This is a genomic window from Deltaproteobacteria bacterium (assembly GCA_020848905.1).
Classification (GTDB): domain Bacteria; phylum Myxococcota_A; class Polyangia.
Genome location: JADLHG010000041.1, coordinates 1 through 115,343, shown reverse-complemented (window position 1 = coordinate 115,343; position 115,343 = coordinate 1). Strand labels below are relative to the sequence as shown.

The following is a 115,343-nucleotide window of genomic DNA, read 5'->3' as shown; positions in this document are numbered from 1 at the left end:
AGGACCAGAATGGCGAGGTCCAGCACCGGCGTGGCGGCGCCGCGGATCGTGGCCACGCCGCGCACAAACGCGGGTTGCCCCTCGATGGCGGTGACCGGAAGCGGCCGGAGCGTCTCCAGCACCTGCCCGAGGGGGAGGGCGCAGAGGCGGTCGTCCACGCGCACGAGGAGCGCCATCAAGGGAGGAGCGGCCGGGGGCTGGGTCACGGGGCGGCTGTAACACACGGGTTGCGCCCTCGCCAGCGGCTCGCTGCGTCGGAGGGCGAGGGGGCCCGGGTGGGCGTCCGGCACGTCCGGACAATCGTCACCGACCGAGGGCCTCGCGCAGCGTGCGGACCGTCTCCACGGGGTACTTGCCGATGGCCGTCTCGTTCAGCATGAAGAGCCAGGGGCGCTGCCTCTCGGCCCGCTCCACGTCGGCCAGGTTCGCCGCGCTCGGCACAGGGGCCTCGATCATCTGCGAGAGAAAATTCGTGGCGGCGATGAAGGGCTTGCCCTGCGCCCGACAGCGCGCCGCGATGCGCGCCTGCGCGGCGGGCAGGTGCTCCCGGCCCACCGCCTGGGCGAGGTCCCCCCGCGCGATCATCACCGCGTCGGAGGCGGCCACGATCGCGTCGAGCTGCGCGAGCGCGGAGAGGGTCTCGATCTTGGCCACCACCTTCACCTGCGGCGCGCCGAGCCGCCCGAGGGCGCGACGCACGGCCTCGAGGTTCTTCACGCTCTGCACGAAGGAGACCCCCACGTACGAGGCGCCGTTCTGCACCGCGATGCGCAGCTTGCGCCGGTCCTCGGCCGTCATGGACGGAAAGGGCAGCTCCTTGCCCTCCACCGTGAGGCCGAGGTGGCTGCGCAGCGTCCCGCCCCGCTCCACGACGGTCTGGATGCCGCCCGTGGCCACCTGGGTCACGCGGAGGGCGATCTTGTCGTCGTCGAGGAAGATGCGGTCCCCTTCGCGCACGTGGTCCGCCAGGGCGCGGTAACCGACGCCGGCCCGGAAGCGCGTGGTGGGCTGCTCGCGCCCGAAGGTCACCTCGAAGGGCTGCCCGACGGCGAGCGAGAGGCCCGGCTCCGAGAGACGACCGAGGCGGACCTTGCCCCCCGGCAGGTCGAAGAGCAGCGGGACCTGGCCGCGGCCCTCGAGGGTCGCCGCCTGCGCCAGGTTCTGCACCAGCGCCCGGTTGGTGCGGGCGTTGCCGTGCGACAGGTTGATGCGGGCCAGGCCCATCCCCTCGCGCAGCATGGCACGGAGCGTGGCGACCTGCCCGCTGCCGGGCCCGAGGGTGGCGAGGATCCCGGGCCGCTTCTCGGCCTGGGCGGGCCGCGCGATCGCGAGGAGGGAAAGACCGAGGAGCGGGAGCAGGCGACGCATGGGGGCCGGTGCAGAGCAACGCCCATGCCAGCGGTCGTTGCGGGACCAGGTGGCGTGGAGCATGGACTTGCGCGGGGTACGGGGCCCTCGTGGCCCGCTGCGCACCGCCGGCGCCACCCATAATCGGTGAGGCTGGCGCCCGCACCCTCCGGTGTTATCATCGCGGCCCCCAACTTCCACGACGTGACGACTCGAGGACCCAAGACATGGCCTGTCAGCTCACCTTCCTGAGCGGAGCCCGCGCCGGCAGCTCGGTCCGCCTGGACCAGGCGACCTTCTGGCTCGGGCGCGACCCGCGCTGCGAGGTCGCCTTCGATGCGCAACGCGACCTGATGGTTTCGAGCCGCCACGCCGAGGTGAGCCTCGTCGGCGGCACGTGGCAGCTACGCGACGCGAGCACGAACGGCACCTTCGTGAACGGTCAGCCGGTGAAGCAGGTGGTGCTGCAGCCGGGGGACGTGATCGAGCTCGGCCGCGAGGGGCCGCAGGTGCGCTTCACGCCGCTCTCCGCGGCCCACGCCGCCGCCGCCGGGGCGCCTTCGACGAATCCCGTCGCGCAGCGGCCCGTGGCAGCGCCGGCCCCGGGGCCTCAGCCGGCCGCTCCCTCCGCCCCCGCCCTGCCCACGACCGACCCGAGGCAACGCGCGCCGCAGCCCGCCCCTCCGGCCTATGCCGCGCCGGTGCCGATGCATCCCGCGCCGGCGCCCGTGCATCCCGCGCCGGTGCCGGTCCATCCCGCGCCGGTGCTGGTCCATCCCGCGCCGGTGCATCCAGCGCCCGTGCATCCTGCGCCGGCGGCCGCGCTCAGCCCCGAGGCCTCGGCCCCGGGCTTCGCTGCCGTGAGCGGCGGCCTCGCCTCGCAGCTCCGCCTCGGTCTCGAGCGCCTCCCCTCCGGGCAGCGCCAGAGCTTCCTCCAGCAGACGGTCCGCCTCGGTCGCGACCCCACCGCCGACGTGGCCTTCGATCTGCAGGCCGACCTCCTGGTCTCCTACAACCACGCCAAGATCGTGACGCTCGAGGGGAAGGCGGTCTTCCTCGACCTCGAATCGACCAACGGCTCCTTCATCGACGGCCAGCCCGTCTCGCGCCAGGAGCTCCGAGGGGGCGAGGTGCTCGAGCTCGGTCGCGGCGGACCGCGCCTGCGCGTGACCGTGACCGCCGAGCGCGTGACGGCTCCGGCGCCGCTCGCAGGAGCCGCCGCCGCACGCACCGTCTTCGGAGCCGCCGCCCCGACGGTGACCGACCTTAGTCTCGGCGACGCGGCGCTCCTCGGCGAGTACCCGCTCACCGGCCCGATCACCATCGGTCGCGACCCGGGCTGCACCATCGTCCTCGATTCGATGTACATCTCGAATCGCCACGCCATGCTCCAGCGCGACGGCGCCGCCGTGCGCCTGCGCGACGCCGGGAGCGCGAACGGCACCTTCCTCGGCGGCCAGCGCATCTCGGATGCACCGCTCGCCCCGGGGGCCGAGTTCGTGATCGGCCCCTACGTGCTCAAGTTCACCGGCCAGGCGGTGCGCGTCTTCGACACCCGCACCAAGACCTGGGTCGACGCCTTCGGGCTCTGCCGCACCGACCCGAAGTCCGGCCGCCACTTCCTCGATCACATCTCGCTCAAGATCCAGCCCGGCGAGTTCGTCTGCATCCTCGGCCCGTCGGGGTGCGGCAAGTCCACGCTGCTCAAGAGCCTGAACGGCTATACCCGCGCCGACGACGGCTCGGTGCTCCTCAACGCCATCGACTTCTACGCCCACTACGAGCAGCTCAAGCACCAGGTGGGCTACGTCCCCCAGGACGACATCATCCACCCGCAGCTCACGATCGAGCGCACGCTCCACTACGCGGCGAAGCTCCGGCTCCCCCCGGGCACGAGCCCGCAGAAGCGCAAGGAGCGCGTACAGGACGTGCTCTCGATGCTCGAGCTCTACGACCACCGCCACAAGCCGGTCTACAAGCTCTCGGGCGGCCAGCGGAAGCGCGCCAGCATCGCGGTCGAGCTCCTGACCGAGCCGGCGATCATCTACCTCGACGAGCCGACGAGCGGCCTCGACCCGAACCTCGAGGAGAAGATGATGCTCCTGCTGCGCGAGCTCACGCAGCGCGGCAAGACCGTCGTCACCGTCACGCACACGCTGGACAACATCCGGCTCGCCGACAAGGTGACCTTTCTCGTCGACGGCAAGCTGGTCTTCTTCGGCGCTCCCGACGAGGCGCGCAGCTACTTCAACGTGCAGCGCCTCCCCGACGTCTACAAGCGCTTCGACGAGCGGCGCGGCGACCTCGACAACCTGCGCAAGGAGTTCGAGGCCTCGGAGATCTACCAGCGGCACGTGACGAGCCAGCTCGGCGCTCCGCCCGAGGGCACCACAAAAACCCCGGCGCAGGCCCCGGCCAAGGCGCCGCCCCGCTCCAAGCGCGTGGGGCCGGGTCCCTTCGCGCAGTTCTGGGTTCAGACGCAGCGTTACGTCGAGATCATGACGCGCGATATGCGCAACACGGCGATCCTGCTCCTACAGGCGCCGCTCGTCGCGCTCTTCGTCTGCCTGGCGGTCAAGACCGATCAGCCCGACCGCGGGCCGACCTCGACGATGTACCTCATCATGTCGCTCTCGGCGCTCTGGTTCGGCTGCTCGAACGCGGCGCGCGAGATCACGAAGGAGTCGAGCATCTACGCCCGGGAGAGGATGGTGAACCTGCGGGTCATCCCCTACGTGGCGTCCAAGTTCTTCGTGCTCCAGTGGTTGGCGCTGATCCAGGTCAGCACCATGCTGGTGATCGTCTACTTTCTGCGCTCGGGCTTCGTGCTGAAGGAGCCGCCGCAGGCCTGCCTGCAGTGGCAGGTGAAGGCCTGCTCCGCGCTGATCCTCGACGGAGTGCCGGGGAATTTCTGGCTGCACCTCGGCAACCTCTACCTCACGGCGCTCAACGGGATCGGCCTCGGCCTGCTCGTCTCGGCGCTCGCCGGGAACAGCGACAAAGCCATGAGCCTCGTACCGCTGGTGCTCATTCCGCAGGTGCTCTTCTCGGGGAGCTTCGGCATCCCGAAGGCCGACGAGCACGTCAAGCGCGGCGTGGGCTACGCGATGGCGCTCAACTGGTCGCTCGACCAGTCGAAGCGCATCTCCATGTGCACCCCCGAGGAGGAGCTGCCGCCGCAGAAGGGGTGTGCACGTTGCCTGCACGCCTACGACCCGTTCAAATACCTGGCGCTCAAGGCCGAGGACCAGGACAACGACGGGCGCTGCAAGGCCATCCTGGGCGTGGTCTCGAACATGACCGACTTCCCCGAGTCCCTGCAGGTCGTGGAGGACGGGCTCTACACGCCGCCCAGCCTGCACCGGGACGGTCCGGCCCGGGTCGCGCACCGCTCGCACCTCGGGCTGGCCGTCCTCGGGGGCTACAACCTGCTGCTCTTCGCGCTGATCTGCTTGTTCGTGCGGCTCAAGGACCGGCAGAACAAATGAGGGCTACTTCTTCCTGAAGCGATCGAAGAGCCCGCTCTTCTCGCTCTTGCCCTCCTTGCCGCCCCGTGGCCGACGCGGAGAGCCTTCGTCGTCGTCGTCGCCGAGGGCGGGGCTCGAGGCCGCCTTCTCCTTGCTGCCGAGCGTCAGCTTCAGACCGAAGAGCCCGCCCTTGTCGGCCGCCCCCTTGCCGCCGCGGTCGCGCCGCATGCGAATGAGGCGCACCTGCCGCTGCGCGTCGATGTGGTCGGGGTTGATGTCCAGCACCTTGTTGAAGCAGGTCATGGCGCGCCCCTCGTCCCCCGTCGAGAGGTAGACCTCGCCGAGGAAGTACTGGCAGGCCTGGTTGTTGGGCTTCATCTGCACCGCCTCGAGGAGCTGCTGCTTGATCTTCGGCAGCATCTGCTTGTGGTCGGTGCGTGGATCCTGAAACAGGCTCCAGGCCATCCAGGCCAGGTGCTCGGCCTCTTTCGGGTTGAGCCGCACCGCCTCCTTGAAGGCCGCCACCGCCTCGACGAAGGCCTTCTTGCGGTGGAAGACGAGCCCCTTCTGGAATTCGAGCTCCGCCTGCAGCGCGGCGCGGGCGGCCTCGTCGGCCTCGTTCCCCTTGCCGTCGAGCTGGGCCTCGTAGGCCTTCTTCGCCTCCAGATTGGTCAGGACCGTGTGGGCCTCGTTGATGCGCCGGAAGAGCTCCTCCGCCTGCTTGATCACGTCCTGCAGGCCGAGCCCGTTCACCCGATCGGGATGGAATTGCTTGGCCAGCTTGAAGTAGGCGTCGCGGACCGCCTCCGTCGAGGCATTTCGCGCGACGGCCAGCACCTCGAAGTGGTTCTTTCCCTCGGTCTTGGCGAAGGCGTCCAGGATCAGCTTGCGGAGCTCGGCCGCCTGCTCGGGGGTCGCCTTGCTCACGGCCGGCCGCGTGCCGGTCGTGGTGGATGATGCAGCGGACGCCTCCGTCGGCGACGCAGCGGACGGGGTGGTCGCCGGCCGCGCCGCGGGGGGCCGCACGGCGTGCTGGAGCACGGTCCCGCTCGGCCCGGTCGCCGGGTTCGGGTCCGGCATGAAGAGCGGCGGCAGGTCCACGACGGGCACGTCGCCGTCGGGTCCCCCTTCAACGCCGGGGCCGCTGTCCAGCAGGCCGTCGTCCTTCACCCCCTCTAGCCAGGGGAGCGAGCCCGAGCGGCGCGCCTCGGGGATCTTGGCGGCCTCGGGGGCCACGGAAGCACGGGCCGTGGCCGCGGGCGGCGCCTCCGACGCACGCGGGACCGCCACCGCCGCAGCCGCCGTCAGCGTGCGCGCGGTGGCCGCCTCTGCGTCGGCCTCAGCCTTCGGCTTCGCGAGGAGCATCTCGGTGACCCAGAGCGTGTAGACCAGCATCTGCGTATGCACGGGCCCGAGGTTGCTGACGGCGAAGACCCTCTCGATCGGCATCGGCGCCCGCTCGAGGAGCTGCAGCATCCCCGTCTCGTCCTGGCCCAGGCCGTAGCGCCCCTGCATGCGCGCAAACTCGGGGCGGAGCCGCACCACGTGCCCGTCGAGCTTCTCCAGCTCCACGCCGAGGCGACCCGCGCTGTAGGCGTTGCGTACCCCCTGGTAGATGACCCACAGCGGATCCGCGCGCACGCGAGCGCCCTCGCCGTCGCTGCCGTACGGGTGGTCGCCGCTGTAGAGCTCGAAGCCGGCCGAGTCCATGCGGAAGAAGCGCAGCAGCTTCCGTCGGAGCTGGGTGCGAAGGCCCTCCACCAGGTCCGCTTCGCTGAGGGCCCCGAGCCCGAGGAGGATCTGCCCCTGCAAGAGCCCCCCGCCCCGCGAGAGCTCCTGCAGCGACGCGTTGAACGCCTCGTGGCCGATCGCCCCGCGCTCGAGCAGCACGCGCCCCAGCACATCCTCGGGGGCCGCGAGGTCGGTGTAGACCGCCAGCCCCTCGCGGAAGTAGGTCCGCGACGGTTTGCCCCCCGGCGGGTAGACGACCAGCTCGCCGGTGAAGTCCTTCTTGCAAAGAAAATAGAGCAGCCGCGGGAAGGGATACCGCGTCAGATCGCCCCGCACGTCCGGCTCGCGTGCGCCCTCGCTCATGGCTCGCTCGCGAGGCTCATCGAGGCCGGCGTCGACGCACGAGGTGGACCACCGTGAGCACCGCCGCGATGGCGATGACGGCTCCCACGACCAGGCGGTTGGCCTCGATCCAACCCTTGCTCAGGAGCTCCAGCATGTCGCAAGTCGATAAAGGATAGTGAGCGCCGGCCCCGTGGCAAGTCAACCCGTGGCGCTCGGCCGATCCCGATGATAGAGTGGGAACCTGATCGGCCACCATCGCGTGAGGGCATGAGCACCTCCTTTCCGCTCGACGGCATGCGCGTGCGCTTCGCCGGCGAAACCAACACCGGCCTGAAGCGCGCCCACAACGAGGACTTCCTCTACCTGCCCGACGAAGAGCGGCTCGTGATGGTCGCGGACGGGATGGGCGGGCACGCCTGCGGCGACGTGGCCAGCCGGCTCGCCGTGGAGACGGTGGTGGAGTTCTTCCGCGCCACGGCCGAGGACCGGGAGATCACCTGGCCCTTCCTCATCGACCGCGACAACCGGCACAACGAGAACCGTCTCGTGACCGGCGTGAAGCTCGCGAACCTCAAGATCTTCGAGTCGGCGCAGCGCGACCAGCGCTTCCGCGGCATGGGCACGACGATCGTGGCCGGCCTCTTCTCAGACGAGCAGCTCGTTATGGTGCACGTCGGCGACAGCCGGATCTACCGCGTGCGCGAGGGGCAGATAGTCCAGGTCACCGAGGACCACTCGCTGCTGAACGACTACATCAAGATGAAGCGCATCAGCCCCGAGGACGCCGACCGGTTCCCGCACAAGAACGTGATCGTGCGCGCCCTGGGGATGAAGGAGACCGTCGCCGTCGACGTGACCAAGGAGGCGCCGCAGCTCGGCGACGTCTACCTGCTCTGCTCCGACGGGCTCTCGGGGATGCTCGACGACGAGACCATCCTGCGCGCGATCCTCGCCGAGCCGGACCTCGACCGCTGCTGCGAGCGACTCATCGAGGAGGCCAACGGCAACGGCGGCGTGGACAACATCACGGTCGCGCTCGCGCGCATCGAACCGCAGTGAGGTCGAGATGAGAGTGAACGCGACGACGCATCGCACGCTGCCCTTTCTGGCTCTCCTCGTGGCTTTCGCGCCGGGCTGCGGCAAGGACAAGGTGAACGGGGACGGCTCCACGACGCCGCGCGACGGCGGAGCGGCGGTCGATCGCGAGGAGATCGTCTGCAGACGGCCCCCTACGATCCACTCTCCGTACTGCGACCCGCCCCCCTTCGGCGTCTGCAAGGACACCTACATGTGCCACGGCTGCAACTGCAGCGGCGGCATGAAGATCGCCGCCTGTGACCCGCGCATAGGCGACTGCCGCTGGTTCTGCACCGGCTGCTACCCCGAGACCTACGAGTTCTGCGGTCCGGGAGCCTCCCCCAACACGCTCGGCCTCTGCGGCTACTGCTTCTCCGACGCGGGCGCCGGCAAGTGCGACAAGATGGCCGCCATCCTGGACATGAAGGTCGCGGGCCCGGCCGACGCCGGGGCTGGCAAGCAGTAGCGCGCGCGCTCTTCCTCGCTGCCCGAACGAACCTCGGCGCGCAGGCCGAAAAGGCCTTCGAGAGCTACCGCACGCCCGACGACCACCGAGGATTCACCGAGCTCGATGACGTCCGACCGAGCCGAGCATCTTTTCCGCGCAACCTTCCCCGCGTCCGCGTGTTCGGCGAAATGAACCCGCTGAACGCGGGCCACAAAGGAGAGATGCGATGCGTAAGAGCCTGATGTGCCTCGCCTTGCTCGGTCTTCTGCTCCCCGTCGGTCCGGCGCGCGCCGAGGAGGAGGGCCCCGAGGCGGCCTCCCGTCGCGAGAAGCTCGAGCAGTTCGCCCGGAACCACCCCAAGGTCTTCGCACGCCTGGTGAAGCAGGTCGCCGCGCATCCCGAGGCGGCCAAGCGCTTGGCGCAGTTCGGTGCGAACCACCCCGAGGCGGCGAAGCGGTTCGTGACCTGGATGGTGCGGCACCCGAGGCTCTCCCGCGAGCTCCTCCGCCTCGCCAAGGAGCACCCTCAGGCGGCGCGCAAGCTCGTCAAGCTCGCCCGCAAGCACCCGAAGCTCGCCAAAGCGGCGATCCTTCATCACCGGGGCCAGGGTCGATAGACTGACCCTGTGCGCTCCCTCGCGCCCATCATCCTCCTCACGCTCCTCGGCGGCCTGCCCGCCTCGGCCGAGGCCTACGAGCTCGAGTTCGACCTCGGCCTCTACAACCGCTTCAGCGCCAAGGTGAACGAGGTGGAACGGCTCCTGCGCTACGACCTCGCGCGGGCCGCATGGGACACCTCGGGCTACCTGAACCCCTCGCGGAACGACCTCTCCTATGGGCTCGTCGCCTCCGCCGGGGTCTACTTCGCCCCGACCAAGTGGCTCGGCCTCGGCCTGGACGTGGACAGCGGGCTCCTCAAGCCCTACGGCCGCCTGCCCGCCACCCAGGCGCTCACCCTCCAGCGCCTGGGCAGCGTCTTCGGCAGCCCCGAGGTGGTGACGACCGGCGACGCGCACCCCGCCACGGCCAACGAACGGCGCATCCGCGACGAGGCGCGGGCCACGGCCTTCGTGCGGCAGGCCTACGTACGCCTGCTCGCTCCCAAGACCGGCTGGTTGAAGGTCGACCTCGGCCGGCGGCGCACCGAGCTCGCCGATGGCCTCATCTACGACGACTTCGCGACCGGCGTGCGCCTCGTCGCGGACTTCGATCTCCTGCGGGGGTTACCGCTCCGGCTCTCGGCGCAGGCGGTCTTGCCCAACCACGACTTCACCGTCGGGCTGCGCTCGCCCCTCGTCGAAGCGAAGGTCGAGTGGGTGATCTCGATGATGGAGTCGCTCGGGCTGCTCTTCGCCTACTACCGCGACGGCGACGACAACTTCAGCCACTTCTTCTCCCCACTCGTCGGCGAGGCCGCCGTGCGCACGGCAGGACGGCTCGAGCCCGCGGTGCACGGCGAGCTCTTCGCGGTGGCCTCGACCCTCGGTGGCTCGAGCCGGGCCAACCTCTTCTGGGTCGGCGCCGCGGGGAACAAGCTCATCGGCGACCTGACGCTCTCGGGGACCTTCCTCGTGCAGCTTGGGACGGTGCGCGTCGACAACCCCTTCGCGCCGCTGGCGAGCCTGCCCGTGAGGTGGCCCGCCCTGCTGCCGCGCGCCGAGCGCCTCGAGATCGCCACGCTCGGCTTCGCGCTCGACACCTCGGCGCGCTACCTGCTCCGCGAGAACCTCACCCTCTCCGGCTTCTTCCTCTACCTCAGCGGCGAGGAGAACCCCTTCACGCAGGGCGAGCGCACGAGCGGCCGCTACGGGAGTTTCATCAGCGTGGTGCCCTACCTCACCCACACGAACCTCTTCTTCTCGGGAGGCCTGAACGAGACCTTCAGCGGGCGGCAGGCCTCGAGCTCGGGCCTGAACGGACGCGGCGTGATCGCGCCGGGGGCCGGGCTCGACTGGGAGATCACGGAGCGCGTGGCCGTCGGCACCACGCTCGCCGGCCTCTTCGCGCAGGAGGTCTCACCGACGGGAGGCCGCGTCTACGGCCTGGAGGTGGACCTCGAGGCGCGCTGGGAAATCGCCTCCTGGGTCAAGGCCTCGGTAGAATACGACGTCCTCGTGCCGGGGAGCTTCTTCGCGCAACGCGGCGTGGCGCACAAGGTGCTCGTCGGACTGGACGTAAGCTACGAGTACGAGCGTTGAGCCGACGAGGTAGCCCGTGCGCGTCGTGACCCGAGGTCGAGTGGCCCTGCTCGTCGTCGGCCTCGGGGGGGCCGCGTTGGGCGCGCCCCCGCGGCGGGACGGCGGAACAGCGCGCACGCCGTCGGCCCCGTCACCTTCCGCCAAGCCCCCGCCGGCGCGGGGCCGCGCGGCGCCCCCGGGGCCGCGTGCCGATCCTCAGAAGGCGGCGATCTTGAAGCATCTCGAGCTTCTGAGACAGCTCGAGCTCCTGCGGGACCTGGACCTCTTTCTGCGCGTTAAAAAGTGACCTCGGGCTGCGCAACCTGCGAGGCCGCAGCGTGTTGGGATGAGTGAACCACGGCCAGAGGAGCGAGCGATCACCGCCGTGAGCGACCGCGAAGGGGTGGGCGTCGTGCTCACGGGACAGCCGGGCGAGGCCGACCCGGACGTCGTATGGATGCTGGCCTTCCAGCGCGGGGATGAAACGTGTTTTCAGAAGCTCTACGACAAGTACAAAGCGCCCCTCATCGGCTTCGCCCTGCGCTTCGTGAGGCGACGCGACCTGGCCGAGGAGTTGGCCCAGGAGATCTTCATCAAGGCCTACCGCGCGGCGGCGAGCTATCGACCGGAGGCGCGTTTCGCGAGCTGGCTCTTCCGCATCGCGCGGAATCACTGTCTGAACGAGGCGCGACGACCCGAGCGGCGCAGCCCCCCCGAGGCGCTCGAGGAGACGCGGCACGCCTCGACGACGGGCAGCCCCGAGGCCGAGGTACGCACGCGCCGCGCGCAGCAGGCCCTGGACCTCACGCTCGCCCGGCTGCCGGAGAAGCAGCGCACCGCGCTCGTCCTCTTACGTGTGCACCATCTCTCCTACGAGGAGATCGCCGCGACCCTCGAGACCTCGGTGGGCGCGGTGAAGTCGCTGCTCAATCGCGCACGCGAGCAGCTCGTCGAGGCGCTCGCCCCGCACCTGGAGGGTGCCCATGACCTGTAGAGCCTGTCGTGTCCGCCTCGGAGAGCTCGTGGACGGCCGCTTGACGTCAGACGAGGCGTCGGCGCTCGAGGCGCACCTGGCCGCCTGCCCGACCTGCCGGGCACACCTCTCGCAGCTGCGAGCGGCGATGGCGCTCGTCGATGCAGAGCCGCGGATCGAGCCTTCCACCGGGTTCGACGCGGCCTTCGCGCGGCGCCTCGAAGCGGCGAAGCGCGGCGCGGCGAAGGAGACCGAGGCGCGTGGCGCCTGGTTTCGCAGCCTCCGGTTGCCGATCTTCGCCTTCGCGGTGGCCGCCTGCGTCGCGGTCGCCAGCGTCGCGGTGCTCCGGTACGGGCGACCGGTCCATCGCCCGCCGGCAACGCGTGGCGCCGTCTCCGACCTCGACGTCGTGCGGCACGTCGAGCTTCTCCAGAACTACGACGTGGTGGCCAACCTGGACGTGCTCGAGGACCTCGAAGTGGTCCAGGCGCTCGACGAGCTCGGCGCGGGGGGGCGGCCATGACGCGGCGCTGGGTCGCGGCTCTCGCCATCGCGTCGGTGCTCGTCGTCGGCGGAGCGGCGCGCGCGCGCGCAGAGGACGAAGCGGAGAGGACCTGGCGGTCGCTGAGCGACGCCGAGCGGCAAGAGCTCAAGCGGCGTCACGAGGTCTTTTCGAAGCTCCGCCCCGAGGAACAGGCGGAGCTCCAGCGCCGCCTGAAGCTCTATCTCGCCCTCGCGCCGGCCGAACGGGAGCGCCTGCGCGAGCTGCACCGGCAGTACTCGCGGCTCGAGGCCGGGGAGCGCCGACGCATCGGCGAGCTCTTCCGTCGCTACCAGAACCTCCCCGAGGCGCGACGCGCGAAGCTGCGGCAGCTCATGGAGCGCGTGCTCAAGCTGTCGAGGGGCGACCGCGAACGCTTCCTGAAGAACGCGGCCACCTGGCGCAGGCTCGACCCGGCGCAGAAGCAGCGACTCAAGCAGCTCTTCAAGCTGCGCGGCACCAAGCAGCGACCGTGAACGAAGCGCCCTCGCCTACTCCTGCAGCACTGGCGGTGAGCTCTCGGCCGGGGCGCCCTGCGCGTGCTCGGCGGACTGAGAGCGCCCGAGCAGGCCGCGCACCGAGACCAGCCCGAGGGCGTAGAAGAAGAGCCCCACCAGCAGCGTGCGCTTGAAGCCGACGTTCATGGCCAGCGCGATGGCCAGGACCGAGCCGAAGACCGACGCGGCGCCGTTGAGGCCCCAGGCCCACGGGACGAGCTCGCCGAAGCGCTTGCCCGCCCCCTGGATGGCGAGGGGGAGGAGCGTGCCCATGAGCAGCCCGAGCGGCGCGATGAGCGCCACGGTCATGCCGATGCGCACGGGCATCGGGAGCCCCACGGCGGCGTCGAAGACCACCGGCAAGAGCAGCATGTAGCCGACGAGCACGCCGGCGAGGAGGACGACGTTGCGCAGCACCACGCGGTCGACCCGGTCGGGGCCCACGTTGCGGCAGGTGTAGCTCCCCGCGCCGCTCGCCACGAGCAGCGAGAAGAGGATGATCACGAGCGCGTAGGTCGGGTGGCCGAGGAACAGCACGAAGTGCTGCATGAGCGCGATCTCGACGGTGATGTAGCCGGCCCCGAGGCAGAGGAAGTAGATGAGGTAGCGCGACTTCGCCAGGCGGTCGCCGCGCAGCGCGTCGCGCCGGAAGAGAAAGAGCGGCAAGACGAAGATCACGAAGACCAGGGCGGCCACGACCCCGAGGAGGATGAGCAGGAGCGCGAGCCCCACGTTGTGCTCGGAGAGCGCGCGGAGGTCGCGAAAGACCGTGAGCAGGTCACCCGGCTTGACGGTGTAGAAGAAGAACGGCCGGTCGTCGGGGGTGGGGGAGATGTCCTCCGGGTGGTACTCGACGAAGCCCTTCCAGTTGGGCTCGCGCAGAAACGAGGCGAGCTGGTTCTGGTCGGGCGCGAAGGGCGAATAGACCCGCGTGAGGCGGTTCTCGGCCACGTAGGCGTCGAGGCGCCGCACCTCCTCCTCGGTAAAGGGGCTCTTCTTGAGCAGGAAGGTCCCCATGCGGTCGTCGCCGGCGATGTAGAAGTGGCGCGCGTGCCCGGAGAGGCCGAGCCCGTCGAGCGCGGCGCGGCCGAGGACGAGCAGGCGGAGGAATTCGCGCCCGTGCCAGCGGGTCATGGTCAGCACGCCGTCGTCGGTGAGGTGCGCCAGGTAGTCACGGAAGGCCTCGCGCGTGTAGAGCATGTTCTCGGAGAGGGTGAAGGCGCCGGCGGCGGTCGCGGCCCAGGTGTCCACCAGCGTGGCCTGGATCGAGCTGTAGCGCTCCTTCGAGCCGCGGATGAAGCTGCGCCCTTCGCCGACCACCACGTTCACCTCGGGGCGCGTGTAGAGCCCGCCCGTGTAGTCGCGGAAGCGCCCCTTCATCACGTCGTTCACGGTGATCGGGTTCAGCTCGACGCCCGTCACGTCCTTCTGGCCGTAATAGAGCGCCGAGATCACGTCCGGCCCGCCCCCCGGTCCGATGATCAGTGACTTGCCCGGCTTGCGCAGGGCGTAGACCATGCTCGCCACCTGCACCTCGGAGAAGCGGCGCGTGGGCTCCCACTTCTGCGCCTCCACCTCCTTCGAGAAGATGCGGGTCGCGGCGGAGGAGTCCATCTTGAGCCAGAGGTGATCGCCCGTCGTCTGCTCGACGGTGATGCGCGAGAAGCTGTTCCACTTGGCGAAGATCACGCGCTCCTCGAGGGTCCCTTTCACCGACGGAATGCGCATGAAGGGGCTCACGGTGTTGACCACCGCCGCGGTGAGGCCCGCGATGGCGAAGAGCCCCGCGAGGCCGCCGCCGAGCGAGAGGAGCGCCCGCTCGGGGAGCGCCAGGCGAAAGAGCACGCCGGCCACCATGAAGAGCGCGCCCGCGAGCAGCACGGTGCTCGGCCCCCCGAGCAGGTCGAGGAGCGGAATGAGCGCAAGGCAGCCGAGGCCCGCACCGACGAGGTCGTAGAAGTAGACGCGGCTCATCTGCTCGCGGAGCTGGTGCACGACCAGCGTCACCACCATCCCGGCAAAGAGGAACGGGAGCGCGGCGAGGACGTAGATCGTGGTCAGCACCTTCAGGTTCTTCCCCACGAGCTCGAGGCTGACGGTCTGGCCCAGGATGTAGTGCAGGGCGAACGCGGTGGTCACCCCCGCCAGCACGCCGTAGCGCGTGAGGCGCTGGACGAGGCCCGCGCGGTCCGTCAGGCGCGGACGGAGGTAGAGGTAGATGCCCGAGGCGCCGAGGCCGAAGAGGCAGAGCGAGATCGCCAGGAAGGCGAAGTGGTAGTACATGATGACCGAGAAGATGCGCGTCAGCGTGAGCTGCAGCATCAGCGTGGCCGCGGTGGTGCAGGCCACGCCGGCGAAGAGCCATCTCGGATTCAGGGACTGGTTCGTCACGACACCGCCTCCGGCTGTGCCCCGGAGCGTTCGGGGGCCCCGGGGCGCGGCGGACCTTAGCAGGCGAGGGAGCGCGAATGAAGGGCTTTCGGGACGCGGTGGCCGTCGTGACCGGCGGAGGTTCGGGGATCGGCCGGGCCACGGCGCGGGCTCTGGCGGCCGAGGGGGCGCGGCTCGAGGTGGTCGACATCGTCGAGACGCGCGCGCGGGCGGTGGCCGAGGAGATCCGGGGGAGCGGGGGCGACGCGGTCGCGCACGTCGTGGACTGCGCCGACGCCGAGGCCGTAGCCGGCCTCGCCGACGCGATCTTCGCCCGTCGCGGGCGGGTGGACCTTTTGCACCTGAACGCGGGCGTCGTCTGCGCCGGGCCTGTGGAGCAGGTCCCGCTCGAGGAGTGGCGGCGCGTGCTCGGCGTGAACCTCTTCGGGCCGATCTACGCGCTGCACGCCTTTCTGCCGCGCATGCTGGCGCGGGGCGAGGGGCAGCTCGTGCTCACCTCGTCGGCGGTGGGGCTCTTCGGCGTGCCGGGGGTCGCACCCTACGTGACCAGCAAGTTTGCGCTGGTGGGCCTGGCCGAGGCGCTCGCGGCCGAGCTCGGCCCGCGCGGCGTGGGCGTGACGCTCCTCTGCCCCGGAGTGGTGAGCACCCAGATCCTGGACGAAGCCCCCTTCGGCCCGCGCTGGGAGGGGCTGCGCGGCAAGGTGATGCGCTTCTACGACCAGATGGGGGTGGAGCCCGAGCGCGTGGCGCGCGATCTCCTCGAGGGGCTCCGCACGGGGCGCTTTCTGATCGTCAGCCCGGGCTGGCACGCGCGGCCCCTCTGGTGGCTCAAACGGGCCTCCCCGGCGCTCCACGCCCGGTGCCTGGGCTGGTTCGGCCGCTTCGTCGCGCACGCCTCCGCGGACGCGGTGCGGGACGGCTGAGAAGCACGCCTCGCCGCGCGAGATCTCCCCTACCGCGCAGAGCGCTCCGCGCTACCCCCGCCAGACCCGTCCTACGATCCCGGCACCGCGCTCGTCGGAATCAGTCCCCGTAGCTTCCAGCCCGTCCTGAGCAGCCACGTTCGCGGCTCGAGCACCGGCGCGTCTCCGTCGGGCGGCACCGGCACGAGGTCCTTCCAGCCGGTGAAGTAGCGCGCCGAGCTGCACGCGTCCAGGTCGCGCTTCGGGACCCACTTGCCGCGCGCGACCCTATGCTTTCGCGAATTCTGGAGCACGTACGCGAGCGCCGCCTTCACCTCGCTCGGCGTCTTCAGGATGTGCTGGTGGTAGCGGTCCCGAAACACGCGCCCCTTGCGGCCCACCGTGCGGTTCAGCGCGTGCGCGAGCCTGATCGCCAGCGCGCGCAGGCCCTTCATCAGCACGTCCCGGTCCTTCGCCTCCGTCACGAGGTGCAGGTGGTTCTTCTGGATCGAGTAGTGGGCGAGGTTCAGGCCGAAGCGCCCCGCCGACTCCACGAAGGCGCTTTCGATCGCGCGGAGCTGCTTCTTGCTCCGCAGGTTCGGCAGCCCCTCCACCACCTTCATCGTGACGTGCACCGGAAACCTGCTGGCCAGAAGCGGCCGCGCCCGATGCGGCAAGCCGCTTCCCGGCCGTTTCTTCCGTCCCGCACCCTCGCGCTTCCCGCCCCACCGCCCCGCCTCCCGCATAGGCAACGGAAGCTGCTGCGCAGAACCCGCCGGCGGACGCGTGCCCGAAGTCCGCCCATCGCCCGAGGAGGATTTGCGTTTGCGTTCCAGCATGAATAAGGCTAATAGTAGCAAGGCGTCGGTATTGCGTCAAGCGATGTCCTTGCGCGTACACAAACAGTGTCGGCAATCTCCTTGCACGTACAACACACGACAACAACGATAAGCCCCCCTCCCCGCCGCACCGATCCACCGCCACCGCCCGCGTGCGCCCACCACCGCCCGGGCTCTCGCCCACCCCCCGTCGCCAGCCCTCCTCCCCAGCGCACCAATCCCCCCTGCCGCCCGCGTGCGCCCACCGCCGCTCGCCCCACCGCCGCCCGCCGCACCGATCCACCGCCACGCGACGCGGCGGACGGTGGGTGGGGTGCGGGCGGTGGTTCAGTGGAAGCGTACGAGCAGCGGACTGGGGAGGTGGCGGAGCCAGACAGGGGCGGGAAACGCGCGACCGGGCAGAGCGCCTGACGCTTTACAGCGCCTGCACCTGGAAGCTCTCCCAGGCGTAGCAGCCGCCGCGGTTGGCCACGAGCTCGCGGCCGCCGCCCCCCTCGGCCGCGACGTAGATGCCGAACCAGGTGAAGCAGGTGGCGCCGTTCTGCGCGCTCGGAGTGAAGGTGTTCTGCGCGTCGATCCAATCCGTCGTGGCGAAGAGGCGGCGGTCGCCGATCACGTTGACGTACTGCCCGTTGTCGGCGCGGAGCGCCATCGTGGTCGGGGTGAGCCAGACCCGGCGGAAGGTCTCCCAGCCGCCCACCGGACGCGCCGAGACGGCCTGCACGTCGTAGCCACCGCCCGAGAGGGCCTGCCAGATGAACCGGCTGTCGGCCGTGCGCAGCACCACGGGCTCGCCCTTGAGCTCGAGCTGCGTGAAGACCGTCGGGGCGGCGTATCCCGGAGCGAGCGTGCCGCTGCTGGTCCACGTCAGATTCCGGCCGTCGCTCGTGCGGAAGGCCAGCTGCTGCCAGCCGCTGTAGGTGACCTGGGTCAGCGCGGTGGCCGGGTCGAGGGTCGTGGTGTCGAAGCGGTAGAACCAGCTCGAGGAGACCTGCCCGAAGCGGCCATCCGCCGTGCGCAGGGCGAGCTTGTTGCTCCCGAGGTCCACGCGGTAGAGCACCTCGTCGCGGAAGATGCGCGGCCCAATGCCGACGAGGTCGCCGTTGCGCGGAACGGAGAGGTGCCGGCCGTCGGACTGGCGCAGCGCAACGGGACGGGCGTCGAGAGGCACGATCGTGAGATAGCTCTGGAGGGTGCCGTTCCCCTGGCCCACACCGCCGCAGCTCCCCACGATGCGCTTGCCGTGCGCGGTGCCGAAGAAAGCGACCGTCCCGCCGAGGACCTGGGTCAGGGTGAAGGTCTCCCAGCTCTGCAGGTAGTGGCGGTTCGCGTTCAGCGTGACCCCGTCGTTCTCGGCGGAGACGAAGTGTCCGTGGCGGGCGCGCAAGGCTACCTGCCCGCCGCCGAGCTCGATCAGCTCGAAGGTCTGGTCCGCGCCGAGGGTGGCCGAGGCGACCATCCCCTGACCTCCCTGGTCCTTGGCGCCGAGGAAGCAGCCGTCGCTCGTGCGCAGCGCGATCTCGGAGATGCGGTGGGCGTCGCCGTAGATCATGCGCGCCCCCTGCGCGTCGCGCGGGGTGACCACCTGGCCGGAGAGCGAGCTGCCGCCGCCGCAGCTCGAGTACTGCATGATCGAGATCGGGTCGGCGCTGGTCAGGTCGCGGTGACGGAAGATCGCGTCCTCGGTGCAGGTCGTGCCCTTGCCCGACTGGTCGAAGCGCGGGTGCTCGTGCATGAAGCCGAGGACGTGGCCCATCTCGTGGGTCAGCACCGAGGCGAGGCGCAGCTTGAGCCAGGTGGAGCTGTCGAAGAAGAGGTCGTTCATGCCGTCCCCGTTCGTGTCCTGGTCGCGCACGTAGTCGATGCGGATCTTCACGTTGCGCGCGGGTCGGGGGTCGATGGGGTAGAAGGCCTGCGCGGAGAAGTTCACGCTGGTGTCCATCTCGGGGCGGATGTCGAAGAGCACCTGCGAGGTAGTCCCCGTGCAGTTGCCGCCGTCCAGGTCGTCGCGGTGAATGAAACGCACGTTCGCGGCCCGCTCCCAGGCGCGGCGGGCGTGGCCCATGGCGTCGATGATGCGGGAGCGCTCGCTCCCCGAGAAGTCGCGCGAGATGCAGTACGAGAGGTCCAGCTTCTGCGTCGCGTTCCAGGTGGACTCGATGGCCGGCGGGCAGACCTCCCGCAGCGCGCAGTTCGTGGGCGGCGTGAGGCTGTCGCAGACAAAGAGCGTCTGGCACGAGCAGACCTGGCGGAAGGAGCAGTTGTTGAGGTCGGGCAGCCAGCTGAACTGCGGGTGCGGCGCGCAGACCGGGTAGACCGGGCAGAACTGCGGCACCGTCAGGGGCCGGGTCTGGCTATGCGCCTCCGAGAGGTCCACCTCCGGCGCGAGGCCCTCGCAGCCGGCGAGGATCACCAGGGTCAGGGCTGTCAGCTTCGTTCGTCTCATGCGGTCCTCCGTCGATGACGAAGGTGACGAATGCACGGCACGCGCCAGGCCGGGATCGGCCTACCGGCCCTGGAATTCAACGGGGTTGCGTGATGGGCGGGGGTCTGACAGGGGCCCGACGCGGCCCTGTCAGAGGGCTGTCAGAGTCTGACGGTCAGGGTCTGGCGCTCAGGCACCGCCGCGGAAGCGCTCGAGGCTGATCTGGAGCCGCTCCACCCAGCGGTAGAGCTGGCGCGGGCTGGTGCCGAGCTGGCGCGCGGCCTGGACCATGTTTCCGCCCGCGGCCTCGAGCGCCTGCTCGATGCTCGCCGCGTCGGGGACGGGCACGCCGCCGGGGGCGGTGACCTTCTGCCGGTTGGCCAGCTCGGGCGGCTCGGGCGACTCCGATGGCCGCGTCTCGTCCCCGTACCTCGTGTCGGCGCCGCTCGACGGGCCGAGGGGGGGCAGGTGCTCGAGCTCGATCGGGCCGTCGCCCGCGAGGGCCGCCGCGGTGCGCAGCGCCTCGCGTAGCTGCCGGATGTTGCCCGGCAGCGGTCCCCCGAAGAGCGCGCGGCCGGCGGCGGAGCGGATCGCGGCCCGGGTGACTCCCACCTGTCGCAAGAGGTGCGCCGCGAGCAGCCCCAGGTCCTCGCGCCGTCGCGCGAGAGGAGGGAGCTTCGCCACGTAGCCCGCCACGCGCTGCAGGAGGTCCGCGCGAAAGCCGGTGCCCGGCTGGTAGAGGTCCCGATTCGTGGCTGCCACCACGCGGAGGTCCAAAGGCAGGCTCTCCGTGCCGCCGAGCGGCGTCACCTTGCGCTCCTCGAGCACGCGCAAGAGCTTGGCCTGCGCCTCGGGGCTCAGGTTGGCCACCTCGTCGAGAAAGAGGGTGCCGCCGTCGGAGAGCGCGAGCTCGCCCGTGCGCGTCTCGGCGCCGGTGAAGGCGTTACGCCGGTGACCGAAGAAGGTGGACTCGAAGAGCGGGTCGGGGATCGCCCCGCAGTCGATCGCGCGCAGCGCCCCCCGCCGGCCGCTCCGCGCGTGCACCTCCTGCGCGACGACCTCCTTGCCCGTGCCGGTCTCGCCGAGGATGAGCACCGACTGCCCCGTGGGCGCGACGCGATCCAGCTCCGCCGAGAGCGCCGCCACCTCGGGAGAGTGCGTGCGCGTGGGACCGAGGAGACACGGCCGGCCAGCCAGCACGCGGTCGGCCTGCGCCTCGTCGACCACGCGGAAACAGAGCAGCGTGTGTCCGAGCTCGAGCAGGTCACCGTCGGAGAGCGGCCGCTCGCTCTCGAGCCGCATCCCGTTCAGAAAGGTCCCGTTGCGGCTCTTCTCGTCGATCAGCACCGAGAAGGTGGGCTCGCTGCGGATCGTGGCGTGGCTGGCCGAGGTGCGACCGTCCGCCAGCGCCAGCCGATCCTCCCCGTCGGAAACGGCTGCAACCCCCTCCTCGGCGCGACCGATTCGCAGGCTGGTGCGCGGGAAGAGCCGCACGGTCTGCGCCACGTCGGCGAGGAGGTCGTCGTACAAGAGGATCACGGTCAGCAGCCGGGCCTGCGTCCGGCTCGAGGTGTTGCCGGTGGTGACCAGCGTGCTGCGATCCGTCCGGCCCATTCCGTCACGCTACCATCGCCGGTGAGCAGCGCTCAAGGCGCGGGTCCGCCGCCCGGCGCGGGTCCGCGCGGCGAACGCCTATCGCCACGCCCCGTAGAGCGCGTAGGCCCCCCAGTACCGCGGGTGCGGCGGCACGAGGCGCCGGCGCCACTCCCGCTGCGCGGCCGCGAGCGCGCGTCCCGCGCCGACCCGCGGGAGGTCGCGGTAGAAACCGGCCAGGAGCCGCGCGGAGAAACGATCCTTGACTGTCCAGGAGGCCGCGAGCACGGCCCGCGTCCCCCCCGCGAGGAGCCCCTCGACCAGGCTGGTGCTCGGCACGCGCCGCACGCCGTCGCGAAAGCGCGCCGGGTAGGCTGCGGCGCAGGCCCCGAGCACCGCCACCGCCGCCGCCCCGGGCTGCGCACCCAGGCTGGCCACGCTCACCGCCCGACCGCCCCCCGCGAAGACGAGCTCCGGTGCCCGCCCCGCCTCGAAGCCCGGCAGCCCGTGCCCCGCGAAGTGCACGAGCCCGCCGGGCGCACCGAGGGCCCGCTCGAACCGCTCGGCCGTCGCGTTCTCGCCCTCGACGCGCTGGAGGCGAAACCCGGCCCTCTCGATCGACGCCAGCTCGTCCCGCGCGCCCTCGAGCGGGAACTCCTCCGTCGCCCCGCGATAGCGCGGCAGCAGCGCGATCGCGCTCTGCCGGAGCCCAGCCGCCGGACGCAGCAGGCCGAGGCACGGCGCCTGCGATACGGCTCGCTCCTCCACCACGAAGCGGAGCGGCGCGAGCGTCTGCACGAGCGCGTGAAAGGGCACCGCGCGCAATAGCCCGTCGGGGAGCACCACGAGCTGCGTCACCCCCTCGAGAACGGGCGTCGCGTCCTCGAGCAGCTCGCGGTCGAGCGCCCGCAGCCGGCGGAAGAGCTCCTCGGGCCGCTCCGCCTCGCCGAGCTCGAGCTCGTCCCGCGCCCCGATCACGGCCGCCTCGATCCGGGCCAGCGGCCGCGCCGGCAGCGCCCGCACCTTGCCCTTCACCAGGAGAAAGCGATGCAGCTCGCCCCCCCGCACGACGAGCGAGAGCAGCGCCTCCTCCGGCCGGAGCGCGGGCAGCGACGGCACCCTCCCCTCCCGCAGCGCCGCGAGCGCCTCCCCGCGAAAGCCCGCCGCGGCGAGGGCCGCTCCGACAGCGCGGCACTTCAGCGCCTCCCCGAGACGAAGCGCGAGCGCCGGGTCACGCTCCCGCGCGAACGCGAAGCGCGCGTCCAGCTGTCGGTCGCCCGTCGGTGAAGGTGCCGCTCCCGGATCTCGACGGCACCCGGCGCCGGCCAGCGCCAGCGCGAGCACGGGCACGAACGCCAGCCCGACGACCCGGCGAGAAACGACACGAAGCGAAGTCACCGGGGCAGTGTACCGCGCTCGCCGCACAGCGACTCGCCTTCCCTCGCCTTGCCTCGCCTTGCCTCCCGGGGCAGCGGGGTGTAAAAACGCCCGGGTTCACGCCACCGCGGGAGGAGAAGATGATGAACATCGGACGAATCACCGAGCTGCTCGGCAAGGAGTCGGACAGCTTGCTGACGCACGTGTGCAAGGGGATCCCCAAGGAGCAGCTTCACCTGCCGGGGCCGACCCACCTCGACGAGATGTTCGGGCCGTCGGATCGCAACGGGCAGGTGCTGGTCAGCCTGCAGCGCCTCTACGCCGGGGGACGGCTCGGCGGCACGGGCTTCGTCTCCATCCTCCCCATCGACCAGGGGATCGAGCACTCGGCCGCGGCCTCCTTCGCGCCGAATCCGGCCTACATGGACCCGGAGAACATCGTGAAGCTCGCCATCGAAGGCGGGTGCAACGGCGTGGCCTCCACCCTCGGCGTGCTCGGCCTCGTGTCGCGCAAGTACGCGCACAAGATCCCCTTCATCGTGAAGATCAATCACAACGAGCTGCTCACCTACCCTAACAAGCACGAGCAGATCCTCTTCGCGCAGGTCGAGCAGGCCTGGAACATGGGGGCCGCGTGCGTCGGCGCCACGATCTACTTCGGCTCCGACGACGCGGGGCGAGAGATCGTCGAGATCTCGGAGGCCTTCCACCACGCGCACGAGCTCGGGCTCGGCACGATTCTCTGGTGCTACCTGCGCAACTCGGCCTTCACCAAGGACGGCGTGGACCACCACACGGCGGCCGACCTGACCGGGCAGGCGAACCACCTGGGCGTGACGATCCAGGCCGACATCATCAAGCAGAAGCTGCCCACCCATAACGGCGGCTACAACGCGCTCAAGTTCGGCAAGACGCACAAGCTGGTCTACGACAAGCTCTGCACCGAGCACCCGGTGGACCTCGTGCGCTGGCAGGCCGCGAACTGCTACATGGGCCGCTGCCCGCTCATCAACTCGGGCGGCGCCTCGAGCGGCGAGGGGGACCTGGCCGAGGCCGTGCGCACGGCGGTGGTGAACAAGCGCGGCGGCGGCGCGGGGCTCATCTCCGGGCGCAAGGCCTTCCAGCGGCCCATGAAGGAGGGCGTCGAGCTCCTCCAGGCCATCCAGGACGTCTACCTCTGCAAGGACGTCACCGTCGCGTAGCCGGCACGCCGGCCCCCCCGGGCTCCCCCCCCCGAACGCCTACTTCCAGCGGAACGCGAACGACACCTTCTGCCCGGCCGCAAACGCGAGCGAGGCCTCGACCTGGTCCGCGCCCCCCGCGGGCACCTCGACGCGCTTGCCGGCCACGAGCGCCTCGACGACCTTCTGCCCGCGCGGCGCAGCCAGGGTGAGCACGAGCTCGCCGCCGTTCTGCGCGCGGTACTCTCCGATCGTCTCCCCCCCGCGCGTGGCCAGGCGCAAGAGCTTCGTGTCGAGCGTGAGCTGCGCGGGCACGCCCGTGGGCTGGATGCGCAGACCTCGGCCGTAGGGCTCCACCCCCGCCACGCGCAGCGTGCCGAAAAGGTACATCGCGTCGGGGTTCATGTTCATCACGGGCCAATCGGTCATCGGTGTCGCGACGCTGGTCCACGCCTGACCCGACTTGGACCAGGTGCCGTCGGGACCCGACCAGATGCCGAACCAGACCTCGGGATAGGTCCGGGCCTTGGTCGCATAGGACTGCCGCACGAGCGACTGCCACGCCCGCTGCGCCTCGCGCTTGGTGTAGGCCCAGGTCATGAGCTGCGAGACCCCCGGCCAGACCTGTCCCCCGGCGGTGAGCGGCGGGCCGAGCGGCGACTTCTGATCCAGGTCCCCGTAGACGCGGTCGAGGACCTTCTGTTCCTGCTCCGCGGAGAGGAGCCCGGACAAGAGGCCCCACGGCTGCGCCTCGAGGTCCACGCTCCCCGTACCGAGGTGCACGGGCTGGTCCTCTCGGTCCCGCAGCCAGGCGCGCGCGAACCACTCCCCCTGGAACTCGGCGCGCGCGGGGGCCTCGAGCTCCTCGGCGTAGCGCCGCATCCGCGTCGCGAGGGCCGCGTCCTCCCGTTCGATGAGCGTGGCCAGTCGCGGCAGCACGTAGAGCGCCATCTGGGTGTTGGGCACCGACTCGCCGTGCTGGATCGTGCTGGCCGTGTCGAACTTCGTCTCGTCCTGCCAGACCACGCCGTCCGACCAGTCCCCGTCCCCCACGCGAATAAGTCCGTGCTGCCCGCGCCCTACCACGGTGATGAGGTGCTCCACCGCGGCGCGGACGTGGTCGAGCACCGTGTACCCCGCCGCCCCCGGCGCCGGCGCCGCCTCCCGCGGGTGGAACCGCACCTCCTCGGCGAGAAAGGCGCGGTCCCCGGTGGCGGCCAGGTACTCGGACATCGCCAGCATGAAGAAGAGATCCAGATCCGACGGATAGCGGTGCGCCACTGCGTGCTCGAGGACGCCGTGTCCGTGGTAGGCGTAGCTGATCGCACCGTCGGCGGCCTTGGTCATGCCCATGATCAGCCGCAGGTTGCCGCGCGCCAGCTCGGGACGCAGGTAGACGAGGGGCAGCGCGAAGAGCGCCTGGTCGCGCGGCGCGCCGTCCAGCCCGTGCAGGTAGAGATAGGCCGAGCCCTGCGGCGTCATGAGGGTCTGGAAGTAGTCGAGGGTCAGGGTGGAGGAGAGCAGGTAGTAGGCGTGCCACGGAATCTCGCGCGAGAGCTCCGGGGCCTCCGGCGAGGCGAAATAGGCCACCTGCTGCTTCCAGTGGAGTTGCACGGCGGTGAGCGGATCGACCTTCGGGTCCCGGTGGCGGTCGAGCACCTTCAGGTCCTTGCCCCCCGGGAGGTAGCCGAAGGCGAAGCGGAGCTTTCGCGACTCGCGCGGCCCGAGCGCGAGGTCGTGCCGCATCACGAGCGAGGTCGGCTGTCCCCACGCCGGATGCAGCGGCAGGATCTCGCCCTGGCGGTCGAGCGACGCGCCGTCGGGGCTCGCCGGCCCCCCTTTGCCGTAGAAGGCCTTCTGATCGGTGTAGACCTGCACGGGGGCCTCGCCGAGCGACGCGAGGAAGATGGGCTGCGGATAGTGGTTCGTGGAGGAGACCTCGCCAGGGGGCGGTCGCTCCTCGCCCGGCCGCAGCAGGTACTCGGCCATCAGCACCCCTGTCTCGAGCGTGACCCGCTGGTCGAACGGCGTGTTGAGCGCGTTGCGGCTCGCGTCTCCCGGCGCCGCCAGAGGGCCCGTGCGCAGCTGCTGGAACTTCAGCTGGTGGCGGTTCGCATCCCAGACCTCGTAGTGACGGAGGTGCCGCATCGTGGCGCTCAGGTTCTCCACGACCACCTCGTCGACGAGGAGCGGATCGTCGCCCGGCGGCGCCACCACACGCCGCGTGACCCGCACCCCCTCGTGCTGCGTGACGTATTCCACGTAGCCCATGCCGAAGGTGCGACGCGCCTGCGCCCCGGCGGGCCGGTAGCGGTAGGCCGTGTTCCACGCGCGCCCTTGCTCGCCGATCACGCTGAAGCCGCCGCCGTGGTTGCCCGCCGCCGCGTCGATGCGGTTGTGGAGCGTCACCCCGCGCTCCTGGCTCGCGAGTATCACCTGCCCGTCGTTGGTCGCCACGCCGTTGACGCGGTCGTTGCCGAGCTGGTGCAGGTGGTCGCGTCGGTCGTCGGACTGCGAGTGGCGATACCGGGCCCGCGCGTCGGTGAGGTGGTCCAGCGTGTACTCGTAGGCCGGGAGCCCGGCGTCGTCGAGGCGCCAGAAGCCGAAGACGCCGCCCCCCACGCCGCAGTCCGCGAGCGCCTCGGGACGGTCGGCCGGCGCGGCCGTGCAGCTCTTCACCTCGCTCGGGCGCGGGAGGTCTTCGATCGGCGGCACGTAGGGGATGACGGAGTCGGCGCAGCTCGAACCCACCAGGGCGAGCAGGGCGAAGCGGAGGAATCGACGCATCGGCAGCTCTCGGCGAAGGACCGAGGCCGAACCTATCACGGGCGAGGGGCGGACGGGACCTGGGCCTTCTCGACGGCGTGGAGCCGCTGCGTGAGCTCGCGCTTGTACCGCGCCTTCATCAGGCGGTCGGCAGCCATCACCGTGCCCGAGGCGCCGAGCGACTCCACCATCCCCACGCCGGCCATGATGAAGCCGTTGTGCATCAGGCCCAGGCACGAGGCCGTGATCCCCGCCACGGGAGCCAGCGCGGAGCCGACCAGGATCCCCATGCGCGCGGGGTTCGAGAAGTCCTGCTTCATCGCCGCCCACCAGCGCTCGAGCTGGGCGGGGCGGCGGACCTGCGCCGCGAGCGCACGGCTATCCAGCGTGGCGAGCCGCTCGAGGGCCGCCCTGGCCGAGGCCGCGCTCAGCACGACCTTGCCCCCCTCGGGCGACGGCGTGGCGAGGGCCGTCAGGTGCTTCCGCGCGAGGCCCAGGAGCACGGCCTTCTTGCGCGACTCGGGCCAGCCCCGACTCTGCGCCTCGTAGACCTTGAGCTGCGCCTGGAAGGGATCGCTCAGGGCCAGCACCGAGACCTTGTCGGGGAGCTTCCCCTCCTTGAGCAGCACCTCGTAGCCGTGCTTGTACATGCCCACCGACAGCACTGCCGTGGTGAGCGAGAGGGCCACCGCGGAGAAGCCGAAGATCGTGCCCGCCATGAGGTTCTTCCCCTCGTGGAGCAGCGGGTCCACGTGGGTCAGGCCCCAGCTCGCGAGCCCGAATACCGGCACGAGCGGGATGAGCCGCTTCAGCCGCTCCTGCTTGGAGAAGCCCGAGCCGCCGAGAGCCTTCAGCTCGGCCCACTCGCCCATGAGGTCATCGAGCGACCCGGCCACGAACTTGGCCAGCGGCCCGAGGTGCATGAGCTCGAGCGTGTGCGCGGCGCCCCCCACCCAGACCATCTTCTTGATCAGCTGCTGGGCCTCGTGCGTGCGCTCGTCGGCATTGTCGAAGGACATGCGCTTCGCGGTATAGCTTCGCCGCATCCCGTCCAGCGCGGCGTTCAGGCGGCCGAGCTGCCCCTCGAGCGCGGCCGTGCGACCCGGGCCGCTCGCCACGAAGCGCAGATAGTGCGGCACCGCGCGCTCGATGAGCTCGGCGTCGGCCTCGAGGCGCTGTTGAAGCTGCTGCGGGGTCATCCCTTCGGGCGAGAGGAGCCCCATCTCGGCGGCGCGCTTGAGCCCCTGCTCGGTGGGCGTGAGGACCGGCCGCCTCCCCTGCACGAGCTGCGGCAGCCAGGTGGTCACGAAGTTCTCCTGGCTCGCGACCGAGATGCGCGCGATGGCCTCGAGCACGTCGTCGGGGGTGCGCTCCAGCCGCTGAAAGCGCACGTCCACGCCCGACCGCTTGAGCGCGGCGAGAGTGGCCTTGAGCGCCGGCTTCTCCGCGAGCAGCACCTGCAGCTCGAGCGGCAGCATCTGCGGTCGCTCCAGCTCGAGCGTGGCGACGTCGACCGTCTGGATCGCCCGCGCCGCCTTGGTCAGGCGCGCGACCAGTTCCTGGCCCGGGGCGCCGCGACGCGCCAGCCACTGCTTCACGTAGCTGTCCCCGAGGAGGTCGGCCACTCCGACCAGCCCCGGTCGCGCCAGCACCTTGCGCGCTCCGACGAAGGCGCGGGTCTGCGCGAGAAGTTCGGGAAGCTCCGCGCCCCCCAGGTCGCGCGGCAACCAGCCCGGGATCTCGTTCAGTCGGTCCGCGAGAAAGGCCGCATCGCGACGCAGGCTGGCGGGGGTCCGCAGCACGCGCCGCTCGCGCCAGGTCTGCGCGTCCACGGCAAAGACCGCCGTGCGGTCCAGACGCCGCTCCGCGAGCTGTCGCGACGTGGTCGGAGCCGGACTCGTCTCCGCCGGGGTCGCGGCCTCCTCCGCGTGCCACAGGGCCTTGGCGGCCAGAGCCTGCCCGAGCGGATCGGCGGCGCTGACGAGCTTCGTCTTGGCGGACGGAGCGAACCGTCCCGCCTTGAACCACGCGCGATAGCGCCGCTTGTAGGGGGCGACGGCCTTGCCGACCCGCTCTCCGACGCTCGCCTTCAGCTCCTTCAGATGCGCGACGACGCGCGGCTCGGCCGAGGCCGGCCCCGAAAGGGCGAGGGCGAGGAACAGACAGGTCAGGGCAGGTCTCGACCGCATGAAACCGACTCCACGCTCCGGTGAGAGAACCTCCCGCTGGAAATGCACCGGTCATGCCAGGCGGCCTCCCGCCCGAGCGCGTGCGATCGTTTGGTTTTTCCCGCGGCGCGTGTGGTCCGCAGTCGCCACGGGTGGCCGCCGCGATGGCCGCCGGGGCCACGCGCCGGGCCGTCCCCGCTAGCTACGAGTCCCCCCACTGCAGGGTGTAGCGGCCGCACCCCGAGGAGGTCGTCGGGGCGAAGACCCGCACGTCCGCGAAGCCGGAGGTGTCCCCCCCGCCACAGCTCGGACTCAGCTGCACCGACTCGGCAGTCGAACCGGCGTTCGTCGAGCAGCACCCCTTCGAGGCCGGCGTGGGCCCCGGAACGAGGTTTCCCGCGTTGCAGGTCAGGCTGACCGTCGCGCCGTTGTTGCAGGTGAAGAAGACGCACAGATCGTAGTTGGAGCCGGTCGGGACGGAGAGAGTGACCCGCGGCTGCACGTCGCAGAGCAGCGCGCCGTCCTTCACGTCGAACCAGTACCAGTCGAGGTCCGAGGCCGGATAGAGCACCGCCGTCAAGCTGTGGTCCAGGTTCGAGCAGTCGGTGGTGCCGGTGAGGCGCGCGCCCAGGTAGTTGTCGTTCGGCTCGTAGGCGTCGGTCGGGGGCGTGCCGCGACAGACGCCTCCCACGCACGCGTCGGCCGTGGTGCAGGGATTGCCGTCGTCGCAGCTCCCCGGTTTGGGCTGCTTCACGCAGCTCCCACCCTGACAGACGCCGGCGTTGCAGGAATCCGCCACGCTCGAGCAGTTCTTCGGGGTGCCGAGGCACTGCCCCGCCTTACAGGTGTCGCCCTCGGTGCAGGCGTTCCCATCGCTGCACGGGCCCGTCTTGGCCTGCGCCACGCAGCGACCGGCGTTGACCGCCCCGTCGTGGCAAACGTCGGCGAAGCGCGTGCAGTCGAGCTCCACGGCCAGCGTGAAGGCCCCCGCGGCCCCCGCCTCCTCGCTGTCCACGCCGACGATGAAATCTCCGTCCTGCGCCGGAGTGAAGGTCAGCGTGTGGCTCTTGCCGCTCGCCACGACCGGGCTCACCGCTCCGGTCTTGCCACCGCTCGCGCACCCCTTCTCCACCTCGGCCGCCACACACCCCGCGGCCGCGGGAAAGAGGTACGCCACGGCGGCAAACGAAGGGCTGAGGCGAACGCGGTAGTTTTGCCCCGCGAAGAGGCTCACCCGGTAGTAGGCCTGCGGGCCGACGAGCGCGGTCGTGCCGCCGCAGCGGAGCTGTGGAAACTCGTCGAGCAGCGCGACGGTGCTCCCCTGCACCGTCGCACTCCCCGTCGCGAGGGAAACGACCTGCGCCGTGGCGCAGCGCGCGACGGGGGGTGGGCTGTCGGGAGGACGCTGGTCCGCGACGAGGCTGTCCGGCAAAGCTCCGTCGAAGAGCGCCCCATCGGTGGCGTCCGCTCCTGCGTCGGAGCGCCCGTCGAGGAACGCGCCACCGTCGAAGGCCGCGTCCACCGCGCCGTCGTCCCCGGGCGTGGGGTTCACCTTGCCGGTGCTACAGCCCCACGCCCCCAGGACGACGCCGAGAACGACCGTTCCTCGCCTCAACCTCATCGTGCTGCCGCTACTTCACGTGCTCGAGCAGGCTGTCCACGTTCCCCACCAGGTAGTGCGAGAGGTCGCGCGGCTTCGGATTGCGCGGATCGCTCCAGTCGTAGAAGCCCTTGCCCACGGCCGACCCGTACTCGCCCGCCTTGACCATCCGCATCAGCAACAGCGGCGGATAGAGGCGCGGGTCGCTCGAGGCCTGATACATCTCGAGCGCGACGCGCAGCATGGTCGGCGTGCTGACGAAGTCACCCAGCTTGAAGGTCCCCTGCGGGTGGCCGAGGCAGGTGTTGAGCCCGGCGTCCCCGTCCTCGACGGTGATCTTCCCCGCCTCGAGGAGACGCACGGCGTCGATCATCTGCGGGATGAGCAGGCGGTTGACCCAAAAGCCCGGGATGTTCGGCGCGAGGAAGGGCACCTTCTTCATCTCGAGCAGGGCGCGCCGCGTGGACTCCACCGTCTCGGCGTTGGTCAGCCGGCCCGGCACGACCTCCACGCCGGACATCATCGGCACCGGGTTCATCCCGTGCACGACGATCGAGCGCTCGGGGCGTCCGCCGGCCTGCGCCATCACGTCGATGTCGAGGCTGCTCGTGTTCGACCAGAACATCACCTTCGGCGGGAGCTGCGGCAGCATCTCCGAGAGGATGCCGCACTTGAGCTTCATGTCCTCGAAGACCACCTCGAAGAAGACGTCGCACTCCTTGGCCGCGGCCACGAAGGCGGCCTTCTCCTTGTGCACGTGGATCTTGGCCACCGTCTTGGCCACCACCTCGGGGTCCTCGAGCTTGTTCTTCTTGGCCACCTTCCCCGCGAGCTGCTCGCAGAAGGGCAAGGCTCCGGCCAGAATCTCGGCGTTGGCGTCGTGGCAGTGCACGTCGTGCCCGGCCATGGCGCACTGGGTGATCCAGCCCCGGCCCATCACGCCGGTCCCGATGATCGCGATCTTCATGGTGCTCCTCCTTGAGGGTGAGCTGCATCGGGGATTTCGCCCCGCAGATAATCCGCCTCCGCGGCCACGAGGGCCGTCGGCGTAATGACGTTCTCGAGCGCTATCCCCGCGGGAACCGCCGCGCGCACCGTCAGGTACTGATCGGTGAAGCCCTCGTAGCCCCACCGCCCGTCGGGGAGCTCGCGAGGCTCGCCCTCCCAGAGCACGGGGCGCGTCTGCCCCACCGCCCGCGCCAGCAGCGCCGAGCGGAGCTCCGCCGCGAGCTGATGTGCGGCCTGGCTGCGGGCGCGCTTGGTCTCCTCGGGCACCTGGTCGCTCATGCGAGCGGCCGCGGTCCCCTGCCGGCGGGAGTAGGCGAAGATGTGCAGGTGCGAGAAGCGCAGCTCGCGGAGCAGGTCGAGGGTCGCGCGGAAATCCTCGTCCGTCTCGCCCGGGAACCCCACCATCACGTCCGTGGTCAGGTTGAGCTCCGGAATCTGGGCGCGGGCGCTGGCCACGAGCGCGCGATAATGCGCGGCGTCCCCGTGCCGCGCCATGCGGCGCAAGACGGCGTCCGAGCCGCTCTGCAGCGGCAGGTGCAGGTGCGGACAGAGGCGCGGCTCTCGCCAGAGCGAGAAGAAGTCATCGGGGAGATCCCAAGGCTCGAGCGACGAGAGGCGCAGGCGCGGAATCGTCGTCTCGGCGAGCAGCGCTTCGACGAGCGCGCGGAGGTCCGTGCCCAACTCCTGCCCGTAGCCCCCCAGATGGACGCCGGTGAGCACCGCCTCCTTGCGCCCCTGGGCCTCGAGCGCGCGCACGTCCGCGACCACCTCGGCGATCGGCCGGCTCCGCTCGTCGCCCCGAGCCACGGTCACGATGCAGAAGGTGCAGCGGTTGCGGCAGCCGTCCTGCACCTTCACGAACGCGCGCGTACGGCTCGAGCGGTAGAGGTGCGTCTCGCGCGGGGCCTGCGCCTGCGCGGGCATCGTGGCCAGGTCCAGTCGGTCGGCGACAGCCTCGACGAGCCGGTCCTTGTCGCGGTTGGCGAGCACCAGGTCCACGCCGGCGAGCTCGGCCGCCTCCTCGGGGGCCAGCGTGGCGTAGCAGCCCGTGAGCACGAGCTTCGCCGCGGGGTTCTGGCGGTGCAGCCGGCGCACGAGCTTGCGCGATTTCCGCGCCGCCTCGGCGGTGACGGCGCAGCTGTTCAGCACCACGAGCTGCGCCTGGGCCGGCTCGCGGACCACGCGGTGGCCGGCCGTCGCGATCTCGCTCCCCCAGCGTTCGAGCTCGGCCTCGTTCAGCCGGCAACCGAGCGTGGTGAGGTAGACGTCCATCGGGCGGCATCATAGCCAAAGGAGGGGCCGGAACAAGCCCTGTCGCCCCCATGGCGCTCAGGCCCACGTCGCCGTCAGCGTCCCGAGGAGGGAGGGGCTCCGAGGGGCGGCGCGGGCTTGGTCGTGGCCCTGGCCGGCGGGCGGTCGCGCAGATAGAGGAAGTAGGCCCCCACGCCCGCCACGGCGAACATGAGCACGATCACCACGACGCCCACCCACTTGAAGATCGGCGCGGGGTCGCGCACGACGAGGGGGCCCATCGACTCCTCGGGGAGCGTCGGAATCGAATCCGAGCCGATGACGGGCAGCGACCCCGAGTCGAGCAGCGGCAGAGAGCTCGAGCCCGGGCGCGAGGCCGAGCCAGCGCCGAGAGCTGTCACGCCGCTCGAGATGCGCTCCGACGGCCGCCGCCGCGGAATGAGGACCGGCTCGGGGGCCGCATCGGAGATCCCGGGGAGCGAGCCCGTCTTCAGCCGGCGCACTGCTCCCGACGGAGCGCGACCGAGTCCCGGGGCCGGCACGGCCGGCGGCTCGAAGCCCGCCTGGTGGATCACCGTGGGTCCTTCCTCCTCGTCGAGCTCGGTGTGAATGACCAGCCCGTTCGCCCCCGGCTGGATCAATACCCCGCTACTCGCGCCCACGGCGTCGCGCGGCTCGGGCGGGGCGGGTCGCGCGAAGGTGGGGGCGGAGAGCGACGGGGGAACCGTCGTCGCCTTGACCGGCGCGGTGATGGGCGTGGACTCCTCGATCGACGCCGTGGCCGGCGTCAATTCCTCGAGCTCGGCCAGCGGCGCAATGGGGACGCGCGCAAAGGTTCGAACGCCCGTCTCCTGGCCCAGCGGATCGTCGTGGTCGGTGGCGTTCAACCCGGACCAGTCCTCCCCGTGCCCATCGAGCGGCGCGAAGGGCGTCGGCTCCTCGTCCGAAAGGATGCGGTGCTCCGCGGACGCCAGCCGCGACGGAGCTACCGGGGCGCCCCGCTCCTCGCCGGCCGCCGCGACCTCCGGCCGCGCGAGCAGGTGGGCGAAGGACTCCACCATCGTCGGCCCCCCCGAGACGAAGGTCTGCTCGTCGTCCCCATCCTCGGGCGCTGAGCTCGCCGCCAGCGCCGACGCCGCACGCTGCGGACGTCCCACCCGGGTGGCACCCGCGGGCCGTTCCGGAGACGCAGCACCGCCACGCACGGGGAGCGGCGCCGCCAGCCGCGCGACGGGCGAGGCCGGCCGCGCGGGCGCAGGGGGGCGCGTCGCCGACATGCCATCGTCGTTGCGTCCGTCCGGAAAGCAGCGCTGCATCCACTGGGCGAGGTCGTTCGAGATCAGCCCACCGCCAGCGCTCCGACAGTAGGCGGCCAGCTCGGCGTGGACCTGCTCCGCGCTCTGGTAGCGCTGCGATGGATCGCGCGCGAGGGCCTTGAGCGCGATGGCGTCCAGCGCGGCGGGGACCTCGGGGTTGACCGCCGACGGCTTCTCCACGGGGGCCTTGAGGAGCCGCTGGATCGTCGTGACCTGATTTGCGGCCAGGAAGAGGTGCTTGCCCGTCAAGAGCTCGTGCAGCACCGCCCCGAGGCCGAAGAGGTCCGCGCGGTGGTCCACCGGCCGCCCGAGGATCTGTTCCGGCGCCATGTAGCCGCACTTGCCGCGCACCTTGCCGTGGGTCGTCTCCTTCGCGCGATCGCGCACCTTCGCGATGCCGAAGTCCACGAGCTTCACCTCACCGGCGAACGACACGATCACGTTCTGCGGGCTGACGTCCCGGTGCACGATCCCGAGGGACCGCCCGTTGCCGTCCTTGCGGCCGTGCGCGTAGGCCAGCGCCTCGCAGACCCCGAGCACGATGTGCGCGGCCACGGCCACCGGGACACGCTCCCCCCGGCGCAGAAAGCGCTCCTGGATCGCCCGCAGGTCGAGGCCGTCCACGAACTCCATGGCCAGGTAATACGCGCCCTCGATCATGCCGAAGTCGAACACCTGGGCGATGTTCCCGTGGGTCAGGTGCGCCATGAGGCGCGCCTCCTCGATGAACATGCTCACGAACTTCTGGTCGCGCGACAGCGACGGCAGGATGCGCTTGATGCCAAGGATCTTCGAGAAGCGTTCCCCCCGCGCCATGCGCGCGCGGAAGACCTCCGCCATCCCGCCCACGCTGATGCGCTCCAGGAGTTCGTAGGGGCCGAACTGTTGCGGGGCCGCCGCCATGACGCGTGCGGCTAGGGTAGCACCATCGCGCCTCGGGGACGAATGGGGGTTCGCGCGACCCTCCCGGCGGTCCCGGCGGACCTCCCGGCGGAGACACCCCGCGCCCTCCTGCGGTCGCAACCCGGCCAAAGCACGACCCACAGCGTCAAGCTCGCCGCGGGCACGCGAGGTGCACCTCTCGAGCGCCGAAGCGCGATCACCGCGCAGGTGCCGGCCGCCCCCTCCTTCAGGGGTTGGCCCGAAGGGGAGACAGCCGATGGACCCGTATCGCATTCATGTCGTCGAGGACGAAGAGGTCACCGCCGCGGTGCTACGACAATCGCTCGTGGAGGTGGGCTACGAGGTATGCGGCGTGAGCACCCGCGGCGAGGAGGTGCTCGAAAGCCCCCTCCTGCCCCAGCCCGACCTCCTGCTCATGGACATCCAGCTAGCCGGGTCTCTCGACGGCGTGGATACAGCCGTCCGGCTCTACGAGGAACAGCGCCTGCCCGTCGTCTTTTTGACCTCGCACGACGACGACGCGACCCTCTGCCGGGCGCGCGCCGCCCACCCTTACGGCTTCGTGCACAAGCCCTTCGACCCCGAGCGCCTGAACATCGTCTTGGAGGTGGCCCTGGCCCGGCACCAGGCCCAGCGCGAGCTCTGGCGGGGCATCGCCCACCGCAGCGAGGAGGTCCCGCTCCCCGGCCAGCCCCACGCGCGACCGGCACCGGCCGACGCGCGCCCGAGGCCCACGGCCATCCTGCCGCGGGCGGCGTTCCTCGCGGAGGGGGCGCGGCGCCTGCGCGACGACCGCGGCGCGGTCCTCACCTGCTTCGACCTGGACGACCTCGGGGCGATCAACGAGCGACTCGGCCTTTCCGCCGGGGACCGCGCGATCGAGGAGTTCGGCGCGCTGCTGCTGGCCACGCGCCGCACGACCGACCTCGTCGGCCACGTCGGGACCGACGAGTTCGCGGTCCTCCTCGACGGCGCCTGGGTCCGCGAGACGAACGACTTCCTGCGGCGCGTGCGGGTCGCGCTGCGCTGCTTCGCGCGGCGACCGGACGCGGCCTTCGTCCTCTCCACGAGCGTGGGAATCGTCGCCACGCCTCGAGGACAGCCGGCCTCGATGGAGACGCTGCTCCTCAGGGCCTACCGGCGGATGTACGAGGACAAGTGGAGCAGGAAGGTGGCGCGAACGACGAGGGTGGAGGGGATGCGGCGCGCGACGGGGGCCTTTAGGGGGTGTCCCTAGCCCTCCATGATCTCCTTCTCCTTGCCCGCGACGATCTCGTCCACCTTCTTGACGTACTCGTCGGTGAGCTCCTGCACGCGAGCCATCCCCTTGCGCAGGTCGTCCTCGGAGATCTCCTTGTCCTTCTCCAGCTCCTTGAGCATCTCGTTCGCGTCCCGCCGCTGGTTGCGCACCCCGACCTTGGCCTCCTCACCCAGCTTCTTCACGTCCTTCACCAGCTGGTTGCGGCGCTCGCCCGTGAGCGGCGGAATGGGCAGCCGGATCACCTCGCCGTCCGAGGACGGGTTCAGCCCGAGGTTCGACTGCTGCACCGCCTTCTCGATCGCCTGGACCATGTTCTTCTCCCAGGGCTTGATCGTGATGAGCCGCGGGTCCGGCACCTGCACCGAGGCGATCTGGTTGATGGGCGACGGCGTGCCGTAGTAATCGACCTTGATGCCGTCGAGCAGCGACGCGTTGGCGCGCCCGGTGCGGCGCTTGGCCAGGTCCCGCTTGAGGGCCTCCATGGCGCCGTTCATGTTGTCCTTCAGGTCGTTGAGGATGTCGTTGACCATCGTCTTCGCTCCTTAACTGCGCTGCTCCACCACGCGGCTGCCCACGGGCTCGCCGGAGATCACGCGCCGGATGTTCCCTTCGGCGGTCATGTCGAAGACCACCATCGGCAGGCCGTTGTCGCGGCAGAGGGTCACGGCCGTCAGGTCCATCACCTGCAACCGTCGCTCCAGGACCTCGCGATACGAGATCTCCTCGAAGCGCACCGCGTCCGCATGCTTCTTCGGGTCCTTGTCGTAGATGCCGTCCACCTTGGTGGCCTTGAGCAGCACGTCCGCCCCGACCTCGAGCGCGCGCAGGGCCGCCGCCGTGTCCGTCGTGAAGTACGGATTCCCCGTCCCGCCGCCCAGCAGCACGACCTCGCCGTCCTCGAGCCGATGCACCGCCTCGCGCCGGGTGAAGGGGTCGCACACCTGCATCACCGGAATGGCGGAGAGGATCGACGCCCGGATCCCCTCGCGCACCAGGGCGTCCTGCATGGCCACGCAGTTCATCACCGTGGCCAGCATACCCATCGTGTCGGCCGCCGTGCGATCCATCCCCGCCGCCGCCATGGTCATGCCGCGGAAGAGGTTCCCCCCGCCGATCACCACGGCCACCTGGCTGCCGCGCTTGAGGACCGCGCTGATCTCCTGCGCGATGCCGGAGAGCACACGCGGGTCGATGGAGAGGCCGCCGCCCCCTTCGAGGGCCTCTCCGCTCAGCTTGAGCAGGACGCGCCGGTACGGAGTCGTCACTGCTGACCCGCCAGTTCCTTGATCTCCTCGGCGAAGTCCTTCTTCTGGATCACGATCCCCTCGCCCACCTCCCAGCGCACGAAGCGCCGAACCTTGCAGTTCTCGCCCACCTTGGCCACCAGCTCGGTCACGAGCCCCTTGATGTCCTTCTTGTTCTCCTTCACGTAGGGCTGCTCCATCAGGCAGACCTCCGTGTACCACTTCTTGATCCCACCCTCGACCATCTTCTCGATCACCGCATCGGGCTTGCCGCTCTCCTTGGCCTGCGCGATGCGGATCTCCCGCTCCTTCGCCACCGCGTCGGCGGGAACCTCGTCGGGGGTCATCCAGCGCGGCGCCATCGCGGCGATCTGCATCGACAGCTCGTGGACGAAGTTCGTGAACTCCTCCGTCTTGGCCACGAAGTCGGTCTCGCAGTTCACCTCGACGAGCACGCCGATCTTGCCGCCGGCGTGGATGTACGAGTGCACGAGCCCGGAGGCCGCGGCGCGGTCGGCCTTCTTGGCCGCGGTCACGAGGCCCTTCTTGCGCAGGAACTCGGCCGCCTTCTCCATGTCCCCGGCGCACTCGGCGAGGGCCTTCTTGCAGTCGGTGAAACCCGCCAGGGTGCGGTCACGCAGCTCCTTGACCATCTGGGCAGAAATCTCGCTCATGGCGACCTCTCCATCTTCGGTAGGGGGCGGCGGCTCCGGCGCGTCGTCGAGCGCGGAGGGCCACCGGGCATCTCGTTCGATCGATCTCGCGCTCGGCTCGCCGGCACGGCACCGGCGGGCCGAGAAAGGATCTTACTTCTCGTCCTCGGGCTCCGCGGCAGCCTCGGGCTCGGGACGCGCGCCGCCTCGACGGGAGACGACCTCGACCTTGGGGCCGTCGCCGCCGGACGAGACGCGGATCGGCTCGTCGCGAGCCTCTTCGCGCACGTCGCGATCCTTCACCGCCACGGCCCGGTCGCGACCGAGGCGTTGACCCAGGATGCACGCGTCCGCGATGCGCGAGGCGAACAGGCGAATCGCCCGGATGGCGTCGTCGTTCCCCGGAATGACGTAGTCCACCACGTCCGGATCGCAGTTCGTGTCGGTCACCGCCACGACCGGGATCTCGAGCTTGTTGGCCTCGGTGATGGCGATGCGCTCCTTCTTGGGGTCCACCACGAAGACCACCCCCGGAACGTTCGACATGTTCTTGATGCCGCCCAGGTTGCGCTCGAGCTTGATGCGCTCACGGTCGAGCCTGAGGAGCTCCTTCTTGGTGAGCTTCTCCGAGTTGTTCGGGTCGCCGACCTTGGACTCGATGGACTTCAGGGTGTCGATGCTCGTTCGCACCGTGCGCCAGTTGGTCAGCGTGCCGCCGAGCCAGCGGTTGGTGACGAAGAACATGCCGCAGCGGGCCGCTTCCTCGCGGATCACTTCCTGGGCCTGCTTCTTCGTGCCCACGAAGAGCACCGGCTGGCCGTTGGCCACCGTCTCCACCACCTTGTTGAAGGCGCTGATGAAGAGCGGCAGGGTCTTCTGCAGGTCCACGATGTGGATGCCGTTGCGGGCTCCGTAGATATAGGGACGCATCTTCGGGTTCCAGCGCTTGGTCTGGTGCCCGAAGTGCACGCCCGCCTCGAGCAGCGCGCGCATCGTCATCACCGGCTCGTCTTGCAGAGCCTCCTTCATGGTCTTCGCGGTCGACATGGTCTCTCCTTGGCGTTGTGCAGAACGTGTCTGCAGCCTCCGCCCTCGGGCTTGCTCCCGCTCGACTCCCATATATAAGGAGCACGCCGTGCGGGTCCCTCGGGCGTGTGATTTTCCCGGGCCGTGGGCACCCGAGCTAAGTTGGCCGGATCCCTAACATGCCCGGTTTTCCGTTGCAACCATCGCGCCGGCCCGGCTTGGTGGCGCCGAGGCCGGGGGCGACGGCGGTAGCGGGCACCGAGGCCGCAACCGCCGTCGTCACCGAGCTGGCGGGCGGTCCAGCCACCGGGGACCTGTTTCTGCGTACTTCGCCCGCTGGCTTCCAGGTTTTGCTGGCACGAACAGTGCAGCCGCCCCAGGCACCAGTACGGTTGCGCTGACTGCCACCTCGGGACGGACCCGGAGAGCCTCACGATGAGCACGCGAAGAAGGACCCTTCCGTTCCTGGCGCTCCTCGCCCTCGGATGGCTCCCGCTCCACGCGGTCACCGGGCCCGCGGCCTCCGCCCGCACGAAGAGTGCTGCGCCCTCCCGGGCCCCCATGGGGAACGAGCAGGTGGTCTTTTGCGGCAACAAGTCGCCGGAGCGGGTGCAGCGCGATTTCGCCGCTCGGATCGCGAACAACGCGGTGGTGATCGGCACCAAGGCCACGCGGGCCCAGTACGAGGCGCTCCAGGGCAGCGCGGGGCTGGCGGGCCTGGACCTCCAGTTCCACGAGCTGGCGGGGGTGATCACGCTCCAAGCGAAGAAGGTCCGGTCGGTGGGACGGATCGTGGTCGCCACCGCGGGGACCGCGGACATCCCCGTCGCCGAGGAGGCGGCCCGGGTGGCCGAGGCGATGGGCAACAAGGTGCTGCGGGTCTACGACTGCGGCGTGAACAAGCCCGAGAAGGTCCGCCAGAACAAGCGCGCGTTCAACGCCTGCAACGTGGTCATCGCCGTGGCGGGGATGGAAGGGGGCCTGCCGAACGCGATCGCCGCCACCACGAATAGGCCCGTGATCGCAGTACCGACGAGCGTCGGCTACGGCACGGGCCTCGGCGGACTCGCCGCGCTGATGGGAATGCTCAACGCCTGCTCGCCCGGCATCACGGTGGTGAACATCGACAACGGCTTCGGCGCGGCCTACGTCGCCGACCGGATCAACAAGCAGTCGGCCGGGCGAGGGCGAGGAGCGGCGCGCCGGTAGCCGCCCGGAGCAAGCCGATTCTTCGGCACCGGACAACGAATCCCCGGCAGCGCGGACCACCTGAGATCTTAAAGGCAACCGCTCGGGCAGGCCCGGTCGCGTGCCGACAATTCGGCACCTGAAGGCACTCAGGACGCACCGGCGAGTGCCCGCGGGGGCTCGCGAAGCGAGGCGGCCGGCTACGACGAACGACATGCCCGGCAGCCGAGGCTGCGGTATTTTCGCGCAATATCAAAAGATTGAATACCTTGCGGCGCTCGAGCTCGCCCGGCCTCGCCCCGCGGTGGACGCCGTCCCGCGGGACCTCACTACATTGCGGCACATTGTGTGCATGGCGCTTTCTCGCACAGGTGTCTTCGGGGGACCGCCATGGGAAGAGCCAGCAACCGGCACGGCACGCTCGTCCAGTACGTCGCGCTCACCGTCGCGACCGTGGCTGTCGGGGCCGGCGGCTCGACGGCCATCGGCGGGATTCAGGGCAGCGAGCACGACTTCTCCGCCACCGGCTGGGCCCAGGGACAGATCTGCGTGCCCTGCCATGCCCCCCACAACGCCAGCACCAGCTTCCGGGCGGTTCCGCTCTGGAACCACGCCGTGACGACCGCGACCTACAAGGTCTACACCAGCGAGTCCACCATCCAGATCCCGGGGGAGCCCGGCGTCCTCTCGAAAGCCTGCCTGAGCTGCCACGACGGCACGATCGCGCTCGACGCGTACGGTGGCGCCACCACCGGCTCGAACTACCTCACGGGCCCCGCGAACCTGGGAACGGACCTGAGCGACGATCACCCTGTCGGCGTCCTCTGGGCGCACCAGACCACGGCTTCCGGTGCAGGAGCTCCTCCGTGCTCGAACTGCCATGCGGCTCACGGGATGGGAGGGGGGATGAAGAACCCAGGACCGGTGTACTTCTACAGCCGTCGCGTGGAATGCCCCACCTGCCACAGCGTGCACAACAGGGCCAACCTTCCCCGGATGCTGGTCAAGAGCAACGCCCGCTCCGCCCTCTGCCTGCACTGCCACGGCAAGTAGTCGTCCGGCGGAGACCGTCCGGCCGACGCTCGTCGTACGCGCTTCTGCTTCCTGACGAACCGGCTACCTCCCCACGAACCGGCGGAGGAGCTGCGCCTTGGCCGCACGGTAGGCGTCGGGGCTCAGCTCGCCCCGGTCGGCCCGCTCCTTGAGCTCGCGCAGCGCATCCTCCAGCGTCTCCGCCGGGGTCAGCGCAGCGCCGGAACTCCCCTTCGCAGGAGCCGCCGCCGCGGGGCGCGCGAGGAGACGCGCGGCCTCGGCCCTGATATCCACCAGCGTGAGCTTCAGCTCTGCGTTGCCGTACCAGTGCGCGTAGGCCGGGTTCTGATGGAAGGCGCCCTTCACCGTCTTGGCCAGGTCGAAGAGCTTCATCTTGAAGAAGAGGCGCTCGAGGTGCGAGGTGTCCTCGTAGAGCATCTGGCCGTCGAGCACCAGGGCGTGACCGCGCTGCGGATGCGGTGGCCGCCGCCCGGGCATGGGGTCCAGCTTTCCGCGCCGCGCCACCTCGCGGATGACCTGCTCCGCCTGCCGCACGAGCGCCACGCTCTGCTCGCGGACCTGGTCCGCCCGCGCCAGCTCTCGCGCGGCAAACGCGCGAGCGTGGCAGCGCGCACAGACCTTCAGCATGTGCTCACGCTCCCACACGAAGCGCGCCTTCGCGTGGAGCTGGCCGGTGGCGCTCATGGTGAGGCCCCGGGAGACGTCGTGGCCGCCGTCCGGCAGGTGGCAATCCTGGCAGGTAGCTCCGCGGCCCTTGCCGAGGGTGGCGTGGAGCATCCCGTGGCGCGAGGTCTGCCACATCTCCCACTGCGGGTGATCCGGACCCATATGGCACTTGGAGCAGACGGCCGGGTCCCTGGGCAGGCGGCGCTCCGTACCATGGTTGGAGTGGCAGGTCGCGCACGAGCGCTCCACCTCGTGGCAGCGATTGCAGCCCACCTCGGCCATCGCCTGGGTCTGCTTCAGGAAGCGCCCGCATTGCACGGCCGAGATCGGTCGCGCGCTCGAGGCGTCGTGGCAGAAGCGGCACTCGCTCTGCGTCCGCCCGGAGAGGGCTCGCGTGCAACCCCACCCCGAGTGCAACCCGAGAGCCCATGCCGACCCGAGACGTGGCTCCGGTGGGCCTCGCGGTGGCACCGGCCACAGACTCCGGCCCCGACGTAGGCCTCCCCCTTCTCGATGCGGCGATGGTCCGAACCATGACACGCGGCGCAACCCACCTTGGCGCGAGCGTGGGCGCTGGCCTGCCAGACCTTCACGTGGGAGGGGGTCTTCTTGCGGTGGCAATCCAGGCACGAGCCCTCGCCCGCGGCGTGCAGGGCGCTCCACGGCCAGAGCCCGGCCACCAGCGTGAGCCCCGCGATGGGCGCGCGAGCCTTCATGGGAGCTCCAGCCGGCGTCGAGCCTCTCGATAGTCCAGGGGAGTGATCAGGCCCTGGCCGCGCCAGCGCCGCAGGAGCAGGAGCTTGGCGCGCGCCGCGGGACCGAACGTCGGCCCCGGTTCACCCGCCAGTCCGGAGACCACGTGGAGGCGCTCGCCGGCCACCACGACGAGGGTGCCCCCGAGGGCTGCGAAGAGCCCCCGAGCGTCGTCGGCGAATCGAGCTTGCTCGTGACCCTCCACGTAGAGTCGCCCATCCGCCAGCACGAGGCGGCCCGTGGGCGACACGGCGAGAGTCCTGCCCGGCACGGGCAGCGTGCCCGAGCGCGTCTGGGTCCACGGGTCGATCCAGCTCACGCCGATCGGTCCGCTCCCCACCAGCAGCCGCTCGCCATCGGCGGAGAAGCGCACCTGCCCCGCCCCGAGCGCCACGCGCGCGGCGACGACCTCCGCTCGGGTCTCCAGATGACGGACGGTCACCACGGTGCTGGGCGGAAACGCTGGCGGATCCTTGATGCTGGTGTACGCGATCTCGTCGCCGAGAGGAGAGAGCTCGAGCCGCAAGAACTCAGCCAGGCGGTGCCCCCAGAGGCGCAGGTGGCCTCGCTTGAGCTGCGCCTCCCCCAGCCGCTCGCTCCTCACGGGCTTCCCCGCTCTCCACCGGTGGAGGTCCATGCGCAGCTCCCCGGCGAACGAATAGACCTTGATCGTGAAGCCGAGGGCCAGGAGCTCGTCGGGGCCGAGCCAGGCGAGCCCGACCACCTCGCCGGGAAGGAAGGTCGCCTTCGAAGCGGCGCCCCCAAGAGCGTAGACCTCCACGCGGCTCCGCCCGCTCTCGACGAAGGACGCGGCGAGCCTCTGCCCGTCCGAAGCCCAGGAGAGCGCCGAGGGCCTCGCGCGGGCCAGATCGCGAACGCTGCCATCCACCAGGTCGCGCACGACCAGGTCCTCGGCTCCGATGGCCAGCCGGCGCCCAGCGGGATCCAGGGCCAGCACCCGCGCACCATGGACGCCGCCGCGCGACGCAAGCAAGGCACCACGGGGCAGCGAGCCCGAGAGCAGCACTCGGCCACAGCCCGGCAAGAACACGAGCCCTCCGAGGAGAGCGAGCAAAGACCTCTGCAGGCGGAGTCTGGAGCGGCGCGTTCCCTTCATGCCCTGACCTTCGAGCCGCGGGGGGGAGCAGCCCGCGCAGCCTGGACTAGCCCGTTGCCTTCGGCGCGTCGGGGCGAACATCGGGAAGACCGTGACCGGTGCCCTCGCACCCTGCTCACGGCCCGAGAACCTACCACGCCCCAGCGGTGCGGAGCGCGGCGGCGGCGCTCAGAGGTCGAATCGCCGGCCCAGGTCCTTCTCGCGGCCCGGATCGACGATCGGGCCGTCGCGCAGCAAGACACTCCCGTCGAGCTGCGCCGGGTCCTTGCCCGGGAAGCCGCAGCCCGTCCTGTAGGCCGTCACCATGGCCTGCACGCTGCCGCAAACGATCGGTACGTTCTTCGTGAACGTCCCATCGACATAGCAGGCGCACTCTGGCTTCCCTCTGCAGTAGATGCCATAGGTCTTGCTGTTGCAGATCGCTGCGCACACGCACTCGCTGCACTGGATCTGGCAGGACCCGGGCGTGGTGTCGTCGCGTCCGCGGCCGTCGTGCGGCCAGGCCGTCGTATCGGCAAGGTCGGCGTCGGCGATACCCCCGTCGAGGACCCGAGCGTCCGGAGAAGCAGGCGAGGTCGAGGTGCACGCGCCGCAGGCAAGAACCAGGATCGCCGTCACGCAGCCACGCCCGGCCCCGCGGCTAGATGTTGAAGAAGTCATGTGCCTGCCCCCTCCCGGCAGTGAAGCCTCAGGCCCAGCCCTTACAGCAGCTGCTCGGCCTTCACCTGCAAGTAGCGGTTGATGAGCTCCGGCGTGGTCTGGCCCGGATGGATGTCCAGGACCAGCGCCCCCATGCGCTGGAGGTGCGAGACCATGTGCTCGCGCCAGGTGGCGAGCTCCGCGGCGGCGCCCACCTGGTACATCTCGCGGGGCGTCGCGGGGGCGCTGTCAGCGAGGGCGAAGAGATCCGCATCGCGCGTGAGCAGGACCAGTGGCAGGTGCCGGCGGAGGAGCACCCGCAGGTGCGGCTTCAAGAGCTCGAAGCTCGCCGCGTCCATCACGTTCGTCAGCAGCACCACGAGGCTGCGCTGCCGCACGCGCCGCTGCACGGTCAAAAAGGCCGCCTCGTAGTCGGGCTCGGCCGACGAGACGTGCAGGTCGTAGAGCGAGTGCAGGATCGCCGTCTTCGAGCGCAGCCCGGTGGCGATGGGCAAGAAGGTGTGGACCCGCTCGTCGAAGGCCAGCAGCCCGACGTTGTCCCCGAGGTCGAGCGCGAGGTGGCTGAGCATGAGCGTCGCGTTCAGCGCGTGGTCCAGGTTCGAGAGCCCCCCCCACTCGCCCGCCATCAGGCGGCTGCAGTCCACCATGAAGAAGACGTTCTGGTTGCGGCTCACCTGGTACTCGCGCGTGATGAGCTTCAGGTAGCGCGCCGAGGCGAAGGGGTCGATGCGACGGTAATCGTCGTCGGGCTGATAGTCCCTCAGGCGGTCGAACTCCTGGTCCTGGCCGCGCCCGCGGGTCAGCCGGAAGCCCATCAGGTCGATCCGGTTCCGGCGCGCGAGGAGCGCGTACGTACCGAGCTTCTTCACGTCGGGGAAGACCTTCATCGCGTGCGGCAGACTGACCACGTACTGCCGCCGCCAGAGCTTGAGCAGGCTCTCCACGCGCAGGTAGGTGCGCCCCGCCTCGAAGGCCCCGCGGGTCCTCGGCACCACGCGATAGGCGAAGGCCTGCCGCTCCTTCGACCGGATCACCCCGGCCGCGGGGAGGCCCTCGACCGACATGCTCGACGGGAAGGACTCCACGACCCGCACGTGCAAGCGCCGGCGCGTCAGGTTCTGCACCACCAGCACGAAGCGGTTGGTCGTCCCGACCGAGAGGTTCGTCGGGCCGCGCCGGTCGAGCTTGAGCTTACGCAGGCGCGGCAGGCTCACGAGGTCGGCGAGCGCGAGCAGGAGCAGCACCGCGTCCGCCACGTAAACCCAGGGCCGCACCACGGGCAGCACGACCCCGAGCCCCCCGAGGGTGGCGGGGCCGAGCAGCAGGAGGAGCAGGCGGCCGGTGGGGATCACCTGAGCTCCGGGACCTCCACCGAGGCCAGGATCTCACGCACCACGTCGTCGGCGGTGAGTCCTTCGATCTCGGCGTCGGGGTTCAGAATGATGCGGTGGCGGAGCGTCCACGGGGCGAGCCGCCGCACGTCGTCCGGGTTCACGTAGTCACGCCCCACCATCGCCGCGGCGATGCGGCTCGTGAGGAGCAGCGTGACGCTGGCCCGCGGGCTCGCGCCCAGGTAGAGGCTCCCCCACTTGCGGGTCTGGGCCACAATCGAGGTGATGTAGTCCACCACGCGGTCGTCCACCCGCACCTCGGCGCCGCGCTGCTGGAGCCACTGGATCGTCGTCGCGTCGCAGACCGCGCGCAGCCCCATGCGGCTGAGGTCGGTCACGTCGAAACCCGCCGCGTAGTGCGCGAGGATGCGGTTCTCCTCGGCCTTCGCGGGGTAGCCCATGCTCAGCTTGAACATGAAGCGGTCGAGCTGCGCCTCGGGGAGCGGATAGGTCCCCTGCGACTCGACCGGGTTCTGCGTGGCCATGGTGATGAACGGGCGCGGGAGCGCGTAACCCTGGCCGTCCACCGTGACCTGGTACTCCTGCATCGCCTCGAGGAGCGCGCTCTGGGTCTTGGCCGGGGCGCGGTTGATCTCGTCGGCCAAAAGGAGCTGCGTGAAGACCGGCCCGGGGCGGAAGACCAGCTCGTTCCGCTTGGCGTCGAAGATCTTGTTCCCCGTCACGTCCGAGGGCATGAGGTCCGGCGTGAACTGGATGCGCTTGAAGCCGAGCGAGAGCACCTGGGCCAGCGTCCGCACGAGAAGGGTCTTACCGAGCCCCGGCACCCCCTCGATCAAGACGTGCCCCTGCGCCACGAGCGCGATGAGCACTCCCTCGATGATCTCCTCCTGACCGACGAGGACCTTGCCCACCTCCTGGCGGATGGCCTGCATCACCTCAGCGAACCGTTGTTCGTCCACGCTTTCCTCCGGCAGAAGCGCCGCGTCCGAGCGCGGCCAGTAGCTGACTCAAGCGAAAGTGTCTCTGTACGTCGCGCCCGTCGGGCGTCGGGGGCGCGGCGAGGGTCTCCTCCACCTGGACCAGCGTGGCCTCGACCCCGGAGGCCTCGCGCCCGGTGCGCGTGGCGAGGAGCGCCGCGGTGGGTCGTGGAACGCGTCCGCGCATCCCGTCGCCGCGTGCGGCCGATCCCGCCCCGGCGTCGCTGCCCGCCTCGTGCCCCTTGCCGGGTCGCCCCTGACGGCGCGCGCGCAGCCGCTCGTAGAGCTGCCGCAGCACGTACTGCGAGTGCTGGCCGGCCTGATAGAGGTGCCCGAGGGCCCGCGCGTGCTCGGCGAAGGCCCGCCGCCGCACCACTACGGGCAGGTCGGTCTCCCCGAAGCGCGGCGTGACCATCCAGTAGACCAGGATCAAGAAGAGCAGCAGGTGCACGAGGAGCGGCCCGAGGTGCGCGCGCTTGACGAGCTCGAGGAGCGCCCCGCCGTGCCGGACCTCGAAGAAGGCGATGCGCGCCCCCTTCGGCACCCGCGCGGCGAGCCAGCGGCGGAGCAGCACGACCAGGTCGTCGCGGTCGAGCTCGTCGTTCGCGAGGAGGTCGCTGTGCGCCAGGACGAGCAGGTGCCCGGCCTCGACCCCGTGCTCGAAGGCCACCGCCTGTCCCTTTTCCCCCGCGAGCTGCCGCGCGGTGGTCGGGACCTTGAGCGTGCAGGCCGCCGCCTTCAGCACCAGGTCGCCGTCGGCCTCGGCCTTGGGCTTCGCGTACCGGAACTGCCGCTGGATGGTCAGCTTGCCGAAGGGCACGTCCTTGCAGAGCGCGTCGTCGACCGCGAGGGGGGGCGCGACGACGGCCGCGCGTCCCGCCTTGGTCCACTCCAGAATCGCCCGGGCCTGCAGGCGGTCCACGGGCCCCAGCGAGACGACCACGTCCACGTTGTGGTCGAGCTCGCGTGGGGAGAAGACGCGCACCACGCGGTAGCCGAGGTCCTCGAGCAAACGATAGAGCACCTTGGCCCCGTCGCCCTTCTTGCTGAAGCTCGACGGCCCCGCGGCCTGCGCCACTCCGCCCACGAGCGCGACCGCCACCATGCCGGCGATCAGGCCCCGCAGCACGGAACGCGGTCGAGCGGGAGAGATCGCGGCCGAGCTGAGCCTCTTCATCGTCAGGCCCCCACCCGCGCCTGCGCCACGACCAGCGCCTCCAGCCGGTCGTAGTCGGCCCGCTCGGGGGTGCGGCGGCCGAGCACCGCCGCCTCGGCGACCCGCGTGAGCTCCGCGAGCAGCTGCCCGAGCGACGGCGCGTCCTTCAGGCGGCGCACGTACTCCCAGTTGGTGATCGAGGGCTCGAGCGCCAGGTGACCCGCGCGTTCGAGCGAGAGGAGGCAGAGCCGATGGAGCGCCGCGCAGGCCTCCGCCACGCGCCCCTCGGCCACGAGCCTCCGGCAGTCCGAGAGGTCCACGCTCCACGGGCCGCGTCGCGCCGGCGCCGCCGCTTCGTCGGCCTCTTCCTCGGGGGGCACCTCCTCGGGCCGGGGCTCCTCGCGAAAGCTGCCGCGCAGGGCCAGGATCAGCGGCACGAGCATCGCCGCGATGATCACCGCGATGAGCACGTAGCCGAGGCCCGCGGGCAAGCCCGGAGCGCCGACCCCTGGGCGCGGCCCCGCCCCCTCTCCCTCGCCGTCGCAGCCCTTCGGGGGCGGAGGGGTCTCGGCCCGTCGCTCGATGCCGAGCTCCTTGTAGATGCGCGAGAGCCGCTCTTGCGTGTCCTTCACGTCCGGCTTCTTGGCGAGCGCCGGCGCGACGAAACAGACGACGAGCAGGATGAGAGCCGCCAGGCGGCGCACGCCACGGTCAGAGCCCACGCGCACCCCCGAGCTCGCTGGCCCGCGCGCGGAAGGCCAGCTCCAGGTCCCAACCCTCCTTGCGGATGCGCACGTCGAGATAGGTGAAGAACCACATCAACGTGACGAGCGGCGCCGCGAGCGCGAACCCGAGGAGCCCGAGCAGGTGCACGTAGTGGTCGTAGAGCCGGAGCTCGGCGAGGGCACCGACGCTCAGCCCGAGCACCTGCACCAGCAGAAAGTCGAGCAGCGTCGCGCTCGCGAGCACGAGGTAGCAGAGCACCGCGGCGGCGTGGAAGGCGTGACCGAGCGCGTGCCCCTGGTACCCCGCGGCGAAGCGCTGCCCGCGACGGAAGGCCGCGCCCATGGGCGAGCGCTCGAGGAGCACGATCGGGCCGAGGAACCAGCTCGAGCGCCAGAGGTAGAGCCCCGGAACGAGGAGCGCGAGGCTGCCGAGGAGCACGAGCACGCGGTTCGCCAGAAAGAGCGCCACGAAGGGGACGAGGCGCGAGACGCTCATGCGCACGACCGTGCCGAGGCTGACGCTCGGGCTGAAGACGAGCTGCCCGGCGGTGCTGACCATGGGCAGGGAGAAGAGCGGCGCGACCGTCAGCGTGACGAGCCAGACCCACCACGGGTTCAGGTCGAGCCCCACGAGGAGCAGCAGCGCGAGCGCGGCGGTGGGCACGCTGTACGAGGCCCAGGCTGCGAGCAGCGGCACCGGACGGTGCTGGAGCATCCGCGCGGCGAGCGAGAAGGTCTGGCCCGCGGTGCGCGGACGGATCTCGACCTGGAGCGCCTCGAGCTTCACGGCTGCCCCTCGGGGTGCCGGCGCCCCTGCTGCCAGCCGTAGACGCCGAGGTACCAGACGAGAAAGAGCGTGCTGAGCCCGCCGAAGCCGAACTTCACCGCCGGGGGGAGCGACGAGGGCGAGAAGAAACCCTCCACGAGGGCGGCCACGAGGAGCATCGCCGCGGCCCCGAGCACCAGCCGCACCGCGTCCGCCGCGGCGAGCCGCATGGCGTCCCGGCGCCGGCGCGACCCGGTGATGAGCGGACCGAAGCCGAGGCGCAGCCCCGCCGCCCCCGAGAGGCAGATCGCCGTCAGCTCCCACGGCCCGTGTCCGACGATGAACGAGAGCAGATTCATCCCCGCCGGAGTCCCCGAGACGAACCCCACGACGGCCCCGATGACGATGCCGTTGTAGAGCATGAAGAAGAGGCTACCGAGCCCGAAGAAGATCCCGGTGGCGAAGCACTGGAAGGCGATCCCGACGTTGTTCTTGACGTAGAAGCCCGTCATGGCGAGGTCGGTCGACTCCGAGCGCCCCTTCGCGTGCCCCGCCTCGTACATCTTCTCGAACTGCTCGAGCATCGGCTTCGGCACGAACTGGTAGAGCACCTGGTCGTCGGCGCGCGAGAGCGCCACCATCCCCGCCAGCGGGCCGTAGAAGAGGACGAGCCCGACGGCCACGTAAATCGCGTTGCGCCGGATGGCGAGCGGGAAGACCACGCGGAAGAAGTGCCAGACGCGGCCGAGGGGAAAGGGGGGCGCCACGTAGAACTGGTTGTGACAGCGCGCCGCGAGCGTGTTCAGGTAGTCGACCATGTCGTCGGGGAAGCCCTGCGCGCGCGCCCGCGCGAGGTCGGCGCACACGTTGCGAAAGAGCGCGGCGAAGCGCGAGAGCGCCTCGGGGGGAGCCCGGCGCCGCCGCCGCCGCCCGAGGGTGGAGAGGAGCAGCTCGAGCTCGTGCCACTCGGTGCGACGGAGCTCGACGAGCTGCGCGGCGGTCACGACGCCTGCTCCTGCGACGCGGTGGCGTGGAGCCGCACGAGGAGCTCGGTGGCGCTTCCCGCCTCGGGGAGCGCGAGCCGCTTGCGATACGGCTCGGCCAGAATCGCGGCGAGCTGTTCGCGTCGCTCAGGGTGCAGACGATCCTTGCGCGCCACGAACTCGTCGAGGAGACGCCGCTCGCGGTTCGAGAGCGCGAGCCCTCGCAAGGCCACCGCCGCCAGCGCCGGGTCCTTGCGCAGGTGCCGGCCGCCGTACCAGGCCTTCTGCTCCTGCACCACGACGGTGTCGGCCGCGAGGTCCCCGAGCCGCTGAAAGCGCCGCGTCGAGAGCACGGCGATGACCCCCGCCGCATAGCTCAGCGGGAGCGCGTCCGCTGCCCGCAGGAGGTTCCGCAGCAGGCTGTCGTAGAAGCCGATCGGGTGTCCGGCCGACTTCACCACCCGCAGGTTGAAGAGCCGCTTGCCCGGCGATTGCCCGTCCCAGAAGACCTCGAAGAGGACGTAGTAGCCCCACTCCACCACGAAGTAGATGATGAGCCAGAGCCCCACCCCCGCGAGGAGCGCCGCGCCGAGGATGAGGCCGAGGAGCAGCCCCACCACCACCACCGCCGCGGCCCGGATGAGCAGGTCGATCCCGTAGGCCTTTCCCCGCTCGCTCAGAGATGCCAGCTCGTAGCTGAACGAGATCCCCTCGGGCGACTCGATGGTCAGACCGGTGCCGATCATGGCGCGCGCATCTTAGCCGCGATCCGCAGCGGCCGACGCGAAAAAAGGGGAGGCGCGCCCTCTCACCACGCCCTGGGCAAAAGGGCTATGCTCGCCGAGGGGAGCCCTCCCGCGCTGCCCCGCTCCGAGCCCGAAGGAGACCGCCGTGGAGCACAACCCCTACGCCCCGCCCGTCGAGACCGCCTCGAGTCACCTCGCGCCGCCGCCGACCGAACCGGGGGGCCTGAGCCTCTCGGCGCACGGCTGGGAGATCGTGTCCAGCATGGCGCGCTGGATGCGCATCGTCTCCACGCTGCAGTACGTCTTCGGCGGCCTGCTCCTCGCGGGGGCCGCCATCGCCACCTGCGCCGGCGGCTCGGTGCGCCTCGGCGGAGCGCGCATGGGGGCGCTCGCCATGGGCGTCGGCTTCCTCGTGCTGCTCGCCGTGCTGCTCTTCCTCGGCGCCACCTGGCTGAGGCGCGCCGCGCTCCACTTCTACGACGGCGTGCTCTCCGACGCGCAGTCGCCGCTCGCCTCCGGCTTCCGTCACCTCCGGCTCTACCTCATCATGTACGGCCTCTTCGGCGTGCTCGGCCTCGCGGGCACGATCGTCAAGCTGGCCATGGGAGCGAGGTGAACCATGGACACGCGACGCATCCCCTTCACCAAGGAAGACGAGGAGCGCATCTCGAGCGCGGCGCTCTGGGGCACCATCGCCGCGGGAGCCTCCATCGCCTCGGCCGGGCTCGACCTCCTGCTCAGCTTCCTGAACCGCCAGGGGCCGGCCATCGTGGGCCAGCTCGTCTCGACGACCCTCTACGTCATCCTGGGGATCTGGCTCCTTCAGGCCTCGAGCGCCTTTCGCAAGGTGGCCACGACCGACGTGGCCGACCAGGCCCACCTGCTCGAGGGTTTCACGAAGCTGCGCAACTACTTCATGATGACCGGCATCGTGGCCATCGTGCTCGTGGGGGTCGTGGTGCTGGTCTTTCTGGGCGCCCTGATGTGCCGCATGTCGATGCGGATGTAGATGTAGCCACGGCGCCCACATTTAAGCATTGCCAGCGGCCCGACCTCACCCTATACTACGGCGTTTTTTGAAGGTGGTCGTATCTGTGTCCGCGCGAATCGTCACCGTCGCCAACATGAAGGCGCGCGCGCGGCAACTGGGGGAAGCGGTGGACGTGGCGGGGCTAGGGGTGGACACCTACCCAGGTGCCGTTCGCAAGAGCAATTGGGATCACTACCGACTCGCGCTCGTCGAGATCGAGCCCGATCAGGCCGCGCTCGACGAGGTGCTCTCGAAGCTGCGCCCCGACTGCCACGTCGCGCTCCTGCTCCCCGAGCTGGACGTGGCCGGGGTCGCGCGGCGCATGCAGGACCCGCGGATCAACCACCTCTTCGCCCAGCCCATGGGCGTCCACGAGCTCCGCGCGTTCGGCGAGAAGCTCGCCACGGGGGCCATCTTCGGGCTCGAGCGGCTGCTCCCCGACCAGGCCACCGTGCAGTACCAGCGCCTCTCGAGCTATCCGGGCCGCCTTCGGGTGCTCTCGGAGCTCGAGGACTTCGTCACGCGGCAGCGCCTGCGCAGTCGAGTGCGCCTCGAGGCCTCTCGCGTGGCCGAAGAGATGCTAATGAACGCCATGTACCAGGCGCCCGTCGACAACGAGGGCCGCAGGGTCTACGCCGACGTGGAGTGCAAGGCGCGCATCAAGCGACGCACGCCGCGCCCGGTGTCGATCCGCTACGCGACCCACGACGGGAACCTCTACCTCTGCGTGCGGGATCGCTACGGCAGCTTCCACCGCGAGGACCTGGCCCGGTACCTCCTGCGTTGCGCCACGACCACCCAGCAGATCGAGGACAAGAAGCTCGGGGCCGGGCTCGGGCTCTACATCATCGCCTCCTCGGTGAGCCGCCTCGAGATCAACATGCTTCCGGGCTCGGTGACCGAGTTCATCGGCGTCGTGGAGCCGCCGGTGAACGGCGGCCACCTCCGCTCCGTCTCCTTCACCACCCAGAGGCCGTCGCAGGGCAGCCCGGGGGTGAGCGAGGAGCTGCTGAGACTCCTCGCTCCGGCGAGCACGCCCCTGCTCGAGCACCTCCCCCCCAGCATGCCGGGGAGCGCCCTCACGCGCGCGCTCCTCGACTGGTTCCCCGCGGCAGCCTGAGCTCCGCCATGCTCCGCGGGCTCATCGGCGTCGTGCACCTGCCACCCCTGCCGGGAGATCCGCGCCACCCGGGCGGCGGGGACTTCGGCACCGTCGAGGCGTGGGCCCTGGCCGATGCCGAGGCGCTCGCCGCCGGCGGCGCGGACGCGATCGTCGTCGAGAACTTCGGCTCGGCGCCCTTCCCCAAGGGGACCGCCGGGCAGCGCCTTCCCCCGCACCAGGTCGCCACGCTCGCGCTCATAGCCCGCGAGCTCCGGCGACGCTTCGGCCTGCCGGTGGGTGTGAACTGCCTGCGGAACGACGCCATCTCCGCGGTGGGGCTCGCGGCCGCCGCGGGGCTCGACTTCGCCCGCGTGAACGTCCACGTCGGCGCGTACCTTACCGACCAGGGGATCCTCGAGGGAGAAGCGTACGAGACCCTGCGCTACCGGAAGACGCTCGGCGCCGAGCGCGTGGCGCTCCTGGCCGACGTCCTCGTCAAGCACGCCGTGCCGCTCGCCCCGCTCGACCCGGCGAGCGTGGTGCGCGACACCTTCGAACGCGGCCTGGCCGACGGCGTGGTCGTGACCGGAGCGGCGACAGGGGCGGCCGTGAACCGCGAGCGCCTCGAGCTCGTCCGCCGCATCGCGGGCGACCGGCCGGTCTACCTGGGCTCGGGCCTGACGCCCGAGCTGGCGCCCACCCTCTGCCCACTCGTCGAGGGGGCGATCGTAGGCACGTGGCTGAAGGAGGGCGGAGAGGTGCGGGCCCCCGTGGACCCCGACCGCGTGCGCACGCTGTCGGAGGCGGTACGGGGACGCTTTCGCACGAGCGCGGCGGGCTAGCCTAGGTCCTGCCCCTCGCCGGCCGCGCTCACGTCGAGCTGGACGGTCGGGCGCCGGCGAAGGGCGAGCTCCTCTCCCGTGGGCGGGCGGTGGACGCGAATGCGGTTCCGCCCCTCTTTCTTCGCCTCGTAGAGCGCCGCGTCGGCCCGGGCCAGCGCCTCGCTCGGCTCCACCTCGGGAACGGCGCCCGGCACCGCCACCGCGCCCCCCAGGCTGATCGTCAGGTGCTCTCCCGTCGAAGACGCGCCGTGGTCGATCTCGAGCTGCATCACCCGCTGCCGGAGGTACTCGGCCACGATGGGCAACCCCCGCTCGTCGGTCTCGGGCAGCACCACCACGAACTCCTCGCCCCCGTAGCGGGCCACGAAATCCCCCCCGCGGCGCAGGCTCGTGGCCAGGCAACGGGCGACCGCCTTCAGGCTCTCGTCGCCGGCCAGATGCCCGTGACGGTCGTTGTACTCCTTGAAGTGGTCGATATCGATGACCAGGAGCGACACAGCCCGGCCGCTCCGTGCAGCGCGGCGCCATTCGCGGGCCAGGCGCTCGTCGAGCGTGCGGCGGTTCGGGATCTCCGTGAGCGGGTCCACCGAGGCCACCTGGGCCAGCTTCTGGTTCGCCTCGTCCAGCTCCTGTTTCGCCCGGAGCAGCTCCTCGAAGAGCCGGGACTTCTCCACGATGGTCGAGATCTGGCCCGCGATGGTCATGAAAACCGACACGTGCCGCGCCGCGTAGGTGCGCGGCCGCATGCTCGAGAAGAAGAGAAAGCCGACCGGCTTGCCCATGGAAGCGAGGGGGCAGGTCAAGGAGGAACGGATCCCCTCGCGCAGGATCAAACGCGTGGATTCGGAGCCCGGATGCGCCGCGAGATAGGCCTCGAGGTCCTCGAGGATGCGCGGCTCTCCCGTATCGAGGATCCGCTCGAGCGAGCTGCCGGCGAGCGGCGCCTCGTAGCCGTTCTCGAGCACCGCCTCCTGCGCGGTGGAACGCATCCACACGGAGCGAACGCGCGTGCCGGTGTCGTCGATCAGCGCGCAGCCGAGCCGGTCGTACGGGATGACCGAGCGGAAGCTCTCCCAGACCACGTCGAGCGCGTCCCCGAGGAGCAGGGCCTGATTCACGCGCTCGGTCAGCTTGAGCAGCCGCTGTACCTCGTCGACGCGACGCTCGAGCGTCTTGCCGAGCTCCGCGAGCGCCTCCCCCAGCTCTCCGAACTCGTCGTCCGGCCCCTCGGGGAGGTCCACCTGGAAGCGGCCGTCCCGCAAGGCCCGCGTGACTTCGAGCAGGCTCGAGATGCGTCGCATTCGGTTCGTGGGTTGGGTCATCACGCGATCTCTTCGCCCGCTCGGTCGCCTTGTGCCCCCTCCATCCCTGCCGCTCACCGCGCCTGGACCATAGCCCCGAGCAGGACCTACGGCAACGGGCAACCCCGAGAAAAGCGGCATCACGCCGTCGTTATTTGTCGTCGGTGGGACAGGAATGCTTGATGACGCGTTTCTGCCGCGGATCATCCCACGGCGCGTGCGCCCCGCTAGACGGCGTCGCGCCCGATCCGAGCACGGGCGACTGGCCAGAGCAGGCCGCGCCCCTTGCGTCTTCGCCCCCACCCCATCGCGGCGCCGAGCCCGAGGAGCAGCGCCATCGCCCCGTCCCCCGCGTCCCGCGAGCCTGACGAGCCCGCGTCACAGCCGCAGCCGCCAGAGCTGGAGGTCCCGCCCCCTCCATCGCCTCCCGCGCCTCCGTCCACGCCGATCGACGTCTCGCTCGTCGCCCCCGCGTCGCGCGCCCCGCCCCCGTCCGACCCCGTACTGCCGTCTCGGCCCGCACCTCCGTCCACGAGCGCACTCCCGTCGCGCACCCCCGCTCCATCTCGGCCCGCCCCGCCGTCCGCGCGCACCCCCCCGTCGCGCGCTCCCCCTCCGTCGCGCGCTCCCCCTCCATCGCGCCCGCCGCCTCCGTCCAGCGCGCCGCTCCCATCACGCGAGCCTGCCCCATCCCTCGAGCCCACCGCGTCCGCGAGCGTCCCTCCCCCGTCGCGCACGCCGCTCCCATCGCGCGGCCCGCCGCCATCGACGGCCCCCCCTCCCGCGTCCGGCAGGATCACCGCCGCGTCCGGCGGCGGCGCTGACAGGTACTGCGTCGTGACCGCGTTGCTGGTCACCGTCTTGCGATTCACCCCCACCGAGAACCCGCCGTAGAAGCTATTCACGTAGGTGCCCTTCTGCGCGAAGGAGACCGTGAGCTGCACCGAGCCCGTCGCGCCGGCCGCCAGGTCTCCGCGGCTCCAGCTCACCGAGCTCCCGGTGACCACCGCCGCCGGCACCGACGAGACGTAGCTCGCCCCCGCGGGGAGCACGTCGGCCAGCACGAGGTCGGTCGCCGCCCCCGGACCCGTGTTCGCGTAGGAGAGCGTGTAGGTCACCGCTGCCGTCGTGGTCCACGCGGGACCCGACTTCGTGAGGCTCACCACCGGCTGTCCCTCCGAGGTGGCGCACCCCGCCTCGAAGAGCGAGTTCAGAAAGAGCCGCGTCCCCTGCGTCGCGGCGTTGGTGGAGATGGGCAGCTTGGTCGCGTAACGGTGCCCGCCGAGATAGCTGATCTTGCCCACCCCCGCCTTGCAGATCACGCCGTCCTCCCCGATGACACACTTGCCATCGACGTAGCCCGTCATCCAGACCGACCGCTGCCCGAGGGTCGTCGCCGCGTCCTTGATCATCACCACGTTCTTGTCGAAGAACGCGTCGCCCACGGGGAGGCTGTAGGCCCGCTCCGAGCCGCTCACGAGCTGAAACGGACCGTCCATCTGCGCGAATGGCGTGTCCATGTTCAGGTACTCGAAGGGGCCGGCGTCGGCCACGGCGTTGTCGATCAGAAACCCCTTGGGCGTGATGAACCGACCGTTCGCCTGATTCTCGATCGCGTTCACGGCCTGACACTCCGCCATCATGTGCACGGGGTGCTGCAGGTAAGAGCGGTACTCGGCGACCACCTCGGGCACGACCTGGTTCACCCCCCAGTGCATGGTCATGATCTGGCAGTAGGCCGGCTGTCCCGACGGGCGAAAGAGCGCGCCGTCCTGATGGTTGGTCGTCGTCGGGCCGGCGACCTGCGCGGTGGAGAGCACGTCCGGGCTCGAGGCGGTCCAGGTGTTGCCCAGACGATCCGGGATGCCGGCCGCGTTGAGGTACTCGAAGGCGATGTCCTCGTGCCCGTCGGCGATGAGCGCGATGGTAGGCGCCGCGGTGAGCAGTCGCCCCGTGCGCGCCACGAAGTCCTGCTGCGCCACGTGGACGGTCGTCGTCGGGTACTTGACCTGCCAGGCCGTCACCACCGGCGTGGCCTTCGCGGCGTGCGAGGCCTCGACCACGAAGGGTCCGCCGCGATAGCCGTGGCTCGCGAGGCTCGCCCCCGTGCGAAAGTCCTTCGCCGTGGCGACGAAGTCCACCTCGCCCCGCACCTTCTTGGCCTTGATCACCCAGTGCACCGGGACGTCGGCCTTGAGCAGGCTGTAGAGCAGCCCGAAGGCGCGGAGCATCCCCTGGTCCTGATACGTCGTGTCCATCGGCACGACCAGCGAACCGGTCTTGAAGGCCGTCTGGGCCCCCGCCGACCCTCGCCACGCCACGAGCACCACGAGCGCGATCAGCGCAGACCGTCCCCGCATGCCTCGACCTCCTCTGGTTTCGCCGATCGTATCACGCCGGCGAGGCGCTACCCGCGGCGCATCGCCGCGATCACCGCGGGCGCCACCGTGGCGATCCCTTCCACCACGAACTGCACCGCGGTGGCGGCCAGGATGAGGCCCATCACGCGCTGCAGCACGTTCAGGCCCGTGCGTCCGAGGTAGCGCTCGACGCGCATCCCACCCCGGAAGATGACGTAGGTGGCGAGCGCCGTGAGCGCGATGGACCCGAAGACGATGCCGTACTGCCAGGGCTTGGCGGCGCGCGACACCACGACCATCACCGTCGAGGTCGCCCCCGGCCCGGCCAGAATGGGAATCGCGAGCGGAAAGATCGACACGTCGGGTCGGTCCACCCCTTCGGCCTCCTCCTCGGGCGAGGTGCGCTGGCGCGACCGCTCGGCCCGCAGCATGTCCACGGCCAGGAGGAAGAGCAGCAGCCCCCCGGCGATGCGGAAGGCCCCGAGCGAGATGCCGAGCGTGCGGAAGAGGGCGTGACCCAAGGCCGCGAAGCAGGAGAGCACGACGAAGGCCCCCACCGCCGCCCGTGCCGCCGTGCGCCGCTTGTGCTCGGGCGGGTCGTTGGCCGTCATCGACAGGAAGAGGGGCACGGCCGCCGGCGGGTCCACGACGAAGAAGAGCGTCGTGAGCGTGGAGAGCGCAAACGCCAGGGCCTCGCCGATCACGCCGCTCATGGGATCGAGGATATCAGCGCGGCGAGAGCGAGCCAGTTTCGTGGCGGTAGGCGTGCTACGTGGTCGGGAGGAAGCTCGGCGAGGCGAGCGGCAGGCGGTAGACGCCGAAGTAGCCCGCCGGCACGTAGGCCTCGTCGCCCACGAACTCGATCTGCGTGGCGTAGCCCAGGGTGCGCAGGAACTGCCGCCCGAAGGGCTTGGCCGGGTTCGTCAGGTCCACCACCAGGATGCCGTCCCCCGGCAGGTTGACGAAGAGCTGACCCTTGTAGGTCCCCATCAGCTGCACCTGGTAGGTCCCCGTCGGCGCGCTGTAGACCTCGTTCATGGTGAGCTTCGACAGGTCGAAGATCATCAGGTGGTCCGACTGATCCTGCCACGCGATGTTGTTCGTCTGCAGGTAGTACCAGTCGTGCCGCGCGTTGATGAACAGCTTGCTGCCATCCACCACGAGATCCTTGAGCATGAAGCTCGTGAAGAGCCGCGTGTCGAGAAGCTCGGCCATCGGCTTGCCGAGGGGCGAGATCTGCCGCAGCAGGTTCACGCGGAAGTCGTAGCGCCACTGCGGGTACTTCGTGGTCGTGGGCATCGCCCGGTAGATGTAGTCGTGGGTCAGGAACAGCTTCTGGCCCGCGTTCTTCCAGACCTTGATGAGCCGCCCGGGCAGGTTGATCGCCGCGCCCCCGCTGTAGCTCGCGCCGCTCGGAGACCAGACCTGCGCGTAGTACTTGTAGCTCGCCGCGGCGTAGCCGTTGATCATCGTCTCGCCCACCTTGGTCCGGTAGGTCAAAAAGAAGCCCTGCGTGTCCACCGGGTCCGGAGCGAGGCCGAGGAACTCCCAGCCCGTCGTGCCCGAGAGCGCGAAGTCGTGCACCTTCGGCGCCGCGAGGTTGCGCAGGTCGAGGACCACCAGCTTCTGGCTGCTCTGCCGCGACTGGTAGTCGTAGACGTAGCGCAAGAACGCGAGGCCCCCGTCCATCACGGTCCACGTGCGGTCGTTGCCGCTGTCGAACCAGTAGCCGCCCCAGAAGCCGTCCATGCCGCACCAGAAGCGGTAGTACGGGAGCATGGCGTAGGGGAGCACCACCGTGCCGGCCTGCTTCGGCGCCGCGGGGTTCGAGAAGTCGTAGACCAGCACCTCGGTCTTGTCCTCGTACGGCGTGCCGTAGGGCCCCGTCTTGCCGGTCCGGTTCTGGTCCCGACGGTAGCGGAAGAAGACCAGGCTGTTCTTGTGCTGGATGACCTGCTGCACGCCGCCGAGGCTGAGCGTGGCCACGGTCGCCGAATCCTCCAGCTCGCCGCCCGCCGCCTTCACGCGCAGCTCGCTCTTGCTGCCGCCGCCCCAGTAGCCCCAGGGGTCGGTCTTCGTGTGCTCGACGATGTACTTGCCGAACTTGAAGAGCTGGCTGTGGTACGGCGCGACCTCGACCACGGACTGGAGCACCGGGTTCGACAGGTCGTTCACGTCCACCACGGAGATGTGCGTGTCGGAGAGGTTGATCATCATGCGCCGGTCGGTGGCGCCCTTGTGCGTGAAGACCACCGAGCGATCCACCTGGCCGTGCGGGTGGATCACGGTGCCGAAGTTGGTCAGCACCTGCTGGTCGAGCTCGCTCTTGGTGGAGTCGTACTTGGTCAGGTCCCAGGCCATCAGGCCCACGGCCGTCTTGTAGTCGTACCACCACCAGCCGCTATTATCCGACTTGCTGTAGTAGTAAACGGGCACGCTGATCACGTTCGCCCGGTCGTCGGAGAACATGCCGATCATCTTGTGGGCCTGGTCCAGGTTCCAGTTCAGCTCCGAGCCCACCCATTCGGCGTTCTTCACCGCCACGCACTTGCGCTGCACGAGGCGGATCTTGGTCAGGTCGCGCACGTCGATGAGGCTCACCGCCACGTTCGTGGCCCAGCCCGTCGTCGCCGAGCCGAAGCCGGTGCAGCTCTTGCTGTTGTCGCGGCCGATGCCCATCAGGAACTGGTTGTTCTGGATCAGGCGGAAGACGTTCATGTCCCCCGAGAGGCCGTCGATGGCCGAGAGCACCTTCAGGTTCTTGCGGTCGGCGAAGGAGATGACGTAGAGCGGGTCCACGGCCTCGGCGGTGATGGCGTAGGCCACCTGGCGCTCCACGTCGTAGGTCGTCCCGCGCACCGTCTCGTTCGGCTTGCCGAAGGAGAGCTCCGAGATGCGCTTCGGGCTGGCGCCGTTCGTGATGTCCCAGCTCTCCATCGTGTTGCGCACGAAGCGGCCGCCTTCGCAGTTCTGGCTGTTCCACTCCTGGCGCGCGAAGATGCCGAAGTACGTGCCGGTGTTGTTGACCTTGTCGAAGACGTAGGTCTGCTTGAACTGATCCGTGAGCTGACCGTCGGTCTCGAACTTCGTGTAGAGCTTGATCTTGCCCTTCGGGTCGCTGATGTCGACGATGGAAACGGCGGCGGTCTGGCTGCTCTGGTAGCTGCCGCACTTGTAGGCCCCCGGGCTGCTGTTCGAGTAGCCCCACTTCTGCCAGTTCTCGACCACCATCAGCGCGTTCGAGGTGGCGGAGATGGACACGCCGGTGAAGTTCTTGCTGGCGCTCGAGCCGGTGAGGGGGTCGCGGAACTGGTAGCTGCCTCCCTCGAAGACCTGGAGCTTATCCACGAGCGCTGGGTTCTTGGGGTCGGCCACGTTGAAGGAGTAGACCCAGGCCTGCTCCTTGGGCTGCTCCTTCTGCGGGCGCGAATAGCCCCAGCCCCACCAGTAGCTCTGCGACTGGTAGGAGACCACGTAGACGGTGTCCTCGATCTTGCGGGAGACGCCCTCGCGGAGCTGACCGAAGATATCCACCGTCTTCAGCACCTTCGGGTTCTTCAGGTCGCTGATGTCGATGGCCACGAGCTGCGAGACGTTGTGGCGCTTGAACTCGAGGCGCCCGTTCTCCTGCGTGAGATAGAGCGCGTCCCGAAGGAGCGCGTAGACCGTCGTCTTGGAGATGAACATCTCGATCGGGTAGCCGTAGACGGGGAGGCGGGAGAGGCGCTGCGGCTTCTTCGGATCCGCGACGTCGTAGATCACGAAGCCCCGATAGGTGTTGAGATAGAAGAGGCGGTTCTGATCCACCTTGTAGATGTCCGCTTCCTCGACCTCGCCCGTGCGCCCCTGCGGAGGGGCCCCCGGAGGTGCGGCGTTCGGGGCGGCCTTGCTGGTCGAGTCCCCCTCCGCCATGCCGGCCATCGGGCCTTCCTCGCCGTACCGACCCCCCTGGTTGCTGTTCGCCGGTTCGTCGTTGGTGAAGTCAGTCTGGCCCGGGGTGAGCCCCGGACTGCCGGTCTCCGGACCGCCGCCGCAGGCCCAAACGGCCGCCAGTACAGCCACCACGCCAAGTCGTCTGATCGTTTTCATCACAGGCCCCTTTCCGCAGGCGTTCAGGAAGGGTAGCAAGACACATGCCCGCCGCTCCAGTCCCGGCGATGTCTGCTTTGTTATTGCATTACAAGCTGTTGTGCGAAATCCGATCGGCCCGGACCGCGAAAATGTCCGTCCCGCGGCACAGCGCCGTCTCGGAATTCTGACGTGCGGATCCCGTCCGGCGCTCGCCCGCGTTGCGCCCTTGCGACGGCCCCGTTCCGGAGTAGGATGCCGCGCGATGCCGCGCTTTCTGCACCTCGACCCCGACCAGTTCCTCCTGGATACGTTTCGCTTGGGCCGCCTGGTCTACCAGAGCGGCTTCCGGCCGAAGTACGCCATCTCGCTCTGGCGAGGGGGGACGCCGGTGGGCCTCGGGGTGGACGCCTTCTTCCGCAGCCGCGGCGTGATCGTGAATCACACGACCATCGCCACGGACTCGTACACGGGGATCGGCGAGCAGGGGCAGGTCACCGTCAAGAACCTGGAGCACCTCGTCCAGAGCATCTGCCCCGAGGACGGGCTCCTGATCATCGACGACGTCTACGAGTCGGGCAACACGATCCGCAAGGTCGTGGAGCTCCTCCGGCGCCTCGCGCGCGCCAACGCACCGACCGACATCCGCGTCGCGACCGTGCATCTGAAACCGGGGAAGGTGCGCTACAGCGAGCTGCCGGTGGTGGCGCTGAAGGAGATCGACGAGGACGTCTGGATTGACTACCCGCACGAGCTCTCCGACCTGGTCAATCCCGCCGATCCCGAGGACCGGCTGATCAAGGAGAAGCGCGAGGAGATCTGGCGCACGCTGCGCGAGCCGCCGGCCCCCGAACCCAGGCCGGTGGCCCCGGCGCACGAGACTTTCCACTACGTCACTGCCACCGAGCTGCTGCTGGATTCGATCCGCCTCGGCGTGAAGATCGCGCACGACGAGAGCTGGCATCCGGACTACCTCATCGCGCTCTGGCCGGGGGGCGTGCTGGCGGGGTTGCCCGTCCACGAGGTCTACAAGTACCACCTGCGCAAGACCGGCTCGCAGCGTCGACCGCCCGACCACATCAGCGTGAACACCTCCCCGGCGTGGACGAGCTATCGGAGCGAGATCCTCGGCGTGCAGTACCTCGAGGACCGCATCACCAAGGACGACAACATCCTGATCATAGACACCACCTTTCGCGCGGGGCGCCTGGTCAACGACCTCGTGATCCGCCTGAAAGAGGTCCTGCGCCGCAACCTGAACCACAAGCGCATCCGCGTGGCCTCCGTCTATTACAACCCCGACGACCGCTCCACCTGGACCGTGCGCCCCGACATCAAGAAGCCGGACTACTTCCTGAAAGAGATCACCGCCGAGGTGGTCTACCCGGCCAGCGTGCACAAGCTCCCCGACCCCCGAAGGGACCTCAAGCAGCTCAATCCGGAGCTATGGCAGGTGCTGTACGGGGAGGAGTAGGGGGCACGCGCCGCTCCTCCACGCGTCCGACCCTTCGATTCTGCGACGACGCGGCCGGCTGGCAAGCCCCCAGGCCGGCCCGCACCCTATGCATCGGCGCGTAATGTAACGGCATCGCGCGTGGCACCGCGCGTGCACTCCGCGCGCACCAAACCAGACGATGCTCCCACGTCGTCCTTCGGGCCCCGAAGAGGCCAGGAGGTCTTGCATGCACCCGTTCTTCCGCCGCCGCCGGTTCGGGCACGGCGCAGGCCGCATCCTCTGGCCTCTGCTCACTGCGGGACTGCTGCTCGACGCGGGGTTCGCTCGGGCCCGCAACCCGGTCCTGCCTCCCATCCCGGGCGATCTGCCCCGGCAAGAGGCCGTCCGGCAAGGAGGCCAGTGGGTCGCCGCCGCCGCGCGCACGATCGCCGCGCAGCACAACTTGCCCGTGGTGGAGGTCCGTGCGGGGACGCAGCGCCGACCGGTCACGCGGCTGGTCATCCCGTACGCGCAGGGGCCGGTGATGGACACCATCCTGCAGACCTTCAACGAGCGCAACGGGTGCGTGATGGTGGCCCCCGTCGGGCCGTACCGACGGCTGAGCTTCGACGGGGTCTATACGTACAGAGGTTCGCAGCCCCACGCCGGGAGCGACACCCGAGGCTGGTATGTCCCCGTCGAGCCGCCCGACGTGGTGCACGCACCGGGCGCCTCCCCCGACGTCACGCGCACCCTGATTCCGATCTACCTGGGCCCGCAGCGCATCGCCCAGGCGAAGCATTGGATGGAGAACCCGCCCGCGTACCAGCGCAACTCCGGGCACTGCTACCTCTACACAATGGGCGTGGGGGTCGAGGCGCTCTCCGCCGAGGACCGGACGCGCATGGCCCGGGAGGCGGGGCAGCGCGAGCTCCGGCCCACGGGTCTCACCGAGCAGTACACCCCGCATGAGCGAACTGGGAGCCTGGACACAACCCCCACCGCGTACCCCTTCGCCTGGTTCGTGGGCACCAGCCGCTCCGAGGCCGGCACCACGATCGAGTCCAAGCTCAAGTGGTCGGCCAATGAAGCCGTCTCAGTGGTCTTCTACGGCATGAACCCGCTCAACCTGGAGCTCTTCCGCCAGATCGCGCGAGAGGACCCCACGCGCCTGCTCGGGCCCGAGCCGCAGCCGGGCAAGGAGCGCTCCGCCCGCTACGAATCCTGGGAGTAGGCGAATAGCTTGCCGCCCGAGCCCATGGGGATCCATCCGCAGGGAAGAGCTCTCCGATTCCGCTGGATTCTGCCGTCCCACTCTCCGAAGGCCCTTCAGGTCCCACCCGACGAGGTGTGGGGTTTCCGGCCCCTGGACGTGGCACGGGGCGTGCTCGTACGGAGCCGCGAGAATGCGGCCTCGACGGCCAGCCCTCTGTCCACGGGAAACGGAGATTCGACCCATGCGCGCAACGTCCACTCGCCTTCACCTTGCCGTCGGAACGCTGCTGGCCAGCGTGATCCTCGGCGGTGCCCTACCGGCGCTGGCCCGGGTTCCCGGCGTGCCCGCCGCCCCCGGGGACCTGCCCCGCCGCGAGGCCGTCCGCCAGGGTGGCCAATGGGTCGCAGCGGCAGCCCGCGCTATCGCCGCGCAGCACAACCTGCCGGTGGTCGAGGTCCGCGCGGGGACGCAGCGCCGGCCCGTCACGCGGCTGATCATCCCCTACGCGCAGGGGCCGGTCATGGACGCCATCCTTCAGACCTTCAACGAGACCAACGGCTGCGCGCTCGTCGCCCCCGTCGGTCAGTACCGACGCCTCTCCTTCGACGGGGTGAACACCCTCGCCGGCGCGGTGCCTGGCAACGGCGGCGACACCCGTCAGTACTACTATCCGAACGGCACGCCGGACCAGGTTCACGCCCCCGGCGCCTCCCCCGACCTGACGCGCGTGCTGATCCCCGTGCACCTCGGTCCGCAGCGCATCGCACAGGCCAGGGCCTGGATGGCGAATCCCCCCGCGTACCAGCGCAACGCGGGACACTGCTACCTCTACACGATGGGCGTCGGCGTCGAGGCGCTCACGGCCGAGGACCAGGCGCGCCTGCAGCGCGAGGCGGGCCAGCGCGCGCTCCGACCGAACGAGTACGGCAACAACCGCGCGCGCGGCGCCGGCGTGGACGCGACGCCCACCGCCGTCCCCTTCGCCTGGTTCGTCGGCACGAACCGCTCCGAGGCCGGCACGACGATCGAGTCCAAGCTCAAGTGGTCGGCCAACGAGGCGGTCTCCGTCCTCTTCTACGGCATGAACCCGCTCAACCTGGAGCTCTTCCGTCAGATCGCGCAGCAGGATCCGATGCGGCTGCTCGGCCCCGAGCCGCAGCCCGGCAAGGAGCGTTCGGCCCGTTACGAAGCGTGGGAGTAGCGGCTTGACCGCAGGGTCTTCCGGCACCTGGAGAAACGCCATGTCGCGTCGTGCACCACGCCTCGGGACTCTGCTCGCGCTGCTCTGCGGCGTGAGCGCCCTTCCCCTCGCCGAGTCGCCGGTTCGCGCCGAACGGGGCCGGGCGGCTCGCGCCGAACGCCCGCTCGCGGGAGGCCGCGAACGTCCGGCTCCCGTCGAGGTCCCGGGAATGCCCGAGGCGGCCCAGCGGCTGGCCGGCAAGAAGGTCCTCGTGGCCACCGGCTCCGCGATGCCCAACGCGGACCTGTTCTTCTTTCTCGAGCCCGTGGCGCGCGACCACCATCAGCAGACCGGCCAGACCACGCTCCTGCGCTGGATGGCCACCTTCGCCTCGCGCAACACCTTCAACCCGATGCCCGGCATCGAGCACGACGTGATGTTCATCTCCAAGGGTAACCGCGACGCCGTCACGCGCGGCACGGTGCCGAACTATCGGCCGATCTCGCTCTACGAGATGGCCCGGGATCTCAGGCGCGGCACACCGGACAAGCTCGTGGACACGGTGGTGGTTAAGGTGGGCCTGCCGCGTGACGCACAAGGGAACGTAGTGCAGGACATCGCAGGCGCGCTCGCGAACCCCGAGAGGCTGCGCGAGCTCCAGGTCTCGCTCGGCACGGACAGCGGCGTGACGGTCCCCGCCATCGCGCAGGTGCTCCGGCGCGGCGGCCAGATCGTGGCCGAGATGAATCCCTTCGTCCCGTTCGTGGCGAGCAACACGCTGCGCCTCGGAGACGTCACCGCCTTCTACCGGACGCAATCGCCGATGGCCACGCTGAACGACCGGGACCCGAACCCGCTCGAGACGGTGCTCATGGGCCACGCCGCGCGGCTCATCCCCGACGGGGCCACGGTGCAGGCCGGGATCGGTGCGGCGCTCACCGGCTTCGGCACGGCGGTGGCGGACAAGCGCGGCCTGAAGATCCACACCGAGATGCTCGGCAACTGGGCGCGTCCGCTTCTGCGCGGCGAGAACGCCGTGCGGGAGGTGGTGGCCAGCTTCGCGCACGGAGACGGGCAGCTCTACGCCGCGGTGGACGGCAACCCGAACGTGAAGCTGCTTCCGGCCGACGTGGTGAACGACCCGCGGCGCATCGCCCGCATCGGCGGGATGCACGCGGTCAACACGGCGCTGGAGGTGGATCTGAGCGGCAACACCGGGGCCGAGCAGGTGGTGGCGCGGGACGACGCGGGAGCGCGTGTGCGCGGCGACGACGGGCAGCCCATCGTGCGCTACGTGAGCTCGCCGGGCGGTCAGAAGAACTTCATGGAGGGGGCGGCGCGAGCCCCCGAGGGCAAGGCCATCATCGCGCTACGCTCGCGCAACAAGTGGAACGAGCCCGCCGTGGGCGTCGCGAGCCTGCAGGGGCGCGTGACGACGCCGGGGCGGTTCGTCACGCACGTGGTCACCGAGTGGGGCGCCAGCGCCGACCTGCGGCATCTACGGGCCGGCCAGCGGGCGGCGGAGATCATCCGGGTCGCGCACCCTCTCGACCGCGCCACGCTGGCGGAGGTCGCCCTCGCGGGTCGACTCATCAACCGCAGCGCGTACGCCGCCCTGCGCGGGACGATCTTCCCGTCGCTCATGAACTGCCCCGCGGCGCTCCTCTCCCACGACCGAGCGGAGATCGCGAGCGCTGTGCAGAAGGGCGTGCTCGACGCGATCCAGCAGGCGCAGGTGCTGGCCCGCATCCCCGAGGCCCCCGCCGCGCCGCCCGCGGTCGAGCCCTAACCCGCCGCGATCCTCTAACCCGCGTCTAACCCCCGCCGAGCGTCGATCTCCTGAGCGCCACAACGCGTCGCGCCGACCTCGCTACCGGGCTTCCAGACCTCCGTGATATCGTCGCGATCCCCCGTCGACACGAGGAGCTCGCGATGCTGGACCGGCAACTGCTTCGCCTGCCGACCGTGGTCCTTCTGTATCTTCTCGGCGCCTGCGGAGGAACTCCGGCCGGCGGTGACGCGGCGCCAGACGCACCCGTACCCGTGCGGGACGGCGGTGCGAGCGATGCCGCGAGCGACGTACCAGCCGTCAAGCCCGACGCGGCTCCCGCGCCAGTGGAGCGCTACGGCTGGTGCTTCCCCGGCCAGCGCCCGTGCCGCGCGGGTCTCAAGTGCCTGCGCAGCATGTGTCAGGTCCCCTGCGACGAAAAGAAAGGTGAGTCGGGCAACCCCGACTGCCCGGACGCAAACGACCTCTGCTTCAAGCTCGCGGGCGACGCTTGGGCCCACTGCAAGCGGCGCTGCGACGCCCTTCAGGGCGCCGAAGGCAACCCGGACTGCCCCTCCGGTACCCACTGCGCAAGCACCAAGATCGCTCCGACGGGCAAGTGCACGGGAACGTTTTCGCCGCCGCGGCCGGGGACCCTCGGCCTCGGCGCACCCTGCAAGGACGGCTACACGGCCGCAGAGCAGTGCGACGGCCTCAAAGGTCTCTTCTGTCCCCTAGCCAGGGAGGCGCAGCGGTGCATGAAGGCGTGTGACCTGCGCCGCGGAAAGCAGGCGAATCCGGACTGCCCGGCCACCGCGGAGTGTATCGAGCTCCACGAAGGGGCGCTCTCCAACGCCACCTCTTTTCTCGGAGGCGTCTGTCTACCTCCCCCCAGCCAGGGGCTCGACCAACCGTGTGCCCCCCTCGCCCAGCGCTGCAAGGCAGGCTTCCTCTGCTCCGAAGCGTTCTGCCGCGCGACATGCGACAGCACCAAGGGCGCGATCGGCAACCCCGCCTGCGATGCCCTCGGGACCGGCTTCGCCTGCAAGGCAGCCGTCTCCGGCGACACCTGCGCGCTGCGCTGCGACCCAAAGGTGGGCGTGGTCAAGGGCACGACCTGCCCGACGGGCTCCTTCTGCCAGGCGTCCGCGTCTCCCTCTCCGGGCTTGTGCCAGCGCCTCCCCGCCACGCCGCCCGCGGGCCCCCTCGCCCTGGGAGCGCGCTGCGACCCGAGCGTGCCCACCCTCCAGTGCCAGGCCGCGCTCGCCTGTGTCGAGGAGATCTGCCAGCCCATCTGCGATCCCGCTGCCGCCAGCTCGCGCTGCGCGGCCAACGAGACCTGCGTCGAGCGGGTCAGCGTACCGTCAGGGGGGCTCTGCGTGCGGGCTCCGTCGAGCAAGCTGGGTGAGACGTGCAACCAGACCTCCGCGCGCTGCGTGACGGGCCTGGTCTGCGGGGGCGGGCGCTGCCAGACAGCCTGCGACGCCACCAAGGGCACCCTCAACAATCCGGATGGCCCGGCGCAGGCCACGCAGGCCTGCAGCGACTATCTGACCGTTCGCGCCTGCCTGACCCTCTGCGATCCCAAGGAGGGCGGCCTGGCCAATCCTCGGTGTCCCGTCGGAACGCGCTGCGCCACCTCGAGCCAGGCCGGCGGCGGGGTGTGCTCGCCCTACGCGCGACGCCCGGGCCTCGTCGCCTCGGTGGGCGCCCCGTGCGACGCCCAGGGGAGTCTCTCCACGCGCTGCGACCCCGAGCTCGGCCTCTCGTGCCTCTGGAGCGGCCAGTGCGTGAGGGCCTGCGACCCGAGAACCTGGAAGGCCTCGGATCCGCCGTGCACGGGAGCCGAGCGCTGCGAGGAGGACTCCTTCTCCTTCACGCAAGGGGTCTGTCTGGCGCCAGGCAGCGCTACGGTCGGGCAGCGCTGCGAGAACGGTGTCCGCTGTGCCACGGGCCTCATCTGCGTGACGGGCGTGTGCGCCACCCCCTGCGACAAGGCCGCGGGGGTGGAGAACAACCCCGCCTGCCCGGGCCAGGTCTGCGTCTCCGAATGGAACTACTCGGCCGGCCAGTATTCGAGCCTCTGCCGCCGCATCTGCGACGACACGCAGGGCCTCTACGACAACCCGAGCTGTCCCGTTGGAACGCGCTGCGAGTCCACCTCCGGGCTGCCCGCGGGTCTGCGAGCGCTCTGCAAGGCCGTCAGCGGACCCGATCTCGGCTCTCTGGGATTTGGTGCCTCCTGCTCGTTCGCCACGGCCGACGCCCCGAGCGTCAAGTGCGACAGCACGAAGGGGCTCGCCTGCGTGGACGACTACTGTCACAAGGCCTGCGATCCGCACCGCCAGAACCAGGACTGCGAAGCCGGCCAGACCTGCTACGGCACCCACTGGAGCTTCCTCGGAGGCTATTGTCTTTGAGCGGCTCGGAGCGCTGTCTGCGGGGGTTCGTTCGCGTCGCCCTGCTCCTCGCCACGAGCTGCTGCCTCGCTCCCCGCCCCGTGTCGGCGCAGCTCGTAGCACGCCTGCGGGTAGCCGCGCCGAACGGACCTCGTTCGACGATCGACTATCTCACCCGGCGGGACGAGGACCTGAAGGTACCGCACGCGGAGCTGCACCTAGCACGGGTGATTCCCGTCCCGGGCGGCTATGTCGCGCGCATCGGTCAGCGGCACGCGGGCTGGCCAGTGGTGGATGGCGAGCTCGGCGTGCTCGTCCTCCACGACCAGATCGTCGCGGTGTCGGGGGAGCTTACATCGCGGCCCGCGGGATCGCCGCCCCTGCACACGCGCGCGCGGGCCGAAAACGCCGTCGAGCGCGCTTTCCCCACGTTCACCCGCGAACGCTCGACGCTCGCGATCTGGGGAGCTCTGCCGCCAACTCGCTGGGTCTGGCAGGTCGACCTCGCGGAGACGCCCGGCCAGGAGCGCCTCGAGGTGCTCGTGGATGCCCAGGATGGCCAGCTCCTGATGTCTCGCTCGACCCGCGTCTCGGCCCGCGGGAACGCGTACCTCCTCAACCCCGTCGTCGGCCCGCACACCGAGGTGGAGTTGGCGGGGCTAGTGGGTTCCACGCTCCTGCTAGGTCCCTTCGCCAGCGTCTCGGCCTGCCCCGTCGTCAGTCCGGCCCTGGCCTGCGTTCGGCGCGCCACCGCCGACTCGCAGGGGAACTTTCTCTACCTCCCCGACGAGCCGAGCGTCGACGACGCCTTCTCGGAGGTGCAAGCGTACTATCAGGTGGACAGCTATCACCGCTGGCTCGCCCGTCGCTTCGACTACCGCCGACAGAGCACGAGCCTGCCGATCCGCGTCTTCGTCAACCTTCCCCCGCCCACGGGAAGCTGGCTCTCCGGGGGCCCGGCCTATCATGGAGACCTGGACCGCGACGGGCGACCCGACCTGGTGTTCGCCCAGTACAATGGCATCGACTTCGCCTACGACGGGGAGGTCGTCTGCCACGAGTACACGCATAATGTCGTGGCCGAGACCTCGAAGCTCAGGTCCTCGCTGGATCCGCTGGGCTTCAACGAGGCCCCGGCCGCGCTCAACGAGGCCTTCGCTGATCTCTGGCCGTCGATCTACACGAGCAACCCGGACCATGGCGAGTACGCCGGGGGGAAGAATGGCGCTGTGCGCCGGCTCGTCGGCTCCACCTCGTGCGAGGCGGTGGTGGGCAAGGAGTCGCACGAGGCGAGCCTGGTCTGGAGCCGTGCCCTCTGGCGCATTCGGCAGCGCGCTCTTCGCGCGGAGCGCGTGGACGACGTGATCTATCGGACCATGGCGACGCTCTATCCGCTGGCCACGATCGCCGAGGCGGGGACGCTCCTTCTCGCGCTGGCCGAGGCGGAGGACAGCGGACTGGCCGCGATCGCGACGCAGGAGCTCGCCGCGCGCGGCTGGCCCGATCGCTGCGGGCGCTTCATCCAGCTGCCGAACGAGACTTCCTTGCGCGGCTGGGCACCGGGACGGGACGTCATCCGCACGTTGAGTGAGGTGCCGGGGTCAATCCAGTGGCGCATCGACGTGCCCAAGAACGCTCGCGTGTTGCGTATCTATCTCCGGAAGGCCGCGAGCCTGGATCCCGTGCCTTCCGTGGGGTTCTGGGGGCGAGGCGGCGGCGCCGTGATCTATCGAACCGGGCAGAGCCCCATCGCGGACCACACCGTCGCCGCGGGCGCGGGGAGCCTCACGATCGACGCCGACGCGCCGACGAAGCCGCTTCTGCCCGGTGCGAGCTACTACGTGCTGGCCTACAACACCTCGAACACGACGCAGGACTATCAGATCTTCACCTATGTCGTCGCGCGGAGTCCCAGCGACGCCGGAGGTGCCAGAGTGGACGCGAACATCGTCATGAGCGACGCGAGCTCGGTGGTGCCTCGCCGGGACTCCGGTGCGCTCCCCGCGGATGGACGCCCCGTTTCCCCGCCGCTTCCAGGCGAGCCGACCGGCGGCTGCGCGTGTCAAAGCTCTCCCGGCCGTGCGGCGGGCGGCGGTCTGCTGACGCTGGCGGTCCTCGCCTGCTGGCGGCGCCGGAAGCGCGTCAACCCCGTAAACGTACGATCAGGGGGTGCCCCGCTCCGCTGCCTTCCGGATCTTGGCCGCGCGCCGCTGCACGCGCTCCAGCGTCACGGGAGGCCCGCCGGCCCGAAGCAGCCCGATGAGTGCTCTCTTCATGGCCGCGTCCGGCTGAGCTGCGAGGAAGGCGTCCATTGTTTGCTGCGTGAGCCGGCCGTCTTGCGTCGCCGTCGCCAGCACACCGAGGGTGAGCATCTGGGATATCTCGGCGAAGGCCGTGGGCGCCAGACGGACGCCCATCATGTTGTCGTAGAGGCCTTCGGTGAGGCTATGCGCGGCTAGGCTCGGGTTGCTGGCGTGGACGAGGGTCTTGATCTGCGGCTCGCCCGCAACGAGCTCTCCGTTCACGAAGTGCTCCTTCCGCACGAGCAGGAGATTGTCGGCGCGCTGACCCGTCTTGGCCTCACCGGTGGGCACCCCGGCGACGGAGGTGACCTGCTCGTGACGCTTCCCCTTCTCGGTCCACTCGCGCACAACCGACACCAGCCCTGCGCCCGCGAAGATTCGCACCTGGCCTCCGCCAGGCTTTTTGGCCTTGGCCACGACCTCGATCATCTTGTCACCGGCTAGGATCTTCGCGAGCTGCGCGTCGACCTGCATCATGCTGCGGGTGCCCCCGGGCACCGATCGCAGGGCCTCCTCCGCTGCCGCCATGACCTCCTTCACCATCCGGCGCGGCAGGCGCTGCTCCTGCGCCGCAGCACGGATCTGCTTCAGGAGCGCGCCGGGGCTGACCCCCGTCTTGACATAGGCCGGGCCCTTGCCCGCGGGCCCCCCGCTCGCCATGTAGTCTCGGAGCTCCAGGCCGCGGTCCGTGCGTGCCCAGAACGCCTCTTGCGTTGCCTTCCGCTGGCCGCTGTTCTTCGCATAGGCGGGCCCAGTCAGAACCAGGGCAACGATCAAGACAGAAAGGTAGGCTCGGCGGCTCGGCTGCATGGGTCCCTCCTCGTCGCAGTAGAGGCCAAAGCACTTTTCGTGCCGCGCACCACGCAACCGCCAAGGAAGGCAACTATCTACAGAGCCTTCACGTTCGTCGCCTCGACGGACCTCCGCCCTCGGCGCTAGGGCCTGCGAGCCCTACGTCCACCGACCTCTGCGGCCACCTCGGGGAAGGGGTCCACCCCCCGACCGCGGGACCTGCACCCGCGCCACCGTGACTCGCCCTCGTTTCCCGTTCCTCGCCCCACCGCCTGACGGCTCGCAGCCTAGCCGCCTGGCCAGTGCCGGCCGCCGCCATGGCTTGTCCGCAGCCGCGGAATCCGCCCTGATTCCAGGTCCTGAACCCGTCGCGCGTCCGGAACACCACTTGCACACGGCGCCCGATGAACATGCCTAAATCCCGTCGCCATCCCGTCGCCGCCCCGCATCGCCTGGCCCCTTCGCATCGACCCTCCCCTTCGCCTCGCTCCCGCGCCCTGGTCCTGCTCCCCGTCTGCGCGCTGCTCCTCTCGAGCGGCCCGGCACGCGCTGACGACCGAGACGCCGTCGCGGCCCGGCTCGCGGCCCAGCGGTCCGTCATCGAGCAGCAGGCCCTCACGGTGGACCCGACGCTCTCTCCGCCGGCCGGCACCAAGCCCATCGCGTTCTATCGAACCGCCACTGGCGAGCTCGTGATCGCCAAGCACGGCTCCCCGGCCGAGATGATGGCCGAGGTGGTGAGCGCCGAGCTTCGCAGCCGGGCCGGTTTGCCGAGCGTGCCCGCCGCGCTCAGGTCCCTCTACGTGCCGGCCCTCTCCAAGGTCGTCGAGGTCGTCGTGAAGCCCGTCATTCCTTTCCAGACGAAGACGGGCGGCAAGCCGCGCACGCTCGGCCGCGACGTCCGCACCTGGACCCCCAGCCAGCGTAACGAGATCCTGCGCAGCATCGTCGCTGACTGGTGGCTCTGGAACTCGGACTCGCACGTGGGGCAGTACCTGCTGTGGTCGGGGGCTGGCACGCAGGAGGAGGGGCTACCGGCGAACGTGGACTTCGACCGCGCGTTCTCCCCCGGAGACAGCCGCTACCACAAGGGCCAGCCCGATCGTCTGACTCGCTTCCGCCGCTACCTCGGCTTGAGCGCCGGGCCCCAGAATGCGGTCTTCGATGCCTACGTGCACGGGCGCGTCGAGCTCGACCTCGAGCTCCTCCTCGACGAGGTGGCGCGCGTCGAGCGCGTTCCCCGGCAGACCTTCTCCCGCCTCGTGCGCCGCTACGCGCAGCGCGCCTTCCCCGCGGGACCGGCCCGGCAGCGCTTCGTGGCCGCCGCCCTCGCGAGACGCGATCACCTCCGCGCGGACGTCGAGGGACTGATCGCCGACCTGCAGAAGGAACGGAGCTCGCCGGCGCGGCGCTGGCTCAACCTGCCGCGAGATCTGCTTCAGCGAGTATTGCTGCGCGCCCTCGACAGCCGCGTCAGGACCTGGGTCGAGCGGATCTCTCGGAACGGCGTCGCCAGGTTGGAGCTCCTGCGCGCGCGATGAGTGCTCCGGGGCCTCGGCCCTAGAGCCCCGCGCACGAGGTGAAGCTGGCCGGGGGGGACGAGCCGCGGTGGCAGAGCAGCGGCACACTCACGCTGCCCGCGCTCACCGGCAGGGTGAGCGCAGTCGTCCCGCAGAGCATCGCGTCGTCGCTCTTGCAACCCGAGCCGTCGTAACCGAGCACCGTCAGCGTCACCTCTCCCGCGGGGAGGTCGCCGAGGCGCACGTTCCGGGCGAGCTCGGTCTGCAGCTCCTCGAGGGTCTTCACCCGCACGGACATGCACGGCCCGCGCAACGGGTCCTTCCCGCGAACTACCACCTGAACCGAGCGCAGCTCCTCGAGGAGCTTCACGTCGCAGGAGGCCTTGTCCAGACGCACGAGCACCGCCTCCACGCCGCCGCCGCAATTGCCGCCGCAGAGCCCGAGGAGCAGAACGACCGCGGCCTCCACCAGCCGGACGGATTCGCCGCAGCGCGCGTTCTCAGAAGACCAGCTCATAGCGCCTCCCGGAGGTCAGCGCGACGGGCAGGATCACCGCGGTCGCCGTGACGGCGGCGCCCACGAGCGTCCAGACCCACCAGCGCGTGTACCACGCCCGCCCCGCCGAACGCTCCTCGGTCGAGCGACGGCCTCCGGGCTCGTCCGGGCCCTTATGCCCGCGCCCCTTCTCGATCCAGCGACCCGCGGCCAGCGCGCTCGCGCTCGCCCGCAGCGCCGGACGCGCCAGGAAGACACCCCGACGCACGTCGAAGACCCCGAGCAGAAAGCCCTCGCGCTCCACCCCCACGAGCACGAGGCGCTCGACGCCAGCCGCCGCCCCCACGGCCGCGAGGAGCTCGGGCTGCCCCGCCTCCTCGCGCGTCAAGGCCGCGCCCCCTGCAACGCCCTCGGGCAGCACGAGCGAGCAATCCTCTCCGACGCGCACCAGGTCCGCCCGCGGACCGCTCGTCCGCCAGCTCGCGTAGTGCTCTCCCGCTTCGACGAGCTCCCCCGCCGCGGCGCTCCTCCCGTCGAGGCGCAGCTCCTTGCCGTCCCCGTCGAGCTTCAGCGCGCACCGCCGACGCGCCCCGTCCCCCGTCACCTGGCGATAGAGCTTCATCACCGCGGGGGGAAAGACCTGCGGGTCGGGTCCCGGCCCGGGGAGTCGTCCCGCCCGCGCGAAGGCCCGCCGCGCCGTCTCGGTGGCGCCGCCGACCGAGTGGCAGAGCCCCGCCCAGAGGTTGAGCCGCTGGGCCAGCTCGAGCCCCACCGCTCCCTCGGCGTGCGCGCGCAGAAGCCGCTCCGCACCCTCCAGCCGCTCGGCGCAGCGGGCGAAGCGGCTCTGCGCGTAGTCCCGACGCGCGGTCTGCAGCGCCAGCGTGGCCCGCGCGACGGCCACGGCTCGCGCCCCGGAGTCCTCGCCGTCGCCACGCTCCGCCCCGACGGAGAGCACGAGCACCGAACCCTCGCCTTCCGCGCGTGCGATCCCCCCGCCGGCGAGGCTTCCGGCCGCGAAGCCGACGACGACGGGCAGGACCGAGAGCGCCGCCGCCGTGATACGATACGGAAACCAGGCGCCTCGAGGCATGAACCCCCAAGAGTTCGGCAAGTACCGGCTACGGGACCGGATCGCGGTGGGGGGCACCGCCGAGGTCTTCCGCGCGGCGCTCGTGCGCCCCGATGGGGTCGAGCAGACGGTGGTCCTCAAGCGCGTGCTGCCGCAGCACGCCCGCGACCCTCGCTTTCGGCAGCTCTTCCGGGAAGAAGCACTCGTCGTCGCCTCGCTGGAGCACCCGAACATCGTCCGCATCCACGACTTCGGTGAGATGCAGGGCACGTGCTACCTCGCCCTCGAGCACGTGGACGGCGCCGACCTCGACACGCTGCTCGGGCCCGGGGGAGAGGAGCTACCGGGTCCGCCGCTCGCCGCCTACCTGGCGGTGCAGCTCGCCTCCGCCCTCGAGTACATCCACGGCCGCACGAGCCCGCGCGGCACGCCGCTCCGCATCGTCCACCGCGACATCTCGCCGCACAACATCTTAGTCTCCCACCGAGGGGAAGTGAAGCTCGCGGACTTCGGCATCGCCCGCTCGGCCCTGCGCTCGGACAAGACGGTCGACGGATCGATCAAGGGCAAGTTCGACTACATGTCCCCCGAGCAAGCCACGCCGGGGGCCGAGGTCGACGCGCGCACCGACCTCTTCGCGCTCGGCGCCGTGCTCTACCAGATGCTCTTCGGCTCGCCCCCTTTCTACAGTCGAAACGACGTCGAGACGCTGGACGCGGTGCGCGCCTGTCGCTACCGCCTCGACGAGAGCTGGCTCTCCGAGCCCCATCGCGCGCTCGTCCCCATCCTGGCCCGCTGCCTGCGCCGCGCCCGCGAGGAGCGCTATCCGGATGCTGGCGCGCTGCGACGCGACCTCGAGGCCTACCTGGCGGAGCTGCCGCACCCTTCGCCGGACGCGCGGACCCTCGCGGCCTGGGTGACGCGGGCCCGACGCGCCCGCGAGGCGGCACGCCCGGCGGACGTCCTGGTCCACGCGCTCCTCGGCGGAACCGACCCGGGACGCGACGACACCGCCGTCGTGGGCGCGAAGGAAGCGGCCGTCGCCGTAGGCCTCGTGACGCCCGTGCCCATGACGCCCACGCCCATCACGCAGATCCGCCCGCGCACCACGGCCACCGCTCGGCCGACGCCGAGGCCGACGGAGCGCCCGGCAGACCGATCGGCGGAGCGCGCCGTAGAGCCGCCGCCGTCCCGCTCGGCGCCCTCCCGCTCGGGGCCCTCCCGCTCGACGCCGGACCTCGTGACGCCGCTCCCGCTCCCCCGCGCGCCCCGCCCTCCGCGACGCGGCACGCGCCTCCGCTCGCTGCTCCCCCTCGCGGCCGTCGCGCTGGTCACCGCCGGGGCCACGATCCTGCTCACGCGCTTGCTCGGCGGAGGGCGGCCCTCCGACGACGATACACGCCCCTCCGTGACCGCTCCGAGCACGCTCTCGTCGCGCGCCGACGCCTCCCCCGCGCGCCTTGCGGTCCCGACGCAGAAGCCGCTCGCCCCCAGCCCTCCGCCCCGGCGCGCCGACGCACGCCCGCCGCCGAGCTCCGGCGCGGGCGAGACGCCGACCCAGCTCCTCGTCAACTCCGAGCCGCCGGGCGCCACGGTGCTCCTCAACGGAGTGGTGATCGGCCGCGCCCCCCTCGCCTACCCGGCCCCCGCCGGCGCGTACGAGGTCGAGGTCGTGCGCTCCGGATATCTGCCCTACCGGACCACCATCCCGGCGGGCCGCGGCGATCAGAAGCTGCTCGCCGTCCTCAAGCGACGCGGCTCCACGGCCCCCGCCTCCCACGGCTTCCTCACCGTCAACTCCATCCCCTGGGCCAAGGTATTCGTCGACGGACGTCCCGTCGGCATCACCCCCCTGCGCAGCCTGAAGGTCGGGGCGGGAGGTCATCGGGTCCAGCTCCGCGACGCCCAGGGCAAGCTCCTGCGAACGTTTGTGGCCCAGGTCCCCGCCGGGCATACTAAGGTCTTCAGCTTCGACCAGAGCGACCCATGAGGGACACGACAACGCGGGTGCAGCTCGACGGCGAGAGGCCCCGATTCTTTCGGCGCCGCTTCTCGCTCGCCGTGCTCGAGGGCCCGGACAAGGGGCGCGGGCTCACGAGCGCCAAGGACCAGGTCACCGTCGGCTCGGCGCCCCAGAACGAGCTCGTGCTGAACGACACGGCCGTGTCGCGCCACCACCTGCGCGTCGAATCCACGCCCGCGGGTTTTCTCCTCGCCGACCTGGACAGCACGAACGGCACCACGCTCGGCAACGTCACGCTGAAGCAGGTCGTGGCCCGGGGCCCGGTGGACCTGCGCCTCGGCGAAACGCTGCTCCGCTTCACGCCGCTCACCGAGGAAGAGGAGGTGCCGATCCTGGCCGAAGATCACTTCGGCGGCCTGCTCGGTCGAAGCCCCTCGATGCGCGAGCTCTTCCGCCGGATGGAGCTGGCCGCGCCGCAAGAGGTGACGGTCCTCCTCGAGGGGGAGACGGGGACGGGCAAGGAGCTCCTCGCCTGGGAGCTCCACCAGCACAGCCGCCGCAGCAGCGGCCCCTTCGTGGTGGTGGACTGCGGGGCGATCCCTCCCACGTTGATCGAGAGCGAACTCTTCGGGCACCTGCGCGGCGCCTTCACGAACGCGCAGGCCGACCGCCCCGGAGCCTTCGAGCAGGCCCACACGGGCACCGTCTTTCTCGACGAGATCGGCGAGCTGGACCTGGCGATGCAGCCCCGCCTCCTGCGCATGCTGGAGCGCGGCCAGGTCAAGCGCCTCGGCGAAAACGTGCACCGCGAGGTGAACGTGCGCATCGTCGCCGCGACGAACCGTGACCTGCAGCGCGCGGTGAACCAGGGGACCTTCCGCGCGGACCTCTTCTACCGGCTGGCCGTGATGCACCTCCGGGTGCCCCCGCTCCGCGATCGCCCCGAGGACGTCGAGCTGCTCGTCGAGCGGCTGCTCCCCGAGATCGCCGAGCGGTTCGGGCTGGCGGCCCCCCCCGCGCTGAGCCGCGAGACGCTCCAGCAGCTCGTGCGACACCCGTGGCCCGGCAACGTCCGCGAGCTTCGCAACTTCCTCGAGCGGCTGGTCACGCTCTCGGCGAGCCAGACGGGGATCGACCCCTTCGAGGATCTGCAGGTGAGCGCGCCGCACCACCCCATGGGGCTCGACCAGCTCGACGCGCTCCCCTTCAAGGACGCCAAGGCGATCTGGCTCGAGCACTTCGACATGCATTATTTAGCGAGGCTTCTAGAACGCTGCGATCACAATGTGGCCGAAGCCTCGCGCCAGTCGGGGATCGACCGCGTCCACCTCTTCCGGCTGATCAAAAAGTACAAGCTCAAGCGCTGACGGGCGCCAACCCGGGAAGAGCGCCAGGGTCAGTTCAGCTCCTGCGCGAAGCGCTGGATGAGGGTCTTCTTCGCCTGCCGGTTCTCGAGCGCCTCCTGCAAACCGAAGATCGGCGCGTCGGCCCCGTAGGAGACGTACTCGCCACCTATCGTCTCGCCCGCGGCGCGCACCTTGGCCTGGAAGGGGGCGTTGACCCCGCGGATCACGTGGAGCCGGTACGTGGTGCCCAAGCGACGGGCCTCGGCGCGGGCGTGCTGCCAGATCTCCTCGTTCTGTGTGGCCACCGCCACGTCGAGCACGTCCCCGTAGCGCAGGGCCTGCGTGACGAGCTCGCGGTAGTGGCGCATCAACGGCCCCCGCTGGTTGATGATCCCCGCCGTGTCCGCCTCGACGTAGCTCCCCTTCACCAGCCGCACCCCGAGTTTCTGACCGGTGCGGGTAGCGAGCGCGGCCCAGTTTCGGAGCGCCGGCATCGAGGCCTCGTAGCGCGCAGCGATCGCGAGACGCACGGGGATCCCCACCTCCGTCACGATCTGCTCCGCCACCTTCAGCGTGAAGGGCATCGTCTCCGAACCGGTCATGTCCAGCTCGAGAGGCACGCCGCGAGCCTTCGCGTGTCGGGCGACGCGCAACATGCCGGCCATCGCGACCTGTTCGCGCCGCTCGCGGGAGAACCCGCTCAGCCCGAGGCCGAGGGAGTCGGGGTCGTACGCCACCGCCGCCTTCAGCCGAGGGTCTTTCGCGCGCGCCGCCGCGAGCTCGTCGATGAGCTTGAGAAAAGACCGCTCCGCGCCGCGCACCGACCAGATATCTCGCAGCGTGGGCGCCAGACGCCCGATCACGACCCCCTCGCTCCCCTGGTCCACGACCCGACGGCCCACGCGCACCGCGCTCGCCGGCGTGAGCCCGGTGAAGGGCTCCCCATGCGCGACGGCCTGCATCAGCCGATTGAAGGGCCAGACGAACGCGGGGAACGTGACGGCCCGGCCGACGAGGAGCTTCGCCCGCTCGACGCCTTGCACCAGGAACTGGCGCGGCGTGAGGGAGAGCGCTTCGGGCGCTCCGAGCGACGCCGCCGGAGCACGCGCGAGCGGGGTACGCGTGACCACCGGGTCGCGCGCGAAGGCGGTCGAGCCCTGCGACGCAAGGGCCGCCAGGACGAGCACCACGGGAACCCTTCGACGGGCGGGCTGGTACATGCCGCGAAGACGAGCAAGGTCCATACCGCCGACGGGCGCCGTTCCCCGGAACGTCAAGGCCTGGAAACAGCACGACGAACCGGCCCGACGCGGTGCGTTCGTCGGATCTCCTCGGTCCCCCGACGTGAGAGGACTCCGGCGCCAGGCCTAGCCACTGCCACCCGCAGGCTGCGCCCGGGCTTGGGACCGGGCCCGCAGTCCGCCGCTCCGGCCCTGCATCGCAGAGAGGCCGAACGCTGCTAGGATAGGGATTCTCATGACGCGGCTCCGGCGATGAACGGCGTCCTCGACTGGGGTGTGGAGGTCGTTCGCGCCCTGCAGGCGCACCGCTCCCACCTCGCCGACCTCTTCAACCTCGCGGTGACCCAGCTCGGCCACCAGCTCGCGCTCGTCCTGCTCGTGGCCTTCGTGATCTGGTGCGTGGACCGCCGGCTCGGCCTGCGCCTCGGCGCGCTGCTCGTCGGGTCGGGTGTGGTGAACGTCCTCTGCAAGGCCTGGTGGCGCGGTCCGCGGCCCTATCAGTTCGCCCGCTCCGTGGCGCTCATCGGCCCCCCCGAGCTGAGCCCGGGCGTACCGAGCGGACACGCGCAGCTCACGCTCACCGCCTGGGGAACGCTCGCGCGCGGCCTCAATCGCCGCTGGGCCGTGGCTGTGGCGGCGCTGGTCGTGCTCCTCGTCGCCGGCTCGCGCCTCTACCTGGGCGCGCACTTTCCGCACGACGTGCTGGTGGGCCTCGCCCTCGGCGCGACGCTCCTCGTCCTTGCGCCGCACCTCGAGCGGTGGCTCGTCGAGCGCTTCCAGCACCTCTCGCCCCGAGGCCAGCTCGTCGCCGGCGGCGCGCCATCGCTGCTTCTGCCCCTCTGGCCGCACCGCGACCTCGTGGCCCTCGGCGGCGTGCTCGCCGGCCTCTGCGCGGGGCTGCGCTACGCGCCCGTAGAAGAGTCGTCGCCGAAACGCCGCGGGCCGGGATGGACCGCCGCGAGCTTCGCGGCTGGCGCACTCGCCCTGGTGGCGCTGTACCTCGCGCTTGGATGGCTCGCGCGACGCACCGCTGCTTCAGGGCAGCCGGAGGACTGGTACCCCGCCCCGCCCTCGCTCGCCCTCGCCCTCGGGCTCGCGCTCCGCTGGCTGCGCTACGGCGTCACCGGGCTCTGGATCGCCGGAGGGTGGCCCGCGCTCGCCCCCCGCCTCGGGCTCCCCGTCGTGGGGACCCGACCCCCATCGGGCCAACCGACCCCGCAGCCCTGGCCACAGCCGCCAGCCGACGCCGACCGTAGCTAGCGCGCGGACCGCCGCGCCGCCGCCCTCACCGCAGAGGACCCTTGTCAATTCACGGACCTGCTCCGCTCCGGGCGCGCCGTCGGTCCCGGCATCGTTCCTGCTCTATTCCGCCTCGACTCCCCATGCGACGTTTCCCCTCGACCCGGTCTCTCACGGTCACGCGCCGCGTCGCGCTGCTCGTGCTCGCGCTCGGCGCCCTCTCCTCCGGCGCCCTCCCCGCCGCGAACGCCGCACCGCGTCTTCGCGACAACGTCCCGGCCCGCCGCGACGTGCTCGAGCAGCGACTTCCGGTCGCGGAGCGCTTCGACCGCGCCGCCGCCCGCGCCGCGCTGCAGCCCGGCGGAACGCGGCTCGCGCTCGTCACCACCGTCGCCCCGGCCTACGACATCCCGACCTTCAACATGGGCCTGGCCGAGCTGGCCGGCTACCTGCGCTACAAGCACCGCGAGCTGGCCCATCGTCCCGCGCGCATCACCTTCATCGAGCCCGACCTGATGCTCTCGCGCACCCCCGAGCTCGCGCAGAGCGTGGACTACACCCTGAGGAAGCTGCGCGCCACCAAGCCGCACATCATCGGCGTCTCGGCCAAGATGGGCTCGCAAGACAACCTGATCCAGCTCCTCACCCGCTTGCGGCGCGAACCCTGGGCGAGAGACGCGGTGATCGTAGTGGGCAACGTGATGGGCACCTTCTCCCACGCCACCCTCGCCGAGCGCTTCCCCGAGGTGGTCTTCGCCCTCGGCGAGGGGGAGCTGGCCATCGACGCGATCTACCGGGCCGTGAAGACGCGACGCACCGACCTCTCGAAGATCCCGAACGTCGCCTATCGCTCCTCCGACGGCCTCGTGCGCACCCCCCGCAAGGTCCTCGCCCTCGAGCGTCAGCGCTGGCTGCCCGCCCTCGACATGCTCGAGCAGGCGCTGCGCGTCAAGGCCGACATCGGCCTCGAGGCCTCGCGCGGCTGTCCGGGCCATTGCACCTTCTGCTCGGTGCCGCAGCTCGACTTCAAGACCAAGCCCGACGGCTCGAACCCCGCCGCTCCCTGGCGGCACTTTCCCGTCACCCGCACCGCCGAGCTCGTCCGGGTGCTCCGCGCCGCCGGCGCCACGACCCTGAACTTCGTGGACAGCGAGTTCGGTAGCCGCAATCCGCGCTACCTGACCCGCCTCGCCCACCAGCTCGGCAAGCAACCCGGGGCCCCCTTCGCGGTGGACTTCCGCCTCGACGCCTTCGGCATGGCCGACCCGAAGCTCGCGAAGCGCTTCATCTCGGTCCTCGGACTCCTCGCCCACGCCGGCTTGAACAGCGTCTTCGTCGGCGCGGAGTCCGGCTCCGACGAGCAGCTCCGGCGCTACGGCAAGGGCTACCCCCTCGACGTGAACCTGCGCGGCATCGACCTGCTCGTGCGCGCCGGACTGCGGCCCCAGGTCGGATTCATCACCTTCGACCCGCTCATGACCCGCCGCGACCTGGAGGCGAACCTGCGCTTCCTCCTCCGGCGCGTCGGCGGCACCGCCACGCAGAAGGGGCGGCGCGTGCTGAGTTACGTGACGAGCCCCCTCAACGTGATGCGCGTGCAGGCGGAGACGCCGCTGCAGCGCCTCGTCGCGAGCTGGAGGCTCGCCATCACCCCCGAGGGGACCGAGGCCTTCTACCGCGCCGAGTTTCTCGACCCTCGCATGGAGCAGCTCGCGACCGCAGCTCAGGACTGGTTCCGCGAGATCATGCACCTGCGCTACCCGGTCCTCCAGGCCTCACGCTACGCGCGCTCCCCCGCCGTTCGCGCGCGCGCCACCGACCTGGTGGAGCGACTCCACGCGCTCGACGTGCTCTACCTGAAGGGGCTCCTTCGTGAGCTCCCCCGCGACCCCTTCGACCGCACGCTCGACGAGAACCCCGCGCGCCTCCGCCTCGACCAGGCCTTCCGCACCGCCGCGCGGGACCACTGGGCCATCGCCGCACGCAACGCCGCTCCGGGCCTTGCCCGCGTGGGCGCCGCGTTCCGCGCCAAGCGCACCGCGCTCGAAGCGGAGCTCAAGGCCCTCTGCGACAGCGGGGAGATCTGAGGTCGAAGGGGGGCGCGCCTGGAGAGGGACTACTTCACCACGAAGAAGGCATCCACCAGCAGGCCGCGCCGGCCGTGCCGCCCGACGAAGCTGCTCTCGAGACGCAGGTCGTTGCCGAAGCGATCCGTCTTGCCCGTGGGCCGGGCCTCGAGGCCGAGGCTCCGCACCCCCGCCTGACGCAGGCTGCGGAGCTCGCTCTTCTGCGAGACCCCGTCGCCGTTCCGGTCGTTCCACAGCCTGAGCTGCGCGAAGCTCCGGTCTCCAGCGTCGATGCGGCCGTCGCCGTTGCCCCCCTGCTCCGGACGGTCGAGCACCGCGAGCGCCTGGAAGCCGTCCTCCGTCGGACCGCTCACCTCCGAGGCCTCGCCGAAGAGCTCGCGCCCGCTGTCCACGCGGCCGTTACCGTTCCGGTCGAGCACGAGCAGCGCGTCGTCCCCCCGGACCCACGCGGTCCTCTGCTCGCCGAGCCCGAGCAGGTCGAAAGTCGGCCCCTCGTCCACCGGGAGCAGATTCACCCCGTCGCCCGAGAGGTCCAGCACCAGCGGCGAGCCCTGGCACTGCAGGTCGGCCGGAGCGCTCTCCACCGGCGTCGGGATCGCCTGATACAGGCTCGGCGCCGGAGCGCTCGTCTTGGAGCGGTCACCCGTCGTCGGCTGCGTCGGCGCGGGCGGCGTGGTCTTCTTGTAGGAACCCTTGAAGAGAAAGACGTTGGCGGCGGCGTACTCGATGGTGAGCGCCTGGGTCCACTCCCCCCGCTGGCAGTCCGACGGGATGGCGGTGCACGCCGCGCGCAGGGCGCGGATGTTCAGGCGACCGCACTTGCACGTCGTCCGCGTGCTGCTGACCTCGCAGTTGCAGCGCCCGGGCTGCTTCACGTTGCACTCGGTGTACTGGTTGTCCTTCGCCGCCTGCTGCTCCCAGTAGGTGCAGATGTCGCCGGTCTTGGTGCTGGTCTTGAACATGCCGTTCTTGTCCACGGTCGTGCGCGAGAAATCCGGCGCGTAGGTGAACTTCAGCCCCTCGGCCGCGAGCACCTTGTTCAGCTCCTCGGCGTAGACGCGCCGCGCGTTCTGCGGGTCGCACCGGTCCACCGGAGCAGCGCCCGGCTCCCCGCCCCCTGCCGCCGGAGGCTGCTCCTCGAGCGCCGAATCGACGAAGAGGCGCGTGTTCGTGTTGCACGAGTCGGTCACGATCACGCCGTACATGTCCGCGCAGGTCACGCAGCCCTTCTCGTCGGCGAGCTTGCAGACGAAGGGCACACCTCCCGCCATGCTCCCCACGATGGTCTTCACCACCACCCCGCCGTTCAGGCACTCGGCCACCGTGCTGCCATCGCCCATCACGGAGACGTCCAGGCGATCGCACGCGTTCGGATTCGGGTAGCGCGCGCACGCATCCTCGCCGTTCACCTTGAGGCACTGCATGGCCTGCAAGGCCCCGAGCTGGTCGGTGCGCAGCTCGAGCTTGGAGATCCGCTGGCTCGTGTCGATCGTCCCGCCGCACCCCGCGGCGAGTCCCGCACTCCAGCCGAGCAAGGCCAAGACCGTCACTCCGTGTCGCCTCGTCATGGTTCTTCGAACCTCCTGGTGTGCCCCAGGGGCGAAGGAGTGCAAGGCTCCTGCCAGCCCGCAGCGAGGCGCAGCGTCGCGCGTCAGCGGCGAATGGAGCGACTTGCCTGCGAAAATTTCGAGCTCATCGCGAGGTGCCCGTAGCCGCGTCGCGACTCCCCTGGGGCTCGCTCCCCCGATCCGGGCCATAGCCCCCTGGGTCAATCGCGCCCAGGGCCCCACGGTCGACGACGCAGCGCTTCCCCCGCGCCTCCGCGTCGCCCGCCTCGGCTCAGGGCATCAGCCCGAGCTGCGAGAGCACGAAGGCCAGCCGATCGGTGGCTTCCTCGATGCGCTTGGAGGTGGGCTTGCCCGCCCCGTGCCCCGCCTTCGTCTCGGCGCGCAGCAGAACCGGCAGCCTCCCCCCCGTGGCGGCCTGGAGCCGCGCCGCCATCTTGCGCGCGTGGAAGGGGTGCACGCGCGAGTCGGACACGCCGGTGGCGATGAACACTGCCGGGTAGCGCGTCCCGTCCTTCACGTTGTGATAGGGCGAATACGCCCGCAGCCACTTGAAGTGCTCCGGGTCCTCGGGGGTGCCGTACTCGGGGATCCACAGCTTGGCGATGAGGTAGCGGTGGTAGCGCAGCATGTCGAGGAGCGGCACGCCGGACACCACCACGCGGAAGAGCTCCGGGCGCTGCACCAGCACGGCCCCGGTCAGCAAGCCGCCGTTCGAGCGTCCATCGATGGCCAGCTTCTCCGGCCGCGTGATCTTCTGCGCCACCAGATACTCCGCGGCAGCGATGAAATCGTCGAAGACGTTCTGCTTCTTTCCGAGCATCCCCCCCTTGTGCCAGGCGTCCCCGTACTCGCCCCCCCCTCGGAGGTTCGCCTCCGCGTACACGCCGCCGCGCCGCAGCAGTTCGTAGAGCTCCGGCACGAAACGCGGCGTGAGCGAGATGTCGAAGCCTCCGTAGCCGTAGAGCAGCGTCGGGTTCTGGCCGTCGCGCACGAGCCCCTTCTTGTGGAGCAGGAACATCGAGACGCGCGTGCCGTCCTTGGACGGGTACCAGTGCTGCGAGAGCTCGAACTCGTCGCTCGAGACGGGCGACTTCACCTGAGCCCAGATCGTCCCCGCCCCCTCGGGGGTGCTCGCCCGCTGGGCCCGCCGCGCCGCCACGAGGCCCTTCGCCAGGCGCGGCACCGTGGTGCCCAGGATGCGCGGCGGCACCAGATACGACGAATACGAGTAATAGAGGTCGGGCTTATTCCACTCGCCGCTGACCGCGCTGACCGTGCCGAAGGGGGTGAAGGGCAGCTCGCCGAGACGGCGCCCGTCGAGCTCGTGGAGCGCGATCACCGACGCCGCGTTCTTCAGGTAGAGCGCCACGAGCTTGCCGCCGATGACCGAGATGGACTGCAGGATCTCCTCCCGCTCGGCGATCACCCGCTTCCACTGCCTGCGCGCCGGACGCGCGGGATCCACGCGATACACCTGATTGCGCGACGCCCCCTCGTTGGTCTGCAAGAGAAGGCGGTCGTTCAGCACCTCCGGCAGGTAGAGGTGGTTCTTGCCGCGCGCGACCGGCACGAAGGCGCCGTCCTTGTGGCGTCGGTCGAGCAGGTGCACCTCGCTCTGGGCCCACCCGAGATAGACCATCACCACCAGGTAGCGCCCGTTCGGCGAGAGCGACACCGACGGCATCTCGCGCAGGTCCCGCCCCGGCCCGAAGACCACCGGGTCCTGCTTGCCGTCGGTGCCGAGCCGGTGGAAGAAGACGTGACGGTGATAGTGCTCCTCCCCCTTGGGGACGCTCCCCGGCTGCGGCAGCCGCACGTAGTAGAAGCCGCTCTCATCGGGGAGCCAGGCGAGCGAGGTGTGGGGCGTGCGCGAGATCGACTCGGCCAGGTCCTTGCCCGTCGCCACCTCGCGCACCCGCAAGGTGCTCAGCTCGTCCCCCGAGGTGGAGGTCCCGTACGCCAGGTAGCGACCGTGCGGGGAGGGATACCACCAGTCGAGCGCCACCGTGCCGTCTCTGGACAGCCCGTTCGGATCGACAAGCACCGCATCCTCGCCCCCGGCGCCGCGTCGCACGTAGAGGATCGGCTGGTTCTGGCGCCCCGTGCGTCGCGTGTGGAAGAGAAAGAGCGGCCCCTCCTTCGGGTAGCGCAGGACCGGCGTGCCGATGCTCTCGACGGTCAGAAGGCGCGTCAGGGCACGGCCGAGCTCCTTGCGCCCCGGGATGGCGTCGAGGACGGCCCGCGTGTAGCGGTTCTGCGCCTCGGTCCAGGCGCCCACCTCCTTGGACGCGTCGTCCTCGAGCCAGCGATAGGGGTCGCGGACGCGCTCGCCGTGCAGGAGCTCCACGACCGCTTCCGCGCGCGTCGGCGGCGGTCCCCCGCGGCGGGGCGGCGTCGAGACGGCAGGTGACGGAGAGAGTGCTCGGCGGGGCTTGGCCATCGGCGTCTCGGTGCGTGCTGGCGGCCCCGCTGGAGGCGCGACGGGGCCGCAGCTCGCAAGCCATAGCACGGAAACGAGGCCCAGGCCGCGTCGGGGGTTCGTCGTCGGGCGATGCGCAATCATGAAGGGGACGTATCACGACGGGGCCCCGGCCGAGAAGGGGCCGGGCGCCTCGCGACCCATGCGACCGTGGTTGATTGCCCTCGGATTGCGCTCGGTGGGCGTTATTTCTTCTCGGGCGGCTGCCCCGCTCCGGCGGGCCCCGCACCGGGGGCGCTCTCGAGGATCACGAACTCCACCCGCCGGTTGGCCTCGCGCCCCTTGCCCGTGCGGTTGTCGGCCACCGGCTTGTCCGAGCCGTAGCCCTGCGCGAAGAGGCGCGCCCCTTCGATCCCTTCCTTGATCAGGAAGATCCTCACCGCCTCGGCACGGGACTGGGAGAGCTTCCGGTTGTGGTCCGCCGCACCCTGGCTGTCCGTATGCCCCTCGATGCGCACGCCCTTGATCTGCGGGTTCGCCCGCAGCGTCAGCGCCACCTCCTTGAGGATGGCGAAGGAGACCGACCGAATGACGGCCTTGTCCGTGGCGAAGAAGATCTTCTTCATGATCTGGATGCGGTTGTCCTTCACCACCACGTGACCCGTCCCCTTGTCGGGGCAACCGTCCTCGTCCTTGTAGCCGTTGATCGTCTCCGGCTCGTTCGGGCACTTGTCCTGCGCATCGGGGACCCCGTCGCCGTCGTTGTCCGGGTCGGGGCAGCCGTCGTTGTCCTTGAAGCCGTCCATGTCCTCCGGCTTGTTCGGGCAATCGTCCAGATTGTCCGGCACGCCGTCGTTGTCGTTGTCCGGATCGGGACAGCCGTCCGCATCCTTGAAGCCGTCCTTGTCCTCGGGCTCCTTCGGGCACTGGTCCTTCGAGTCCTCGATCCCGTCACCGTCCTGATCGGGGATGTCGGGGCAGCCGTCGTCGTCCTTCAGCCCGTTCTTGTTCTCCGGCTGGAAGGGACACGAGTCCTTCAGGTCGGGGATGCCGTCCTTGTCGTTGTCCGGGTCGGGGCAACCATCGTCGTCCTCGAACGTGTCCTTGTCCTCCGGCTCGTTCGGGCAGCGGTCCCGGTCGTCCGGAATGAGGTCCTCGTCGTTGTCCGGGTCGGGGCAGCCGTCGCTGTCGCGAAAGCCGTCCTTGTCCTCTTTCTGCGTGGGGCACTTGTCGTCGGCATCCGCGATGCCATCCCGGTCGGTGTCCGTGAAGTCCGGGGCCCACCTGAGGCCGAGCAACGCGCGCGCCTGGGGGCTGCCGATGGCCTTGATGATGCCGAAGCCCGCACCGGCGGCGAGCTCGAAGCCGCTTCCGAGCTTCACGCGCGCCCCGAGGTCCGCCTCGAGCGGAAACGCGTCCAGGTCCTTGCCCGACGTGTCGGTGCAGGTCGTCGTGCCGCTGATCGGGTCGCGCGTGCACCCCGACCGCGTCTTGAAACCAGCGCGTCCGTAGAGCTCGCCCATCAGCAGCACGCGCGGATGCACCCGGTAGCCCGCCCCCACCCCGTACATGAGCTGGTCGTCCACCTCCGACGAGAACATCATCACCGACTCGCGGATCATCCACCCCAGGTCGAGCGCGGCGATGAAGTTGCCGATGCGGTAGTCGAGCGCGAGCCGCGGCCGCACCGAGAGATTCGGGTCCCCGCCGAAGTTGTCCCGCTTGCCCGTGGGGAAGGTCAGGATCGGCGAGACCGCCAGCGAGAGGCCTTTCCAGTCGTGCAGCAACATGACCTTGAGCTGCATCCGCAGATCGCCCACCCCGGTCGCCGACAGGGTGTTGCCCGTCCGGTTACCGAGGTCGTCCACCTCCGTGCCGCGCAGGAGGAGATTCACCGGGAGACTCAGCCCGATCTGCCCGCGAAACCAACCGAACCGGACCGCAAACGCGCCCCCCACGTCCATGGTGAGCTGGTTCTTCACCACGTCGATCGCGTCGGCCTTGCCGAGCTCGAAGGGGGTCGTGCTACCCGGCGTGGACTTCTGCACGAAGAGCACGAGGGGCCGGTGCTGGTAGTTGAACATCAGGTCCAGGCTGAAGGAGAGGTGGTCCCCCGTCTGGGCCGATTCCACGCTGAAGAACGTGTCCTTGATGCCGATCGCAGGCTCGAAGTGCTGCGTCGGAAACGACCTGGACACGGTGTTTTGGGCGGCGGCGGGGAGGGAAACGAGAGTGCTGACGACCACCGCGGCAGCCAGGCGAGCGAGGCGCATGAGGGTCACCGTGGTTCGAGGTTTGCGCGATTGTTCCATAGGTTGCCACATGAGTACAGTTTCCCGGGCCCGACGGGAAGGGGCTTTGTAACAGCACTTTGGGGCTTGACGGCTGCACGGAAAATACGCGAAGGTGAACGAAGCGACGGGGAGTCCACCGTCGACGGTCGGCCCTACACGAAAGGTTGTTTCCCCCGAGGGGAACCGACCTACGGGAACCTTGCCCCAGGGAGCCGGCAGACGAGCCTGGTCGCGGGCCACAGCGATCGGGCCGCTGCATTCAACCGCCGACAGGAGCCCGCTCCGCATGGCGCGGAGCGCTGGAGTTTCAGGCTAAGGATCTCGACTTCCCGGTTGGTCTGAGCCCGGTCTACGAGCCCGCGGACGTGAGTGCGTTGCACCCAAGCCCGAGGCGACGGCACGGAGCCAGAACACCCGATCCAGGCGGATCCCCGACGCAGCACCGTGGCGCAGGTTGCAAGTGAGGCTGTTCGCATGATGGATTCGAGTCCCGGGGGCGGAAATCGACGCGGCAGACGGAATGGCCGGCCTGGGGGGCCCTCCGGAGATGACCGAGGCGGGCGTGGCGGCGGCGGCGGCGGCGGTGGCGGTGGCGGCGGCGGCGGCGGCGGTGGCGGCGGCGGTGGCGGCGGCGGCGCGGGCCCCGGCAAGCGGCGCCGGCGAAAACGCGGGCGCGGCGCAGGCACCGGCGGTGGGGGCGGTGGAGGCGGTGGCGGCGGCCACGTAGCCCGGCAGCATCAGATCGATCGCCTGCCTCCCGAGCCGGGGCGGCATGATTCGAGCGTGCTCGGTGGCCGTGCCCCTCGCGTGGCCGGCGAGGCGCCACCCCCACGACGGCAGGAGGACGGGCCACCCGACGCGTTCAAGCTCTTCTGCGCCTTCCACCTGGGAATCACCGCCGACGACACCTACCAGAAGCCGACCCTCGACGGGGTGGCCCGTCGGTACGGAATGCCGGTGGACGAAGTCCAGAAGCTCCTGAAGGAGTACCGGATCGATCAGGAGACGATCCGGAAGGCGCGCTTCGATCTGGAGGCCGCGCAGATGGACATCCGCGTGGCGCCGGCCGGGATCAGTCGCACGGAGATCGCGCGCGAGCTCTACGACTGGTACCTGGACACGATCCAGGAATAGCAGGCAGGCACCGCAGCGAGCAACGCCATCCGCCGGGCAGCGAGCAACACCGCCCGGCGGGATGGAGCTCGATCGTACGGGTCGCGAGGCGCCCGCCGGGCAAGGCGCGAGCGAGGAGCCCGCGGAGCTTACTTTTCCGTAAGTGAGCAGGCACCGCAGCGAGCAACACCGCCCGGCGGGATGGAGCTCGACCCGTAGTTATTTACAGAGCTCGCGCAGGACGACCGTCGCGTACGCCCCCGCCGGGAGCGCGAAGCGCAGCCGTAGCGCGGAGGGGTCGTCGACCACCGTCTCGAGCTCAGGCTCGCCGAGCGGCACCGCGAGCGGACGCCGGCCCCCGCGGGCGAGGCGGCCGAAGCGCGCGAAGTCGTCCGGCCCCACGCGATGCGCGTCGAGCACGCGATCCTCGGCCTCGCGCGCGGCCGACCCCTCCTTAGGACGCGGCATGCGGGGACCGCACATCGGCCCGGTGATCACGAGCTCGCCTCGCTCGAGTCGCGCCTGATCCGTCTCGCGCTCCTCGCTCACGAAGAGGCCCCCGCTGTCGGTGCGCTGCAGAACCTCGCCGCCGAGGAGGTTCGCGAGCAGCCCCTGCCCAATCCGCTCCGCGAGCACGGCGTTGAAGAGAAACGACTGGAGCGACGAGACCAGCAGCCGGTGCTGGTGGCGATCGCGCGGGAGCTTCTCCTCGCCGCGCAGCATGGCGAGCGCCCGCTCCGCGTTGTCTCCCGCCGAGCCGAAGCGCTGCGCGCCGTAGTAGTTCGGCACGCCGCTCTCCGTCAGACGGGCCAGGATCGCCCGCGCCCCGGCGACCGCGTCCCCCTCGCGCACGCCTCGCAGGACGAGCACAAAGCGGTTTCCCTGCAGGTGTCCCGTGCGCAGCTTGTTCTTGTGGCGGCCCGCCTCGAGCACGCGGAGCTCCGGCCCCTCCACGGCGAGGAGCGCGGCCGGGTCGACCCCGCTGAACGAGAGCCACTGTCGCGTGACGGCGTGGCGATCCTTCATGCCCGCGTAGCCCACCGTGGCCGGCGAGACCCCGACCGCACGCGCGAGCCGATCGATCGCCTGCGGCGTCGTGAGGCCCCGCTTCTCGATCCGCACCAGCGTGTGCTCTCCCTCGCCGCACGGCAGGTAGGCGGGGAGCTCCTCGACGACGAAGTCCTCGGGGTCGCGCGTCGCTCCTCCGACGCCGGGAAGCTCGGCGGTCAGGAGCGGCAGGGCTAGGGGATCGAAGCGCATGGACGTGGGGGTGGAGGCCGAGGGCGCGCGGGTCAGCGCTTGTTGCCCATGGCCCGCACCATCTTGAGGTACATGAGCGCGCTCTTGTTCGTGGGCTCGAGGCGCAGGACCTCCTGCCATTCCGCGAGCGCCGCGTCGGCCTGGCCCGCCGAGTAGAGCGTCACGCCGAGCTGCAGGCGCGCGGGAACGAAGGTAGGCGTCGCTTCCGTGACCTCGCGATACTCGCGGATGGCCTGCTCCATCTCGCCCATGTCGCGGTAGGTGTTGGCGAGCTTGGTGCGGATGTCCACGAAGGTCGGGCAGAGCGCGAGCGCGAGCGTGTATTCCCGCACCGCCTCGGCGAAGAACCCGATGCCGTGGTAGGCGTCCCCGATATCGGCGTGCATGTTGCCGATCTTCCCCTTGGCGAAGGGGTCGAGCTGCCGCGGCTGGCTCCGGCAACGCGCCATGGCCTGCGTGTAGATCTTCTTGGCCTCGCGATACTTGCCGAGGTCGTTGTAGGTCACCGCGAGGTTCAACGCCGCCTCGGTGTACTGCGCGTTGATCTTCAGCGCCTGCTCGAAGCACTCCTGCGCCTGCGTGTACCGCCCCTGGTCGTGATAGATCACGCCCAGCATGTTGTAGACGTCGGCGAAGCCCCGGTTGTCCCGCAGCACCTGGGTCAGGATCTTCTCCGCGCGGTCGAACTCGCGGTTGCGGTAGTGCTCTTGCCCCAGGGAGAGGAGGTGTCTGATCCGCTCGTCCATCGCTCAGTTCCGATGCTCTGCGAGGTATTGGAGGTAGAGCTTGGCCTTGGCCGCGCGGTGATCGCCCGGGTACTTTCGGGCCAGCGCGAGAAAGGTCTCCCGCGCCTTGTCCGGCTTCTTCATCTTCAGGTACGTCTTCCCGAGGAGCAGCATCACCTCGGGGTCGATGTTCGCGTCGGGGTAACGGTTGAGCAGGCCCTCGAGTCGCAGGATCGTGGCGTAGGGCCGATCGTTCTCCAGATAGAAACGCGCGACGTAGAGCTCGTGGTCGGCGAGGTTGCGCACGCACTGGCGATCCATGTCCGCGACCTTCGCCAGATAGGGGCTCCGCGCGTAGGTCTTCCTGAAGTTCTGCACCTCGCGCAGCGCCTCGCGCGTGGCCGTCTGGTCCTTCTCGTGCCCGGGCGGCACCAGAAACCAGTCCGACGGGATCTGCTTCATGTAGGCCTCACAAACCTTGTAGGCCGCGTAGCCGTCCTCCACCTGGGGGTGCGTGGGATGGAACTTGACGAACAGTTTGTAGGCGTCGATCGCCTCGAGGTACTTCTCTTGCGCGAGATAGGTGTCGGCGACGCGCAGCTCGGCGAGCGTCGCGTAGCGAGAGAAGGGGAACTTGCTCTTCACGAAGGCGAAGTACTTCATCGCCTCCGGGTAGCTCTCGTCCTTCAGCTCCCTGAGCCCTTTCTCGTAGTTGGCGCGCGCTGTTTCGCCGTACGAGACGGAAACGCCGCCCCCTGCCTCGGCGCAGCCGACCAGGCTGCCGCCGCAGAGCAACGCGATCCATCCCAGGAAGGCCCGATTCATGAAAACCCGCCGAATTTGCGCCAGCTTACCCTTTGCCAGCGGGGGTGTCAACGCGCGGCGTGCGCCCAGAGCCCCTCGGTCGGGGCCCGCCGGCAGGGGACCCCCGTGAGGCGTCCCGTGGGCCGCCTGGCGTCTGGGACTGCCAGGTGGTGCGCTTCCGGAGACCACCGGGGGGAGACGACGGCCAGGCAATGGCATAAATATTTGTTATTAAATGATTAAATAGGATAAATAGCCTTGGCCTCGACCTTGCTTTTTCGGTCGCCCAGCATGCCGACGCTCCGACTATCCCACGCCCCGCGACTGCTCCTCGCCGCCACGGCAGGGCTCCTCGTCTCCGCCCTTGCCGGGCCGGCCTCCGCCGGGCCGCGGCTTCCGGGCAGAGCCGACCTGAAGGTCCCCCAGCTGCTCCGTCGGGTCGTCGGCCTGCGCGGGCTGCTCTCCACCCCGCGAGACGCCTGGCCCGCGCACTTCAAGCGCGAGGCGGCAATTCGCGCGATCGAGACGGAGATCCACGAGCGGCCGGACCTGGAGAACACCTTCCGGGATTACTACGGCCACCTGGGCGGCAAGACCCTGTGGCGCACGCGCGACGCCTTGGTGATGCTCGGCATCGGGACCGTGGTGAACATCGGCGGCTTCCTGCAGCCGCACCTGCTCATCCCTTACCTCCTGGCCGGCGTGGCGCTCGACGTCTTCAACTTCGCCAGCCGCGCCTACGAAGTCGCACGCATGAAGCGACGCACGACGGTGGCGCTGCTCCGAGATGGCCGGATCCCCGAGGAGCTGCTCGCTCCCCATCGGGATGCCGTGGGGGCGGTGGAGGAGCTCGGCCCGGGGCTCCCGCCCGCTCCGCCGCGTGGACGCGCGCGCGCACGGCTCCACGAGAACCGCCTTCCCGGCGCCGTTCAGAAGGTCTTCAGCCTGATCTCCACGGTGGCCGCGCACCCGACGAAGTGGAAGAGCCGCTGGACGCGAGAGGTCGCGCTGCAGGCGCTGGAGGCCGAGGTGCACAAGGTTCCCCACCTCGAGTGGGCCTTCGAGCAGCGCTACGGCGAGCTCGGCGGGCGCAGCCTGTGGAGCCTGCGCGACGCGGTGGTCATGGCCGGGATCGGCGAGGCGATCAACATCGGCGGCTTCCTGCAGCCGAACCTGCTCGTGCCCTACCTGGTCGCGGGCGTGGCCGCGGACCTCGGCACCTTCGGCTTGCGCCTGGCGAGCGTGGCCCGCACGCGCCGCCAGACGCTCCTCTCGCTCATCGCCGACGGCACGGTCCCCGACGCGCTGCTCGCCCCCTTCAACGCCGCGCTCGGGAGAGCCCCGACGGATCGCAACCACGCTCCTCGCAGAGCGCGGGTCGCGCCCTCTCTATAGGAGGCCCTGGCCGAGCTGCCAGCCCCCCGCGGTCGCCAGGAGCCCCACGACGAGCGAGCTCGCCACGTAGAGTCCCGCCGACAGAAACGCGCCCCGGTGGAGCAGGGCGAGCGTCTCGAAGCTGAAGGCCGAGTAGGTGGTGAAGCCGCCGAGCACGCCGGTCACCAGGGCGAGCTGGAGGTTCGGCGTCCAGGCGCTCCACCTCTGCGCCAGGCTCATGAGCAGGCCGATGGCGAACGAGCCGAGGAGATTCACCGTGAGCGTGCCCACGGGGAAGGCCAGCGGCACGAGCCGCGTCCAGAGGAGCACGACGAGGTAGCGCCCGCCGCTCCCGAGCGCCCCGCCGAGGCAGACGAGCAGAAACCCCTTCATGGCGCGAACGGCCAGCGGTCGGCCACGAGGCGAAACGCGAGGACCGCGGTGCCGCAGGCCAGCAGCAGCCAGAGCAGTGTCCAGACCAGCGAGCCGAGGACCCGCCCGCCGGGGCCACGGGCCACCACCGCAGTGGAAACGTCGTCGGGAACCGGCACGATCAGCGGCGGCGTGGACGGGGGCTCGGGGGCTGCCTCGACGGGCAGGGAGCTGACCACCGACGCGAGAGGCTCGGGCGCGGTCGCAACCGGCGCTTCGACGGGAGCCGGGTCCGCGGGCGAGGTGGCGGCCGGCGCTTTGACGGGAGCCGGGTCGGCGACGGGTTCGAGCGCCACGGGCTCGGGCTGCGCGGACGCGCCGGAGCGGAACGCCTCCATGAACGCCGCGGCGTCGGGGTACCGCGCCTCGGGAGCTCGAGCCAGGGCCCGCAGGATCGCGGCCTCGACGGGCTCGGCAGCTGCGAGGCGCTGGCTGGGCGGAGGTACCGGCTCGTCGAGCAGACCGCCCTCCTCGCGCCCCCCGGAGGAGGCGTCGAAGGGCCACGCCCCCGTCACCAGCCGATACGCCAGCACGCCGAGCGCGAAGACGTCGCTTCGCGCGTCGGGCGCCGCTCCGAGGAGCTGTTCGGGCGAGAGCCCCTCGGCTGCGGGCCGCCCGTCGAGCAGCGCCGCCGGTAGCTCCGCCTCCCCCGCTCTCGGCTCGAGCGCTGCCATGCCGTGGTCGGCGAGACGCAGCCCCGGCGGCCAGACGCCGTCAGGCCGCGGCACGACGAAGACGTTCTGCGGCTTCAGATCTCCGTGGCAAAGACCGCGCTGGTGCAGGCAGGAAAGACCGGCGACGAGGCCCTCGAGGAGCGCCCCCGCCTCGGCCGGCTCGAGCGGCTCCAGCCCCTCGAGCACCTCGAGCAACGAGGATCCGGCCGCGAACTCCGCGATGGCGTAGACCCCGCCGTCGGGCAGGCGACCCACCTCGCGCAGGGCGAGCAGCGCCGCGCCGTCCAGCTCGCGCACCTCGCGGGCGAGGGCTTCGAGCCGCAGGGCCGCCTCGGCGCGCGCCCCCACGGCCGGGTGCAGCAGCTTGACGGCCACCTTCTCGCCCGTCGTCGGGTGAACGGCCGCGTACACGACGCCGTGAGGACCCGCACCCACCCGCTGCCGGATCTTGTAGCCCGCGATCGCCTGGCCCCGCTCGAGCTCCCGGTCGTCCACCGCGTCCCTCTTGCCTTCGGCGGTCATTCTCCGCAGTTCCCGTCGCCCGGGCAACTCCCCGCCGCACGGCGGCAGTAGGCGATGAGCGCGTCGAGCTGCGCGGCGTGCGCGGGGTTTGTCGCCGGAGAGCGCCTCACCGCGACGAAGTGCTCGAGCGCGCGACGATGATCGCCGATACCGACGGCCGCGAGCGCCGCCAGGTTGTGCGAGATGACGTTCTCCGCGTTGTGGCGGAGGCTCTCCTCCGCCGCGCGCAGCGCCGCCGCGTGCTCACCCGCCGCCGTGTGGAGCTGCGCCAGCTTCATCTGCAGCCCGTCGAGCACCGAGGGCCCGAGCTCCGGCCCGCCGAGCTCGAGCGCGCGCTCGAGCGCCGCCCGCGCCTCGGGGAAGCGCCCGAGGGCCTTGAGCGTGGCCCCGAGCTGATAGTGGAGGTAGGCCTCCGCCGGCGCGCGCGCCACGGCCGCCTCGAGCAGAGCGAGGTTTCGCGCCACGCGGCTCTCGCCCTGCGCCGTGGGCTGCGCGTAGCCGCGGTGGAGCACGAGCAGCTCGCTCGAGCGGATCCGCCCTCCGGCGCGCTCGATCGCCGGTCGCACCTGCTCGTGGATCGTCCCCTCGTAGCGATAGGCGGGGTGGCGCCGGAAAAGCCGCGTCAGGCGCAGATCCTCGTAGGTCGCGAGCTCCCCCTCGGGGGCCAGGTTGCGCACCGTGAGCGTGAAGGCGTCGGCGCCAGCGTCGTCCAGCAGCGGCCCGAGCTTCGCGCGGCTCGAGACCTCCAGCGCCTCGTCCGCATCGAGCACCAGGATCCAGTCGGCCGTCACCGCCTCGAGGCCGGCGTTGCGTGCGTCGGAGAAGTCGCCGTCGAAGGTGCGCTCCAGGAGGCGTCCCCCGCGCGACCGGACGAGCTCGCGCGTCCCGTCGGTGGAGCCGGTGTCAACCACGACGAGTTCGTCCACCAGGCCCGCGACGCTGTCCAGGCACGCACCCAGCGTCGCCTCCTCGTTCTTGACGATCATACAGAGCGAGAGCGAAGGGCGCGCCATGAAGCGCCAGGCTAGCACGCGAGCGCCCACGCCTCCTACGCCCGCGGCTGCTATTGACAGCGCCTCCCCGAACCTGGAAGGCTGCGCCCCATGCGGCTTCCCCCCGTCCTCGTACTCCTCTCCACCGTCGGCACCCTCGGGTGCCCGGCCTCCGCTCCTCTGCGGCCCACCTACCCGGCGCAGAGCACGGTGAAGGTCGCTCCGAGCGCGCGCTGCGCGTCGCCCCCCTGCACCTGCCGTTCGCTCGAGGGGGGGGAGGACCAGCAGGAGGAGGGCATTCCGGCCGGTCAGAAGCGCTTCGAGCTCCGGCTGCCGAAGACCACCTCCGCGGTCTGGGTCGAGGTGGGCGGCCGGGGCGTCTTCTACAAGGCGCCGTCGGACCTCGCCGAACGCTGCGTCTACGTCGACCTGCCCGTCGGCGAGCACCAGGTGACCGTCCACAGCGAGAAGCGCGACCCCGAGGTGGGGCTGCAGACGGGGCTCACCCTGCACGAGTACGGCGCGAAGCAGGGACCGAGCTGGTACCGCGCGCTGCACTTCGTCTGCGGCGGGCTGAACAAGTGCACGCGCTCGGACCTCGAGACCTGGAGCGCGTTCCAGCGCAAGCTCCCCCGAGGCGTGCTCGACCCCTGCGGCTCGACGATGGTGCGCGGGGTCCAGGTGAGCGGACGCCGCGCGGAGAAGGGCGACGACGAGTACGAAGAGCTGACCGTGCGCTTCAGCGTGAAGCTCTACGCCTTCGAACCCTATCAGAGCCCGGGCTCGAGCGAGTGCAAGGCCCCGATCAAGAACCGCTGAGCCGTCCGCTGTCGTCGTCGATGGACCACCGGGTGGAGATCGCCGTGATCGGCGCGGGGCACGCCGGCCTCGAAGCCGCGCTCGCGGCGGCGCGCCTCGGCTGCCGCGTGGGCCTCGTGACCTGCGACCCGGCGGCGATCGGACGGATGTCGTGCAACCCCGCCATCGGAGGGCTCGGCAAGGGGCACCTGGTGCGCGAGGTGGACGCGCTCGGCGGAGAGATGGGCCTCGCCGCCGACGCGACGGCGATCCAGTTCCGGCGGCTCAACACGCGCAAGGGGGCCGCGGTCCGTGGGAGCCGCGTCCAGTCGGACAAGGGCCGCTACGCGGCGCGCATGGCCGCCGTGGTGCAGAAGGAGCCGCGCCTCGAGCTCCTCGCGGGAGAGGCCACGGAGCTCGTGCTCGAGGGTGGACGCGTCGTCGGCGTGCGACTCGCCGACGGGCAGCGGGTGGCCTGCCGCGCGGTGGTGGTCACGACCGGGACCTTCCTCTCGGGGCTCATCCATGTGGGGCCAGAGCGCGAGCCCGGCGGGCGTCGCGGCGAACAGGCGGCCTACGCCCTCTCGGCCTCGCTGCGTGCGCTCGGTCTCTCGCTCGGACGCCTCAAGACCGGCACCCCCGCGCGCCTCGACCGCGCCTCGATCGACTTCGCACGCCTCGAGCCGCAGCCGGGCGACGCCGAGCCGCGCCCCTTTTCGGCCTGGAGCGTCTGGCCCGACGGGCGTCCGCCGCTGCCCCAGCGCGAATGCCACATCACGCACACGACCGAGCGCACACACGACCTCATCCGACAGAACCTGCACCGCTCGGCGATCTATTCGGGAGCCATCTCAGGGGTCGGCCCGCGCTACTGCCCCTCGATCGAGGACAAGGTGGTGCGCTTCGCCGACCGCGACCGCCACCAGCTCTTCCTCGAGCCCGAGGGACTCGACGTCCCCGAGATCTACCCGAACGGCATCTCGACGAGCCTCCCAGTCGACGTGCAGGAGGCGCTCGTCCACAGCATCCCGGGCCTCGAGGCGGCGCGCCTGCTGCGACCGGGCTACGCGGTGGAGTACGACTACAGCGACCCCACGCAGCTCGAGCCGACCCTCGCGGTGCGCGGGCTGCCCGGCCTCTTTCTCGCGGGGCAGATCAACGGCACCACGGGCTACGAGGAGGCCGCGGCCCAGGGGCTCCTCGCGGGGATCAACGCGGTACAGAGCGTGCGCGAACGCGACCCCGTGGTGCTGCGCCGGAGCGAGGCCTACCTGGGAGTGATGGTGGACGACCTCGTGACGCGCGGCACGAGCGAGCCCTACCGCATGTTCACCTCGCGAGCCGAGCACCGCTTGCTGCTGCGCGAGGACAACGCGTGCGCGCGGCTGACCCCCCTCGCCCGTCGGCTGGGGCTCATCGACGACGCCCGCTGGGCCCGTTTCTCGGCGGACCAGGAGGCCGCTGCCCGACTCGGCCGGAGGCTCGTGGAGACGCGCATCCCCGCCGACGCGCGCCTCGCCGGGCTGCTCGCGCAGAGCGGCACCGCCACGGTGCAGCCCGGGACCTCGCTCGAGGAGCTCTTGCGGCGCCCCGAGGTGAACCTCGCGCTTCTCGGGCAGCTCGAGCTCCTCGACGGGCTCGAGGGCGCGGACCCGCTGCTGCTCGAACGGGTGGAAGTCGACGTCAAGTACCGCGGCTACATCGTCCGCCAGCAAGAAGAGGCCGAGCGGCTCGGCCGCCTCGAGGACGAGCCGGTCCCGGACGCCTTCGACTATCGCCGCATCGCCGGGCTGAGCAACGAGGTCCGGGAAAAACTCGAGCGGCAGCGCCCGCGCTCGCTGGGGCAGGCGGCGCGCATTCCGGGCATCACGCCGGCCGCGGTCGCGCTGCTTCACGTGCACCTCAGGGCCCACTTGAACCGAACCAGCGCCGGGCCTGCAGCCCAGCCGACAGAGGGAGGTACTGGATGAAGGTCTTGCGTGCGGGGCTGCTGCTCCTCGTCGGTGTCGCGCTCCCCGCGAGCTCCCGGGCGGGCGGCTTTCACTACCCGGAGCTCGGCACCGTCGGTCTGTCGCGCGGCGGCGCCTTCGTGGCCACCGCCGACGACCCGACCGCGATCTATTACAACCCGGCCGGGGCGGCACGCATCGTGGGCACCCAGATCCTCCTCAGCGGCAACCTGCTCAACGAGACGCTTCGCTTCCAGCGGCGCAGCTACGAGGACCCCACGCGCGCGCCCGACCGTTACCCGAACGATCCGACCCAGCGCATGCCTGAGGTGGTGAACAGCGATGGGTGGTTTCCAGCGCCGTTCTTCGCCGTGACCTCCGACCTGCACGTGCTGCGCCCCTACCGCATCGTCCTCATGGCCGGCATCTACGGGCCGAACGCGCACAACACCCGCACCATGCCGCGCTACTGCAAGCCGGGCTCGAACCCCTGCGAGCCGGTCGACAAGGGCCAAGCGAGCCCCGCGCGCTACGAGACGGTCTCGACGGAGCTCCTCGTCCTCTACCCGACCTTCGGTGCCGCGTGGCGGCCGATCAAGAGCCTGAGCCTCGGGGCGGTACTGCAGCTCGGGTACAACACGATGACCTACAAGACGGTCGTGGCCGGCCTGATGAGCGAGAACCCGGACACGGACGTAGAGGCCACGCTCAACATGTCCTCGGGCATCTCCCCCACCGGCATCTTTGGCGTGCACTGGGCGCCGCTGCCGTTCCTCGAGCTCGGGGCGTCGGTGCGCATCGGCTTCACCTTCCACGCCACGGGGCAGGTGTGCATGGGGACCAAGGAAGCCGGGAAACCCTGCCAGGGGCTCCCCAAGGAGACCGTCGACAAGCTACCGCTCAAGATCCGCCTCGAGCCGAACCCGGCCCCCGCGCACATGGACATCCCCAAGGCCTGGGTCGTCCGGACCGGCGCGCGCTACGTGCACCGCGACGGGGAAGGCAAGGAGAAGGCCGACGTGGAGCTCAACTTCGTCTGGGAGAACACCTCGCGACTGAAGTCCTTCCTCTTCGTGCCGGACCAGCCGATCAAGACCGTCCTCGAGGAGACCGGCGAAACCTTCACCCAGGTGAAGGAGCTCGCCGAGCCCTACGAGTGGCAGAACAGCTGGAGCCTGCGCCTCGGCGGATCGTATCGCTTCCACCGCATCTTCTCCGACGCGACGCTCATCCTGCGGGCCGGCGGCTTCTACGAGGCGCCCGCGCAGAAGGACGACTACGTCCGACTCGCGTTCATGCCTTTCGAGCGCGGGGGCTTCACCCTCGGCGGCGGCCTGCGCTGGAGGCGCTACGCCGTGGACGTGGGCTACGCGCACATCTTCAACAAGACGGTAACCATCGCGCCGCCGGCGGGGGCAGCGGAGTGCACGAACACGGTGACGGAGAACTGCGGCAGCAACGTGCGGCAGATGGTCCCGCTCACCTCGGCGCCGATCAAGTTCGGCTCGGTGATCGGCAACGGGACCTACGCGGCGGCGATCGACGAGATCACGCTCGGAGCGTCGGTGGTCTTCGACGGGCCCTAATCGCCCGGCCCCGAGATCGGGTCAGGAGGAGCGCTTCGCCGCGTCCACCACCCAGGAACCGGCGGCGTAGCCGGGAGCGGCAGGCGGCGTGAACTCGAAGCGCTGGAGCAGGCGACGGAGGAGGCGCTGGTCGTCGAGGCTGCGCGCCTCGAAGGAGAGCCCCATGCCGCGCGGTCCGGCCGCGGCAGCGTCGGCGGCGCGCACCACCAGACCCTCGAGGCTGAGCCGCTCGGACATGCTCTGCGGCTGAAGCTCGAGGTTCACGCGCGTCCCCACCGGCAGCGGGCGGTTCGCCCGCACGAAGAGCCCGGTGGAAGAGAGATTCGTCGCATAGGTGAAGAGCAGAACGTCCTCGGCTGGAGCGTGCACTTGCACCGACAGGGTGCACGACACGCGCGGCTGACGGCGCTGCTCCGTGCTGGTCGGACCGTCGAGGGTCACCGGGCGCTCCTTGTACGAACGAAGGTGTGGAATGGGATCACTGTAGGGGGCCCTGCTCCCCCTGTCAATTGCCCATCTGCGAGGAAATCCATGTAAGGACGTGACGTTTCGCGTCATGGGTCAGATCTCTCCGGGGTTGATTTCCCGCACGGTCAGATCTCACCCAGGTTGATTTCGGCCGCGCGCGCGACTGGGGCAGGAGCCGACACCCGTGGGAACTTGTGCCCCAAGTGGTGGATTGGCCGGTCCAATTCGCCGGGCGGGCTCGCTCCGCGCGTTGCCGGTCGGGGGGGAATGGCCTACAGTCGACCGCGCTCGATGGAGAAGAGGACCATGCCCGGACGCACCCGCGCGATCACCGCCATGGCTCTGGTCGGCGCCAGCCTCGCGCTGGTCGGGGGGATCGGCTGCAAGCCCGGGCCGGTCCCTGCGGACCAGACGAGCCTCGTCCTCGACCCCGGCCCGAACCCGGGGCCCCCGGCCCGCCCGGTGAGCCTCGTCTGGCACCATCACAGCACCGGGCAAGACCTGCTCGACGGCGGTCTCCTCGCCGCGCTCAAGGCCGACAACATCGCCTTTCACGACCTGAACTACGAAGAGGCGAAGGTGGACGGCTACGTGATCGGCGACCACACCGACCCGCCGGACTTCCCGACCAACTTCAACACGCCGAAGTACTTCGAGGTCATCGCGGGCTGGGAGCTCGAGAAGGGCAAGCAGCACGAGGTCGTGATGTTCAAGAGCTGCTTCCCCGCCTCGGCGATCGAGAGCGACCAGAAGCTGGCCGACTACAAGAAGTGGTACCTGTCGCTCGTACCGACCTTCACCAAACACCCGAAGATCCTCTTCCTGCCGCTCTCCACGCCGCCGCTCACGCGCGCCGAGACGCAGCCCGAGCACGCCGCGCGGGCCCGCGCCTTCGCGAAGTGGCTCACCACCGAGTACGTGAAGCAGGCGCCGAACGTGCGCGCCTTCGACCTCTTCAACGCCCTGGCCATCCTCGAGGGGAAGGAGCACGAGAACACGCTGGCACCGCAGTTCGCCGCCGCGCGCAAGGACTCGCATCCGACCCCCGAAGGGGCGAAGGCCGTGACGCGCCTCTTCATCCCGTGGCTCAATCGCACCTTGAAGGACTTTGGCCTCGGCCACGCGCCCGCACCGGCCACCGCCCGGCCGTGAGGCGAGCAAACCGAACTCCGTCGAGACGCGCGTGAAGATCCACTTCACAGCCATTGGGGGCACAGGCATGGGGGCCGTGGCGGGCCTTTGCGCGCAGGCCGGCCACGAAGTGCGCGGCTCCGACGGACCGCTCTACCCGCCGATGAGCTCGCTGCTCGCGGAGCTGGGCATCCCCCGCGCCGAGGGCTATCGCGCGGAGAACCTCGACTGGGGGCCCGACCTCCTCGTACTCGGCAACACCTGCAAGGCGGACCACGTCGAGCTGGCCGCGGCGCGCGCCCGAGGACTGCGCGTGGTCTCGTTCCCCGAGCTCCTCGCAGAGCGGTTTCTCGACGGGCGGAAGGTGCTCGTGGTGGCCGGGACGCACGGCAAGACGACCACCACCTCGCTGCTCGCGCATCTGCTCGTCGACGCGGGGCTCGACCCGGGCTACCTCGTGGGGGGCATCCCGGCGAACTTCGGCCGGAGCTTCGCCCTCGGGCGCGCCCCCTGGTTCGCGATCGAGGGAGACGAATACGACGCGGCGTGCTTCGACAAGCGCCCCAAGTTCGTGCACTACCGACCCCACCTGGCGATCCTGACCAGCGTCGAGTTCGACCACGCGGACATCTACCCGACGATGGCGGACGTGGAGCGGGCCTTCGCCGCGCTCGTCGAGCGCATCCCCCCGGAGGGAGGAATGCTGGTCTGCGCCGACTACGAGCCCGCGATACGCCTGGCCCACGCGTCGCGAGGGCGCGTGGAGCGCTACGCCGTGCGCGCGCAGCGAGCTGCGCTCGGCGACCTCGGCGAGCTCGAATGGACGGGGACCTTCACCGACCTCGGCCGAGGACGGCACGCGCTCGAGGTCTGGCACGACGGCCGGCCCTTCGGTCGGTTCGAGGTGGGGCTCGTCGGCGCCCACAACATGGCCAACGTGCTCGCGGTGGTCGCGACGGGGCATCGCGCCGGGTTGACCCCCGAGGTGCTCGCCCGCGGGCTCTCCCGCTTCGGCGGCGTGAAGCGCCGGCAAGAGGTGCGGGGCCGCGTCCGGGGCGTGACGGTGATCGACGACTTCGCCCACCACCCGACGGCCATCCGCGAGACGCTGCGCGCGCTGCGCGGCGTGCACGGCGACGGGCGCCTGATCGCCGTCTTCGAGCCCCGAAGCGCCACGAGCCGGCGGAACGTCTTCCAGCAGGACTTCCCCGCCGCGCTGGCCGAGGCGGACGAGACGCTCCTCGCACCGCTCTTCGCGCCGGAGAAGATCGCCGAGGCCGAGCGCCTGGACGTGGCGCGCGTGGTGACGGACCTCGAAGCGCGCGGCCGGTCGGCGGCGCTGCTGCCCACGCCGGAGGCCATGGTGGAAAAGCTCGTGCGCGAAGGCCGTCCCGGCGACACCGTGGTGGTCATGTCCTCGGGGGGCTTCGGCGGCCTGATCGAGAAGCTCCTCGCCGCCCTCGGAGCCACGTCATGACCGCAGGCGACCTCTCTCGCGCGCTCGCCATCGCCCGCGCCGCCGCGCGCGCCGGCGGGGCTCTCGCAAAGACCGGCCGCCGGGCCGGGCTGCGCGTGCACTACAAGGGCGAGGTGGACCTCGTGACCGAGTGCGACCGCCAAGTTGAGGCGCTCGTGGCCGCGGAGCTGCGCCAGGCCTTTCCCGACCACCTGATCGTAGGAGAGGAAGGGAGCAGCGCGGCCGTGCCGGCGCCGGGACAGCCCGTCTGGTACATCGACCCCATCGACGGCACGACCAACTTCGCGCACGGGATGCCCTGGTACGCCGTCTCGATCGGCCTCGAGCTCGACGGCGAGCGGCAGGTCGGCGCGCTCTACGCCCCCGAGACCGAGTGGGAGCTCTGGGCAGTGCGCGGGGGCGGCGCCTTCTTCAACGAAAGGCCCCTTCGGGTCTCGGAAACGCCGAGCCTCACGCGGGCGCTCGTCGCGACCGGCTTTCCGTACGACCGCGCCGAATCCCCGGACAACAACGTGCGCGAGCTCGGCGCGGTGCTCGTGCGCTGCCAAGGGATCCGCCGCGTGGGGGTGGCCTCGATCGACTGCGCGATGCTCGCGCTCGGGTGGATCGACGCCTACTGGGAGCTGAAGCTGAACCCGTGGGACGTCTCCGCGGGGGCGCTGATCGTCGAGGAGGCCGGGGGACGGGTGACGAAGCTGGACGGCACGCCGTTTCGCTCGACCGACCGGCACCTCGTGGCGAGCAACGGTCGCGTGCACGAAGAGCTGCTCGCCGTGCTACGCGCCGTGCGCGAGGGAGGCAGCGCTCCCCCGGTCAGAGCCGGTTAGCGCCGCCGGCTAGGGCCCGATCCGAAATAAGCTGATCGTGTTGCGGCGGTCGAGGCGCGCGGCCAGCAAGGCGCGAGGAGGACGCCTACCCGTCGGTAAGCAACCGACGAGCAACGACGCTGGCCGTGATGGATCGGCCGCCTCAATGAGCAGGTTATTCCGGATCGGGCCCTTAGCGAGGCTGCGCCGCGGGGCGGAGCTCCTTCGTCTGAGCGCGCCAGCCGCCCACCACCTGCGTGAGCGACTTCGTTTCCTTGCCCTGCACGCGCCGGAAGACGTTGGCCACCACATTGCAGCCGGCCACCGAGAGCAGGTGCACGCCACGCGTCAGGCCGACGTAGCCACGAAAGAGGCCGCCGATGCCGCCGCGCTCCGAGCCATCCCGCCGCCAGCCGATGTAGGTCGCGAGCTGGGTGCCCACGCTCGGGTACTTGATCATGGCCTGGCTGGCGAGGATCCCGAGGGGGATGGCGAGGGGGTTCACCGTGAGGGCCGACGAGCCGATCGCCGCGACGAGCCCGTAGGCCGCCGTATCGAAGAGGTTGTTCAGCACCCCACCGACGACGAGGCGCCCAACGCGATGGCCGATCCGGCGGTCGCAACGCTTGTCCACGGCCAGCTCGACCGAGAGGCGATGCGCTTCGGCGAAGTCAACGAGCGCGGCCTGAATCCCCGAAGGCCGGCGCGCCGCCACGGGGAGCAGGTCCGACTGCCCCGCGCCCTCCTGCCACCCCGCTTGGGGCAGCCCGAGCTCTAGCTGCTGGACCGCGTCCTGCGGTGCTCGCGACCCATCGGCCCAGGCCCGAGGCGCGCTGCAAAGGGCGAAAAGGCTGGCCAGCAGCATCCAGCGGTTGGTCGTGCGCGTCATGACGGTCGAGCCTCCCTCTGCACCCCGGGGCGGGGAACAGCAAGCCGCGTGCCGCAAACGGGAGGTCGCGACCCGGCCGCCGCGTCACGGAGGCCCGCGAGATCGCGAGGGACGCGTCCGACTGCCGCACCGCTCCCTCGGAGAGGGGCGACTGTCCGGGTTGCCACCGGGAACGGGAATCCTCGCACGCTTGCCGGACCGGGCGCCGCGCCGGGCCCTTACTGGCAGGTCGCGCTCTCGAACGTGCAGAGGTACTCGCAGCGCTCGCCGACGCAGGCCAGGCGGCCCCCCGCGCGAAGCGCCTCGCAGGGATAGTGCCCGCAGGGCCACTCGCACCCCGGAAGCGCAAAGTACCCCGCCGCCAGCGCCTCGAAGCGCCCGCGCTGCTGCGCCGGGTTCCAGACCCCGGGGCAGAAGGGCCAGCGGAAGGCCGCGGGGGCGCAATCCGTCGCCACGCGGCAACGGCGCAGGACCTCGAGCTCGGCCGGCCCTGGTCGCGCGGCAAGACGCCGGCATCGAGCACCCCCACCGGGGCCTCGCCACGGCCGGGTCCTCCACCATCCACCGCTTCCGCGTCGGAAGGGGTGGCGTTCCGCGCGGCGCACCCCCACGCGCACGCGACCACGAGCCAGCAGCCTATGGGACGCAATCCGAGCCCCCCCCTTTGCAGCGCGAAGCGACCGCAAACGGCACCCCACGTCCAAAGCTACCACCCGCGCACGCCGCCAACGACAGCCCTCGCGCGCATCGAGTAGACTGCCCATTCCTTGCCCGGAGCGAGCCCTTGACCCCACCTTCCGCGCCACGCCGCCGCCTCTTCTGGGCCCTCCTCTTCGGTCTCTTCGCGACCACCTGGATCGCCCACGTCGGACCCAGCGCCGCCGCCCCGCTCGAGGCCCCCGTGGCGCAGCTCGGCGCTCCGGGCGACGCCACTTCGAAGCGCGTCTTCAAGCCGCGGCCCACGACCCTGGTGGATCGCGTGCTCTCGGCCACCGGCCTGCTCGTGCTCATCGCCACCGCGTGGCTCATGTCCAACAACCGCCGCCGCGTGGACTGGCGGCTCGTGGCCTGGGGCGTGGGGCTGCAGCTCCTCTTCGCGCTGCTCGTGCTGAATCCCGTCGCGGGCGACTTCTTCTTCGGCCCCATGGACCGCGCGATCAAGAAGCTCCTCTCCTTCTCGGAAGCGGGGGCCGACTTCGTCTTTCAGTCGGTCCATCCGCACAAGGTGGAGCACTCCGCCGACGGCCGCTCGTTCGCCACCGAGGTCTTCGCCGGTCGCATCAGCCCCACCGCGAAGACCTTCGCCACCTGGATCCTGCCCTCGATCATCTTCTTCTCGGCGCTCATGGCCGTGCTCTACCACCTCGGGGTGATGCAGTTCGTGGTCCGCTGGATGGCCAAGGCCATGCTCCACACCATGCACACCTCGGGGGCCGAGACGCTCTCGGCCGCCGGCAACATCTTCCTCGGCCAGAGCGAGGCGCCGCTCCTCGTACGCCCCTTCATCGGCCGGATGACGCCGAGCGAGCTCATGGCCGTGATGGTGGGCGGCTTCGCCAACACCGCCGGCGGCGTGCTCGCGCTCTACGTCGGCCTGCTGCACAACGTGCCCGGGATCGCCGGGCACCTGCTCATCTCCAGCATCATCAGCGCCCCGGCCTCGCTGCTCATCGCCAAGGTGCTCTATCCCGAGACCCTCCCCGCGGAAACGGTGGGGAACCTGAACGTGGAGGTCCCGCGCACCGACACGAACCTCATCGAGGCGCTCTCGCGCGGCGCCTCCGAGGGGGTCACGCTGGCGATCAACGTGGCCGGGATGCTCATCGCCTTCGTGGCCATGGTGGCCTTCGTGAACTACCTGCTCGGCTTCGCCGGCCTGAGCCTCGAGCAGCTCCTCGGCTGGCTCTTTCAGCCGCTCGCCTTCGCCATCGGCATCCCCTGGGACGAGGCCGGCGCCGTCGGACGCCTGCTCGGCGAGAAGCTCGTGCTCACCGAGGTCGTGGCCTACGTGCGCCTCGGCGAGCTTCTGGACAGCGGACGCGCCGTGCTCTCCGAGCGCTCGGCGGTCATCGCGTCGTACGCGCTCTGCGGGTTCGCGAATTTCGCCTCGGTGGGGATCCAGCTCGGCGGCATCGGCGCCATGGCCCCCGACCGCCGGGCCGACCTCGCGCGTCTCGGCCTGAAGGCCATGCTCGGCGGCGCCATCGCCACGATGATGACCGGCACCGTGGCGGGGATCTTCCTCTCGGGCAAGTAGCGCGGCCCCATGCGCCGCAGGGTGCCTTGCTTGCTAGCCCCTCTGCGAGGCATGCTGGAGGCATGCGCTCCGCTCCGCTTCCGCCGCCCAGCCGCCCGGCCACCTACGCGGACCTGGAGGCCCTTCCGGACAACGTGATCGGAGAGATCATCCACGGTGCGCTCGTCGCGTCTCCACGGCCGGCGATCCGACACGCGCGCGCCTCCTCGGTGCTGGGATCGGACCTCGGCGGCCCCTTCGACCGCGGCCGTGGGGGGCCAGGGGGTTGGCTTATTCTGTTCGAGCCCGAATTGCACCTCGGTCCCGACGTGCTGGTGCCCGACCTCGCGGGCTGGCGGCGCGAGCGCGTGCCCACGCTCCCCGACGTGGCGGCAATGACGCTCGCGCCCGACTGGGTCTGCGAGGTTCTTTCGCCCAGCACCGAGGCCATCGACCGCGCGGCCAAGATGGAGATCTACGCGCGCGAGGCCGTGAGCCATCTCTGGCTGGTGAACCCGAAGCTTCAGACGCTGGAAATCTACACGCGCGCGGAGACCGGCTGGCTGCGTCTCGCCGCGCACCAGGGAGACGCGAAGGTCCGCGCGGTCCCCTTCGACGCCATCGAGCTCGAGCTGGACGGTCTCTGGAGCGTGTAGCGCGAACCGCCTACTCGGCGCGGAAGCGGAAGACCCGGCCGTCCTTCTCCTTGAGCGCGAGGAGCAGGAGCTGCACCTGGGTCATCTGATCCACCTTGGTGGGGTTCTTCAGGCCGAAGGCCACGGCCTCGTGGAGCGGCACGAAGCGGATCGTGCGCCGCTGCTTGACCACCTGGTCCAGCGAGACCCCCGGCCGGAGCGCGAACTCGCGCACCACGAGGTTCATGTGGAAGGCGTTCTCTCCGACGCTCGCGTTGAAGTTCCCGAGCTGGAAGGTGCGCTGCGTGGCCTCGAGGCCCAGGCCGGCGAGCGTCCGATGCGCGCCGCGAATGGCCTCTTCATAGATGGGGCGCACGCCGAGATTCCCGCGCTGGCCTTTGTCAGCCCGCGCCGCGCCGCCCCGCACCTTCGCGTAGCCGGCCACGTCGCGCACGATACCCCGGAGCTGTATGCCGGAGGTCACGTTGCCGACGGGGTTGGCGAGCCCCTCCGCCACCCACTGAAGCGTGCGAGCCAGCATTCCAGGGCTCACCGTGGGCACGAGCCCGACATAGAGCTGGCCGTCGGGTCCGCGCAGCACGGGTAGCTCGGAAACCTGATCCGGCGCGACCGCCGCCTTGTGCTCGAACTTGTCGGTCCGGGACTCGCGTCCGTTCTTGGTGCGGACCGTGAAGGAGCGGGATGCGATGCGCAGGCCGTCCCCCGTGTCGGCTTCCCCGGTGACGGGGTCCGTGGAGGGCCCGAGCTCGACGCGGGTGTAGTCGGTCGCCTTCGTGCCGCGACGGCGCTCGGGGTCGAAGTCTCGCGCGAGGTCGGCCCGCTCAGTGGCGGACGGCCAGGACGCGAGCGACGCGGGAACCGTCAAGCCGGCCTTCGATACCGAGGCGAGCAGGCCGAGGGCCACGCGACCGTCGATGAGTCGCCCCATCTGGAGGTAGCGGATGGCGCGCTCGAGCGGCACGCGGGGGAAGCTCCGCACGCCGGTCTCCGCCAGCTCGCCGCTGCGAGCCTCGCGCAGCAGGTTCTGATCCACGTCGAGGGGGTGCTTGGCCACGAGCCCGAGGACCGTCGTCACCCCCGCCGAGCGGTCGGGCGAGATCGCCAGGTCCGACAGCCGAAGAATCGGGTCGCCAAAGAGCTTGCGGAAGACGCGCCGGAGCTGGGTGTCGCTGAGCGTCGTCTTCGCCATCTGCCGCAGCCCGAGCTCCTCGGCGACGCCGCGCACCAGGTTCGCGCCGATGCGCAGCCCCTTGGCCACCTCGAGCGACTCGCTCATGGACTCCGAGAGGACGAAGGAGGTGCCGCCGGGCCGCTGCGGATCTCCACGTCGCAGCGCCACGGGGACGCGCGCCTGCTCGCGGAAGACCACGGAGTACCTCCCCGCCCCTTCGGGCACGAAGACCATCACGTTGAGGACGTCGGTGCCCTTGGTGCCAAACCCGCGGGCAAAGACCGCCGTCTTCTTCGGAACGGGGTTGAGCCCGCCCTGCCCACCGATCACGTTCAGCGGAAAGAGCCGCAGGAACGTGGCGGGCGCGTGGCCCCGCAGGGTGACCGAGGGAGAGGCCTCCTCCTGGTTCCGCCCTTTCTTCGCCGCGACGGCGACGAGGGGGAGGAGCGAACCCCCGAAGCCGAGGGCCACCGCCAGGCCGAGCGCCCGTCTCGACCGGGGGCCGAGGAGGGCGCGCGCAAAGGGAAGGCTTCGTCGGGCGAGTTCGCAGGCCATGAATGACTCCGTGGGCAGGGTCTGAAGCAAGCCGCGTTCCAGCGGCACGGGGCCTCGGGCGCCGGCTTCGGCGAGCGACGCGATGCGGCGTCCCGCGGCTTACTTCGCAGGATCTCTGACCATCACAGGCCGGAGGCACGGCAGGCGGTCCGGCCGGCCGGCAGGGCTTCCCGGCCGCGGAGCCAGCCTGGCTAGTGGCACGATCCGCCAGCGGCGGCCAACCCGCGCGTCCGGGGCTGTGCGTTGCCGCGTGCCGGCGCCTCCCGTATGCTGACCGCATGTCCGAGCAACCCGACCCGAAGGACGCGGCCCGGCGCATCACCGAGCTCGAGGCCGAGGTGGCGCGCCTGAAGGCAGCCACGGGCGCCGCCGTCCCCGGCGAAGGAGAGCAGGGCACGCCCGATCACGCGGCAGGGGCACCCTCGTCGGACTCGACCTCGGAGTCGGAATCGGGGGCGCTCGACGCGGACCTCTCTCTCGGACGGGAGCCCTCCCGCTCGAAGACCGTGCTCCTCGGGGCTGGCATCCTCGCGGTCACCCTGGGCCTGATGGCCGCCGTCTTCTTCGCCCTGTCCACGGGCTTCAACTCCGTCGCCCACCGGGCGGCCAAATCCCTGGTTCCAATGGTCGCCCCGCGCGGAGGAGCCGCCGAGCCGGAAGCGATACCCCCTCCCCCGGCGCGCTTCGCCCCATCGCCCCCATCCGACATTCCCCGCGCCCCCGGCCTCTAACCGCGGACCAGGGCGTCACGTCCGGGGGGACCAGATGCAGCGATACCGGGTGCTCGGAGCTCTCTCGCTCGTCGTGAGTACGAGCGCGGCCTGCACTACGCGGGATGCGAGCGCGCCAGGAGATGGCGGGAGTTCCGACGGGCCGGCGCTCGTGCGCGACGCGGGAGTGAGCCCGACGGTCGACGTGGCGGGGCCGGGCGAGGCCGGCCTTCCTTCGGGTCCCTGTCGCTACGGCGTGACGCCGCGACGACTCCTCGAGCCCCCAAAGGGGGCCGACGATCCGGTCTTCGCCTGGACGGGCGTCGAGTACGGGCTCCTCTGGCGCGACTACCGGGACACGCTGCCCGGCGAGAACACCCGCAGCGAGCTCTACTTCCAGCGGCTCTCGCGACAGGGGGTCTTGCAGGGGAGCGCGATGCGCGTCACGACGGGGACGGGCTTCGGCGCGACGGCACCGCGCCTGGTCTGGAACGGGGCGAGTTACGTCGCGGTCTACGCACGCGACGGGAAGTTCCACCGGTTGGTGCTCGACGCGCAGGGGACACCGCAGGGCGACCCGACCCCGCTCGTCGGAGGACGCGAGGCGAAGCTCGCCGTCGCGGGCTCGACGGTGGGCCTGGCCTGGATGACCGCGCCCGACGTGCTCGAGAAGCCCGCGGACTGCCCGACCTGCTTCTACCGGGCGCAGGAGATCTGGTTCGCCGTCTTGCCGGCTACCGGCAGTTTCACCCCCCCCACCGCACCGCTCGACAGCGCGCGCTGGGCGGTGCATCCCGCGGAGCCGGGGAGCGACTACTTTCGCCGGTCCCATCTGCTCGCGCGCGACGCGGGCTTCAGCCTGGCCTGGTTTCGGCAGGTGGAGCGCCAGCCGAGCCAGCTACGTCAGGTAGTGCTCGACGCGCGCGGGAGCCCGACGCGGACGCGCGACCTGGCGCTCCCCGGCGTTACCAGCTTCCGCCACGCCTGGGATGGGCGAGACCTGGCCGTGCTCTACCGCGCCGAGGAGAAGTTGCCGGTCAAGCTCCACCTCGCCCCGGCGGGAGGCCCCGAGGTCGACACCTCGATCGGCGAGGGGGCGGTGCAGGATCTCTTCTTCGGGCCCGACGGACTCGATCTCTTCTGGATCGACGTGAAGCACCCGATGCCGGTCACTCTCTCGCGCCGCTCGACGACGGGCGCCCTGCGACCGCTCTTCGAAGGACCCGAATCGGGCTATCCGGTAGACGAGCGCTTTCGCATCCTGCCCGTCGACGGCGGCTACGCCTTCCTGTGGTACGGCGCGCCGACGCCGAAGAGCAAGACCGACTTCCAACCGGCGGCGCTCTGGTTCTTCACGCTGGAGTGCAGCCCCTGAGCAGCCGCCGGCGGAGGAACTCGAATGCCTACGGGGCCGCGGGCGCCGGCAGCTTGAGGATCATACCGCCATTGCAGAAGGCGTAGATGCTCGAGGCATCTCCGCCCACGATGGCGTTGATCTGCTGCGTGGTGCCCGACATGACCTGACTCCAGGTCTGTCCGTTATAGCGGAAGAGCCAGCCCGCGTTCCCGCCGGCGTACACGTTGTTCGAGCCCGAGCCCCAGATCCGGTTCGGAAGTCCCGTGGGTACCGGGCTGAGGGTGGCCGAGCTCCAGGACGTCCCGTCGAAGTGGTGAATCTTCGTCCCGGAGGTGATGAACACGTCCCGCGACCCCGTGCCCCACACCCCGTAGAGCGCGTCCGTTCCCGCCCCGGCCACCGTGACCGGCGCCCAGGCCTGGCCGTTATACTTGAGAACGGTTCCCGCATAGCCCGTGGCGTAGACCTCGCTCGCGCTCGTGCCCCAGACGCCGTTCAGGTTCTGCTGCGTCCCCGAGGTCATGGCCGTCACGGCCTGGCCGTTGTACTGCCAGATCCGGCCGCCCGTGCCGACCATGAAGACGTTGGTCGCGCTCGAGCCCCAGAGGTCCGACATCGAGCCCCAGCCCGTGGTGGGGGGAAGTCCGGTGACCTCCGTCCAGGCCGACCCGTTGTGCACGAGGAAGCGCTGCGTGGGCGGGTCGAGATTCATCTGCGCGAGCGCGAAGAGGCGCCCAGAGACGGGCTCGTGCCAGAGCCGGGTGATCTGCGTCGCGGGCAGGGAGAGCCCCATGCTCTCGAGCTGCCAGTACGAGCCGTTGTAGCGCACGAGGTAGGGCTGCATCTGCTGCCCGGACCCGACCGTAGTCGCCGCCACGATGTTCTTCGGACCGAGCGCGGCGGCGGCGGTGATCGACGCGTAGAAGCCCGAGCTCTCCAGGCTCCAGCTCGTGCCGTTGTGGCGCACGGTCGTGCCCGAGACGCCCTGCATGATCACGTTGTTCGCGTCGCTGCCCCAGATCGCGCTCAGCGTCATCGAGGTGGGCAGGCTCTGGACCGCCCAGGCCGTCCCATTCCAGCGATAGAGGCCGTTGTCGCCGTGGATGAAGAGGTTGTTCGACCCCGAGGCCCAGAGGCGGCGCCAGATGGCGGCCGAGGGAGCGCCGGTCACCGTCACGGGGCTCCAGGCCGAGCCGTTGTAGCGGAAGACCGCGCCGTTCGTGCCCACCACCCAGATGTCCGTCGCGCTCGTGCCGAAGACGGCCGTCACGTGGAAGCTAGCCGGTCCTCCGGAGAGCGTGATGCGGCTCCAGACAGAGCCGTTGTACCGGAAGAGCAGGCCGCCCTCGCCCACGACGTAGATGTTGTTCGCGTCGGTGCCCCAGATGCCGTAGAGCGTGGAGCTTCCCGCCCCGGGGAGCTGGATCGAAGCATCCCACGAGGTCCCGTTCCAGCGCTGCAGCCGGTTGCCCTGCCCGACGACCCAGATGTTGTTCGCCGCGGAGGCCCACATCGCGACGCGCCAGGAGCCGGCGTGAGCACCCGAGCTACGGTCCACTAGGGTCGAGCCGTTGAACTCGTAGATGCCGTCGACGGTGACGACCCAGGCGCTGCTGGCGCCGAAGGCGTGGACCCCGACGAAGGTCGCGTAGCTCGGGAGCTGGAAGAGGTTCCACTTCGCGCCGTCCCAGCGCAGGAACGCGCCCTGGTCGCCGGCGGCGAACACGTTGTTCGCGGCCGTGCCGTGCAGGGCCTTGATCGTAAAACCGTGCGGCTGCGGGCTCTGCGCGCAGAGGCCGCCCGAGGAGCAAATCGGGTTGGTCGGAGGCATGACCTTCCCCGCGTCTCCCGTGACGCCCTTGTCCGCCGTCGTCCCCTTGTCCGCCGTCGTCCCCTTGTCCGCCGTGGTGCCTTTGTCGGCGGTCGCGCCCTTGTCCGCCGTCGCGCCTTTGTCGGCGGTCGCGCCCTTGTC

At 70.6% G+C, this 115,343-nt stretch carries 91 protein-coding genes (1 of these 91 running past the window's edge); 42 read left to right on the top strand and 49 right to left on the bottom strand.

Features of this window, described 5'->3' with window-relative positions; genetic code table 11:
* Positions 1–206, bottom strand: the beginning of a protein-coding gene (locus IT371_17075; GenBank protein ID MCC6749380.1) for a chemotaxis protein CheW. The gene continues 268 nt to the left of window position 1, outside the view; only the first 206 of its 474 coding nucleotides appear in the window; it begins with the start codon at positions 204–206; its stop codon lies off the left edge, out of view.
* Between the two features lie 97 nt (positions 207–303).
* On the bottom strand, positions 304–1,368 hold the full coding sequence (locus IT371_17070; GenBank protein ID MCC6749379.1) for a hypothetical protein: 1,065 nt from the start codon (positions 1,366–1,368) through the stop codon (positions 304–306).
* Positions 1,369–1,574: 206 nt separating this feature from the next.
* Here IT371_17070 and IT371_17065 point away from each other — a divergent pair, with 206 nt between their 5' ends.
* A complete protein-coding gene (locus IT371_17065) occupies positions 1,575–4,835 on the top strand; it encodes an FHA domain-containing protein (GenBank protein MCC6749378.1) in 3,261 nt (1,086 codons plus the stop codon).
* 3 nt (positions 4,836–4,838) lie between these two features.
* Here IT371_17065 and IT371_17060 read toward each other — a convergent pair whose 3' ends face one another.
* The gene (locus IT371_17060; GenBank protein MCC6749377.1) at positions 4,839–6,908 is read right to left on the bottom strand and encodes a DnaJ domain-containing protein; all 2,070 of its coding nucleotides are present in this window, start codon (positions 6,906–6,908) and stop codon (positions 4,839–4,841) included.
* A gap of 276 nt (positions 6,909–7,184) precedes the next feature.
* Here IT371_17060 and IT371_17055 point away from each other — a divergent pair, with 276 nt between their 5' ends.
* The 8 genes from IT371_17055 (at position 7,185) to IT371_17020 (ending at position 12,581) form a co-directional block, all read left to right on the top strand.
* Entirely contained in the window at positions 7,185–7,949 is a 765-nt protein-coding gene (locus tag IT371_17055) for a Stp1/IreP family PP2C-type Ser/Thr phosphatase (protein MCC6749376.1), read from the top strand.
* Between the two features lie 7 nt (positions 7,950–7,956).
* Positions 7,957–8,433, top strand: a complete 477-nt coding sequence (locus IT371_17050) for a hypothetical protein (GenBank protein ID MCC6749375.1) — start codon at positions 7,957–7,959, stop codon at positions 8,431–8,433.
* Positions 8,434–8,641: 208 nt separating this feature from the next.
* Positions 8,642–9,031: a hypothetical protein gene (locus IT371_17045; protein ID MCC6749374.1), complete on the top strand. Its 390-nt coding sequence runs from the start codon at positions 8,642–8,644 to the stop codon at positions 9,029–9,031.
* A 9-nt stretch (positions 9,032–9,040) separates the two neighbouring features.
* Positions 9,041–10,612: a hypothetical protein gene (locus tag IT371_17040; GenBank protein MCC6749373.1), complete on the top strand. Its 1,572-nt coding sequence runs from the start codon at positions 9,041–9,043 to the stop codon at positions 10,610–10,612.
* A 16-nt stretch (positions 10,613–10,628) separates the two neighbouring features.
* The gene (locus IT371_17035; protein MCC6749372.1) at positions 10,629–10,898 is read left to right on the top strand and encodes a hypothetical protein; all 270 of its coding nucleotides are present in this window, start codon (positions 10,629–10,631) and stop codon (positions 10,896–10,898) included.
* A 78-nt stretch (positions 10,899–10,976) separates the two neighbouring features.
* On the top strand, positions 10,977–11,585 hold the full coding sequence (locus tag IT371_17030; protein ID MCC6749371.1) for a sigma-70 family RNA polymerase sigma factor: 609 nt from the start codon (positions 10,977–10,979) through the stop codon (positions 11,583–11,585).
* Positions 11,575–12,087: a zf-HC2 domain-containing protein gene (locus IT371_17025; GenBank protein MCC6749370.1), complete on the top strand. Its 513-nt coding sequence runs from the start codon at positions 11,575–11,577 to the stop codon at positions 12,085–12,087. Before IT371_17030 ends, IT371_17025 begins: the two co-directional genes overlap by 11 nt.
* Positions 12,084–12,581, top strand: coding sequence for a DUF3106 domain-containing protein (locus tag IT371_17020; protein MCC6749369.1), 498 nt, complete (start codon positions 12,084–12,086; stop codon positions 12,579–12,581). Before IT371_17025 ends, IT371_17020 begins: the two co-directional genes overlap by 4 nt.
* Positions 12,582–12,596: 15 nt before the next feature.
* Here the strand turns inward: IT371_17020 and IT371_17015 are convergent, their stop codons facing one another.
* Positions 12,597–14,993 carry a hypothetical protein gene (locus tag IT371_17015; protein ID MCC6749368.1) on the bottom strand — a complete coding sequence of 799 codons (2,397 nt, stop codon included), beginning with the start codon at positions 14,991–14,993 and terminating at the stop codon, positions 12,597–12,599.
* Between the two features lie 77 nt (positions 14,994–15,070).
* On the opposite strand from IT371_17015, the gene IT371_17010 reads away from it, so the two are divergent.
* Positions 15,071–15,916, top strand: coding sequence for an SDR family oxidoreductase (locus IT371_17010; GenBank protein MCC6749367.1), 846 nt, complete (start codon positions 15,071–15,073; stop codon positions 15,914–15,916).
* 71 nt (positions 15,917–15,987) lie between these two features.
* On the opposite strand, the gene IT371_17005 is transcribed toward IT371_17010, so the two are convergent.
* The 4 genes from IT371_17005 to IT371_16990 all read right to left on the bottom strand — a co-directional run bounded on the left by IT371_17005 (position 15,988) and on the right by IT371_16990 (position 22,150).
* On the bottom strand, positions 15,988–16,530 hold the full coding sequence (locus tag IT371_17005) for a hypothetical protein (GenBank protein ID MCC6749366.1): 543 nt from the start codon (positions 16,528–16,530) through the stop codon (positions 15,988–15,990).
* Positions 16,531–17,149: 619 nt separating this feature from the next.
* Positions 17,150–19,180: a hypothetical protein gene (locus tag IT371_17000; GenBank protein MCC6749365.1), complete on the bottom strand. Its 2,031-nt coding sequence runs from the start codon at positions 19,178–19,180 to the stop codon at positions 17,150–17,152.
* Positions 19,181–19,348: 168 nt separating this feature from the next.
* Positions 19,349–20,773 (bottom strand): sigma 54-interacting transcriptional regulator, encoded by a 1,425-nt coding sequence (locus tag IT371_16995; GenBank protein ID MCC6749364.1) that lies wholly within the window; start codon positions 20,771–20,773, stop codon positions 19,349–19,351.
* A 78-nt stretch (positions 20,774–20,851) separates the two neighbouring features.
* A complete protein-coding gene (locus tag IT371_16990; protein MCC6749363.1) occupies positions 20,852–22,150 on the bottom strand; it encodes a CHAT domain-containing protein in 1,299 nt (432 codons plus the stop codon).
* A gap of 122 nt (positions 22,151–22,272) precedes the next feature.
* Here IT371_16990 and IT371_16985 point away from each other — a divergent pair, with 122 nt between their 5' ends.
* Positions 22,273–23,331 carry a class I fructose-bisphosphate aldolase gene (locus tag IT371_16985; GenBank protein ID MCC6749362.1) on the top strand — a complete coding sequence of 353 codons (1,059 nt, stop codon included), beginning with the start codon at positions 22,273–22,275 and terminating at the stop codon, positions 23,329–23,331.
* Positions 23,332–23,370: 39 nt separating this feature from the next.
* On the opposite strand, the gene IT371_16980 is transcribed toward IT371_16985, so the two are convergent.
* From IT371_16980 to IT371_16955, 6 genes are all read right to left on the bottom strand, one after another.
* A complete protein-coding gene (locus IT371_16980; GenBank protein ID MCC6749361.1) occupies positions 23,371–26,097 on the bottom strand; it encodes a hypothetical protein in 2,727 nt (908 codons plus the stop codon).
* A 35-nt stretch (positions 26,098–26,132) separates the two neighbouring features.
* Complete coding sequence (locus IT371_16975) at positions 26,133–28,265, bottom strand: hypothetical protein (protein ID MCC6749360.1); 2,133 nt, start codon at positions 28,263–28,265, stop codon at positions 26,133–26,135.
* Positions 28,266–28,446: 181 nt separating this feature from the next.
* Positions 28,447–29,865, bottom strand: a complete 1,419-nt coding sequence (locus IT371_16970; GenBank protein MCC6749359.1) for a hypothetical protein — start codon at positions 29,863–29,865, stop codon at positions 28,447–28,449.
* 10 nt (positions 29,866–29,875) lie between these two features.
* Entirely contained in the window at positions 29,876–30,811 is a 936-nt protein-coding gene (locus IT371_16965; GenBank protein MCC6749358.1) for a 3-hydroxyacyl-CoA dehydrogenase family protein, read from the bottom strand.
* Positions 30,808–32,124, bottom strand: coding sequence for a tRNA (N(6)-L-threonylcarbamoyladenosine(37)-C(2))-methylthiotransferase MtaB (gene mtaB / locus IT371_16960; protein ID MCC6749357.1), 1,317 nt, complete (start codon positions 32,122–32,124; stop codon positions 30,808–30,810). Before mtaB ends, IT371_16965 begins: the two co-directional genes overlap by 4 nt.
* A gap of 74 nt (positions 32,125–32,198) precedes the next feature.
* The gene (locus tag IT371_16955; GenBank protein ID MCC6749356.1) at positions 32,199–34,322 is read right to left on the bottom strand and encodes a serine/threonine protein kinase; all 2,124 of its coding nucleotides are present in this window, start codon (positions 34,320–34,322) and stop codon (positions 32,199–32,201) included.
* A gap of 256 nt (positions 34,323–34,578) precedes the next feature.
* Here IT371_16955 and IT371_16950 point away from each other — a divergent pair, with 256 nt between their 5' ends.
* Entirely contained in the window at positions 34,579–35,559 is a 981-nt protein-coding gene (locus tag IT371_16950; protein MCC6749355.1) for a response regulator, read from the top strand.
* Here the strand turns inward: IT371_16950 and frr are convergent.
* The 4 genes from frr to rpsB form a co-directional block, all read right to left on the bottom strand.
* A complete protein-coding gene (gene frr, locus IT371_16945) occupies positions 35,556–36,113 on the bottom strand; it encodes a ribosome recycling factor (GenBank protein MCC6749354.1) in 558 nt (185 codons plus the stop codon). The genes IT371_16950 and frr overlap by 4 nt on opposite strands.
* Positions 36,114–36,125: 12 nt before the next feature.
* A complete protein-coding gene (locus IT371_16940; GenBank protein ID MCC6749353.1) occupies positions 36,126–36,848 on the bottom strand; it encodes a UMP kinase in 723 nt (240 codons plus the stop codon).
* On the bottom strand, positions 36,845–37,501 hold the full coding sequence (gene tsf, locus IT371_16935) for a translation elongation factor Ts (GenBank protein MCC6749352.1): 657 nt from the start codon (positions 37,499–37,501) through the stop codon (positions 36,845–36,847). The genes IT371_16940 and tsf overlap by 4 nt, the downstream gene beginning before the upstream one ends.
* 132 nt (positions 37,502–37,633) lie before the next feature.
* Positions 37,634–38,599 carry a 30S ribosomal protein S2 gene (rpsB, locus tag IT371_16930; GenBank protein ID MCC6749351.1) on the bottom strand — a complete coding sequence of 322 codons (966 nt, stop codon included), beginning with the start codon at positions 38,597–38,599 and terminating at the stop codon, positions 37,634–37,636.
* Between the two features lie 342 nt (positions 38,600–38,941).
* Here rpsB and larB point away from each other — a divergent pair, with 342 nt between their 5' ends.
* Complete coding sequence (larB, locus tag IT371_16925) at positions 38,942–39,715, top strand: nickel pincer cofactor biosynthesis protein LarB (protein ID MCC6749350.1); 774 nt, start codon at positions 38,942–38,944, stop codon at positions 39,713–39,715.
* A 369-nt stretch (positions 39,716–40,084) separates the two neighbouring features.
* Complete coding sequence (locus IT371_16920) at positions 40,085–40,747, top strand: cytochrome C (GenBank protein ID MCC6749349.1); 663 nt, start codon at positions 40,085–40,087, stop codon at positions 40,745–40,747.
* Positions 40,748–40,810: 63 nt separating this feature from the next.
* Here the strand turns inward: IT371_16920 and IT371_16915 are convergent, their stop codons facing one another.
* The 10 genes from IT371_16915 to IT371_16870 all read right to left on the bottom strand — a co-directional run bounded on the left by IT371_16915 (position 40,811) and on the right by IT371_16870 (position 50,648).
* Entirely contained in the window at positions 40,811–41,731 is a 921-nt protein-coding gene (locus tag IT371_16915; protein MCC6749348.1) for an SHOCT domain-containing protein, read from the bottom strand.
* A gap of 394 nt (positions 41,732–42,125) precedes the next feature.
* Positions 42,126–43,124 (bottom strand): hypothetical protein, encoded by a 999-nt coding sequence (locus IT371_16910; protein ID MCC6749347.1) that lies wholly within the window; start codon positions 43,122–43,124, stop codon positions 42,126–42,128.
* Positions 43,125–43,451: 327 nt separating this feature from the next.
* Positions 43,452–43,901 carry a hypothetical protein gene (locus tag IT371_16905; GenBank protein MCC6749346.1) on the bottom strand — a complete coding sequence of 150 codons (450 nt, stop codon included), beginning with the start codon at positions 43,899–43,901 and terminating at the stop codon, positions 43,452–43,454.
* A gap of 83 nt (positions 43,902–43,984) precedes the next feature.
* Positions 43,985–45,295, bottom strand: a complete 1,311-nt coding sequence (locus tag IT371_16900) for a DUF58 domain-containing protein (protein ID MCC6749345.1) — start codon at positions 45,293–45,295, stop codon at positions 43,985–43,987.
* Positions 45,292–46,227, bottom strand: coding sequence for a MoxR family ATPase (locus IT371_16895; protein MCC6749344.1), 936 nt, complete (start codon positions 46,225–46,227; stop codon positions 45,292–45,294). The genes IT371_16900 and IT371_16895 overlap by 4 nt, the downstream gene beginning before the upstream one ends.
* Positions 46,228–46,231: 4 nt before the next feature.
* Positions 46,232–47,449: a DUF4350 domain-containing protein gene (locus IT371_16890; GenBank protein ID MCC6749343.1), complete on the bottom strand. Its 1,218-nt coding sequence runs from the start codon at positions 47,447–47,449 to the stop codon at positions 46,232–46,234.
* A 2-nt stretch (positions 47,450–47,451) separates the two neighbouring features.
* Positions 47,452–48,150: a DUF4129 domain-containing protein gene (locus tag IT371_16885; protein MCC6749342.1), complete on the bottom strand. Its 699-nt coding sequence runs from the start codon at positions 48,148–48,150 to the stop codon at positions 47,452–47,454.
* Positions 48,140–48,940, bottom strand: a complete 801-nt coding sequence (locus IT371_16880; protein MCC6749341.1) for a hypothetical protein — start codon at positions 48,938–48,940, stop codon at positions 48,140–48,142. The genes IT371_16885 and IT371_16880 overlap by 11 nt, the downstream gene beginning before the upstream one ends.
* The gene (locus IT371_16875; protein ID MCC6749340.1) at positions 48,937–49,923 is read right to left on the bottom strand and encodes a stage II sporulation protein M; all 987 of its coding nucleotides are present in this window, start codon (positions 49,921–49,923) and stop codon (positions 48,937–48,939) included. The genes IT371_16880 and IT371_16875 overlap by 4 nt, the downstream gene beginning before the upstream one ends.
* The gene (locus tag IT371_16870; protein ID MCC6749339.1) at positions 49,920–50,648 is read right to left on the bottom strand and encodes an RDD family protein; all 729 of its coding nucleotides are present in this window, start codon (positions 50,646–50,648) and stop codon (positions 49,920–49,922) included. Before IT371_16870 ends, IT371_16875 begins: the two co-directional genes overlap by 4 nt.
* A gap of 145 nt (positions 50,649–50,793) precedes the next feature.
* Between IT371_16870 and IT371_16865 the strand changes: the two genes are divergently transcribed.
* The 4 genes from IT371_16865 to IT371_16850 all read left to right on the top strand — a co-directional run bounded on the left by IT371_16865 (position 50,794) and on the right by IT371_16850 (position 53,622).
* Positions 50,794–51,264, top strand: a complete 471-nt coding sequence (locus IT371_16865) for a hypothetical protein (GenBank protein ID MCC6749338.1) — start codon at positions 50,794–50,796, stop codon at positions 51,262–51,264.
* A 3-nt stretch (positions 51,265–51,267) separates the two neighbouring features.
* Entirely contained in the window at positions 51,268–51,657 is a 390-nt protein-coding gene (locus IT371_16860) for a hypothetical protein (protein ID MCC6749337.1), read from the top strand.
* Positions 51,658–51,742: 85 nt separating this feature from the next.
* The gene (locus tag IT371_16855) at positions 51,743–52,798 is read left to right on the top strand and encodes a hypothetical protein (GenBank protein ID MCC6749336.1); all 1,056 of its coding nucleotides are present in this window, start codon (positions 51,743–51,745) and stop codon (positions 52,796–52,798) included.
* Positions 52,799–52,806: 8 nt separating this feature from the next.
* Entirely contained in the window at positions 52,807–53,622 is an 816-nt protein-coding gene (locus tag IT371_16850) for a BtpA/SgcQ family protein (protein ID MCC6749335.1), read from the top strand.
* Here the strand turns inward: IT371_16850 and IT371_16845 are convergent.
* The 4 genes from IT371_16845 to IT371_16830 all read right to left on the bottom strand — a co-directional run bounded on the left by IT371_16845 (position 53,619) and on the right by IT371_16830 (position 61,372).
* The gene (locus IT371_16845) at positions 53,619–54,944 is read right to left on the bottom strand and encodes a diguanylate cyclase (protein MCC6749334.1); all 1,326 of its coding nucleotides are present in this window, start codon (positions 54,942–54,944) and stop codon (positions 53,619–53,621) included. The genes IT371_16850 and IT371_16845 overlap by 4 nt on opposite strands.
* Positions 54,945–55,150: 206 nt before the next feature.
* Positions 55,151–57,283, bottom strand: coding sequence for a DUF11 domain-containing protein (locus IT371_16840; GenBank protein ID MCC6749333.1), 2,133 nt, complete (start codon positions 57,281–57,283; stop codon positions 55,151–55,153).
* A 47-nt stretch (positions 57,284–57,330) separates the two neighbouring features.
* Positions 57,331–57,996: a MarC family protein gene (locus IT371_16835; protein MCC6749332.1), complete on the bottom strand. Its 666-nt coding sequence runs from the start codon at positions 57,994–57,996 to the stop codon at positions 57,331–57,333.
* A gap of 55 nt (positions 57,997–58,051) precedes the next feature.
* Entirely contained in the window at positions 58,052–61,372 is a 3,321-nt protein-coding gene (locus IT371_16830) for a beta-propeller domain-containing protein (GenBank protein MCC6749331.1), read from the bottom strand.
* A gap of 244 nt (positions 61,373–61,616) precedes the next feature.
* On the opposite strand from IT371_16830, the gene IT371_16825 reads away from it, so the two are divergent.
* From IT371_16825 to IT371_16795, 7 genes are all read left to right on the top strand, one after another.
* Complete coding sequence (locus IT371_16825) at positions 61,617–62,825, top strand: hypothetical protein (GenBank protein ID MCC6749330.1); 1,209 nt, start codon at positions 61,617–61,619, stop codon at positions 62,823–62,825.
* A gap of 208 nt (positions 62,826–63,033) precedes the next feature.
* Positions 63,034–64,020 carry a hypothetical protein gene (locus IT371_16820; GenBank protein ID MCC6749329.1) on the top strand — a complete coding sequence of 329 codons (987 nt, stop codon included), beginning with the start codon at positions 63,034–63,036 and terminating at the stop codon, positions 64,018–64,020.
* Positions 64,021–64,243: 223 nt separating this feature from the next.
* On the top strand, positions 64,244–65,203 hold the full coding sequence (locus IT371_16815) for a hypothetical protein (protein MCC6749328.1): 960 nt from the start codon (positions 64,244–64,246) through the stop codon (positions 65,201–65,203).
* A 40-nt stretch (positions 65,204–65,243) separates the two neighbouring features.
* Positions 65,244–66,971 (top strand): hypothetical protein, encoded by a 1,728-nt coding sequence (locus tag IT371_16810; protein ID MCC6749327.1) that lies wholly within the window; start codon positions 65,244–65,246, stop codon positions 66,969–66,971.
* Positions 66,972–67,114: 143 nt separating this feature from the next.
* Positions 67,115–69,370: a hypothetical protein gene (locus tag IT371_16805; GenBank protein ID MCC6749326.1), complete on the top strand. Its 2,256-nt coding sequence runs from the start codon at positions 67,115–67,117 to the stop codon at positions 69,368–69,370.
* Positions 69,367–71,808: a hypothetical protein gene (locus IT371_16800; GenBank protein ID MCC6749325.1), complete on the top strand. Its 2,442-nt coding sequence runs from the start codon at positions 69,367–69,369 to the stop codon at positions 71,806–71,808. The genes IT371_16805 and IT371_16800 overlap by 4 nt, the downstream gene beginning before the upstream one ends.
* 1,046 nt (positions 71,809–72,854) lie before the next feature.
* Positions 72,855–73,985, top strand: a complete 1,131-nt coding sequence (locus IT371_16795) for a hypothetical protein (GenBank protein ID MCC6749324.1) — start codon at positions 72,855–72,857, stop codon at positions 73,983–73,985.
* 19 nt (positions 73,986–74,004) lie between these two features.
* Here the strand turns inward: IT371_16795 and IT371_16790 are convergent, their stop codons facing one another.
* The gene (locus IT371_16790) at positions 74,005–74,481 is read right to left on the bottom strand and encodes a hypothetical protein (protein MCC6749323.1); all 477 of its coding nucleotides are present in this window, start codon (positions 74,479–74,481) and stop codon (positions 74,005–74,007) included.
* On the bottom strand, positions 74,465–75,550 hold the full coding sequence (locus tag IT371_16785) for a hypothetical protein (protein ID MCC6749322.1): 1,086 nt from the start codon (positions 75,548–75,550) through the stop codon (positions 74,465–74,467). Before IT371_16785 ends, IT371_16790 begins: the two co-directional genes overlap by 17 nt.
* Here IT371_16785 and IT371_16780 point away from each other — a divergent pair.
* Together IT371_16780 and IT371_16775 are read left to right on the top strand one after the other, a co-directional pair.
* Positions 75,549–77,519: a protein kinase gene (locus IT371_16780; GenBank protein MCC6749321.1), complete on the top strand. Its 1,971-nt coding sequence runs from the start codon at positions 75,549–75,551 to the stop codon at positions 77,517–77,519. The genes IT371_16785 and IT371_16780 overlap by 2 nt on opposite strands.
* On the top strand, positions 77,516–78,859 hold the full coding sequence (locus tag IT371_16775; protein ID MCC6749320.1) for a sigma 54-dependent Fis family transcriptional regulator: 1,344 nt from the start codon (positions 77,516–77,518) through the stop codon (positions 78,857–78,859). The genes IT371_16780 and IT371_16775 overlap by 4 nt, the downstream gene beginning before the upstream one ends.
* A gap of 29 nt (positions 78,860–78,888) precedes the next feature.
* Here the strand turns inward: IT371_16775 and IT371_16770 are convergent, their stop codons facing one another.
* Positions 78,889–80,082, bottom strand: coding sequence for a proline dehydrogenase family protein (locus IT371_16770; protein ID MCC6749319.1), 1,194 nt, complete (start codon positions 80,080–80,082; stop codon positions 78,889–78,891).
* 249 nt (positions 80,083–80,331) lie between these two features.
* Between IT371_16770 and IT371_16765 the strand changes: the two genes are divergently transcribed.
* Entirely contained in the window at positions 80,332–81,339 is a 1,008-nt protein-coding gene (locus IT371_16765) for a phosphatase PAP2 family protein (protein MCC6749318.1), read from the top strand.
* Positions 81,340–81,461: 122 nt separating this feature from the next.
* Entirely contained in the window at positions 81,462–83,405 is a 1,944-nt protein-coding gene (locus IT371_16760; protein MCC6749317.1) for a radical SAM protein, read from the top strand.
* Positions 83,406–83,434: 29 nt separating this feature from the next.
* Here IT371_16760 and IT371_16755 read toward each other — a convergent pair whose 3' ends face one another.
* From IT371_16755 to IT371_16745, 3 genes are all read right to left on the bottom strand, one after another.
* On the bottom strand, positions 83,435–84,973 hold the full coding sequence (locus IT371_16755) for a hypothetical protein (GenBank protein MCC6749316.1): 1,539 nt from the start codon (positions 84,971–84,973) through the stop codon (positions 83,435–83,437).
* 271 nt (positions 84,974–85,244) lie between these two features.
* Complete coding sequence (locus tag IT371_16750) at positions 85,245–87,413, bottom strand: S9 family peptidase (GenBank protein MCC6749315.1); 2,169 nt, start codon at positions 87,411–87,413, stop codon at positions 85,245–85,247.
* 224 nt (positions 87,414–87,637) lie between these two features.
* On the bottom strand, positions 87,638–89,665 hold the full coding sequence (locus IT371_16745) for an OmpA family protein (GenBank protein MCC6749314.1): 2,028 nt from the start codon (positions 89,663–89,665) through the stop codon (positions 87,638–87,640).
* Positions 89,666–90,206: 541 nt separating this feature from the next.
* Here IT371_16745 and IT371_16740 point away from each other — a divergent pair.
* On the top strand, positions 90,207–90,413 hold the full coding sequence (locus IT371_16740; protein MCC6749313.1) for a hypothetical protein: 207 nt from the start codon (positions 90,207–90,209) through the stop codon (positions 90,411–90,413).
* A 56-nt stretch (positions 90,414–90,469) separates the two neighbouring features.
* On the top strand, positions 90,470–90,820 hold the full coding sequence (locus IT371_16735) for a hypothetical protein (GenBank protein ID MCC6749312.1): 351 nt from the start codon (positions 90,470–90,472) through the stop codon (positions 90,818–90,820).
* Between the two features lie 198 nt (positions 90,821–91,018).
* Here IT371_16735 and IT371_16730 read toward each other — a convergent pair whose 3' ends face one another.
* Genes IT371_16730 through bamD form a run of 3 tightly spaced genes read right to left on the bottom strand, consistent with a single transcriptional unit; the run spans position 91,019 to position 93,609 of the window.
* On the bottom strand, positions 91,019–92,059 hold the full coding sequence (locus IT371_16730) for a tRNA pseudouridine(13) synthase TruD (protein MCC6749311.1): 1,041 nt from the start codon (positions 92,057–92,059) through the stop codon (positions 91,019–91,021).
* Positions 92,060–92,091: 32 nt separating this feature from the next.
* Positions 92,092–92,805, bottom strand: coding sequence for a tetratricopeptide repeat protein (locus tag IT371_16725; GenBank protein ID MCC6749310.1), 714 nt, complete (start codon positions 92,803–92,805; stop codon positions 92,092–92,094).
* 3 nt (positions 92,806–92,808) lie between these two features.
* Positions 92,809–93,609: an outer membrane protein assembly factor BamD gene (gene bamD / locus IT371_16720; GenBank protein ID MCC6749309.1), complete on the bottom strand. Its 801-nt coding sequence runs from the start codon at positions 93,607–93,609 to the stop codon at positions 92,809–92,811.
* A gap of 270 nt (positions 93,610–93,879) precedes the next feature.
* On the opposite strand from bamD, the gene IT371_16715 reads away from it, so the two are divergent.
* Positions 93,880–94,983, top strand: coding sequence for a hypothetical protein (locus IT371_16715; protein MCC6749308.1), 1,104 nt, complete (start codon positions 93,880–93,882; stop codon positions 94,981–94,983).
* Here the strand turns inward: IT371_16715 and crcB are convergent.
* From crcB to IT371_16700, 3 genes are read right to left on the bottom strand one after another with little or no spacing between them, the layout of a single operon-like run.
* On the bottom strand, positions 94,978–95,355 hold the full coding sequence (gene crcB / locus IT371_16710) for a fluoride efflux transporter CrcB (GenBank protein ID MCC6749307.1): 378 nt from the start codon (positions 95,353–95,355) through the stop codon (positions 94,978–94,980). The genes IT371_16715 and crcB overlap by 6 nt on opposite strands.
* Positions 95,352–96,590: a protein kinase gene (locus IT371_16705; GenBank protein ID MCC6749306.1), complete on the bottom strand. Its 1,239-nt coding sequence runs from the start codon at positions 96,588–96,590 to the stop codon at positions 95,352–95,354. Before IT371_16705 ends, crcB begins: the two co-directional genes overlap by 4 nt.
* A complete protein-coding gene (locus IT371_16700) occupies positions 96,587–97,621 on the bottom strand; it encodes a glycosyltransferase (protein MCC6749305.1) in 1,035 nt (344 codons plus the stop codon). The genes IT371_16705 and IT371_16700 overlap by 4 nt, the downstream gene beginning before the upstream one ends.
* A 72-nt stretch (positions 97,622–97,693) precedes the next feature.
* On the opposite strand from IT371_16700, the gene IT371_16695 reads away from it, so the two are divergent.
* From IT371_16695 to IT371_16685, 3 genes are read left to right on the top strand one after another with little or no spacing between them, the layout of a single operon-like run.
* A complete protein-coding gene (locus tag IT371_16695) occupies positions 97,694–98,401 on the top strand; it encodes a hypothetical protein (GenBank protein ID MCC6749304.1) in 708 nt (235 codons plus the stop codon).
* 20 nt (positions 98,402–98,421) lie between these two features.
* On the top strand, positions 98,422–100,350 hold the full coding sequence (gene mnmG, locus IT371_16690) for a tRNA uridine-5-carboxymethylaminomethyl(34) synthesis enzyme MnmG (protein ID MCC6749303.1): 1,929 nt from the start codon (positions 98,422–98,424) through the stop codon (positions 100,348–100,350).
* Positions 100,347–101,915: an outer membrane protein transport protein gene (locus IT371_16685; GenBank protein ID MCC6749302.1), complete on the top strand. Its 1,569-nt coding sequence runs from the start codon at positions 100,347–100,349 to the stop codon at positions 101,913–101,915. Before mnmG ends, IT371_16685 begins: the two co-directional genes overlap by 4 nt.
* A gap of 21 nt (positions 101,916–101,936) precedes the next feature.
* Here the strand turns inward: IT371_16685 and IT371_16680 are convergent, their stop codons facing one another.
* Positions 101,937–102,356 (bottom strand): PilZ domain-containing protein, encoded by a 420-nt coding sequence (locus IT371_16680; protein ID MCC6749301.1) that lies wholly within the window; start codon positions 102,354–102,356, stop codon positions 101,937–101,939.
* Positions 102,357–102,689: 333 nt separating this feature from the next.
* Here IT371_16680 and IT371_16675 point away from each other — a divergent pair, with 333 nt between their 5' ends.
* From IT371_16675 to IT371_16665, 3 genes are all read left to right on the top strand, one after another.
* On the top strand, positions 102,690–103,535 hold the full coding sequence (locus IT371_16675; GenBank protein MCC6749300.1) for a hypothetical protein: 846 nt from the start codon (positions 102,690–102,692) through the stop codon (positions 103,533–103,535).
* A gap of 67 nt (positions 103,536–103,602) precedes the next feature.
* Complete coding sequence (locus tag IT371_16670; protein ID MCC6749299.1) at positions 103,603–104,991, top strand: hypothetical protein; 1,389 nt, start codon at positions 103,603–103,605, stop codon at positions 104,989–104,991.
* The gene (locus tag IT371_16665) at positions 104,988–105,818 is read left to right on the top strand and encodes an inositol monophosphatase (GenBank protein ID MCC6749298.1); all 831 of its coding nucleotides are present in this window, start codon (positions 104,988–104,990) and stop codon (positions 105,816–105,818) included. The genes IT371_16670 and IT371_16665 overlap by 4 nt, the downstream gene beginning before the upstream one ends.
* 172 nt (positions 105,819–105,990) lie before the next feature.
* On the opposite strand, the gene IT371_16660 is transcribed toward IT371_16665, so the two are convergent.
* Together IT371_16660 and IT371_16655 are read right to left on the bottom strand one after the other, a co-directional pair.
* On the bottom strand, positions 105,991–106,686 hold the full coding sequence (locus tag IT371_16660) for a hypothetical protein (GenBank protein MCC6749297.1): 696 nt from the start codon (positions 106,684–106,686) through the stop codon (positions 105,991–105,993).
* A gap of 218 nt (positions 106,687–106,904) precedes the next feature.
* Positions 106,905–107,141 (bottom strand): hypothetical protein, encoded by a 237-nt coding sequence (locus IT371_16655; GenBank protein ID MCC6749296.1) that lies wholly within the window; start codon positions 107,139–107,141, stop codon positions 106,905–106,907.
* 515 nt (positions 107,142–107,656) lie between these two features.
* On the opposite strand from IT371_16655, the gene IT371_16650 reads away from it, so the two are divergent.
* Both IT371_16650 and IT371_16645 read left to right on the top strand, forming a co-directional pair.
* Positions 107,657–108,943, top strand: a complete 1,287-nt coding sequence (locus tag IT371_16650; GenBank protein MCC6749295.1) for a NupC/NupG family nucleoside CNT transporter — start codon at positions 107,657–107,659, stop codon at positions 108,941–108,943.
* A gap of 62 nt (positions 108,944–109,005) precedes the next feature.
* The gene (locus IT371_16645) at positions 109,006–109,578 is read left to right on the top strand and encodes a Uma2 family endonuclease (GenBank protein ID MCC6749294.1); all 573 of its coding nucleotides are present in this window, start codon (positions 109,006–109,008) and stop codon (positions 109,576–109,578) included.
* A 10-nt stretch (positions 109,579–109,588) separates the two neighbouring features.
* Here the strand turns inward: IT371_16645 and IT371_16640 are convergent, their stop codons facing one another.
* Positions 109,589–111,304: a hypothetical protein gene (locus IT371_16640; GenBank protein MCC6749293.1), complete on the bottom strand. Its 1,716-nt coding sequence runs from the start codon at positions 111,302–111,304 to the stop codon at positions 109,589–109,591.
* Positions 111,305–111,582: 278 nt separating this feature from the next.
* Here IT371_16640 and IT371_16635 point away from each other — a divergent pair, with 278 nt between their 5' ends.
* Together IT371_16635 and IT371_16630 are read left to right on the top strand one after the other, a co-directional pair.
* Complete coding sequence (locus tag IT371_16635) at positions 111,583–112,035, top strand: hypothetical protein (GenBank protein ID MCC6749292.1); 453 nt, start codon at positions 111,583–111,585, stop codon at positions 112,033–112,035.
* 34 nt (positions 112,036–112,069) lie between these two features.
* A complete protein-coding gene (locus IT371_16630; GenBank protein ID MCC6749291.1) occupies positions 112,070–113,389 on the top strand; it encodes a hypothetical protein in 1,320 nt (439 codons plus the stop codon).
* Positions 113,390–113,417: 28 nt separating this feature from the next.
* Here the strand turns inward: IT371_16630 and IT371_16625 are convergent.
* A partial coding sequence (locus IT371_16625; protein ID MCC6749290.1) for a hypothetical protein occupies positions 113,418–115,343 on the bottom strand: 1,926 nt, incomplete at its 5' end.

Bases quoted from the DNA above. Each gene is read 5' to 3' on its own strand.
- IT371_17070 (MCC6749379.1), bottom strand. From the start codon at position 1,368: ATGCGTCGCCTGCTCCCGCTCCTCGGTCTTTCCCTCCTCGCGATCGCG.
- IT371_17065 (MCC6749378.1), top strand. From the start codon at position 1,575: ATGGCCTGTCAGCTCACCTTCCTGAGCGGAGCCCGCGCCGGCAGCTCG.
- IT371_17060 (MCC6749377.1), bottom strand. From the start codon at position 6,908: ATGAGCGAGGGCGCACGCGAGCCGGACGTGCGGGGCGATCTGACGCGG.
- IT371_17055 (MCC6749376.1), top strand. From the start codon at position 7,185: ATGCGCGTGCGCTTCGCCGGCGAAACCAACACCGGCCTGAAGCGCGCC.
- IT371_17050 (MCC6749375.1), top strand. From the start codon at position 7,957: ATGAGAGTGAACGCGACGACGCATCGCACGCTGCCCTTTCTGGCTCTC.
- IT371_17045 (MCC6749374.1), top strand. From the start codon at position 8,642: ATGCGTAAGAGCCTGATGTGCCTCGCCTTGCTCGGTCTTCTGCTCCCC.
- IT371_17025 (MCC6749370.1), top strand. From the start codon at position 11,575: ATGACCTGTAGAGCCTGTCGTGTCCGCCTCGGAGAGCTCGTGGACGGC.
- IT371_17020 (MCC6749369.1), top strand. From the start codon at position 12,084: ATGACGCGGCGCTGGGTCGCGGCTCTCGCCATCGCGTCGGTGCTCGTC.
- IT371_17010 (MCC6749367.1), top strand. From the start codon at position 15,071: ATGAAGGGCTTTCGGGACGCGGTGGCCGTCGTGACCGGCGGAGGTTCG.
- IT371_17000 (MCC6749365.1), bottom strand. From the start codon at position 19,180: ATGAGACGAACGAAGCTGACAGCCCTGACCCTGGTGATCCTCGCCGGC.
- IT371_16995 (MCC6749364.1), bottom strand. From the start codon at position 20,773: ATGGGCCGGACGGATCGCAGCACGCTGGTCACCACCGGCAACACCTCG.
- IT371_16985 (MCC6749362.1), top strand. From the start codon at position 22,273: ATGAACATCGGACGAATCACCGAGCTGCTCGGCAAGGAGTCGGACAGC.
- IT371_16980 (MCC6749361.1), bottom strand. From the start codon at position 26,097: ATGCGTCGATTCCTCCGCTTCGCCCTGCTCGCCCTGGTGGGTTCGAGC.
- IT371_16975 (MCC6749360.1), bottom strand. From the start codon at position 28,265: ATGCGGTCGAGACCTGCCCTGACCTGTCTGTTCCTCGCCCTCGCCCTT.
- IT371_16970 (MCC6749359.1), bottom strand. From the start codon at position 29,865: ATGAGGTTGAGGCGAGGAACGGTCGTTCTCGGCGTCGTCCTGGGGGCG.
- IT371_16965 (MCC6749358.1), bottom strand. From the start codon at position 30,811: ATGAAGATCGCGATCATCGGGACCGGCGTGATGGGCCGGGGCTGGATC.
- mtaB (MCC6749357.1), bottom strand. From the start codon at position 32,124: ATGGACGTCTACCTCACCACGCTCGGTTGCCGGCTGAACGAGGCCGAG.
- IT371_16955 (MCC6749356.1), bottom strand. From the start codon at position 34,322: ATGGCGGCGGCCCCGCAACAGTTCGGCCCCTACGAACTCCTGGAGCGC.
- IT371_16950 (MCC6749355.1), top strand. From the start codon at position 34,579: ATGGACCCGTATCGCATTCATGTCGTCGAGGACGAAGAGGTCACCGCC.
- frr (MCC6749354.1), bottom strand. From the start codon at position 36,113: ATGGTCAACGACATCCTCAACGACCTGAAGGACAACATGAACGGCGCC.
- tsf (MCC6749352.1), bottom strand. From the start codon at position 37,501: ATGAGCGAGATTTCTGCCCAGATGGTCAAGGAGCTGCGTGACCGCACC.
- rpsB (MCC6749351.1), bottom strand. From the start codon at position 38,599: ATGGGAGTCGAGCGGGAGCAAGCCCGAGGGCGGAGGCTGCAGACACGT.
- larB (MCC6749350.1), top strand. From the start codon at position 38,942: ATGAGCACGCGAAGAAGGACCCTTCCGTTCCTGGCGCTCCTCGCCCTC.
- IT371_16920 (MCC6749349.1), top strand. From the start codon at position 40,085: ATGGGAAGAGCCAGCAACCGGCACGGCACGCTCGTCCAGTACGTCGCG.
- IT371_16895 (MCC6749344.1), bottom strand. From the start codon at position 46,227: ATGCAGGCCATCCGCCAGGAGGTGGGCAAGGTCCTCGTCGGTCAGGAG.
- IT371_16890 (MCC6749343.1), bottom strand. From the start codon at position 47,449: ATGAAGAGGCTCAGCTCGGCCGCGATCTCTCCCGCTCGACCGCGTTCC.
- IT371_16870 (MCC6749339.1), bottom strand. From the start codon at position 50,648: ATGATCGGCACCGGTCTGACCATCGAGTCGCCCGAGGGGATCTCGTTC.
- IT371_16860 (MCC6749337.1), top strand. From the start codon at position 51,268: ATGGACACGCGACGCATCCCCTTCACCAAGGAAGACGAGGAGCGCATC.
- IT371_16850 (MCC6749335.1), top strand. From the start codon at position 52,807: ATGCTCCGCGGGCTCATCGGCGTCGTGCACCTGCCACCCCTGCCGGGA.
- IT371_16845 (MCC6749334.1), bottom strand. From the start codon at position 54,944: ATGACCCAACCCACGAACCGAATGCGACGCATCTCGAGCCTGCTCGAA.
- IT371_16840 (MCC6749333.1), bottom strand. From the start codon at position 57,283: ATGCGGGGACGGTCTGCGCTGATCGCGCTCGTGGTGCTCGTGGCGTGG.
- IT371_16835 (MCC6749332.1), bottom strand. From the start codon at position 57,996: ATGAGCGGCGTGATCGGCGAGGCCCTGGCGTTTGCGCTCTCCACGCTC.
- IT371_16830 (MCC6749331.1), bottom strand. From the start codon at position 61,372: ATGAAAACGATCAGACGACTTGGCGTGGTGGCTGTACTGGCGGCCGTT.
- IT371_16825 (MCC6749330.1), top strand. From the start codon at position 61,617: ATGCCGCGCTTTCTGCACCTCGACCCCGACCAGTTCCTCCTGGATACG.
- IT371_16820 (MCC6749329.1), top strand. From the start codon at position 63,034: ATGCACCCGTTCTTCCGCCGCCGCCGGTTCGGGCACGGCGCAGGCCGC.
- IT371_16815 (MCC6749328.1), top strand. From the start codon at position 64,244: ATGCGCGCAACGTCCACTCGCCTTCACCTTGCCGTCGGAACGCTGCTG.
- IT371_16810 (MCC6749327.1), top strand. From the start codon at position 65,244: ATGTCGCGTCGTGCACCACGCCTCGGGACTCTGCTCGCGCTGCTCTGC.
- IT371_16805 (MCC6749326.1), top strand. From the start codon at position 67,115: ATGCTGGACCGGCAACTGCTTCGCCTGCCGACCGTGGTCCTTCTGTAT.
- IT371_16795 (MCC6749324.1), top strand. From the start codon at position 72,855: ATGCCTAAATCCCGTCGCCATCCCGTCGCCGCCCCGCATCGCCTGGCC.
- IT371_16790 (MCC6749323.1), bottom strand. From the start codon at position 74,481: ATGAGCTGGTCTTCTGAGAACGCGCGCTGCGGCGAATCCGTCCGGCTG.
- IT371_16780 (MCC6749321.1), top strand. From the start codon at position 75,549: ATGAACCCCCAAGAGTTCGGCAAGTACCGGCTACGGGACCGGATCGCG.
- IT371_16785 (MCC6749322.1), bottom strand. From the start codon at position 75,550: ATGCCTCGAGGCGCCTGGTTTCCGTATCGTATCACGGCGGCGGCGCTC.
- IT371_16775 (MCC6749320.1), top strand. From the start codon at position 77,516: ATGAGGGACACGACAACGCGGGTGCAGCTCGACGGCGAGAGGCCCCGA.
- IT371_16770 (MCC6749319.1), bottom strand. From the start codon at position 80,082: ATGGACCTTGCTCGTCTTCGCGGCATGTACCAGCCCGCCCGTCGAAGG.
- IT371_16765 (MCC6749318.1), top strand. From the start codon at position 80,332: ATGAACGGCGTCCTCGACTGGGGTGTGGAGGTCGTTCGCGCCCTGCAG.
- IT371_16760 (MCC6749317.1), top strand. From the start codon at position 81,462: ATGCGACGTTTCCCCTCGACCCGGTCTCTCACGGTCACGCGCCGCGTC.
- IT371_16755 (MCC6749316.1), bottom strand. From the start codon at position 84,973: ATGACGAGGCGACACGGAGTGACGGTCTTGGCCTTGCTCGGCTGGAGT.
- IT371_16750 (MCC6749315.1), bottom strand. From the start codon at position 87,413: ATGGCCAAGCCCCGCCGAGCACTCTCTCCGTCACCTGCCGTCTCGACG.
- IT371_16745 (MCC6749314.1), bottom strand. From the start codon at position 89,665: ATGCGCCTCGCTCGCCTGGCTGCCGCGGTGGTCGTCAGCACTCTCGTT.
- IT371_16740 (MCC6749313.1), top strand. From the start codon at position 90,207: ATGGCCGGCCTGGGGGGCCCTCCGGAGATGACCGAGGCGGGCGTGGCG.
- IT371_16730 (MCC6749311.1), bottom strand. From the start codon at position 92,059: ATGCGCTTCGATCCCCTAGCCCTGCCGCTCCTGACCGCCGAGCTTCCC.
- IT371_16725 (MCC6749310.1), bottom strand. From the start codon at position 92,805: ATGGACGAGCGGATCAGACACCTCCTCTCCCTGGGGCAAGAGCACTAC.
- bamD (MCC6749309.1), bottom strand. From the start codon at position 93,609: ATGAATCGGGCCTTCCTGGGATGGATCGCGTTGCTCTGCGGCGGCAGC.
- IT371_16715 (MCC6749308.1), top strand. From the start codon at position 93,880: ATGCCGACGCTCCGACTATCCCACGCCCCGCGACTGCTCCTCGCCGCC.
- crcB (MCC6749307.1), bottom strand. From the start codon at position 95,355: ATGAAGGGGTTTCTGCTCGTCTGCCTCGGCGGGGCGCTCGGGAGCGGC.
- IT371_16705 (MCC6749306.1), bottom strand. From the start codon at position 96,590: ATGACCGCCGAAGGCAAGAGGGACGCGGTGGACGACCGGGAGCTCGAG.
- IT371_16695 (MCC6749304.1), top strand. From the start codon at position 97,694: ATGCGGCTTCCCCCCGTCCTCGTACTCCTCTCCACCGTCGGCACCCTC.
- mnmG (MCC6749303.1), top strand. From the start codon at position 98,422: ATGGACCACCGGGTGGAGATCGCCGTGATCGGCGCGGGGCACGCCGGC.
- IT371_16685 (MCC6749302.1), top strand. From the start codon at position 100,347: ATGAAGGTCTTGCGTGCGGGGCTGCTGCTCCTCGTCGGTGTCGCGCTC.
- IT371_16675 (MCC6749300.1), top strand. From the start codon at position 102,690: ATGCCCGGACGCACCCGCGCGATCACCGCCATGGCTCTGGTCGGCGCC.
- IT371_16670 (MCC6749299.1), top strand. From the start codon at position 103,603: ATGGGGGCCGTGGCGGGCCTTTGCGCGCAGGCCGGCCACGAAGTGCGC.
- IT371_16665 (MCC6749298.1), top strand. From the start codon at position 104,988: ATGACCGCAGGCGACCTCTCTCGCGCGCTCGCCATCGCCCGCGCCGCC.
- IT371_16660 (MCC6749297.1), bottom strand. From the start codon at position 106,686: ATGACGCGCACGACCAACCGCTGGATGCTGCTGGCCAGCCTTTTCGCC.
- IT371_16645 (MCC6749294.1), top strand. From the start codon at position 109,006: ATGCGCTCCGCTCCGCTTCCGCCGCCCAGCCGCCCGGCCACCTACGCG.
- IT371_16640 (MCC6749293.1), bottom strand. From the start codon at position 111,304: ATGGCCTGCGAACTCGCCCGACGAAGCCTTCCCTTTGCGCGCGCCCTC.
- IT371_16635 (MCC6749292.1), top strand. From the start codon at position 111,583: ATGTCCGAGCAACCCGACCCGAAGGACGCGGCCCGGCGCATCACCGAG.
- IT371_16630 (MCC6749291.1), top strand. From the start codon at position 112,070: ATGCAGCGATACCGGGTGCTCGGAGCTCTCTCGCTCGTCGTGAGTACG.